A 115,343-nucleotide genomic window follows, 5' to 3' on the forward strand; every position below is an offset into this window, starting at 1 on the left:
CCACCGCCGTAAAGATATTCCAAAGGCAATGATCGTGGCGGGTTATGCGAGTGTGGCCAATACGGTTTTATACCAGATACAGGATCTTCTGTTCCTACCAAACAGTGCCCGGATGAACTTCCCATCTACGCTGGGAGGAAATTGGCGTTGGCGCTTGGTGGAAGGACAGCTGACCGACGAGCTTGCAGATTGGCTCTGCGGATTGGCGGAGATCTATGGAAGATAACCAGGAGGGGAAAGCAATGAACACCTTTAAAAACGATATATGCGAGGCGCTGGAATTGGACTATGGAAAGAACATCCAAGAGGCCAGTACCGTAGAACTGTATGATGCGGTTTCCAAAGCGGTTATGAAGGCGGTTGCCGCTGACTGGAGAAAGCCTTTGAAGGAGAAACGGGCGTGCTATTTTTCTGCCGAATTTTTGGTGGGCCGCTTGATCTACAACAATTTGTTGAACCTAGGATTGCTCGATCAGCTCGCAGAGCTATTCAATGAGAACGGAATCGAGCTTTCGATCTTTGAAGATATTGAGGACGCGGCGTTGGGAAACGGCGGCTTGGGCCGTTTGGCCGCGTGTTTTTTGGATTCAGCCGCAACGCAGAATCTCCCATTGGATGGGTATGGAATCCGCTACAGATACGGCCTGTTTAAGCAGTATTTTGAAAATGGATTCCAGAGGGAAACAGCGGATGACTGGCAGCGGTTTGGCGATCCTTGGTCCATCCGGAAAGAAAGCGAGAAGGTCCGGATCGACTTTAAAAATCAGCGGGTATATGCGGTTCCGTACGATACGCCTATTATTGGATACGGTGGAAAACGAATCAATACACTTCGCCTTTGGCAGTCTGAACCCATCCATGGCTTTGATTTTCAGCTGTTCAATGAACAGAAATATGACCGTGCCGTGCTTGAGCGAGATGAGGCTGAGGCGATCTCGAGCGTTTTGTATCCAAACGATGATACAGACAAGGGGAAGCGTCTGCGCTTAAAACAGCAGTACTTTTTCTCCAGTGCATCCCTTCAAGATCTTCTGCGAAAATACCAGGCAAAGCATGGCGAGGATTTCTCTGCGTTTCCGGAGGAATACGCCATTCAGCTGAATGATACCCATCCGGTGATCTCCATTGCAGAATTGGTACGTCTATTATCAGAGAGAGGGGTCCCCTTTGCACGCGCTCTAAAGATTGTACGGCAGACTTTTGCCTACACCAACCACACCATTATGGCGGAAGCGTTGGAAAAGTGGGATGTACGTCTGTTTAAGTCGGTGATTCCTCAGGTGTATCGTTATGTGGTGCTGATTGACAAGGCTCTACAGAAGGAGCTCGATCATCGAGGAATCCGTGGAGAGGATCAAAAGCCTTATCGCATTTTGGACGGTGGCATGATTCATATGGCCCGGATGGCGATTTTTGCCACGCACTCCACCAATGGCGTGGCGAAAATTCACACGGAAATTCTCAAAAATACTGCTCTTAATGAGTGGTATCGTCTATATCCGGAACGCTTTAACAACAAGACCAATGGAATTACCCAGCGCCGCTGGTTGGCCCTGTGTAACCAGGAACTTTCCGGTTTTATCACGGATAAAATCGGAGGCAGTTGGGTGACAGATCTTTCAAAGTTGAAGGGGTTGGAAGCGTTTTGGGATAATCCGGAGACCTTACAGCAGTTTGCTGAAATTAAGCAGCTGAAAAAGCAGCAGTTGGCTGATTATATAGAAAAACATGAGGGGGTTCGCCTGGACCCGCGTTTTCTCTTTGATATTCAGGCGAAACGTCTTCATGAGTATAAGCGGCAGCTGTTGAATGCATTTTCCATTCTCGACATCTATTTTGGCCTTAAGGATGGAAGAATTTCGAATTTTTATCCAACGGTTTTTCTGTTCGGGGCAAAGGCTGCTCCGGGATATTACCGTGCAAAAGGGGTAATTAAATATATCCATGAGATTGCGAAACTGGTCAACCACGATGAAGAGACAAAGGATCGGCTCCAAGTCTTGTTTGTGGCCAATTACAATGTCTCCTATGCAGAAAAATTAGTTCCAGCTGCGGATGTTTCGGAACAGATTTCAACGGCTGGGACCGAGGCCTCCGGTACTGGGAATATGAAGTTTATGCTCAATGGCGCGGTCACACTTGGCACCTATGATGGAGCAAATGTTGAAATCGTAGAGCAGGCAGGCAAGGAAAATAACTACATCTTCGGCGCGCGAGTAGAAGAGCTTCAGCAGGTCGAAACAGTTTATGATCCCAGAATGGTTTACGAGACTTATCCGCGCATACGTAAAGTGGTGGACACCTTAATCGATGGGACGTTCAGTGACGGCGGCACAGGGATGTTCCAAGAGCTGTATGATTCTCTGCTCAAGGGGGCGAGCTGGCATAAGCCGGATCATTATTATCTGCTGCTTGATTTCTTGCCGTACTGTGATGCAAAGTTACAGGTTAACGCGGACTATCGAGACAATCGCATGCAGTTTATCCGCAAATGCTTTGTGAACACTGCCAATGCAGGGAAGTTTTCCAGCGACCGGACCATTGTGGAATATGCCAAGGAGATCTGGCAGATCGGTGAGGCCTCTCATACGACTTAAAATGCTTTTATTCAGCAAATTCGGACTGAATAAAAACCAGGAATTGTAAAAATCACTGGAATATGGTACAATTATAAAATCAATTCGTATGGCCTGCGCAGATGGATTTGTGCGGGCCATACCAGACAGGCAGGGTACCGCACATGCTTTTGGTTGGGATCGATCTGGTTGAGGTCAAGCGAATCAAAAAATCCATACAGAATCCGCGTTTTTGTGAAAGGGTATTTGGACCCGCTGAACGGGCCTTTTTGCAGGAGCGCGGATTTTCCGCGCAGAGTGCGGCAGCTTCTTTCTGTGCAAAAGAGGCCTTTGCCAAAGCGTTGGGAACAGGTGTGCGCGGTTTTTCTCTCAGGGAAGTAGAGTTGTTGCGCGGGAGTTTGGGGGAACCCAGCCTGCATTTGAGCGGGCAAGCGCAACGCATTGTTTGCGAGCGTGGTTTGGTGTTTTCTGTAAGTGTCACCCACACAAAAGAGTATGCATCTGCTGTGGTCATTGGGCAAGCGTCTGTGGATTCCTGATATTTGAATTGGGAAAAATATAATGGTTTTATTGCACCCAAAGCAGTCCGGATAAAAAGGAGAGGTACATACATGAAGGTATTGAATGCGGAACAGACCCGCAATCTGGAAAAGAGCGCCGTCCGATCGGGAGTTAGTTATTTGCAGCTGATGGAAAATGCAGGCGCGGCAGCGGCCCGGTTTATTAAAAAGCGTTTTCCAGTCGATCAGAAGCGCGTAGTGGTGCTTTGTGGAAAAGGAAATAACGGCGGCGATGGCTTTGTGGTAGCACGCCACCTTGCAGAATTGGGAGCTAAGGTGATCGTGGTTCTAACCGAAGGACAGCCCGGCACAGAGATTGCACGGGAGATGTTTGAAAAACTCTCCGGAACAACGGTCAAGACAGTCGATTATCTGGAAACCCCTGAAATCATTGCACCCATGCTTTCTTCAGCGGATTTCATTGTGGATGCAATCTATGGAATTGGGTTTCATGGTTCGGTTCCAGAATATTTACATCCGTTGTTTATTGTAGTGAAGAGCTGTACAGCAACGGTGATTTCTTTGGATATTCCCAGCGGTGTGATCTGTGATACCGGTGGGATTGAGGGGAAATGTATCCGAGCGAATTATACGGTTTCGTTTACTACGTTGAAAAATGCTCATCTATTGCAGCCTGGCAAGACGTATTGTGGACAGGTGGCCGTCGTACCAGTTGGGATAACAGCCGCTTTGGTGAACCGTCAGCCGACGACTTTGGAGGTAACGGAGCAAAATGTAGCGCGCACCATGGTAAAGCCGCGTAAACCAGAGAGCAATAAGGGGAGCTATGGCCGTTTATTGTGTGTATGTGGCAGCGCAGGGATGGCTGGTGCGGCTGTATTGAGTGCAAAGGCGGCGATCCGCTGCGGGGCAGGATTGGTAAATGTTGCACTTCCTTCGACTATTTATCCCATTGTAGCTTCTCAGGTGGTGGAGCCGGTTTACACGTTATTGAATCATCTGCCCAACGGGGCGCTTTCCGGGGAAAGTGAGCGCAATCTGTTGGCTTTCCTTTCACGGTCAACCGCGTGCCTCATCGGCTGTGGTCTTGGAAAATCTGCCGCGTCAGTAGCTTTGGTTACAAAACTACTGGCGACAGCAAAATGCCCGCTGGTAATCGACGCAGATGGAATAAATATCCTTGCGGAGCATATAGATATTTTGAAAACAGCAAAGGGACCGGTTGTTATGACGCCGCATCCCGGCGAGATGGCTCGCTTGTTAAAAACAAATGTGGCGGATGTTCAGGCACACCGTTTGGAATATGCCCGCAGCTTTGCCGCGGAACATCATGTGACTTTGGTGCTCAAAGGGGCTGGCACGATTGCAGTTTCTCCGGAGGGAAAGGCGTTTCTCAATATTACGGGGAATCCCGGTATGGCAAAGGCGGGAAGCGGCGATGTTCTAGCAGGAATGATTGCTTCCTTCGTTGCGCAGGGAGTACAGCCATTGACAGCTGCAGCGGGCTGCGTATATCTGCATGGTATGGCTGGTGATCGCTGTGCACAGCGCTTGTCCAAATGTGCGATGTTGCCTTCGGACATGATTGAAAAGCTTCCGGAGCTGTTTTTAGAAATTGAACGATAGACCGGGGGGTTGTCCATGCGCAGGACTGCGCTGTTCCTATTTCCATTTCTTGCTTTCCTATTGTCCGCATGTACCGTACCCACGCAGCCCTTGGAACCCGCAGACTTAGTGTTCAATATCTCTTGTAGAGCGGCGATCACATCGGGGGAAACACAGGTTACCTGTGAAGTCAATCGCACTGGCCCTGGAATCCTGCGTGTCTCGATTTTACAGCCGGAAGATCTGGCTGGGATGGACTACTATTGGAGCGGCGAGGGGTTCAGCGTCGCCTATGCAGGGTTGGAAGCGCAAAGCGAGGTCTGCACACTGCCACAGACCAATTTTGCGTTGGTCTTGCAACAGGTATTGGATTATGCCTGCCGTCCAGATGTATTGACAGTCGAAGAAGATCATACCTATCATGGGTCCTTTGACGGATGTGATTTCTCTCTTACAGCCGATCCAGAGACGGGGCAGATTTTGTCCCTCGCGATTCCTCAAAAGGATTTTATGGCACAGTTCCTCTATGATCCGCCGGCAGAGCGGACGCTGGTGGTCAAATAAAAATAGAACGCTGTTCATCGACGGATGAGCAGCGTTTTTTCTTTTAAGCCTCAAAAAATGAGCTGGAATCGATCCAAAATTTGTTTTTGTGTCCACTACCTCACTCTTCTAATATTATGATAACGAGCACGACAAGTTTTTTGACAGAGAATTTTTCAAAGCGAATAATCTCGGAAACCCCTGTCAAAAATACAGATAAGCTCATGAGCGGAATATATCCTTGTATTCGGAGAGTGAAAAGTGTGAACATTAGAAGAGGCGATATTTACTATGCCGATTTAAGCCCTGTCGTCGGTTCTGAACAGGGTGGAGTACGCCCGGTGCTAATTGTTCAAAACGATGTTGGAAACCGGTTTAGCCCGACCGTCATCGCAGCAGCCATCACCAGCCAACGGGCCAAAGCAAACCTTCCGACGCATATTATGCTGCATTCGGAGGACACCGGGCTGGCAAAGGACTCGGTAGTCCTATTGGAACAAGTGCGTACCATCGATAAGCATCGTTTAAAGGAACGCATGGGGCGCATCGACCGCCGTTCGATGGAACAGGTGGACCAGGCACTCAGCATCAGTTTTGGGCTGGGCGGCACCGAAACCGTTCGACGGGCTACATAGATATTGCCGTATGACGGCGCTAGGTAGCCCGATTTGAAAATTTTGATTCGTCTGTACAAGAGTATAATCTCGGTGTACAGATCGAAAAATAAAGGACACGCTACCGTTCTTTGCGGGGAGGCGTTAGGAAAGCAAATGCGGAAAATCCGCATAGGAAGCGCCGCTGATAGCTTAGCGGTATCAAAAAGAAGGGATGTGTTTCAAAATGGCGTTGACGGAAAAGGAACTTTCTGCCATTGAAGATCAGCTTAGCAGCGAAAAATTGCTCATTGCCAAGTGCAAAGAGTATGCGCAACAGTGTACAGACCCGGAACTTAAACAGAAGTGCAATGCAATCGCGGGAAAACATCAAACCCACTATGAAAAGCTCTTGAGCTTTTTAAACTAGGGAGGGATTGACTATGGCTATGCAGGAAAAAGAAGTATTTGACGATGTCTTAGCTTCGCAAAAATTTATTACTGAGATGTACAATACCTTCGCCAATGAATGCGCTACACCGAATATCCGCGATGAATTTATGAATATCCTCAATGAGGAACATCAGATTCAGGCAGATGTATTCGATGAGATGAAAAAACGCGGCTGGTATCCAACACCGCAGGCGCAGCAGCAAAAAATTCAACAGGCAAAACAAAAATTCCAGAACGCAAATCCTCAATCATAAAAGAAATCCTTTCTATAGACAGGGCCAACCCAAAAGAAATTACTTTGGGTTGGCCCTGTTACGTTACTGCCAAATTAGACAGAATGGTTCCCTCTGTTTTTGACAGAAATAGCAAAAACAAACCGCTATAATAAAAGAGCCGCTTGAAAAAGAACGGCTTGGAAAAAAGGGGGGATGGGACACACGCAGACCGTATACATAGACGTATTGATCGGAGTAAACTTGTTCATCAACTATTTTCTGTTGCTTGCAGTCGCACGCTTCCTACACCTTCCAGTACGGCGCGGACGGATGATTGCTGGAGCTGCATTGGGCGCATTTTATGCTCTGAGCATCTTTCTACCCGAACTTCCTTCGATCTTGGCTCTGCTTATCAAGTTATTGATGTCTGCTACCATCATCTGGGCTGCATTCCCTCTACAGGGCTGGAAACTCTTTTTGCGGTCCCTAGCCGGCTTTTATTTGACGAGCTTTGCCTTTGCGGGGTTTATGCTTTGCCTCTGGTATTTTATAGCCCCGCAGGGATTGCTGATTAAAAATTCTGTGGTTTATTTTGACGTCTCGCCGTTATTTTTGCTGGTAACAACGGTGATTTGCTATTTTGCAATTCGCTTTATTCAAAGAATAACTGGTAGACAACAATCGAAAACACTTCTTTGCCCCATCGCCGTGTTTTGTGAAGGAAAGGAAATACACTGTACGGCAAAGGTGGACACAGGAAATACTTTAACAGAGCCGTTTTCAGGGTTTCCAGTGGTTGTGGTACAGGAATCGGTTCTTCCTGCGGAGATACTCCAGCAGAGGGAACAGACAAATTTTCGCCTAGTACCCTATGGGGCTGTAGGCGGTGAAGGGATTCTTTCTGCATTTCGCCCAGAAAAGTTGACGATCTCTATGGGAAAACGCAATATCGAAACAAAGGATGTCTATATTGCTGTATGTCCGGAATCCCTTTCCAATGGGGAATTCGATGCGTTGCTTCATCCGGACCTGTTGGCTTAGATTCGGGATCATTCCATCGGTTCAAATTTGGCCGTGGACAGATGGAACAAGCAGTACATATGCCGAAGCGGCAGCGGCAAAGAGGGGAGTACGTGTTTCAAATAAAAGTAAACAACCTATTTCATTGGTTGAAAGAGAAATGGTCGTTTTTGTTGTTCCGATTTCGGATACGGGGAGAAATTCATTACATCAATGGACCAGAGACCCTGCCTCCTCCCCTTACAGCGGAACAGGAAGCAACGGTGATGGAAAACATCATGGAGGGAAAACAAAACGCACGTGAGCCGTTGATTACTCATAATCTGCGTCTGGTTGTATACATAGCAAAGAAATTTGAGTCTAGTACAGCAAACGTGGAGGACTTAATCTCAATTGGAACCATTGGTTTAATCAAAGCGGTCAATACTTTTTGTCCGGAACGGAAAATTAAGCTGGCGACCTATGCATCCCGCTGCATCGAAAATGAAATTCTAATGTACCTGCGAAAAAGCTCTCAACAGAAAAATGAAATATCCATTGATGATCCGCTAAATGTGGACTGGGATGGAAATGAACTATTGCTTTCAGATATTTTGGGGAGTGAACAGGATACAGTAAACCACGGACTAGAGCAAGAGGTGGAGCGTGATCTATTGCTCAATGCGGTGGAACATTTGGCGCCACGCGAAAAGAAGATCATGCAACTTCGCTTTGGGCTAAATCATACCAAGGAGCATACGCAAAAGGAGGTGGCCGATAGCCTGGGAATCTCACAATCTTACATATCGCGTCTGGAAAAGCGTATTATTGAACGGTTGCGCAAAGATTTGGAGCGTGTAAGTTAAGGGGCCATTCTGAAAAACCACCCACACAGGATCATTTGATCCCGTGTGGGTGGTTTTATTTGCGTAAAAGTCCTCTTAAAAGAGATCGGTTTTAAACTATATTGTATGAAAAGGCTATTCTACATAACGGTTTAACAGAATCGTTCAATCAGATTGCAATCGGAATTGTGAAGTGTATCATTTTTTGACTCAATCAATCGATCTCCCAGTACGCGGCACTGTAGGGTGGGAGCTTGCTTCCCCCGCCAAAATCGTGCATTTCTCCGGTCAACAAGTCGCGTGCCCGGCCAGCATTGGCGTTAAAATGGGCATCGTATGCCTCGCTATCCGCGTTGACTGCAACTAAAATGCGCTTTCCCTCATAAGAACGCTCAAAAATAAACTGTTTATTGGTCAACAGGACAGATTGAAAATTGCCGTAACAAAGTACTTGGCTTTCTTTGTGCGCCTTTGCACATCTTGCAATCCATTCTGTCAGTGCATTACTTTGCGGTTCTTCAAAACAAGGGCGCAAAGAATCGTCACTGCCATGTTCCTTTTTCCCAAGAGCTCCCCATTCACTGCCATAATAAACGCAGGGGATACCTGGCATACCGAACAGCAACGCATAAATAATGGGAAGATGTTTTTCATTTGTCAAATTGCTCGCAATTCGGACAACATCGTGATTGTCCACAAAGTTAAGAAGATGTTTTCCCTTGTAGAGCGTCCAATTTTCCGGCCCAAATTGGCGCAAAAGGGAATGGCCGATTTCGAACAGGTTCATGGAGTTCAAACTGGAGAACAACCCCTTATAACATTCGTAATTGGTGGCGCTGTGAAGCATCTGATCGTTCATAATCTGGTTGTAATCCCCGCCAAGAATCTCTCCCACCAAGAAGAAGTCCGGCTTCAATGTATCACAAAAACTGCGTAGACGGCGAAGAAAATCTCGATCTACACAGTAGGCGACATCCAAGCGTAAACCATCGATATCAAATTCCTCTACCCAACTGCGAATACAAGAAAAGAGGTGGTCGATGACAGCTTCATTGCGCAAATTTAGCTTTACCAGTTCATAGTGGCCTTCCCAACCTTCGTACCACAAGCCATCGTTATAGCCATCATTGCCGCCAAAATTGATATGAAACCAATCTTTGTAAGGTGAATTTTCGCGATGCTTCAAAACATCCTGAAAGGCCCAAAAGCCACGCCCCACATGATTGAAAACACCGTCAAGGACGACCTTTATTCCGTTTTGGTGTAATTCTCTACACACGGCTGCAAAGTCCTCATTGGTACCAAGGCGGCAATCCAACTTACGATAATCACGTGTATCGTACCCATGCGCGTCCGATTCGAATAGGGGAGAGAAGTAGATTGCATTGGCTCCACAGTCTAAAATATGTGGAATCCAGCTGGTCACTTTCTGGATGCGCGGTGTGAGGATACCATCGTTTTGTTTGGGAGCCCCACAGAAGCCGAGGGGATAAATCTGATAAAAAACACTCTCATAAGCCCACATCAGAAAAAACTCCAATCTCCGCTGACGAAAAAATTTTTATAGGAAGGGGTAAGAAGAGCTTGTTTCCAGCGGCAAACAAGCTCAGATCGCACAATTATAGAGAATATATTTTTATATGAACTGTTACTATTATACAATAAAAAATAGAAAATGTCACGAAAAACATAAGTATAATGAACCAGAAGCTACAAATGAGAACTGTGACAAACGGAACATCTCACGCCAGGTTTTCCCTGTAATATTCAAGAGACTATCTGGATACCAACCACAGCGCCCTGTTATGGCCTTTTATTTTGGAGCAATAGAGATCATGCGGAGGAAGGGCGATTGACGGGGATATTTTATCGACTATAGCCTTCTTTACCCTCCTGCATGATTCCATTAAATGGAGATTAGCAACAAATATGTCTTTTCTTTAATCAATTCAGGTGTTTGCAACGATGTTTCCCTATTGGGCGGATAACCTTGATCGAAAGATTTAATGAAAGGAAACTAGAAAAGGATGTCCGAATGGTCATGAAATGATGGAAGAATCTCTTCGTTTTTTAGAAACGCAGATATTTTTCCAAACAAAAAAGAGGATGCCCCTTTTCCATGAATCGAAAGATTCGTAGTTTTGGGACACCCTCTTCTATCAAAAGTGGTGTTAAGGAAAACATAAGTCCGGTAAAATAGCGTAGGCCTCAACGAGTCGTGTGTAGGGGTAATGACGGCAATTGGCCGGACTCGTGGAGGGCAGTGCAAGGGCTGGCCGTCCGGTGGAGGGCAAACATAAGCGTTTGTAAAGAGCGGCTGCTTTTGTGCCTGTTGTACAAATGGTATGGATAGGAACACTTTGTAACAAGGGAGATAGGTCATTTGCAACCGGTTCTCGGATACTTCCATCGTCAGCGCCTTCAATCGAGCAACTTTTTAGAACATCCCAAAGCGCAATATGATTGTATAGGCAGAAAGCAGCCTTTTCATCATTTGTAATCGGCAAAGCCTGCTGGAATACATCCGACAGAACACGCCAAAAGCGATTTTGTGGGTGAGAGTAATAAAAACCAAAAGCCCGGCTTTTGGGAGAAGGCATTGTGCCAAGTATTAAGACTTTGGAATTTTTATCAAAGAGGGGTGCCAATGTATGCTGTACATATTCTGGCAAGCCTATTCCTCCTTTGGCTGGGAAGGCATCGAATAGAGTTGTTTCGCTACGGCAAGAAGGTCTTCATACTGGTTGGCACATCGGTTCTCCAATACGGCATCCAGAAGTTCCTGTAAGATCCGGCCCACTTCTGGCCCCTCTGGGATGCCGATCTGTAAAAGATCTTGTCCTTTTATAGCGAGGTCTTTGCGTTGAAAGCAAGCCTGTTCAGCGAGAATTCTATTGAGAGCTACGGCTTCCCGTTCAATCATTTCCATGCGCAGAGCAGCGGCGGGGGAGTGAGCAGCCGTATCTGCCTGGTTAACAGCCAGCAACATACGGAAAACAGGTTCTCCCAGTCGATTTAACCAACGTTTGATACGAACGTCTTCATCGGTGATAGACACATCGTGATATTTGACCAAAGTATAGACGGTTCGGACGATCTCATTGCTAAAACGGAGGCGAGTGAGTATGGTTTTGGCGATGTCTGCACCCAGATTTTGATGCCCATAAAAGTGTCCGACTCCTTTAGCATCCATAGAGAAACATTGTGGCTTACCAATATCATGCAATAAAACGGCAAGCCGCAGTTCTAGTTTCGGTTCTATCGCAGAAATCGCATGAAGCGTATGCTCCCATACGTCGTAGATGTGGTAGGGACTGTGTTGCTCTAATCCGACCATGGGGGTAATTTCGGGAAGAAAAACGGAAATGACCCGTTGATATTTCCGTAAGATTCGCTCCGCATCCCGGCCGCACAAAAGCTTGGAAAATTCCACTTGAATGCGCTCCTCAGCAATCCGGTTGAGCAGATCCCTTTGCTGAAAGATTGCATAAGCAGTCTTTTTTTCAATGGTGAATCCTAAAGTAGAGGCAAAGCGAAGCCCACGAAGAATTCGAAGTGCGTCTTCCTGAAAACGCTGTTCTGGCATACCTACACAGCGCAATGTACGGCTGTGTAGATCGTGCAAACCGTTGTATGGATCGACCAACCCCCGATTGGGATGGTAGGCAATGGCATTGACTGTGAAATCTCGACGGGCCAAATCGTCCAGAAGATTCCTAGAAAAAGATACAGAATCCGGATGCCGTCCGTCTGAGTAGGCACCATCCACCCGATAGGTTGTAATTTCTACGGATAGACCGTCGATGAACACCGTCACAGTACCGTGTTGCAGACCGGTGGGAAGGACCGGATAATCGGACAAGGCTTGGGCTACCTCTTCTGGATGCGCTGAACAAGTGAGATCCCAATCGTTTGGAGAAAGCCCTAGTAAACTGTCGCGGATACATCCGCCCACCGCATAGGCCTCAAAGCCATGTTTTTGCAGCCGGTCGATCAGGCGCAGCACCTGTTTCGGTGGATGAATGGGAAGAATCGAATTTCTTTTTCGGGATGCGCGGCGCCTGGATGATGGCATAATATCACCTCTTTCCATATGCTTATTATAACGAATTTTTCTTAAAAGAGATAGCTTTAACCGGAATAAGAGAAGAAACTTTCCGATTGGTAGGGGTGCCCATTGATTAAATAATAAAAGAGTTCCTTTTTATTGAAATAAAAAACAGCGCGGAAAATCTCCGCGCTGTCTCTATTGCAATCACGAAAAATTATTTAATCATGTTGGCAACTTCATCTGCAAAGTTGTCCTCGCGCTTCTCAAGGCCTTCGCCTTTCTCAAAGCGTACAAATGCAACAATCTTGATGTCGCCGCCGAGTTCTTTAGCTGTATTCTCCGTATACTGCTTAACAGACAGGTCGCCGTCCTTTACATAAGCCTGCTCCACAAGGCATACTTCCTTATAGAACTTGCCAAGTCTACCCACGACGATCTTCTCAGCAATGTTGGCCGGCTTACCGGACTCAATCACCTGCTCTGTGAGAATCTTCTTCTCATGCTCAACAACGTCGGCCGGAACAGAAGCCTCGTCCAGATAGGACGGGTTGATCGCAGCAACCTGCATAGCAATGTTCTTTGCGTACTCCTGGAAACCTTCCTTTGCAGCAACTTCCGGAGAAGTCTCGAACTTCACCAGGACGCCAATTCTGCCACCGCCATGGATATAGGAGACCACTGTGCCCTCAAAACGCTGGAAACGACGAATCTTAATATTCTCGCCGATGGTGAGGATTTTCTCCTTGAGGAGCTCATCGACCGTCAGCTCGGAATCTGCTGCCTTGCAGGTCAACAGAGCATCAACATCCGCCGGATTCTGTGCCATAACCGTATCGGCACAGGTCTTTACAAAGTTCTGGAAATCTGCGTTCTTTGCAACAAAGTCAGTCTCTGCATTGACTTCGATTGCAACGCCAACATTGCCAGCTTCATTGGTGCAGGCATAGGCAACGCCTTCTGCTGCAATACGGCCAGCCTTCTTGGTGGCAGCAGCCAGGCCCTTTTCTCTCAGGAAGTCGATCGCGGCATCCATATCGCCGTTTGCTTCGGTCAATGCCTTTTTGCAGTCCATCATTCCGCAGCCTGTCTTCTCACGAAGCGCTGCAACGTCTTTTGCTGTAAAAGCAGCCATTGATTATCCCTCCGTTTTTTAAACGCACCGGGAGAATATCCTCCCGGCGCTTTTTGATCGATTGTTTTACTGATTTGATGGGGGAATCCTACTTGGATTAGCCCGCGACCTCCTCGGCCTCATTTTCTTTTTCCTGTGCCTCAGCAGAGCCCATCTGGCCCTCTCTGCCTTCGATGATCGCATTTGCCATCGTAGCAGAAATCAGCTTGACAGCGCGGATTGCGTCGTCATTGCCCGGAATGACATAGTCGATTTCATCCGGATCGCAGTTGGTGTCAACGATTGCAACGATCGGAATACCGAGCTTCTTTGCCTCAGCAACAGCAATTCTCTCCTTGCGCGGGTCAACAATGAACAGAGCGCCTGGGAGCTGCTTCATATCCTTAATGCCGCCCATGAATTTTTCCAGCTTTTCGATTTCGAGTTGGAGCTTCGTAACTTCCTTCTTCGGAAGAAGATCGAACGTGCCGTCGGCTTCCATTGCCTTGAGTTGGTTCAAACGGTCAATTCTGCGGCGAATGGTGCGGAAGTTGGTGAGCATGCCGCCCAACCATCTTGCGTTTACAAAATAAGCGCCTGCACGCTCTGCCTCGTCGCGAACGGATTCCTGGGCCTGCTTCTTTGTTCCGACAAACAAAACAGATTTGCCTTCCATCGAAAGCTCGCGGATGAAATTATATGCTTCCTCAAGCTTCTTAACGGTCTTCTGCAGGTCAATGATATAAATACCATTGCGTTCGGTGAAGATATAGGGAGCCATTTTCGGGTTCCATCTTCTGGTCTGGTGGCCGAAATGGACGCCGGCCTCCAAAAGCTGTTTCATAGATACAACTGCCATGATAAATCCTCCTTGGTTTTTCCTCCGCCGCGTTTTATTTTAGACGCAGAACCTCAGAGAAAGCTCTCTAAAGCACCGGTTCGTCCAACGCTGGCGTGTGTTTTGCGCGCATTATTATACCACAATCAGACAGAGATTGCAAGATTTTTTCAGAATGTTGCCGGATAACGGTCAACTTCCAAACATGCGCGGTTTCTTTTTCACTCGATAAAAGTCATTATAACACACCAGAATGGTTTCGTCACCAATGACTTCAATATCTTGCCACTTAATGATGATGTCATCCTCACGGCCGAGCAGACCAAAGAAACGCAGCCGGCCATAAATGACAAGGGAAAGAACCCGTGCGGTGACGGTATCGATCTCCACATCGCACACATAACCAATACGTGTGCCATCCTTTGTATTGATAACCTCCTTATGCCGCATGTCCGCGATTCTGCAATTCATGGAACATTCCTCCTGCACTACTGATCGTTTCATATGTATGCACAAACATTTTTTCAAATGCAGAAAACAGATATAACCCATTAGGAAATCTGTTTTTAATGAATTTGTATAAGGTTTCCGGGAAATTTCTTGATTCTTTTTATGCGAAATGATACAATATAAAAGAAATATAGCCGGGATTTGTACCGGCGAACTGAAGGAGGAATCGGAATGAATATCTGGCATGATATCTCCCCAAAACGCATAAAAACAGACGATTTCTGTGCAGTTATCGAGATTACAAAGGGAAGTAAGGCCAAATATGAGCTGGATAAAGAGACGGGATTGCTCTTTTTGGACCGTATCCTGTACACGTCCACTCATTATCCGGCAAATTATGGATTTATTCCGCGTACCTATGCAGAGGACCACGATCCACTCGATGTTTTGGTGCTTTGTTCGGAAAATATCCATCCTTTGTCCTTGGTACGTTGCTATCCGATTGGTGTAATCAGTATGGAAGACAATGGGCATAAGGATGAAAAGATTATCGCGATTCCATTTAATGACCCGACCTACAACGGCTATAAGGATATCAGCGAGTTACCGGCCCATATTTTTGATGAGATGTCCCATTTCTTTTCCGTGTATAAGGCACTTGAGGGGAAAACGACGGCGATCGACAACGTTTGCAGCGTTGATCGTGCAAAAGAAATCATTCAAGAGAGCATCGAAAGCTATCTGGAAAACTATTGTCGTTGATGTTGTTTCATTGGACAAGTACGCTTCTATAAAAATTTTTTAAATGGGTTTGAAACCGGGGAAAAACCACAGCACATGTGGTTTTTCCCCGGTTTGCAATGTCAAAAACAAGCCACTCCACTTGCTTTTTCCTTCCTATCCAGTGCATGTTCCCACCCGATCATGGCAATAATGATTGCGAAAGCCGGATGGGAGGAATGTGCTGTGTACAACAAAGTGGACATCTGTGGAGTAAATACTGCAAAGCTCAAAGTCTTGACGGAAAAGGAAAAAACAGAACTGCTGCGCCGTGTCAAGGAAGGGGATAAGCAGGCAAGGGAAGAATTGATTAATGGAAACCTGCGGTTGGTCCTCAGTGTTATCCAGCGATTTACAAATCGCGGGGAAAATTTAGACGATCTTTTTCAAGTGGGGTGTATTGGACTTATCAAAGCAATCGACCACTTTGATATGAATCAGGGCGTACGGTTCTCTACCTATGGCGTGCCGATGATTATTGGAGAGATCCGCAGATATTTGCGCGACAACAACAGCATTCGTGTCAGCCGATCCCTGCGAGATACAGCGTACAAGGCGATGCAGGTGAAAGAAAAGATGACCGCGCAGAACAATCGGGAACCCACGATTGAAGAAATCGCAAAGGCGCTGGATCTTCCACGGGAAGATGTGGTGTTGGCGTTGGAATCCATTGTGGAGCCGGTATCCCTATATGAACCGGTTTTTTCGGATGGGGGAGATACCATTTATGTGATGGATCAGGTGGGCGACAACAACGACGACAACAATTGGTTGGATGAAATTGCTCTAAAAGAAGCGATTAGCGATCTAAGTGATCGGGAAAAACGTATTTTAACCATGCGTTTTTTCCAGGGGAAAACCCAGATGGAAGTTGCCTCGGAAATTGGTATCAGCCAGGCGCAGGTCTCTCGCTTGGAAAAAGGGGCGTTGGGAAAAATAAAAAGGGATATTTAAAGAAAAGGGGTTCCGCAGTCCGATTTTCAAAAATCGGACCGTGGAACCCTTTTTGATGTAACATATAGGGATGCCTTAACCAATTTGGTTTTCAATTGATTCCAATGTTTGCTCGAAATCAGCCGCTGTTACAAGCATGGAAATCTCTACATCGGAGGTGCTGATGAGGCGGATGTCCGTATTGACATCGGCCGCAGCCTTCAAAATTTTGGCCGCGATTCCGGGCGTATTTTTCATATGTTCATCATACACCGCAATCTTGTAGTTCCCACTGCTGACGATGGTTTTAATATCGTGATTGTCGTATAGGGCAGAGGTGAATTTTAAAATTTTACCAAGATCTTCGTCATCAATGGTAAACGAGATGGTGGTATATGCTCCGTGCGTAGGCGCCAGGGAAATCATATCCACATTCACGCCCAAATCCGAGATTTTTTGAAAGATCTTTGCAATGGAGGTGAGCGCCACTGGACAATTCTGTAAATTGACCAGAGTGATGTCGCTGAGGGTTGTGATAACCGATTGTTCCATAATCGTATCCCCTTTACTTTAATAAGTCAGACATATTATAGAGTCCGGCGGGCTGTTTTGCCAGGTATACGGCAGCATTGATGGAGCCATTGGCAAAAATCTCCTTTGATTGTGCGGAATGAGAAAGGGTGATGACCTCATGCGGTCCAGCAAAAATCACTTCGTGCTCTCCAACGATTGTTCCGCCGCGCACTGAATGCATTCCAATCTCATTCTTATCGCGCTTTTTGCGTTGGGAATGGCGATCGTACATATAAGTCATACGGTGATCCTCGACGGAAGAAATGCCGTCCGCAATCATGAGTGCCGTACCGCTGGGGGCGTCGATTTTTTGATTGTGGTGTTTCTCAATGATTTCAATATCAAAATCTTCGCCCAAAATTTGCGCCGCTTTTTTAGAGAGTTCAATCAAAAGATTGATCCCCAAGCTCATGTTTCCAGAATAAAAGACAGGGATTTTGTGAGATGCCTGCTTCAATTCATTCACTTGTTCATGGTTATAACCAGTTGTGCAGAGCACTAAAGGGAGCTTACGCTCCAAGCCAAACTGTAACAGGGGGGTGAGCAAGGCCGGATGGGAGAAATCGATCACAACGTCTGCTTCTTCCCGCACATCGGCAGGAGCAGCATAGACAGGAAAATCCCCAAAGGGATCTGTGTGAAGGTCAATACCGGCTACAATTTTACAATCTTCCCGTTCTTTGACACATGCGGCGATCACACGGCCCATTTTACCGTTGCATCCGCAGAGAAGAATCCTGGTCATTTTTTATCCTCCCAAAGGTGATCTTCGTTTAGATCAGCTGATATTTTTTTAGAATGGTCCGGAGCTGATTCAGCGCCGGTTCGCTCATTGTTGTCAGAGGCATCCGGCAGTCGCCTACGTCAAAGCCCATTTCATTCATCGCAGCTTTAACGGGTATGGGATTGACATCCATAAAGAAAGCGTTCATCAATTCCACATATTTCAGTGTAAGCTCACGGCTCTTAGCCGCATCCCCGGACAGGAACGAAGCGCATAGATCGTGCATCTCCTGCGGCAAGACATTGGCAAACACCGAGATAACGCCCTTACCGCCCAAAGCGAGCATCGGAAGGGTCTGATCGTCATTTCCGGAATAAACGTAAAGATCATCCCCACACAGGGCAATCGTCTTAGCTACCGAAGAAATGTCCCCGTTGGCCTCTTTAACTGCATTGATGTTTGGGTGTTTGGAGAGTTCCAAATAGGTCTCCGGTTTAATGTTGCAGCCTGTACGCGAAGGGACATTGTAGAGGATCATCGGCAGATGAACGCGATCTGCAATGTATGTATAATGCCGCACCAAACCTGTTTGGGATGTTTTATTGTAATAGGGTGTCACAGAGAGAAGCGCATCTGCACCCATACGCTCTGCTTCCTGAGAAAGTTGTACTGCATAGGTCGTATCGTTACTGCCTGTACTGGCGATAACGGGAACACGCTTGTTTACCTTTTGAATGACATATTCCAACGCCTTACAGTGCTCTTCGTGGTTCAAGACAGGGGATTCACCTGTTGTCGCACAGGCGATAATCGCGTCCGTGCCGTGGCTGATCTGAAATTCGATCAACTCCCCGTACTTTTCGTAATTGATGGAGCCATCCTTATGCATGGGAGTGACCAGCGCAACGCCAGAACCGGTGTAGATGAGTTTCTTCATAGTCGGACCTCCAATTCATTAGTTAACTGAGAATATGCATGTATATTCGTTCCCTTTGGAAATCAGTCCAAGTATCCCTTTGCACAGAGCAGCTCTGCCATCAGAACAGCGCCGCCAGCGGCGCCGCGCAGCGTATTATGAGAGAGACAGACAAACTTGATGTCGTACTGGGTATCCGGGCGCAGGCGGCCGATCGAAACGGCCATACCGTTCTCCAAATTGCGATCCAAGCGGGATTGCGGACGGTCATCCTCGCGGAAATAATGCAAGAACTGCTTCGGCGCACTCGGCAACTCGAGCTCCTGCGGGATACCTTTATAACTCTCCCAACGGTGGATAATCTCCTCCAGCTCGATTTTCTTTTCGTAAGAGACAAATACGGCTGCGGTATGCCCATCGGAGACCGGCACACGCAGGCACTGGGAGGTGATGCAGGGAGAGGTAGCGTTTACAATTTTTCCGTCCTCCACATGTCCCCAAATTTTCAGAGGCTCGTTTTCAGATTTTCCTTCTTCTCCACCAATAAAAGGAATCACGTTGTCAAGGCTTTCCGGCCAAGTTTTAAAGGTTTTTCCAGCGCCGGAAATGGCCTGATACGTGCAAGCCAACACCTTAGTGACATTCAAATCCATCAGTGGGTGAATGGCTGGGACATAGCTTTGCAAGGAACAATTGGATTTTACAGAAATAAATCCGCGCTTCGTACCAAGACGTTTGCGCTGTGCTTCGATTACAGCAGCGTGATCTGCATTGATCTCCGGAATAATCATCGGCACATCCGGGGTACCGCGATTTGCACTGTTGTTTGACATAACGGGGCATTCTGCCTTTGCGTAGGCCTCCTCCAATGCCTTGATCTCGTCCTTGTTCATATTGACGGCACAGAAGACAAAATCTACCAGCGAAGCAACTTTTTCTACATCCGCTGCAGCATCAAAAATGATCATTTCTTTCATGGATTCTGGCATGGGGGTACTCATAGCCCAACGTTCGCCCACTGCTTCTTCATAGGTCTTGCCGGCTGAACGGCCGCTTGCGGCGAGCGCCTTTACTTCAAACCACGGATGGTTTTCCAGAAGCGTTGCAAAACGTTGTCCAACCATACCTGTAGCTCCAATAATTCCAACTTGATATTTTTTCATTGTACCATTTCCTCCTATATGATGATATGGGAATAGCTGAAAAGAAAGAACCTGACAGAGCGAAAAGATACCCCTCCTGAAACAGTCCTTAGAAATGTATCCAGAGCAATTCTTGAAAGATTGAAATGGCCAGATTGTTTCTTTTCGGTTTGACCGGAACGGCAGCGTCCAGGCGGGCCGCGCGTGTTCCCCTACTGTGTTATGGTGGGACAAATCTCCCACGTACATAGCGCAATAAAAAAACCGGTTGAAAACCGGTCATCAAATCAATATAATAGAACTTGCTCGGTATTCCTTACGGACTTTACTGCCGATAGCGCTCCATCATAAATCTATGATGACAGTTGCAGCGTTCTTCACTCTGCCCCCAGAAGAACGCCGGCCAAACGCCGCTCTCCTTCGGCGGTTTTCCCTTTCACAGGCGTTCCCGGGCTTTGGCACCCTCCCGCGTGATACTCTTTAAAACCGCACCTCTATCCATCTATTCAAATTATCATCATCATACCATGGGTTTTTAGGGTTGTCAATTTATTCTTTGTTAAAGTTTTTCCTCGTTCTTTGTATGGCGGAAAAGAATGAGAATTTATCAATTTTAGGAGAACATAAAATGGAAGAAATGAAACGGAATTGGAGCACACATGACTTTTATTACGATCTTCCAAAGGAACAGATCGCTCAGACGCCGCTGGAGCCGAGAGATTCTTCGCGGCTGCTTGTTTTACATAAGGACACAGGTGAAATGGAGCACCGGCATTTTTTTGATATAATCGATTACTTAAACCCAGGGGATTGCTTGGTTTTAAATGATTCCCGTGTGCTTCCAGCGAGGCTTTACGGAATCAAGGATGGTACGGGCGCCAAAGTGGAGTTTCTTCTGCTGACGCACCGCGAGGGGGACATTTGGGAAGTGCTGGCAGGACCGGGTAAGCGTGCAAAACCTGGAACGCATTTTACATTTGGCGACGGCCTGTTGCGTGCAGATGTGCTGGAAGTTGTAGAGGGCGGCAATCGGATTGTTGAATTTCATTACGAAGGAAACTTTTACGCGATTTTAGATCAAATCGGACAAATGCCGTTGCCCCATTATATTACGGAAGACCTGAAGGACAAGGAACGCTATCAAAACGTTTATTCCAAAGAGATCGGTTCGGCTGCAGCGCCAACGGCGGGGCTTCATTTTACGCCAGAACTCTTAGAGCGCATCCGAGAAAAAGGAATCAAGACGGCTTTTGTGACGCTGCATGTAGGCTTGGGGACATTCCGCCCGGTGACGGTCGAGAATGTTTCAGAGCACAGGATGCATTCGGAACATTATGCGATAAGTAAAGAGGCAGCCGAACGCATCAATGAGACCAAACGCCATGGTGGCCGCGTGATCGCTGTTGGAACCACAAGCTGCCGTACTTTGGAATCCGTCGCATTAAAGGAAGGTTGTATTCGAGAGAGCGCCGGATGGACGGATATTTTTATCTATCCTGGCTTTCAATTTCAAGTGCTTGACGGCTTGATTACCAATTTTCACCTGCCAGAAAGCACTCTGATCATGTTGGTCTCAGCCCTGGCAGGCTATGACCTTACGATGCAGGCCTATCATACGGCAGTAAAGGAAAAGTACCGCTTTTTCAGCTTTGGTGATGCGATGTTTATAACAGGCAGGATGCCAGAGCGTAAGGAAGGGGACAAAAAAGCCCAGTTCTAAAAGTACTTTTTGGGGGATACGTCCAAATAGAAATAAAAGAGCCTGTGGATTCCATTTGACAATGAAATCCACGGGCTTTTTGTCTTTCTCCGCGAAACACAGGGATTATATCCATTAAGCTGTGCCATTACGGTTCCAACCGCGGCTGTTTTCTCGGACGGTGACGAAATCTTTGTAGATACCACCCGCCTGTATGAGCTCTTCATGGGTCCCGGACTGGGCGATTTTACCGTTGGCTATGACAAGAATTTGATCGGCCCCCCGGATCGTGTTCAGACGGTGGGCGATAACCAAGAGCGTCTTGCCCCGACAGAGTTCATTGATAGCCTCCTGGATGTAACTCTCATTGTCGGCGTCCACACTGGCAGTTGCTTCATCCAGAATTACAATAGGGGCATCCTTTAAAATGCAGCGCGCAATCGAGATCCGCTGTTTCTCTCCTCCGGAAAGGGTCTCGCCGCCCTCACCGACCATCGTTTCAAATCCATCGGGTAAGGCCATAATGAAATCGTAACAGCGCGCTTTTTTGGCTGCTTCCATGACTTCTTCGCGTGTAGCATCCGGACGGCCCATACTAATGTTGTTATAAATGGTATCTTGAAATAGATATACCCGCTGAAACACCATACTGATATGATTCATCAGATCGTTCAACTTGACATTTCGGACGTCCTTACCGCGAATCATTACTTGACCGGATTGAACATCCCAAAAACGGGTTAAAAGGTTGGCAATCGTCGATTTTCCTCCACCCGAAGGACCTACCAAGGCGATCATTTGGTTCCGCTTTAGATCGAAGGAAATATTGTGCAGTACCTCTTTGTCCCCATATGCGAAGCGGACATCTTTGAACTGAACCTCCGGCGTTTTACTTTTCTCGGGAATCCGATCCGCGCCGTCATCAGGGAGTTCTTTTTCGTGGAATACCTCTTCAATACGATCCATGCAACTGTTCATTACCGTCAAGCGTGTGGCTTGCCCATATAATGCTTTCAAAGGACCGAAAAGGTCGAAAACAAAAAGCATGATGCCAACCAGGAACGTCACATCCAATAGAGCTTGGCTGTTGAGAAACATAGCAACAGCGATAATCGTTGCTGCTCCAAGCCCATAGACCATATTTAACCAGCGTTGCCAGGGTGCATGATTTTCCTCAAAACGGAGATTGGTTTCACAGCTTTGCCGGAAATTCTCGGAGAGTTCCTTGGATTTTTCTCCCAATAGATTATAGGTCTTGATGATGCTGATGCCTTCGGTGAAATCGAGAACTGCTTCGGTTAGATTCTCGCTTTGTTCTTGGCGGGTGTAGGAATCTATAACAGCCTCCTTTTTCATGCCCTTGGCGACCAGCAGAATGACCAATAAAATAGCAAGGCCAGCAAGGCCAATCCAAATGTTGAAAAAGAACAAAAAGACCAACATAATTGCTTCTGCAAAGATATAGCTCATCATGTCGGCAAGGACGGTCATACAGTTTTCTTCGATAAATACCATATCGGTGGACAGAACAGAGCTGATTTTTCCAATGTTTCCTTCGGTGAAATACCCCATGGGCATCCGCCGCAGATGGGCGCCAAGCTCCATACGCATATCCGAAAAGACCATAAATCCAGCTGCGGATTGTAACCGATCTGCAATGTGATGGAAGACAACCTGCAACAGGACACAGGCGACCATTGCGATTCCATACCATAGGCACAGTTCCTCTGTAATAGTATTTTCATAAAAGGCAGCAAGCGCCAGGAAAGCCAACATGATGGGAGCCTTGGCAAGGAGGGACTTTAAAAAGGAAAAAATAAACGCAATCTTGATTCGATTTTTATAAGGGCCAGAAACCGCAAGAATTCGTTTCATCAGAGTAATCATTTGTTCTCCACTCCTTTCGCGGTGCTGACTTTCCACTGCGCACTGCCTTCTGCCGCTTTCCAAAGTTTCTGATATTCTGGACAACTTTCCAGGAGTTTCTGATGCGTACCTACTGCCGAAAGTTTGCCGTTTTCCAACACACAGATTTGGTCGGCTCCAACAATGGAATAGAGACGGTGCGCAATGACGATGACGGTTTTTCCCTTGATAACCTCCGCAATTGCTTCGTTCATTTTCTCTTCATTTTCCGGGTCCATAAAGGCAGTCGCTTCATCCAGAACAACAATGGGGGCGTTCTTTAAGATTGCACGGGCCAGCGAAATACGTTGCCGTTCACCGCCGGAGAGCTGTTTGCCGCCGTCGCCAGCCATGGTGTGGATGCCATTCTCCAATCTGGAAAGGAATTCTCCGCACTGGGCCTTTTCAGCCGCAGCCATGACTTCTTCATCGGTGGCGTCCAACTTTCCCAATCGAATATTCTCCATCAGGCTCATATTGAATAGAAACTGCTCCTGAGCTACATAAGAAATCTGGTTATTCAGTGCCTCGATACTCATTTCTCGAATATCTTGCCCTCCAATCCGGATGGAGCCACCGGTGACATCGTAATAATGGACCAACAGTTTCGCCAACGTTGATTTTCCGCTTCCAGATTCACCGACAAAAGCAGTGAGACTCCCTTCTGGAACGTTGAGTGTTATTCCGTGTAGAACTTCGTCCTTCTTGTATGCGAAATGGACATTCTCAAAGGAGATGTTATGGTTTTTCCCTCGGAAAGAATTGTTTGTCTGCTGAAGAGCGGGAGCACTCATCATTTGCTCCAAAGTCGTTATTTTGAAATTGATCTGAGGAAGAGTGGACATAAAACCCAATGCCCGCAACAACGGTGCACCAACGCCAAAGGACATACACAGGACCAGAGCGAGATCCGGCAAAGTAGAGTTCCCTTGTAGTACCAGATAGGCGCCGATTGGGAGGGTAAACAGTGCAACGCAGGGGAGAATGCTATTATACAGGGCCATCCATGGCCAACATACTTTATACCAGGCCAGGGTAAAGTCCCGATACCCGCGGACATCCTTCTCAAAACGGTGGTAGGATTCTCCATCCCGGTTAAAGACTTTCACAACCTCCATTCCATTTATGTATTCAACGATAGTGTTATTCATCTTTTGAGCAGCCGCATAATACTGTCCCATTTTGCTAGTACCTGCGCGGTACATGGCCATCATTGCCGCCAATCCCAGTGGCAGAGAACACAGGGAGAGGAGGGCAAGTTTCCAATCAACAAAAAACATGGCAATAAAAACAAGGGCAGGAACAGCCAGATTCGCAATCCCTTCCGGCAATGCATGGGCTAAAAGAAGCTCGATGGACTCGATGTCATCTATGAACATCTTTTTGATCGAACCGACGCCTTTTTCTTGGATGACACCGAGTGGTTGCTTCTCCAGTTTCCCCTGTAGAGAGATGCGCAAATTCTTCAGGGTATGATAAGCGGACCGGTGGGAGAGGGAGAGCCCCCTTACGTAAAATACCGCATATAAAATACCGCAGACGGCAATCGCAAGGATGCGCCAGATCACATATCCAGCGTCGACTGACTCCCGCATGAGCAGGGGGCGTATAAGCTGGTAGATGAACAGAAAAGGAATGACGTTCATCACCATGCCAATCAGCATCGCAACCATGGCAGAATAGGTGGTTTTTCGGTATTCGCCGGCATATTCCAATACTTTTTTAAACAACGTTCCTTCCTCCTTTGCTAATTAGCCTTAGCTAACTTTGCGACAAAAAAGAACCTCTCTTAGGAGAGGTTATGAGCCGGGCTCACAGAAAGCAAATGCTTTTTGCCAGTTAAAGAGATTACACACAATCCGGCAATGGGCTTCAATTTGTTCCCAGGAAAAGTCGTGGATGAAAGGCTCATAAATCGTGGCCCAAAATGCCGAGAGAAGGATATGAAGTTCCTGTTGTGAGATATCTGAACGGCAGAGATTTCGTTTTTGGGCTTCCTTCAAAAAAACGCTGGTTGCCTCGGTTAACATCTCGACCCAATCATGCTGAAAATTGGCATAGGCAGTCCCTTCAGCACATTTGAGCAAAAGGGTAAAACCATCATGCCGTTCATATAAAAATCGGAACCACCACATCATATCTTCTTCGTCCATGTACCATTCTCGGATTAATTCATCATCGGATAAAGCGCTTGCATCTCTGCCACCTCTTTGTTTGGCGACAGCATTTAAATCAGCGACCGTATTGGCAACCACAGCACAAAATAGGTCCTCTTTTCCCTTGTATCGCTTATAAAGGGCGCCTGTGGTAATTCCTGCACCATCGCAGATTGCTTTGAGCGAAGTGCGTTCAAAACCATTTGCCAAAAATTCTTTTTTGGCACTTTCTAAGATCCGCGGATCGATGGAATGATCTGGAGTTGCCAGAGAAACCACTCCTTTCCTATGTTGATAATTTACTTATCGATAATCTAATTATCAATATATCATGCAATCGTTGTTCTGTCAAATTTCTTTACAAGGGGTAACTTTAAAAGCTTTTTTTGAATATGTTTTTCATTTAAAGGATAACAAAAATATCCAAAGATTTGTTGGGAAGACCATTGACAAGGAAACGGGGTATACTATAATTGATATATCAACTGTTGATATATCAATTAGTGGATTGCCAAGAGGTGAAAACAATGGAAAACACATTTTATATGCGGTTATACCGTACATTTCATGCCCAGAGGGGATACCTTCGCTCGCATTTGGGCCTGTCCGGATTGGGAAATGGACAACCGAAGCTGTTGGTCTATTTAGCGGGGCAAGGACCTTGCAGCCAGAGACAGTTGGCAGAATATTTCGAAATTGATCCGGCTGCCGTGTCCCGCATGCTGTGTACGATGGAAAAAAGCGGATTTATAACAAGAGGAATCAATCAGGAGAGCCGGCGAAGCGATCGAATTGAACTTACAGATCAAGGGCGCCGTTATGCAAAAATATGGAGAAAAAACTATCAGGATATGGAGGAGCGGATGCTTAAGGGATTTAGCGATCAGGAGCGGGAGCAATTTGCCGAATATCTGTTGCGTTCCTATCAAAACTTTCAAAACCAAAAGGAGGAACAGGCATGCGAGACATCAAACGACTGTTAAAATACATGGGCCCCTATCGGAAGGATATGGTGATTGGAGCCCTATTGGTTTTGGTGGAGACTGGTTTTGAGCTCGTTATCCCCGTATTGATTGCCGACCTAATTGATGTTGGTGTGGTGAATCGCGATGTCGATTACATTATTTCTAAGGGACTCCAGATGGGGATTTGTGCCATATTAGCGCTGATTACCGGTCTATTATATGCGCACTTTGCTGCACGAACGGCTTATGGCTGGGGTGCCCAAATCCGAGAGGCGCAATATGAGAGGGTTCAAAATTATTCTTTTTCCAATTTGGATCACTTTGATACCTCCTCTTTGATTACGCGCATGACGACGGATGTAACGGTGCTTCAGAATGCAATTAACGGCGGCTTCCGGCCATTGGTTCGCGGCCCGGTGATGCTGATTATGGGCGTGGCGTTGTCCTTTTGGATGAACCCGCAGCTGGCCTTTGTCTTTGTAATCTGTGCTCCTTTGTTGGGGATCGTCCTGTTCTTTATTCTCCGCAAGGTAGGACCGATGTACAGCCATTTGCAAAAGGTGGTAGACCGGTTAAACAACGTCGTTCAGGAGGGGTTAACTGCGATTCGTGCAGTCAAAGCCTTTGTGAGAGGAGAGTATGAAGAAGAGAAATTTCAAAGTGTCAATACAGATTTGATGGAATCCAGCCGGACAACGTTTCATTATGCGGTTTTGAACCTTCCTGCTTTTCAATTTGTTATGTATACCGCGATTGTACTCATCATGTGGTTTGGCGGAAATATGATTTTGGCTTCTACGTTGCAGGTGGGAGATCTTACCGGTTTTTTGAGCTATGTCATGCAAGTGATGAACTCTTTAATGATGATTGCAAATGTGTTTCTACTGCTTACGCGTTCATTGGCTAGCGCGCGCCGTATCAGCGAGGTTTTGGACGAGCAGATTGTGTTGTCCACCCCCAAAAATGCCATGACAGAGGTCCATGACGGGAGTGTTGATTTTGAAAATGTCTCCTTTAAATATCGCGAAGATGCGCAGGAATATGCACTCTCTGGGGTAACTTTGCACTTTAAGCCTGGGCAAACGATTGGAATTTTAGGCGGAACCGGTTCCTCCAAAACGACGCTGGTACAGCTGATTCCACGGTTGTATGATGCTACAGAAGGCGTTGTAAAGGTGGGCGGACGCGACGTACGGGAATATGATCTTCAGGTATTGCGCGATTCGGTTGGAATGATTTTACAAAAAAATGTACTTTTTTCCGGTACTGTGCGAGAAAATTTGCAATGGGGAAATCCGGAGGCCGATGACGACACCCTATGGGCGGCTTGCCGGGCAGCTTGCGCGGATGAATTTTTACAGCGGATACCCAAAGGGCTGGATGCAGATCTGGGCCAGGGAGCCAATAATATCTCCGGTGGACAGAAACAGCGGCTATGTATTGCCCGTACATTGTTGAAACATCCGAAGGTGCTGATTTTTGACGACTCCACCAGTGCGGTGGATACAGCGACGGAGGGAAAGATTCGTACAGCCTTGTCTGCTCTTACCAATGTGACGAAGATCATCATTGCGCAGAGGATTACCTCCGTAATGCATACGGATCAGATTGTCATTTTAGAGGACGGCAAAGTGCACGCTATTGGAACCCACCAGGAGCTATTGGAAACCGATCCAATCTATCAGGAAATTTATCGATCTCAAATGAAAGGGGGAGAGGAATATGGCGGCGCAACAGCTCAGTGCCAAAAAGCCTAAAAATCTCCGCTATACGATCCGCATGTTGTTGTCCTATATGGGGCGGCACAAATTGATTCTCCTGGTGGTGGCGGTTCTGGTAACCATCAGCGCCTTGGCGAATTTGTTGGGAACGTATATGATACGCCCGGTGGTCAATAACCTTGTATCTGGAGAAGTGGATACATTGCTCAGTGGGGTGATATTGACAGCGGCGATTTATGGAATAGGGGCACTCTCCGCCTATGGTTATACACAAGCGATGGTCAAGGCGGCACAGCAGGTATTGTTTGATATTCGCCGGGATCTGTTTGCGCATCTACAAACATTGCCTCTCAAATTCTTTGATACGCAGAGGCACGGCGATATTATGAGCTATTTCACCAACGATGTGGATACGATATCCGACGCGTTAAACAACAGCTTTGCAATGGTTATTCAGAGCTTTATCCAGATGGTGGGGACGCTGGTTATCCTGTTTATCTTGAATTGGCGCCTATCGCTGATCGTTGTGGTATGTTACGCAGCGATGTTCCTTTATATCCGTTTCAGCGGGAAACGCAGTAAAAAATACTATACCCGTCAGCAGGCCAGTCTTGGCGATTTGGATGGCTACATTGAAGAGATGGTCAATGGGCAAAAAGTCGTGAAGGTATTTAATCATGAAGCAGCGAATCTAAAAGAGTTTCAAAAGAAAAACGAGGCCTTGCGTAAAGCGGGTACAGGAGCCCAAAGTTATGCAGCTACAATGATTCCCGCGGTGGTCAGCATTTCCTATATCAACTATGCCATTGTCGCTGTATTGGGGGGAATCATGGCACTACAAGGGACAACGGATGTCGGAAGTTTAGCAAGTTACTTGGTTTTTGTCCGGCAGGCTGCCTTGCCAATCAATCAGTTTACTCAGCAGAGCAATTTCCTTCTGGCAGCTTTGGCAGGCGCGGAACGCGTCTTTAATGTGATGCAACTCAAGCCAGAGATTGACGAAGGGAAGGTGGACTTGGTCAATGTGGAAGAGAAAGCAGGGCAATTCGTTCCCTGCGAAAAAAAGACGGGTCGTTGGGCATGGCGCAAAATGGATGGGACATTGGTTCCTTTGTGTGGCGATGTTCGATTTCAAAATGTCGAATTTGGCTATGAATCCAATCACCCGGTCCTGAAAAACATCACCCTCTATGCAAAACCAGGACAGAAAATTGCCTTTGTAGGCTCTACAGGGGCGGGAAAGACCACCATTACGAATCTGATTAATCGGTTTTATGACGTACAGGGCGGCTGTGTCACATACGATGGGATCGATGTCAAGGACATCAAAAAAGAGGCACTTCGGCATTCCTTGGGGATTGTCTTACAGGATACCCACCTCTTTACCGGGAGCATTGCAGATAATATTCGCTTTGGAAAGTTGGATGCGACCGATGAGGAGATCAGGCGGGCAGCTCGCATTGCCAATGCGGATTCTTTTATTCGACGGTTGCCACAGGGATATGATACCATGGTGACCGCTGACGGTGCCAATCTTTCACAGGGACAGCGGCAACTTTTGGCCATTGCCAGGGCAGCTGTGGCAGACCCACCGGTACTGATTCTGGATGAAGCAACCTCCTCCATCGATACCCGTACGGAATCTCTGATTGAAAAAGGAATGGATCAGCTGATGGAAGGGCGTACAGTATTTGTGATCGCCCATCGTTTGAGTACGGTGCGCAATGCTGACGCGATCATGGTACTGGAACATGGACAAATTGTGGAGCGCGGGGACCACGAAGATCTGCTTTTGCAGAAGGGGCGATATTATCAGCTTTATCATGGCATGTTTGAACTGAGTTGACAAGATGCGGCCGCTGAGACCATTTCTACGTAAAAAAGCAAACAATTGCATTGTAGAAAATCCTGTGGTTGAATTCATAACAAGGAAGCCATTTTTTTTAGAAAAATGTGAACATGAAACAATGTTTGCTGCAATGATACCGACTCCGCAATCAAGAAAAAGAGCGCCCCGAAGCTGACCAATGGCCTGATTCGGGGCGCTTCTTTTATCGAATCCATTTAAGATTTGTTTGAATAGCGGTTTACCTATTTTTGCGCTTTTTTTCGAAATTCTCCAGGCAATAATCCTGTACTCTTTCGAAATAGTTTTGCAAAACGGCTGGCACTGGTATATCCCACTGTTTTTGCTATCTGACCGATGTTCAAATCTGTGTCAGAGAGAAGGTGTCCTGCTTGACTTATGCGGGATTGCTGGAGATACTCTGTGAGGGTACAGCAATTGTATTGCTTAAAATTTGTTTGCAACTTAGTTTTTCCCATGCATGCGATTTTTTCCAATTGCTCTAATGTGACATCTTGGACATAGTGGTCGTTGAGAAAACAGGCAATAGTTTCCAGCAGCTCTATATCCTGCGGTGAAAAATGCTATTTGTTCGCCTGCCTTTCTTTAGACTTTTTACTCCGCTCAACAATCAGGGTGACTTTTCCCACATAGAAGAGTTTGGTGGCCGTTCCTCTTTAGAAAAAGTCCAAATGGTACAAAGTTGTCTATTCGGAGTAGAATTTGTGGAAGGTTTCCTGTATGGTTGATAAGGATGGACCAATGTTGATTGTATTGATATGAGTTTTGACGAATAACCAAGAAAGGAAACCCTGCTATAGATGAACTCTTGAAAAGGAATCATCCCACAACGATTGGAATCGATTCAATGACGGATTGGTAATCCATTGGAGATTCGATGAACCGACCAGCGAATTGAACGGTCACGGATGAAGTAGTAGCCAGAGAGATTCACTGATTGACAAATCTATTTATATAGGGATAGGGTAGGGAAATTTTACAATATGCTTTTGAGCGCTTGCTGAAAATGGAATAATAAAAAACAAAGGGGTGTGAGAGGTTGACAGAGACTATCCTGTGGAACAGCTCGTTGATACCAGTGGCACAGAGTGACCGCTGTGCTGTTTTCCAGATGAAAAACGATACAGGTGAAGGCACTATGACCATGTATGACGTATTTCCCGGCGTCATGTTGGCTTACAACGACTATCATATGGAACATTGCGAATCTGTATTTCAGACGCCGCAGGAATTATTTTGTATAGACCATTGCCGGGAAGGACGCTTGGAATATGCAGCCAATGAAAGCGCTTACTCATATGTAGAAGCTGGAGATCTGAAGATGGATTGCCGGTTGGAACATACGGGCCATTTCACTTTTCCACTGTCTCACTATCATGGAATTACGGTAAGTTTTACACTTCCGGAAGCAGCGCGCCGCCTAAAAGAACAGATACAAGATTTTCCGGTAGACCTCTATGCTCTGCGGGAAAAATTTTGCAACGGTGGGCATCCAATGGTCATTCATGGAGCCCCATCCATTGAACATGTTTTTGGCGAGCTGTATGCTGTCCCGGAAAAGATCAAATTGCAGTACTTTAAAATCAAGGTTTTAGAATTACTTCTTTATCTGGAGGCAATTGAATTGCCTCAGCAGAGGGAGGAACGCCCCTATTTTTACAAGTCACAGGTAGAAAAGATTAAAGCGATTCAAAGGCAAATGACAGAACATTTGGAGCACCATTATACCTTGGAGGAACTTTCAGAACAGTTTGATATTCCGCTGACGCCGATGAAAAGCTGTTTCAAAAATGTTTATGGAAGTCCAGTCAATACGTATATGCGTGCTTATCGAATGAATCGAGCTGCAAGTCTGCTTCGAAGGGAACGGGAACGCAGTGTTGCAGAAATCGCCGGTTTGGTAGGGTATGACAGTCCTAGCAAGTTTGCAGCCGCCTTCAAGGCTGTCATCGGACAAGCCCCCCTGGAATACCGGAAAAATGGATAGTTTTATGTAATAAAAAGATGGATAAAAGGCCCCTCTTCATGACAGAAATCGCATGAAGGGGGCCTTGTTTTGTATGCAGACCACTCACAGAAGGTTTTCATTCCCGACGAAATGGAGCAGAGTAGTCCAACAGGAGCGGAAAAGACGATTGTAATCTTCTATGATAAAAATAATCCGCAAAAGTGGATGAATATGTTGTATGAAGGGAGTCTTTGACATGAAACAAGAAAGCTGGTTAAAAACCTTGCTTTCATTTGCATCCCCTTGTAAGGGAAAGATGGTTTTATCCGTTCTATGTGCAGTCATCAGCGTAATAGGCGGGTTTGTACCCTATTTAGGCATTTATGAGGTTTTGCGCATGTTTATCGATGAAACTGCGGGTTGGTACAGCCTCCTGTTTTGGTGCGGGATTAGTCTGGGCGGTTACCTTGTAAAGATTGCTTTTTATGGGATTTCAACGGTTCTGTCCCACGTTTCCGCCTATACAATTTTGGAGGGATTGCGCTTAAAAGTTGCGGATCGTTTAATGCGCGCTCCTTTGGGAGAGGTACTGAACAAGTCGATTGGTAGTGTCAAAAGTACAATTGTTGATCGTGTGGAGGACGTGGAGCCGCCTTTGGCCCACATGATTCCAGAGTTAAGTTCCAATCTATTGCTACCATTGGGGGTGGTCGTTGCTTTATTTGTAATGGACTGGAGAATGGGCTTGGCCTCTCTGGTAACAATTCCAGCGGCGCTTATTCCTATGATCTCCGGTTTAAAAACGTATAATTCACAATATGCCGCTTATATGAAGGCAAACAACCGGGTGAACAGCGTTATCGTAGAATATGTTGAAGGAATTGAGGTCGTCAAGGCATTCAATCAGGCTTCCAGCTCCTATGAAAAGTTTACAGGGGCCGTTCGTTCCTTTAAGGAGTTTACGATGGCTTGGTTTGAGAGTACTTGGAAATCCATGAATTTGTGCTTTGCCATTCTGCCAACCACATTGCTGGGTACACTTCCTGTCGGGGTTGCCCTATATCTGGACGGAAGTATGGGACCAGCAGAACTGGCATTGTGTTTTATGTTAGCTTTAGGAATTGTTACACCGCTTCTTAAAGCGACACAGTTTTTAAATGAAGCCAAAAGCATGGAATATGCAGTGAGGGATGCCAACCATATTTTACAATTGCCGGAACTCAAAGAGGCACCGAAGCCAGCTCAATTAGAGAACAATGATATTGTCCTTCAAGACGTATCCTTTTCTTACACAGGTAATTCTGAAGATGAAGTTCTACACCATATCCATTTGGCAATGCCTGAAGGAAGCTTTACCGCTTTGGTGGGGCCATCAGGAGGTGGAAAATCGACGGTTGCAAGGTTAATTGCACGTTTCTGGGATGTGACGAATGGAAGTATCAAAATCGGTGGCGTAGACCTTCGGGACATTCCTCTGAAACAGCTGGCGGATACAGTCAGTTTTGTCACACAGGATAACTTTCTTTTCGATTGCTCTCTCAAGGAGAATATCCGATTGGGAAATCCACACGCAACGGAAGAGCAAGTCTTCGCAGCCGCGCGGGCTGCACAATGCGAAGATTTTATTTGCCGTTTGGAAAAAGGATGGGATACGCCAGCAGGAGAGGCTGGAAAGCAGCTTTCTGGCGGAGAACGTCAGAGAATAGCTATTGCACGCGCCATTCTAAAAGATGCTCCCATTGTCATTCTTGACGAAGCGACTGCATTTACGGATCCAGAAAATGAGGACAAGATACAACGATCTATTATGGAACTTTCCCGGGGGAAGACTCTGCTGGTAATTGCTCATAGGCTCTCTACCATTCAGAATGCAGACCAAATTGTCGTTCTGAAAAAGGGAACGATTGTTGACATTGGAAAACAGGACGAATTATTGCAGCGATGCCCACTATATCAGCAGCTGTGGCAATCCCATGTGGGGGCAAAGCATTGGTCGGTTACTGAGGCAAAGGGAGGTTATGCACATGTTTAAGACCATTAGGCGTATTATGCGATGGGCAAAAGAATACCGGGGACGGCTCTACTTGGGATTTGTATGTTCCTTTTTTTCAACATGGTGCGCGGCTGGCCCTGTGATTGTTGCAGCTTGGGCATTGGGAAAAATGATAGAGGATAGCCGTGGTGGAACGCCGGTAACCTTCCGGATGATTTGGATTTGCCTGGCTGCGGTAACGATTTTCATTCTTTTGCGCTTTTTCTTTTCATTTTGGAAAAACAAACTTCAAGAAAGTATTGGCTATGAGGTTGCTGTGGAACAACGCGTACAAATCGGGGATATTCTGAAACGCGTATCCTTGGGGTATTTTGCGAAAAATAATATTGGTGACATATTAGCGGCTATTACGACGGAACTGTCAACCCTAGAACTTCAAGGGATGAAAATGATCGATGCAGTTGTGAACGGATACATACAGGTGACGGCGATTATTTGTTGCGTTGCATGTTTTTGTCCAGTTGCTGCAGTGGTTTCCATTATTGGGGTGTTGCTCTCCGCTGTGGCTTTACATGGAATCAACCGTCAAAGCGCCCGAACCGCACCGGTGGGGCATAAAACCCAGGAAGAACTTTCGGGGGCGTCCATTGAGTATGTACGCGGCTTATCAGTCGTTAAATCCTTTGGGCAGGAAGGAGCCTCTGTAGGCCGTTTCCGTCAGGCTGCCAAAAAGAACAAGGACATTCGTATAAAAAATGAGTTTGGATTTGTCCCTTGGAATTGCCTACATCTTCTGTTTTTAAAGGGAACCTCGGTAGCCTTGGTATTAGTTGCGGCATGGCAAACGCTACAGGGTGGAATGGAACTCCCCCTGCTGTTGATGATAGCCATGTTTTCCTTTACGGTCTATGGGGGAGTAGAATCCATCAACGATGCTGCCCATGTCCTGTCTGTGATCGATTCGGCGATGGATCGTTTAGAAGATATTGAACATGCGGAGTTTATTGATGAGAAGGGAAACGATCTCTCCATAAATCGTTATGATATAACCTTTCATCATGTATCCTTTGGCTATAATGACCGAGAGGTGCTGCACGATGTCTCGTTTACCATACCAGAAAAAACGACGACTGCCATCGTGGGACCATCCGGAAGTGGAAAGACCACGATTTGTAGCTTGATTGCCAGGTTTTATGACGTTCATGCAGGAGCCATATTGATAGGTGGGCACGACGTACGGGAGTTTACCTGCGATAGCCTTTTACGAAACATTTCTATGGTTTTTCAAAACGTATATTTGTTTCACGATACGATTCGAAATAATATTCGGTTCGGAAATCCCTATGCAACAGACACAGAAATCGTTGCAGTTGCCAAGGCAGCCCACTGTCATGATTTCATTATGGCACTTCCCGACGGATATGATACCGTGGTAGGGGAAGGGGGCGGAACGCTTTCTGGAGGGGAGAAACAGCGGATTTCGATTGCCCGGGCAATGTTAAAGGACGCGCCGATCATCATTTTGGATGAGGCGACCGCGAGCGTGGACCCGGAAAATGAACACGAAATTCAGCAGGCAATTTCGGCTTTAGTCCATGGGAAAACGATTATCATCATTGCTCATCGTCTAGCGACCATTGAAAATGCTGACCAGATTCTGGTGGTAGACAATGGACGAATTGTACAGAAGGGGACCCACTTGGAATTGCTGGAGCAAGAGGGTGTTTATCGCCGGTTTGTGAAAGTGCGTGAACAGGCGGAAGGCTGGCGAATGGGAAAACCCAAAGGTCAATAGTTCTGGTTGTATTACGAGATAAATGGAAATCGATATAAAACGATTGGGCATCCCGCATTCGGTTGAAAAAGCCGAATGGTAGGATGCCCTTTATGCGGCGGATGATGTAAGGGCCCAATACGTTTCTAAACAGAAACAGTGGAAGTTTTCCCGTTCTATATGGAATAGCCTTTATTCGGCACTTTCGAATTTGGTGCTGGTTTGTCCAACTGCATTGGTCAAGGGTTCGCCATTCGCTGTGACGGAGATCTCACAGCTTTTGATCGTGCAGCCCTCTGCACGGCCGGCAATTGCCCCCGGCGTGACCGTACCTGTGATGGTTGCTGTCACAGAGCAATCTTGAATTTAAAAGACACTTTCCATGTCCGGAGTGTTCATATAAAGCCCAGTGCCAATGAGACCACCCACGTGTGTAGCCCCCTCGCTGCACTCGATCTGTGCATTTACCGTGCATCCTGACACCAGAGCAGGGGCGGAAAGATCGAAATTCCCAGAAAAACCGCAAAGTCCACCTATCCCATGCGCATTTTTTCCGGCACGTATGGTTACATCCGCTGAACAGCCAGTAATGCTCTTCATACTTTCTAAGCACCCGGCAACACCGCCCCCCATTGCATCATGGCCTTCCGAAATAACAGTGCCCGTACCGGAACAATTTGCAATCATACCCCCAAAAGATCCTCCAATTACCAAACCGCCGCATTCGTTGGAATCCTCTAGGATATACCGGCCATCTGTATAGTTATTTTCACCGAGAACGGTTACAGTAGAATCTTCTGTAGAGCATCCGGATGCCGTTCCTCCCATGTTGCCACCAATGATACCGCCCACACATTATAAGCAGTGGAAGTGACTTTTCCGCTTGCCTGTAGGTGTTCTGCTGTTCCACAATTATAACCAATTACAGCGGTCACAGCCATCATACCAGAACAGTCTGCTTGGCTGATCGTAAGATTTTTCACAACTTTTAACGAATAGTGCGGTTGGCCAAATTGTATAGAAAAACAAAACAGCCGTTTCATGCTCACTTTGTATTTTCTATTAAAACGAACTCTTTTTCTTACAAGGTATCTATGCTATAATTACTTGGCGTTGAGGGCAGAATCGCTGGTACAGAGGTTTTGCTTTTGAAATTTTTGCTATTAAAGACGTGGTTCAGGGGATGCCTTTTGGTTGTTCCGGACACAATTTTGAGCTGCTTTCGTTGCAAAGAATTTTTATTTATCCTAGGAATACCCAAATGAAAGGAACAGAAATCTATGTATCGACTTATCAAACAAGAAGGAAAGGCCCGGCGTGGTGAATTTTTGACTCCACACGGAATGATCCAGATGCCAGCCTTTATGAATGTTGCAACAGCGGGTGCCATTAAGGGGGCAGTTTCTGCGCTTGATTTAAAAGAGCTGAAATGCCAGGTACAGCTTTGCAATACATATCACCTCCATTTACGTCCAGGGGACGAAACGGTTCGAAAGCTAGGAGGATTACACACCTTTACACGGTGGAACGGTCCCATCCTGACGGACAGCGGTGGGTTCCAGGTGTTCTCTTTGGCAAAGCTGCGTAATATCAAGGAAGAAGGTGTGACGTTCGCTTCTCATATCGACGGACATCGTATTTTTATGGGGCCGGAGGAAAGCATGCGGATTCAATCCCACCTGGGCTCCACTATTGCGATGGCCTTTGATGAATGTATGGAGAATCCTGCCGAATATGATTACGCCCGAGCTTCCTGCCAAAGAACGGTACGGTGGCTATACCGTTGTAAGGAGGAGCACGATCGGCTGAATGCTTTGCCAGATACAATCAATCCAAAACAGATGCTTTGGGGGATCAACCAAGGAAGTACCTATGAAGATCTTCGTGTCGGGCATATGCGTGAGATTCGGAAATTGAATTTGGATGGATATGCGATCGGAGGGTTGGCGGTAGGAGAACCAGCGGAAGAGATGTACCGCATAATTGAAGCGGTCGAGCCGGAGATGCCTGTGGACAAACCGCGTTATTTGATGGGGGTGGGAACACCAGTCAATATACTGGAAGCGGTTAGACGCGGCGTAGATATTTTTGACTGTGTGATGCCGAGCCGTAATGCACGCCATGGCCATGCTTTCACTTGGGAGGGCTGCCGTAATCTGATGAACGCCAAGTATGAGTTGGATACGCTTCCCCTTGACCCAACCTGTGATTGCCCGGTGTGCCGCAACTTTACTCGTGCATACATCCGCCACCTTTTTAAGAGCGGAGAAATGCTGGCCATGCGATTATGCGTCATGCACAATATTTATTTTTACAACACCCTTTTGGAGCGAATCCGCATGGCTCTCGATAGCGGGCAATTTGAAAAGTTTTATCAAGAAAACGTTGAGAGGCTTGGAAAGAGAATTTAAAACGGAAATTCCTTTGGGAAAGCGATGAAAATGCTTGCATGCCTTCCCATTTATTGCTATAATGGGCAGTACTGGTGCCTACCCAAAACCGATCGAATACACGATGGTTGTAAATGGTTGGGCTTATCATTATGGAGGTGCAGTATCGTATAATGGAAAACTTTATGGTTCTAGCAAACAGCACAGACGCAAATGCTGGCGGCAGCATGTGGACAATCCTGATTTTCTATGCAGTCATCATTGTGGGCTTTTATCTGTTGCTGATTCGTCCTTCCTCTAAGAAAAAGAAGAAGGAAGAAGCGATGCGTAAAAACGCGCAGATCGGCGATGAGATTACGACCATCGGTGGAATCGTGGGCCGTATCATCAGCGTAAAGGAAGAGACGGACACGGTTGTAATTGAAACGGGTACGGATCGCGCGAAACTGCGTGTAAAACGTTGGGCGATCGGCAGCGTGGATACAGAGCGCGAGGAGCCCGCTGAAAAGAAGGAAAAAGCGGACAAGTCCAAAAAATAAGTACGGTGAAAGAATACCAGGCACGTCCTTTGCATATCTATCAAGCAGATAGTGGAGGAGGGCGTGTGATGAAAATGACCAGATCCAATAAGAATCGTACGGTTTTAGGAGCGGTACGCGCGGTTGTGATAGGGGCTGTATGTGGTGCAGTCTTGTGCGCGGGGCTTTTGGCTGTGTTTGCCTTTAGCTTTGTAAAGGTTGGTTATATCCCACAGTTCGCTATCAATCCAATTATAATTGCGGTTTCCGCGTTCAGTGCATTTGTGTCCGGCTTTTTCGCGGCGAAGGTATCCAAAAAGAACGGCCTTTTGTTCGGTGCAATTTCCGGACTTCTATTGTTCGTATTGTTTTTGCTTGCAGGTGTGATTGCCTTTCAAGGGCCTCCTGTGTTGACAACGCTTACACGGTTTGCTGTGATGGTTTTGGCAGGGGCAATCGGAGGGTTGCTTTCTGTGAGCAAGAAGAGCAAAATAAAATAGTCCTTTTCTTATCGGATGGATTGTGTTATAATAAGCGAAGGAAATTCAAGATTTAGAAATGGGGGTTTTATCATGGAGCAGATCAAAACGTTGAATAAGGCCAATCTGAAGGAGAGCGCTGTAAAAGGCGGTTGCGGTGAGTGCCAGGCGTCCTGCCAGTCCGCATGCAAGACTTCCTGCACGGTTGCCAATCAGAAGTGCGAAAACGTCAATCGCTAAAGGTTTTAAATTGCGAGAAGGAGGCCCTGTGTGGCCAGCCGAATCGCGTATAAACCAAGAAACCAAAGGGACAGGGAAATCTGTCCCTTAAATTTTGTGCAAATGGGGAAAAGTACATGATACATAAATATCGTTTGAATGGCTATCGCATCGTAATGGATACGAATAGTGGAGCAGTACATCTCTTTGAGGAAGCACCGTATTTGATGTTGGATTATCTGGAAAAAGAAGATTGTGTTCCGGAAACACCACCTCAGGATATGTTGGAGGCGCTTCGTGGCCAGTTTGATGAAAAGACCCTCACCCAGGCTTATGCAGAATTGCGCGAGCTATATACGTCTGGACAGTTGTTCTCTGCTGATGAATACGAAAAGTTTGCCTCAATGATGACAAATGCGCCTGTGAAATCCATGTGTCTCAATATTGCGCATGACTGCAATTTGCGTTGCGAATACTGTTTTGCAGCAAAGGGGGACTTTGGACGCGGCAGAATGCTGATGCCATTGGAGGTCGCTAAAAAAGCCATCGACTTTCTGGTGGAAAAGTCAGGAACACGGCATAATCTGGAAGTGGATTTTTTTGGTGGAGAGCCATTGATGAATTTCGAAGTGGTCAAAGAGACTGTCGCTTACGCGCGGAGCCTCGAAAAGCCCCATAATAAGAATTTCCGGTTCACCATCACAACCAATGGCCTTCTGTTGAGCGATGATAAGATCGATTTTATCAATCGCGAAATGTCCAATGTGGTGCTTTCGATTGACGGGCGCAGAGAGGTCAACGACCGCCTTCGTATCCGTACAAATGGAGGCGGCAGTTATGATACGATCGTGCCGCGTTTTCAGAAACTGGTTGCCACCCGCGGAAAGGACAAGGACTACTATGCTCGTGGTACATTTACCAAGTATAACTTGGACTTTACGGAAGATGTTCTTCACTTGGTAGACCTTGGTTTTGATCAGGTCTCTGTAGAACCCGTAGTGTCCGATCCCAAGCTTAGCTATTCCATTCAGGAGGAGGATCTCCCAAGAGTGTTCGAGGAATATGAACGTTTGGCGAACACGATTATCGCCCGTAAAAAGGCGGGAGAGGGATTCAATTTCTTCCATTTTATGATCGATTTGAATCAAGGTCCTTGTGCGATCAAACGCCTACGCGGCTGTAGCTGTGGCAATGAATATGTAGCGGTCACACCAGAGGGAGACATTTTCCCTTGCCATCAGTTCGTTGGAGAGGACGATTGGAAGATGGGGAATGTACTGGATGGCAGTTACGATTTGGAACGGAAAAATGAATTTGCACTGGCAAATGTTTACAGCAAAGAGCGTTGCAAGAATTGTTGGGCAAAATTCTATTGTAGTGGCGGCTGTAATGCTAATAACTGGCAATATGAAGGGGACATTCATAAGCCGCATGAAATTGCCTGTGCGTTGGAGCAGAAGCGCTTGGAATGTGCAGTGATGATTCAGGCTGCTTTGGCCGAATAAACGGCGTTAAATACACGCGGATGCGGAATATACACCCGCGTGTATTTTTATGCAAATTGATTTTACATAATCTAGTTTACATAAAAATATTAAGTTTACATAATTTGAAATGTATCCAAAAGATATACATGTATGAAAATGCAAGAAATATGTCTTGGGATATTGCACTACATTTTGAAATGTATTATAGTATATACTAGATAATTTGATAAGAGCGGGAGGCTTTTTCAAAGGAAGGAACAGAAAATCATATTTGTCCCGAGCCGCGCATACCTTTAAAGTGAGCAACCTTTGGGGAGGCGGTTTCATGAAAATAAAAGGGACAAACGTTTTTCAGCTTGATAAGTGGAAGGGGCGTCTAGTTGACAAAGCCAGTTTGATCCAGGCGGTTCGTGCCAATACAGCAGCTATTTTTTTAGCGTTGTGCTTCCTGGTAGGAATGATCGCAGGTGCGATTGTCACTCGAAGTGTAGCGCCTTCCATTCTGGACAAGATGGATTTTCTGTTTTATAGCAACTTCCAGGAAAGGGCGACACAGCCGGCTTTTTCTGTTTTTTCTGCATCTTTTGCGTCCTCTTTTTTGTTTGTGCTGGTGTGTTTCCTTTGTGGCCTTTCATTATGGGGAGTCTTTGCAGTTCCAGCAGTTTTGTTTTTTCGTGGTTTAGGATTGGGCTTGACTTCCGGTTATTTATATGCCGCTCACGGTTTTCATGGAGTGATTTTTCACTTCTTGGTCATCCTTCCCGGTGCGTTTGTATGTTGTTTGGCTTTATTATTGGCAGGAAGGGAGAGTATGCGGTTCTCCCGTCGGATCACAGGGACTGCCGGTTCAGGGATGAAACTTTACTGCCTTCGCTACGGCGCTGTTTTAGCGATGTGTTTTTTGGCAGCGCTTCTTGACCTGTTGACAACGGTTTGCTTTGCGGGGCTTTTTTCGTTTTAAGGGGTAGAAGAAACATGAAAGACTTTTGTTTGGATTTCAGCGACTACTTGGTGAATCAAAAAAATGTCTCAGACAATACGCTGGACTCCTATCTTCGGGATGTGGAGCATTTTCTTGCGTATCTATCGCAGCAAGGAATGGATGACCCTGCCTTGGTTGATGAAGCCCAAATGGAACGATACGTCGATCGTTTGTTGGAGTTAAAAAAGTCCAGTGCGACAATTACAAGAAATGTGGCATCGATCCGTTGCTTCTATTATTTTTTGATGCAGAATAACTTGGCAACTGCTAATCCAGCTCGAAACATAAAGCTGGAAAAGACGCCGAAAAAGCTGCCACAGATTCTAAGCGGGGAGGAAATTGACTTACTCCTTAGCCAGCCCGATCCAACGGAACCGAAGGGCTGCCGCGATAAGGCTATGTTGGAGTTACTCTATGCGACAGGAATTCGTTCGTCGGAATTGGTGGCTCTCGATGTCAATGACATCAACCTACGGGCTGGAATGTTGTGTTGTAGAAACGGCAAATCAGAGCGTATGATCCCGGTGTATGCGACAGCAGTTGCAGCTATATCGGACTATATTCTTCGTGTACGCAGTCTTATCCTTTCTCCGGATGGCGGACAAGCTTTGTTTACCAATCTGAATGGAAAGCGTTTGACCCGACAGGGATTCTGGAAGATCGTAAAAGGATATGCAGAACAGGCAGGTATCATAAAGGAGATTACTCCGCATACTTTACGCCACTCCTTCGCTCTGCATCTATTGGAAAATGGAGCAGATCTCAAGGACATTCAAGCGATGTTGGGGCATGCAGATATATCCTCCACACAGGTGTATGTACATCTACTGAACGATCATTTTAAAGAGGTATATAATCAGTGTCATCCGCGGGCAAAGTTAGGGTAAAGATAAAAAGTTAAGAAAGTTAAGATAAAAGAATCATTGGGACAAGCATTTTACTTTTCTGTAACATGGTTATATGAGGTCTTTCAGTAAGAAAGCCGGGCGGATTTATTATCCGTCCGGCTGTTGTGTTATATTCCGTTGCTTATTTACTGTCTATCAGACTGTCAGATATGGATTCATTGATAGTCTTATGCGAATAGTCAATAAAAATCAACGCTTTCTATTGACTATTCATTTTCTTTATTTGATCGATAGCATCCAAATAAAAACCCATATTTTGCGGTAGGACATGTTGTAAGTTATATTGTTGAACGTGCTGTAAGGCATTGGCTCGGTAATATTCAAATTGGCTCCGCGATTGATAGGCTTTTTCCAGCTGCTGTGCACAGGCGTCTTGATCCCCGCTGGAGAACAGAAAACCAGTCTGCCCGGGAATAACCAGTTCTTGGTGCCCTTTGATGTTGCTGGCTACTACAGGAAGGCCGCATGCCATGGACTCCATTACATTAAAAGGCAATCCTTCAATTCGACTACAAGTGACAGATACATCACAGAGGGGATAGAGATTTTCCATCTGTTTCACATAACCTAAAAAGGAGACTTGTCTTTCGATGCCTAAGGTTTTTACAAGTTCTTTACATGCTTTCTCAAGAGCGCCGTTACCCGCTAATAAAAGTCTTCCTTCAGGATGGTTTTGAACAAAGGACGCAAATGCGTGAATCAAAAGAGCTTGATTTTTTCGATCTGAAAATTCTGCAGCATAGACAAAAAGAAACTCCTGTTCGGTGTATCCCGCTTCCTTGCGTTTATGTTTACGTTCTTCTTTCGAGTACGGACGATATTGATGAAGATCTAGCCCCATTCCATTTGTAAAACACAGTTGTCCTTTATAGAGATGATGCTTTTGGGCAATACCAAGATCCTCGCGGTTCATCACGAATGTAACATCCGTAATGTTTGCACAGAGCTTTTCTGGCAAAAGATAACACCATTTTTTTAGACCGTCTTTTTCAGAAAACAGATAACCATGCGAAGTACAAAAAATGAGAGGTCGCTTTTTGGCAGGAACCGTTAAAAGAGCCGCTCGAATTACTGCACTTGCCAATGTAGTATGTGTGCTAACAATCGCAAAGTCTTGCTCGGAAAACAACTTTCGAGCTGCGCAGATTGCGTGGATATTTTGGGTGCTCAATAGACTTTTTTCAAAGGGCAAAGAAATGACCCGATCTGCAAAAGGAATTTCTACATAGCGATTTACTGCAACCCACACTTCGTATCCCAGAGAACGAAATGCCCGAAGATAGGGGAGATGAAAGTGTAAAATATGACCCGGGGTTGATGCGCAGTATAGTATTCTTTTATTCGATGTCATGTGGTAACCCTCTTGTTGAAGAATCTTCTTCTTTTTCTTTTGCCTTTTCGGGGGATGTAATGGCTGTAGTGTTTTTTATACGCGGCTTTACATGTGCTAAAGGATTGGCATTGGCAGCTTGTTCCATCTGCTGATCGGATAAATGGGTATAGATCTCTGTGGTACCAAGGTTCTCATGTCCTAAGATATCTTTTAAGACTCGAATATCCACATGGCCATGTTGGTACATCAATGTAGCCGCAGTATGGCGCAGTTTATGCACAGAATACCCAGGACCACTTAAGTCAATCTGAGCAAGATACTTTTTGACCAGATACTGGACGGTTTTGGGGCTGATCCGTTTGTGTTGTCCACTGATGAACAGAGCCTTTCGATCGATCAATCCATCGTGCGGGCGTACAGCTAGATAACGTTTAATGGCATCTTGACAGGCGTCGTTTAAATAGACAATCCGTTCTTTATTTCCTTTTCCAAGAACTCGTATGGTGTGGGAACTCTGACGGACATCGCTGATATTTAATCCAACCAATTCGGATAGACGTAAGCCACAATTGAGAAATAAAACTAGAATACAATAATCCCGTTCTTTATTTTTTCCCTCAACTCTTGTCAAAAGATCGATACTTTGTTCGAATGTTAAGTATTTTGGCAGAGCTGAACGTAGCTTAGGAGTTTCTAACTCTAAAACTGGATTAACTTCCAGTTGATTGGTTTTATTGGTCAAGTATTTAAAAAAAGTACGGAGGCTCGAAACCTTACGTGAACGTGTTGCAGGTTTATTGTTCCGAACGTTTGTTAGATAATTCATATATTCAAATACTTGGGTTAAAGTTATGGTTCGTATCAAATCGATATTGATATCTGCAATTGAAATTTCTTCAAACGGTGTACCATTTGGAACCAAGTTTCTTGATAATTTAATATATCGAAAAAACGTGCGTAGGTCTAAATAGTATTCTTCAACTGTTTTTTCTGATTTTCCTTTTATGGTTCCTAAATATCCCAGGAACTCTCGGATAATTTGTGGCGCCTCGGAAAGTAATTCTGGTTTCATTATGTATCATCAACTTCTTAAATATAGATTTTCGAAAGATTCGATAAAATGAAAGTTAATTGAAGTCATTCACCGAATCGTTACAAACGATTATACCATGAGAAATTTGGTTTTACAAAACGGTATTATGTAATTCTACTCCTACCTAAATTATACAAAATATTTATTTTGTCTAATTGCATTAGGCCCACAAGAAGGAGCCCCCTCACGGGCTCCTTTTTTCTTTCTCAGTTCGATTTCCATTAGAAATCCTAATAGACCATGCAATTTACGCTGCGCAGACAAAATAAAGGGTTTTGCCCAATCGGCGTTGGCCATCCTCCTTTCCGTAGGAATCGCAGCGCCTGATTTAAGGGTAGCAGTAAATACAGTGTAGCACAAGAGAATGCTACCAAACAGTGGCTTATTTTTTCCTGCGGCGCAGTTCAAGTTGATCTGCCATTGCGTACAAGATTGTCACCGCCTCATCCTCGTGATTCAGCAGTTCCTTCACCCGCTCAATGCTTCCGGTCCTGCGGTACTCACTCACCGCGTAGAGCTTGCGGGCCGAGTGCGGCGAAATGTGAATATCTTTGACCCGAAAGAGCTTTGCCGCACGGCGGAGGTCTTTGTAGACGCCCTATCCGATTATTGATTCGAAGCGCTTAGACTTTGGAATAACGGTAAATGTGCAAACAAAATACTACCAAATGAATGATGGTATGGTGGAGTCTTTCAAGAGAGCTATCGTCAAGTAGTTTCACTAAGGTAAGTTATATCCATAGAATGGAGTATAAGAGTTATTAGACCCTATGACGGCATTCTATGGATCACTTTCCCCTATTATCTATTCCATCCTTAAAGCATCTACTGGGCGAAGCTTGGACGCTTTGTAGGCTGGATAGACTCCGAAAATTGTACCTGTACATAAAGAAAATAGGATTGCTAGAAGGAGAACATCCCATCGTACCCCAAGGGACATTCCAACAAGAGAGGCTCCGGCAAAAGAAACAAGGTATCCAACCATGATTCCAATGGCACAGCCAATCGCTGAAATTAAAATAGCCTCCAATAGGAATTCCATCATAATATTGACTTGTCTAGCGCCAATGGCTTTTTTTATGCCGATCTCTCGTGTTCGTTCGCTAACCGATACTAACATAACAGTCATAATGCTTAGACTTGCCACCAAAAGAGAAATTGCCCCTACGGCAGATAAAACGAGCGTGACAATGTCCAAGATTGAGGTCAGTCCATCTTTTTGTTTGGCAAGATTATTAGAGACAAATGCATCTGCTGTACCATTATTTTGATTTAAAATTGCTGTGATGGATTTCCCTGCGCTTTCTACGCTGCTATCAGAATCAATTTTCACAGCTATTTGGTCGAAATTACTGCGGCCCAGGGCGGTCTGTACAGTTGTATAGGGAACATAGACGAAGGTGGGAATGTAATTGCCCAACATATTTTGGAGCAGACCGCTACCTGTCTTAATGACGCCTACGACTTCAAAGTCTTCCAAAGAACCACCACATTGAATCGAGATATGTTTTCCAATGATATTACTCCGGTGATATGCCTTCTGGGAGAACGCTTCATCTACCAAACAGACATTGGCTGCAGTACTCACTTCTTTATTGCTGAACATTCTACCATATAGGATTTGGATGGATACAATTTGATTTGCAGAAGTATCGATTCCCCAGAGTAAAGCGCTGGTATCTTCGTTCCTCACAGAGACAGAAGTGCTTTGCATCAATATGGGGGTGGCTTGCTCCACTTGGTTACACTCTTTCACTAAATGTAGCTCTTCTTCATCTAGGGTTACATTTGCTTCTGAATTACAAGAAATGGTCAATCCTCCCAGCCCCAAGCTCTCCAGTTCATTCGTGAGCGCGTTTGTCCCACATTGACTGATATTCCCGATCAAGATAACAGAAGCGACCCCGATGGCAATGCCTAAAATTGTTAGTGCGGTACGGCCGCGCTTTCTACCCAAACTTCGGTACGCAGAATGGATCAGATCAAGCATCGGAATCACCCGTTACCCTTTCCTCTTGTGTTGCAATGACGTGTTCTCCATCCGAGATTGTGTCAGGATTAATAATAATTTGATCGCCCTCTTCAATTCCGGAAGTTACACCGAATCCACCTTCAAATTCTCCTTCTGTTTGGACAGGCGTTTTTACTGCACGTTGCCCTTTCAGTTTTAAGACGTATTCCGTGCCATCTTCTTCGGCACGAACTGCCTCATATGGCGCGATTAAAACATTATCATTTTGAGCGGTAATAATTTTTGCCTTGGCTGTATAGCCGGGCTTTATATCGTTTCCTGGGTTGTCAACACTTACAATTACCTCTACAACGGTTTCCTGCCCGGTCGTAGAAACGACCTGTTTGGCTTCAGAGGATATATTTTTTACAGTCCCTGTATAACACGTATGGAATCCAACGCCGGTGATTTCTGCTTTTTGCCCAACCTGGATATCTGAAATCTGTGACTCATTGACGGAAAGACGAACTTGCAGTCCCTCATCGCTGGCGATAGTAACTGCTGGCTTTCCAAACTCTAACGTCCCCTGATTGGTTATAGATACAGCAGTGACTTGACCGCTGATCGGAGCGGATAAACGCTGTTCATCCTCCTCTTGCTCTGTGGAAGAGAAATCTGCTAAAGGTAAATCAGCCTGTGTATATTCACTCAACAGGGCAGCATATGTTTCCTGTAATACTTCCTTTTCTGATGCAGAAGCCGTCACAAGAATGTCCATTAAAGTCTCCCCTTCTTCTACATGATCTCCTACCTCCACGTAGACATTCTTGACGGAGGCTGGAGCAGGAGGGTAAACGCTTCGTACGGACACACGTTCGACCTTCCCGCTGCAAGTAACAGAACTTTCTGCTGTCAAGCTTTCTACCTTTACTATGGTTGCTTGCGCTGTAGTGCCTTTTATAACATTTCCTGCTATAAAAATAGCGGCAATTGCTACACATGTAAAGGAAAATAACTGTACATATTTTTTCATTGCCATCCCCCCGTTTTTTCTATTGTGTGAGTGTGGGGAAGAAATATACTCCTCTCTCCTATAGGTTTTCGATCAAAAAAACACGCTTTGACCGATCTATATAGTCGGTCAAAGCGTGTTTTAGAACCCGTGCATATTCTTCACGAAAAAGGATCAAAATATCCATGCCACTTTATAATTTTCAGATGAAAAGAGGTGAATGGGAATGAGTATCATTCAATGTGATGAGGATTGTATTTATCAACGGGACGGCTATTGTAGCTTGGAGATGCCGTCTGCCATCACAAACTATACAGGAGATGGTTGCGTTCATTGCATCAAAGTAACCCCACGGGTGCGGCCGGAAGTACAGACAAGCGAAATTCCACCGCATGTTTGAAAACGATCCTATCATGAAGTTAATGCGTCAAATGCTTCCCGAACATCTTTAACGCCGATCAGTTCCATACCGGCATGTTGTGTATGAATCTGCTTTAAGTTAGAATAGGGCAACACACAGCGATGAAAGCCAAGCCGTTGTGCTTCACCCATTCGGGCATCCATTCGGGAGACAGAGCGCAATTCACCGGCCAACCCAACTTCTCCGATAACCATGGCGTCATCACGGATGGGGACATCTTTCAGGCTGGACACCAGCGCCATGGCAACCGCAAGATCAGCGGCAGGTTCATCTAAGCGAAGCCCTCCAACCACATTGATGTAAGCATCCAAATTGGAGAAGTAGTATCCAGCTCGTTTTTCCAGGACGGCTAATAAGAGAGACATGCGATTATAATCAAAACCAGTTGACATTCTACGAGGGTTTCCGAAGTTTGAAGTGGAAGCTAAGCCTTGAATTTCTGCTAAAATGGGACGAGAACCCTCCATCACACAGGTGACACAAGTCCCAGAGACATGAATAGGCCGGCCGGCCAACATAGCCAATGAGGGGTTGTCCACTTGGTGAAGCCCGTTGTCCCCCATATCAAACACACCGATCTCATTTGTAGAGCCATAACGGTTTTTTACAGCCCGCAAGATACGGTAGGTCATCTGTCGGTCTCCTTCAAAATAGAGAACGGCATCTACAATATGCTCTAAGACTTTTGGACCGGCGATAGCGCCATCCTTATTGACATGTCCCACTAGGAGAATCGGAATTTCCAGCGCTTTGGCTGCGCGCATCAATGTATTCGTACATTCGCGCACTTGTGTGACGCTTCCAGGCGAGGAATTTAAATCTGTAAAATTCATGGTTTGAATAGAATCAACCATGACTAAATCGGGTTGATCGCTGCGAATTTGCTCCACGACATTTTGAACGTCCGTTTCGGTCAAAATATAAAGGTTTTCGCTATGAACACCAAGACGTGCAGCGCGGAGTTTGATCTGCCGACCGGATTCCTCGCCGGATACATAGAGAATACGCAATGATTTCCCCAAAAACTCACAGATTTGCAGCAGTATAGTGGATTTGCCAATACCGGGTTCCCCACTTATGAGGATAAGAGATCCCTTCACGATACCCCCACCAAGTACACGATCGAGCTCTGTTAGGCCGGTATGATAGCGAGCTTCTTCTTCGGCGCTGATTTCATCGATCCGCATAGGGCGATGAAGCGTAGGTCTTGCCGATATAAGACTGCTTTTAGCAGAGATGGATTCTTTTATCTCCTCATTCATGGTATTCCATTGTCCACATCCCGGACATTTCCCATACCATTTGGCAGATTCAAATCCACATTCCGAGCACACATAGATGCTCTTTACTTTTGGCGCCATTTTATCGCTATCCCCCATCGTTTCCAAAAACTTATTCATTATTATACTGAAACGCGGGAAGAAAAACAAGTGAAAGTAGAACCCTTATAATATAATGATATGGAAACGAGTGTTTAACGGGTAGCTTGGTAGTAATCTAAAAAGCCGCTGTAGATGGCAAAGGCCATTTGTTCCTGATATTGTGGATCGTTGAGTTTTTGTGCCTCACTTTCATTGGAGAGGAAACCGCATTCCACCAATACAGCGGGCACCTGTGCGTTCCACAACAGATAGATTGAACTGGTTGCCGGTTTACAAGCACGGGTGTTCTCCGGTTGTAGAAGTGCAATGACCCGCTCTCGGATTGCCTCCGCTAAATCTTGACTAGAAAGATCATTTGTGGAATAAAATACCTGTGTACCATAATACCGACTGCTGGTAAAATGGTTTTGATGAATGCTCAAAAAAATACAGTCTTCCTGTTTTTCGATCAAATTTAAACGGTTGTGGAGATCAGAGACTTTCCGCTCTTTTACAGTATCTAAGGTAGCGTCTCCAATGGAAATGTCCTCTTCACGGGTCATAACCACACGAAACCCGGAAAGCGTCAACATTTTTTCTAGTTTTTGCGCAATAGCAAGGTTGATGTCCTTTTCTAATACGTTCGCGGAACTTTGCGCCCCACCATCTTCTCCCCCATGTCCAGGGTCAATTACTACGATGGGCTGTTCCCGCGCTGCAAGATTGGAGGCCATCTCTCCAACTTTTTGGTAAGATAGATAGGATAATAGTAAGAAAATCAGACAGCATACCACTAAAACAGCTACTGGTACAAAATACCCACCTTTGCGTACCTCATCCAAGCCGATTCCCCCTTTTTCAGATATATATGAAATAGGAAGAACCGCTATGCAGCTTTGGAATAGGGGAAAAATGTGAAAAACCTAGAAGCGTTTTACGGAGAGGGCTTCCCAAAACAGAATTTTTCCGATATAATGATAAGGTATGTTTCAAAGTACAGCTGTTCCTTTATTTAGGAAGATAGTAAAGCAGCGAAAAAATTTAAAAAATTTTTTAATGGCTGCAATAAAAACGATGACTCGTTCATTATGTTGATAGAGGGATGAAAATGTTGGTTCCAGGAAACCGTGACAACGGGAAAAAGGAACGATTGTCAGATTCTCTGATGCAAAAGGTTGCGGACGGTGACAGGGCCGCTTTCGAACAACTGTATTGTATCACGCAGAATTCTGTATATTGTTTTCTTTTGTCCATTGTCAAAAGCCACTCGACGGCGGAGGATCTGATGCAGGATACCTATCTTTCCGTCCGCAAGTCGATACAACATTATATTCCTCAGGGAAAGCCCCTGGCTTGGATTTTTACAATTGCTAGAAATCTGGCCTATATGGAGCTTCGCCGGGCCCAAAGGCAGGAGTCTTCTGACTTCGCAGAAGAAGAGAACCACGTCGGAGTAGATGTGATCTCCAATACCATTGATAATTTGGTGTTGCAGAAGGCGCTAGAGATCCTGAACGAACAGGAGCGGAATATTGTTCTCTTACATGTAACCCAGGGGTTCAAGTTTCGAGAAATTTCCTCCCTGCTCGATATTCCAATTGGCACGGTTCTTTCCTGTTACAACAGGGCGATCAAAAAACTTTACAAAGCTGTAAATGAAGATCGTTTTGGTTGATTTTTGGGTTCTGGTCTGAGCACTTTCTACAAGGAATAGGTGCGATATGAGACTATGACAAAGAAAGAAATGAAGCAATCCTTAAGGAATGCCGTTCTGACAGCGACTCCGGATGTACTGGGCGAGATCCTGGCAGTACAGAATGATTCGTCTGTTGTGGAGTTTAAAAAGGAGAGCAACCCAAAATCGCATATCATCTCCTTTAGAATGGCAAGTTGTGCGATTGCTGCGGCGTTGATGTTGTTTGTTGGAATTTTCTTTATGGTTCAACCAACAGTGGATTCCATTGTCAGCATTGACGTGAACCCGAGTATTGAGCTATCTGTGGATCCGCAGGATACGGTAGTGAAATATCGGGCATTGAACGAGGACGCCGTAAACGTTTTGGACGGTATGGACCTGAATCGGATGGATTTGGGGACAGCAACAAACCTCATCATTGAAGCGATGCTTCATGACGGGTATCTGTCCGCGGATAGTCCAGAAAACACAATCTTGATCTCTGTAGCCAATGATGACACGGAAAAGGTGCAGCACTTACAAAGTAAAGTGACCAACAGCGTGGATACCACGTTAAAGCAAAATCATACGAAAGCGACGATTTTGCAGCAAGGGGACCCCGTTACAGATGATGTGAAATCCTTTGCAAAGGAAAACAACATCTCGGTTGGAAAAGCGGACTTTGTTAAAAAGATTGCGGAGACAGATCAAAATCTGAATTCGAGTGATCTTGCTGCGATGTCGATTAAGGAGCTTACCTCTTTGGTTGATATCCATCAGATTGATCTCAGCGGAATTGTTACAACGGAAATCGAACCAGAAGTTCCAGAGGAGCCTGATTTTGTTGATTCGGATGGCGACGACAACATAGTCAAGAACCCCGGAGTAGATAGTTCGAAGCCGGAAAACAACCCGAGCAGTGTGCCGGAACAGGAACCGGTGCAACCGCCGGCGAGTAGTGGCAGTGACGCGGTCAAGGACAGCGGTATCCCTCCTCAGACTTCTCCAGAAAGCAGCGAACCTGCCGAGGAAAAGCCATCGGAGAACAGCAGTTCGGCAGTAACCAGTGATCCAGCAGGTACGACCCCCATTGATGATCCGGATCAAAAGGTACTTATTGAGGAAGGCGATTCTAGCCCCTACTGTGAGTACTGTGGGAGCTTGCTTTCCGTCTGTGAAAGTAAATGTGACCAGTCCGAAGGAAAACAGTATTGTAAATATTGTGGTCAATTGCTTTCCGTGTGTAACGGAACTTGCCCTGGGGCGCAACCGCCCGAGCAAAGTGATCCCCCCGCGGAAATGAAGTTGGACGAAAATCCTGGCAACATTGATGGTATTGTCACGCAAGACACTGTGATACAAAAAGGGTAATAAATACCTCCAATAAAGAAGAAGCCGTGGTAAGTTTCCACGGCTTCTTCTTTTTGTATTCCTCTTCCCTATTTCTTTTCTATGAGGATTGTCCCGAAGAAAGTTTCATATTGCGCTTGGAAAGTCTACCCATTCGGTTTGAAATGTGATTTCTTAGAGAGGGGCAGATATAAAAAGGCCTTGTACAGAGTTTTTCCGTACAAGGCCTTTTTTATTGAAACAGCTGCGGGAAAAATTTGGAGAGGTATCCTTGGACAAAAATGACCAATATAATTACAGGTAGAATGAACGTCACATAAAAACGAATCCATTTAGGAAACTTGACACCTTTTCCTGTGTTGGCTTCTTGAAGGAAGTTTTTCCATCCCCACCCACACTTTGAAACACAGAATAGCAGATAGACCAGAGACCCTAATGGCAACAGGTTGTTGCTCACAATGAAATCCTCCAAGTCCATAATATTGCTTCCTGGTCCAAGAGGCTGAAAACCACTGAGCAAATTAAAACCCAGCACACAGGGCAGTGAAAATACAATGACTACTGCGATGTTTACAAAAGCCGCTTTTTTACGGCTCCAATTCCATAGATCGATCGCATACGAGATAATACTTTCAAATACGGCAATGATCGTAGACAAGGCGGCAAAGGACATGAAGAGGAAGAAAAATGCGCCCCAGATACGGCCGCCACTCATCGAATTGAACACATTGGGCAACGTCACAAAAATCAGGCTGGGGCCACTGTCCGGATTGACGCCAAAAGCAAAGCATGCGGGGAAAATAATCAAGCCAGCGACCAGGGCGACCCCCGTGTCTAAAAGGGTTACATTGATGGCTTCCCCCATCAATGCGCGTTCCTTACCAATATAGCTGCCAAAAATGGAGATAGAGCCGATCCCTAAGCTGAGCGTAAAGAAGGCCTGTCCCATTGCAGCGAAAATGGTATTGGAAAGCCCATTATCCATTACTTTCTTAAAATCCGGGTACAGGTAAAATTTTAATCCTGCGTTGGAGCCTGAAAGTGTAATGGAACGAATGGCCAACAAGATCATGATGATAAATAGGCTTACCATCATCACCTTTGTTACTTTCTCGACACCCTTTTGAAGGCCAAAAGAACAAATTCCAAAACACAGCAGTACGACAAAAATCATAGCCACTGTCATGAGTCCGGGATTCCAAGTCATTTGAACGAAATTCTCGTTCACCTGTTGTGGGTTCAGTCCTTCGAATTCACCGGAAAGCATTTTCACAAAATAAATGAGCATCCAACCACCGATGGTTGTGTAAAAGAACATCAACAGGTAATTGCCGAACATGGCAAAATATTTGTGAATGTGCCATTTGGTTCCCTTTGGCTCCAACACATCAAACGACCGTGCTGCGCTCTTCTGACTACCTCTTCCTACGGCAAATTCCATCACCATGATAGGAAGACCAAGAATAACGAGAAAGAACAGATAAATTAGTACAAAGGCTGCGCCCCCATACATTCCCGTTATATAGGGAAAACGCCAAACATTGCCGAGGCCGATGGCGCACCCCGCGGAGATCAAAAGAAATCCGAGCCGCGAGGAGAATTTTTCACGCTGCATGACAAGACCCCTTCCCTGCCCCCCCAAAAAATTTTCTCAATAGTGGGGCATCCATATGAATATTTTGTGAACTCTATTATATTAAATTTTTTTGCTATTATTTTACGAAAGAAGCATATATTCCCTACTTCTGCTAAAATCTTTTCCGTATAGGTCTTTAAAACGATTTTAAAGAGCAGAATTATGGAGTATTTGGAACGAAAGACAAATGGGATCTTTCGGATTGGGCGATATGTATGGAGTTGCAATGAAATAGGAAAATTAGGATGGCCTTTTCATGAGGTGCCTGATGTTTCTTGTATTGATATTTTGTGCAAAGCTAAGGAAGGATGTTCTGAATGAAAATATCAACGAAAGGTCGCTACGCCTTACGACTGATGCTGGATCTGGCGCTGCAGCCCCAGGGAGAATACATTTCCTTGAAGGATATTTCGGTTCGGCAGGATATATCCGGCAAGTACATGGAGCAGATTATCAGCCAGTTATCGAAAGCGGGATATGTGCGTAGTGCTCGCGGCGCAAATGGAGGCTATATGTTGTCTTACCCGGCAAAAGACTACACGGTGGGCATGATTTTACGTATGGTAGAAGGGAGTCTTTCCCCCGTAGCCTGCCTGGATGCTGCGGTAAATCCCTGTTCTCGCGCGGAACACTGTGTGACATTAGAGGTATGGGAACAATTAAAAAAAGCTGTAGATGATGTGGTCGATCATATTACGCTACAGGACTTGGTTAACCGGCAACTTGAAATGGATGAGAAGAAAAAGAGAGCGGATTGACCAAATCCCCTTTCGGCGTATGGGATATTCTACAATTTTCTATTAAATGATAGGGACATAGGAAGATTGTCATGGAATAATTCTAGGGGCCGAATGCATCGACGGCTTGCTCTGTGATTTAGGGCAGGCATTCGTACAACAAATAACCGGTAAGAACAAGATGAAATGAAATCCGAAGGAAAACCATGGATTTTATTTCATCTTTTCTACATGATATGGTATAATAGATCGAATAACCTAATGGAATGGAAACGGGGCGTGTGTTCGCTCGATCGGAAAGGATGAATGAGATTGAAGATAAAAGACCTCTTACAGAGCGGGAAGGTTACCTTCTCCTGCGAGATTTTCCCGCCCAAAGCAGGTGCAGATATGAGCAAAATGGATGGAATCATCCAGCAGATTGCTGCCCTGCACCCCGATTTTATTAGTGTTACCTATGGCGCAGGAGGCAGCACCTCAAAGCGTACGATTGAGATTGCCTCGAAAATTCAAGATACATATGGAATCCCCGCTTTGGCCCATTTGACCTGTGTCTCGTCCAGCAAGGAAGATGTCGCAACCATGTTGGAACGTATGAAGGAAAACCATATTGAGAATATTCTGGCGTTGCGAGGGGATATTCCCCAGGATGCAGAGTTCCCTTCTCCCCGGCATTACCGCTATGCCAGTGAGTTGATCCGCGACATTCGTAGCCAGCAGGGTAATCTTTTTTGTATTGGCGGCGCATGCTATCCAGAAGGTCATGTAGAGTGTGCACACAAAGAGGATGACATTGATTTTTTAAAACAAAAGGTAGAAAGTGGCTGTGACTTCCTTACAACACAGATGTTTTTTGATAACAACGTGCTTTACAATTTTCTATATCGAATTATGGCAAAAGATATTCGCGTACCTGTGGTCGCGGGTGTTATGCCGGTGATTAACAGCCGTCAGATCAAGCGTTCCTGCGAGCTTTCTGGGACAGCCCTACCGCCTCGTTTCAAGGCCATTGCGGATAAATTTTCGGACAAGCCGCTGGCAATGAAGCAAGCTGGAATCGCATATGCGACGGAACAAATTATCGATCTGCTTTCCAATGGGGTCCGGCATATCCATTTGTATACAATGAACAACCCCGAGATCGCAGCCAAAATTATGGGGAATCTCTCCGACATTCTCCGGGATGAAGAAGTATGAACATCGATCAGGAAGAAGTCCTACGTTATTTGGGATACCGGTATGCAAAGCCGGACACAGAAATTTTGCGTACCATTACGGATTGTGCGCGGGAATTGGAAGAGGCTGCAACGCCACACCATATTTTACAGACAGTCGAGCTTTCCCGCCCTGCAAGGGATACGCTGTCCTTTGCGGGGATAGTCGTGCACAGCAAAGATCTGTTTCAGCATCTTTCCGGCTGTGAGCAGGTGGTTTTGTTTGCAGCCACCCTGGGTGCACCGGTTGATTTACGTTTGGAGCGCTGCACAAAGCTATCGATGAGCCGTGCTGTGGTGATGCAGGCGTGTGCAGCCTCCTTGATCGAATCTTATTGCGATGCGTGCCAAGAGCCAATCGCCCGCGAGGCTGCTGCGCGTGGGCTTTACCTGCGCCCGCGTTACAGCCCAGGATATGGAGACTTTTCCATCGCCCACCAACGCGATTTTTTAAATGTTTTGGATTGTCCCAAACGAATCGGTCTGACCATGACGGACAGCTTTATGTTGGCTCCATCCAAATCTGTAACCGCAGTGATTGGTTTGACAGAGGAGGAACAGAGCTGCCATATTGCAAAATGTATGACATGTAAGGCGAAATCTTGTCCATTTAGAAAGGGTTGAAACTATGGGGGTCTTAGAGCTTCTGGGAAAACGGATTGTCTTTTTTGACGGTGCAATGGGAACGATCTTGCAGCAGAATGGTCTGGGAGCTGGTGAACTACCGGAACTTTGGAATCTACAGCGGCCGGAATTGATCGAGCAGATTCATCGCGACTATCTAGCGGCCGGAGCAGATATTACCAAGGCCAATACATTCGGCGCAAATGCGGTCAAGCTGCGTGGTTGCGGCCACTCGGTTCAGGAGATTGTCGAGGCGGGTATTTCTCACGCGCGGAGAGCTGTGCGGGATTGTGGACGGGAAGCCTTTGTGGCACTAGATGTCGGCCCCACCGGAAAATTGCTTCGTCCACTGGGAGATCTGTCGTTTGAAGAAGCTTATGATGCATTTAAAGAAGCTGTACAATGCGGTGAAAAAGCAGGGGCAGATCTCATCCTCATTGAAACCATGAGCGATACCTATGAAGCCAAGGCTGCTTTGTTGGCGGCAAAAGAGAATACCTCCCTGCCAGTGTTTGTCACTATGATTTTTGATGAAAAGGGGAAGCTTCTCACTGGAGGCGACATCGCAGCCGCTGTCGCTATGCTGGAGGGCCTGGGAGCCGATGCAATCGGATTTAATTGCGGCTTGGGTCCAGAGCAGATGCATTCCCTTTTCCCGCAATTGCTGGACTGCTGTTCCATCCCGATGATTGTCAATCCCAACGCCGGACTTCCGCGCAGTGTGGATGGGCGTACAGTTTTCGACGTAGGCCCGGAGGATTTTGCTGAGGTAATGGAAAAACTGGTTCGTGAAGGAGCTTGGCTGGCAGGCGGTTGTTGTGGGACCACGCCAGCCCATATTGCAGCAGTGGTGGAGCATTGCAAGGACCTCTCCCCTGTTCCATTACAAATGAAAGAGAGAACGGTAATTTCTTCTTATTCTAAAGCGGTCTGTTTTGGAAAACGGCCGCTATTGATTGGAGAACGCATTAACCCAACTGGAAAATCCCGTTTTAAGCAGGCTTTGCGGGAAAACGATTTGGACTATATTCTCCGTGAAGGGATTGCCCAACAACAGGCAGGGGCACATATTTTAGACGTAAATGTCGGCCTCCCAGAAATCGATGAAACTGCAATGATGTGCCGGGCAGTTACGGAGATTCAAAGCGTTATCGATCTTCCGCTCCAAATTGATACCTCTAATGCGGATACAATGGAGCAGGCGATGCGCCTTTATAATGGAAAACCATTGATCAATTCCGTCAATGGAAAGCAGGAGAGTATGCACAGCATCTTCCCTTTGGTCAAAAAGTACGGCGGTGTGGTAATCGCACTGACGCTGGATGAGGCGGGAATCCCGGAAACACCGGAAGGACGGCTGGCCGTGGCAAAAAAGATTGTTGAGACAGCGGCACAATACGGGATTTCGAAAAAGGACCTTGTGGTGGACGCACTTGTTATGACGATTAGCGCGGGTCAGGAAGCGGCAGATGTCACACTGCGGTCGTTGCAGTTGATTCAAGAGCAATTGGGCGTGCACACTTCCCTGGGCGTCTCGAATATTTCCTTCGGGCTACCACAGAGAGAGACTATCAATGCTGCATTTTTTACGATGGCGTTGCAGTGTGGATTAAGCGCCGCAATCGTTAACCCGAACTCGGATGCCATGCGCAGGGCTTATGACGCATACTGTGCTTTGAGCGGTATTGACCAGCAGTGTATGGACTATATTGCCCGGTATTCGCAACAAGCGTCCGATGCGGCGCCAAAGACTGCTGGGATGGAAATGACCTTAGCGCAAGCAATTATCAGCGGTCTAAAGGAGAGCGCACATTCAGCTGCCGAACGAGAATTGCAGACAAAAGAGCCGCTTGCCATCGTCAATGAATCCCTGATACCTGCATTGGACCGAGTGGGAAAGGATTTTGAAACCGGGAAGCTATTCCTTCCACAGCTGTTGATGAGCGCAGATGCGGCAAAAGCCGCTTTTGAAGTAGTCCGCGCCCAGCTGAATCGTTCAGATACGTCACAAGAAGTGAAGAAGGATAAGATTGTCTTGGCCACGGTTAAGGGGGATATACACGACATCGGAAAGAACATCGTCAAAGTTCTTTTGGAAAATTACAGTTATGATGTCATCGACCTCGGAAAGGATGTTCCTCCGGAAAAAGTGGTTGAGGCCGCCGTACAAAATCACGTCAAACTGGTGGGATTGAGTGCCCTAATGACCACCACAGTGGTCAATATGGAAGAAACCATCCATGCATTGCATAAAGGCGCTCCCGGTTGCAAAATTATGGTTGGCGGAGCCGTTTTGACACAGGAATATGCCGATATGATTCATGCAGACCATTATGCCAAAGACGCGATGGATTCGGTTCGATATGCCCATGCGATTTTTGGCAGATAAATCGGCGAGAGGCAACATGGCTTCCAGCGAATCCTATTTGCAGTTTATTTTGGGGCAGCTTGGTGGCCTAGAAGGGATCACCAGCCGAAAAATGATGGGAGAGTACCTTCTATATTTCCGTGGAAAAGGGTTTGGCGGTATCTATGACGACCGCTTACTGGTGAAGAGAACTCCTTTTAGCGCACATCTGTCCTCAGATGGCCGCGAGCCCCTTCCCTATCCCGGGGCCAAACCGATGTTTTTTGTCAAAGAGGTGGACGACTGCGCATTTTTAAAGCGCCTTGTCGCCGGTATGTATGAAGAGTTGCCAGAGCCGAAAAAGCGATGAGAAGAAAGCATTGTCCAGTAGAACCGACACCGTACTGCTGGACAATGCTTTTTACGAGAAGCAGATTTTTTTCTGCTGATCGGACCGTTCCAAAACTGGGAAACCGTACATTCTGGTTTGCTTTTCCATGCTACTTATGATAAAATGCAAACGATATTTCTCTGTTGGATCTCAAAAGGAGGGTTATCTATGGCGCCTGTGAAGCATTATAATACCCGAAATATGGAGTTACACGAAAACCAAGGAGTGTCTTATTTGACGTTTCCCTCTCTCTCTGCTTTTCCATTTGTCCAGCATGCGTTTTCTACCCGTTTGGGCGGAGTCAGCCGGGGAGAGTTTGCTTCGATGAATCTGAGCTTCCATCGGGGAGATCCGGACGAGACCGTTTTGGAAAATTATCATCGGTTTTGTGATGCTGCGGGCTTTGCATTCGATTCCCTTGTCGCTTCCGCTCAGGATCATCACACAGAAATCCGCAGGGTTACAAAGGCGGATTGCGGAATCGGTATCTGGCGTCCTCGTGACCGAGAGAGTGTGGATGGATTGCTTACCGATCAACCTGGCGTTACATTGGTGACCTATTATGCGGACTGCGTCCCGCTGTATTTTTTGGACCCTGTACATCGGGCGATCGGTTTGGCACATGCAGGATGGCGCGGGACGGTTGCCGGAATGGGAATGAAAATGGCCGAGGCGATGGAGCGGGCATTCGGCAGCAAGCCGGAGGAGTTGCTCGCGGCCATAGGGCCTTCTATTGGTCCTTGCTGCTATGAAGTGGACCAACCAGTCGCAGAGGCGTTTGCCGCCAAAATGGATTGGCGGCCGGAGAATTTTTTAAAAAATGGCGGCAATGGAAAATATATGCTCAATTTATGGGAGGCCAACCGGAGAGCTTTGTTGTGCGCAGGACTTCTACCGGAACGAATTTCTATTGCAGAGCTTTGCACGCAATGTCATGCTGACCTGCTCTATTCTCACCGCGCGAGCGGTGGAAAACGCGGTGGTTTGGCGGCATTTTTTGCATTAAAGGAGGCATCTGCATGCCAGAACTGATCGAATCGTGCAACCTGTGTCCCCGAATGTGCGGTGCACGGCGCGATGCAAAAAGAGGCAATGGGTACTGCCGAATGGGCGCGATGCCAGTTGTGGCGCGGGCAGCACTTCATTTTTGGGAGGAACCGTGCATCAGCGGTACAAAGGGCTCGGGCACGGTTTTTTTTACCGGTTGTTCCCTGCAATGTGTTTTTTGCCAGAATGAGCAGATCAGTGTACGCCGGGAAGTGGGCCGTGCTTTGACAGCTCGAGAGCTTTCCGATGTGTTTTTTCGTCTGGTAGAGCAGGGAGCGCATAATATCAACTTGGTAAATCCCACACATTTTGCATCCGGTATTGCAGAGGCGTTGCGATTTCGTCCACTCCCGGTGCCTGTCGTATATAACTCAGGTGGCTATGAGCGGGTAGAAACCTTGCGGATGCTGGAAGGATTGATTTCTATTTATCTGCCCGACTACAAGTATCGGGATTCTGCGCTTTCTCAGCGCCTTTCCGGAGCGGCGGATTACCCGGAACATGCAGCGGAAGCCATCTTGGAGATGGTTCGCCAGACCGGACCTGCGTCTTTTGATGGAGACGGCATGTTGCAACGCGGGACCATTGTGCGGCATTTGATTCTTCCCGGCCATACACGCAATTCCATTGAAGTCCTCGATTGGCTCAAAGAAAATTTGCCAGAAGGAACCCTGGTGAGCTTGATGGCCCAATATGTTCCCTGCGGTAGGGCAGCGGACTATCCAGAGGTTGACCGCCGGATTACCAAGCGGGAATATGAGAAGGTGCAGCAGCATTTATTTGCATTAGGATTGGATGGCTATGTACAGGAGCGGAAGTCCGCCAAGAAGGACTTTATCCCTCCCTTTGATTTGGAGGGGCTTCCATCCTGATATAAGAACACCGCAGAGCAGAAGGTTTTGAAATTGCCACATGAAGGGATGGATGGTATGGGAAAGTCAACCTTCCGGACGCCGCGCCGGAGTGAACGGCGGGCCTGGAGAAGAAAACGGCTGGGCCTGCCCAGCTATACAACCGCAGAGGAAATCTGGAATGCCATATCCCACGGCTTAGGTGCTGCCTTCGCTATTGTGGCGCTGGTTCTTCTGCTGGTCAATGGACAACACAATGCACTCACCATGGTGAGTGTTTCCATTTATGGAAGCACTATGTTTTTGCTCTATACCGTATCTACATTGTATCATGCGTTGGGTGTGGGGCGCGCTAAAAAGGTTTTTCAGGTGCTCGATCACTGTACGATCTATCTATTGATAGCCGGAACCTATACCCCGGTCTCCTTGCTCAGTATCGGCGGGGCTTCGGGATGGTTTTTATTTGGCTTTGTTTGGGCGGTATCCATATTGGGGATTGTCCTCAATGCGGTCAATATGAAACGGTTCCGTGTCGTTTCGATGATTTGCTATCTAGGGCTCGGTTGGTGTGTGCTCTTTTTCCTGCGCCCACTGGTTGAAAGTATCGATACGACTTCCCTCCTCTTTTTGGTCATCGGCGGGGTTTTGTACACCATTGGGGCGATTTTGTACGGTGTAGGCCGAAAGATCAAATATATGCATTCTGTTTGGCACTTTTTTTGTGTAGCGGGGAGTTTTTTCCACTTTTTGGTGGTTTATAACATTGCTGTTCAATAGTTCTTATTTTTGTTCGTCGAAAATTTACAATTCCTTTACGAAGCTTCGGTAGGGCTGCGGTATAATAAACCCAAAGCTCAACCGGAGCTTTTTGTTCAATGGCATTGGAAGGAGGTTCCTAGAATGGAACTTTTGCAGAGAGAGATGTCCTTCGAATCTCATGCGGATGGGGAACGTATTTTTGTTCGGATTGTGGAGCCCGCTGACCGGACCGCCGCCAAAGGCGTTTTACAGATCGCGCATGGAATGGCGGAACACAGCCTCCTGTATTTGGACTTTGCCACGTTTATGGCTTCCAATGGCTTTGTGGTTGCAATCAATGACCACCTGGGTCATGGAAAAAGCGTTTCTACAGGCGGTTCTTACGGATATTTTTGCGAGAATGGNGGACTGCGTCCCGCTGTATTTTTTGGACCCTGTACATCGGGCGATCGGTTTGGCACATGCAGGATGGCGCGGGACGGTTGCCGGAATGGGAATGAAAATGGCCGAGGCGATGGAGCGGGCATTCGGCAGCAAGCCGGAGGAGTTGCTCGCGGCCATAGGGCCTTCTATTGGTCCTTGCTGCTATGAAGTGGACCAACCAGTCGCAGAGGCGTTTGCCGCCAAAATGGATTGGCGGCCGGAGAATTTTTTAAAAAATGGCGGCAATGGAAAATATATGCTCAATTTATGGGAGGCCAACCGGAGAGCTTTGTTGTGCGCAGGACTTCTACCGGAACGAATTTCTATTGCAGAGCTTTGCACGCAATGTCATGCTGACCTGCTCTATTCTCACCGCGCGAGCGGTGGAAAACGCGGTGGTTTGGCGGCATTTTTTGCATTAAAGGAGGCATCTGCATGCCAGAACTGATCGAATCGTGCAACCTGTGTCCCCGAATGTGCGGTGCACGGCGCGATGCAAAAAGAGGCAATGGGTACTGCCGAATGGGCGCGATGCCAGTTGTGGCGCGGGCAGCACTTCATTTTTGGGAGGAACCGTGCATCAGCGGTACAAAGGGCTCGGGCACGGTTTTTTTTACCGGTTGTTCCCTGCAATGTGTTTTTTGCCAGAATGAGCAGATCAGTGTACGCCGGGAAGTGGGCCGTGCTTTGACAGCTCGAGAGCTTTCCGATGTGTTTTTTCGTCTGGTAGAGCAGGGAGCGCATAATATCAACTTGGTAAATCCCACACATTTTGCATCCGGTATTGCAGAGGCGTTGCGATTTCGTCCACTCCCGGTGCCTGTCGTATATAACTCAGGTGGCTATGAGCGGGTAGAAACCTTGCGGATGCTGGAAGGATTGATTTCTATTTATCTGCCCGACTACAAGTATCGGGATTCTGCGCTTTCTCAGCGCCTTTCCGGAGCGGCGGATTACCCGGAACATGCAGCGGAAGCCATCTTGGAGATGGTTCGCCAGACCGGACCTGCGTCTTTTGATGGAGACGGCATGTTGCAACGCGGGACCATTGTGCGGCATTTGATTCTTCCCGGCCATACACGCAATTCCATTGAAGTCCTCGATTGGCTCAAAGAAAATTTGCCAGAAGGAACCCTGGTGAGCTTGATGGCCCAATATGTTCCCTGCGGTAGGGCAGCGGACTATCCAGAGGTTGACCGCCGGATTACCAAGCGGGAATATGAGAAGGTGCAGCAGCATTTATTTGCATTAGGATTGGATGGCTATGTACAGGAGCGGAAGTCCGCCAAGAAGGACTTTATCCCTCCCTTTGATTTGGAGGGGCTTCCATCCTGATATAAGAACACCGCAGAGCAGAAGGTTTTGAAATTGCCACATGAAGGGATGGATGGTATGGGAAAGTCAACCTTCCGGACGCCGCGCCGGAGTGAACGGCGGGCCTGGAGAAGAAAACGGCTGGGCCTGCCCAGCTATACAACCGCAGAGGAAATCTGGAATGCCATATCCCACGGCTTAGGTGCTGCCTTCGCTATTGTGGCGCTGGTTCTTCTGCTGGTCAATGGACAACACAATGCACTCACCATGGTGAGTGTTTCCATTTATGGAAGCACTATGTTTTTGCTCTATACCGTATCTACATTGTATCATGCGTTGGGTGTGGGGCGCGCTAAAAAGGTTTTTCAGGTGCTCGATCACTGTACGATCTATCTATTGATAGCCGGAACCTATACCCCGGTCTCCTTGCTCAGTATCGGCGGGGCTTCGGGATGGTTTTTATTTGGCTTTGTTTGGGCGGTATCCATATTGGGGATTGTCCTCAATGCGGTCAATATGAAACGGTTCCGTGTCGTTTCGATGATTTGCTATCTAGGGCTCGGTTGGTGTGTGCTCTTTTTCCTGCGCCCACTGGTTGAAAGTATCGATACGACTTCCCTCCTCTTTTTGGTCATCGGCGGGGTTTTGTACACCATTGGGGCGATTTTGTACGGTGTAGGCCGAAAGATCAAATATATGCATTCTGTTTGGCACTTTTTTTGTGTAGCGGGGAGTTTTTTCCACTTTTTGGTGGTTTATAACATTGCTGTTCAATAGTTCTTATTTTTGTTCGTCGAAAATTTACAATTCCTTTACGAAGCTTCGGTAGGGCTGCGGTATAATAAACCCAAAGCTCAACCGGAGCTTTTTGTTCAATGGCATTGGAAGGAGGTTCCTAGAATGGAACTTTTGCAGAGAGAGATGTCCTTCGAATCTCATGCGGATGGGGAACGTATTTTTGTTCGGATTGTGGAGCCCGCTGACCGGACCGCCGCCAAAGGCGTTTTACAGATCGCGCATGGAATGGCGGAACACAGCCTCCTGTATTTGGACTTTGCCACGTTTATGGCTTCCAATGGCTTTGTGGTTGCAATCAATGACCACCTGGGTCATGGAAAAAGCGTTTCTACAGGCGGTTCTTACGGATATTTTGGCGAGAATGGTTGTGAAAACCTCTTGCAGGATATGCACAAGCTGTATACAACCATGCGGCGCGACTATCCGGCGATTCCGTACCTGTTGCTCGGGCACAGCATGGGGTCTTTTCTGACAAGGGCCTATAGCGCTCGCTACGGCAATGAATTATCCGCTGTTGCTTACCTTGATACCTGCGGGCCAATTCAAAGAAGTCTCCTGACGGGACGCCGGACTTTTGCAGAGGCAAAATTACGAAAATTTGGCCCCAAGGCGCATGACGCGGCCTTTGCGCGCCACTCTACCGACCGGTTTAATCGGGCTTTTGCGCCGAATCGTACCAAGTACGATTGGCTCAGCCGCGATAATCAGTTTATAGACCAATATCAAAACGATCCGCTTTGTGGCTTTGACCTGACGGTCTCTGGTTATTGTGTCATTCTTCAACTACAGGAGCAGATCAGCTCTCCACAATGGTATCGCAGTGTCCCCCGCAATATTCCAATTTTGTTGATGAGTGGAGAGCGTGACCCGCTGGGCAATTTCGGAAAAGGCATTCGCCAACTGGCGCAAAGACTTGTGCGCACGGGACACGATGTTCAATTGATCTTATACCCTGAAGCGCGCCATGCGCTGTTGGGAGAGACCAACCGTCAGGAAGTTTATCAGGATCTATTGCAGTTTTGCCAATCCGTCGTGTCTGCCTCAGAAGGTCTGCCACAGGCAGTATCCGAATAAGAGAAATGAACAAAATGACATGAAAAAAGCCTGTTCCTTCCCCTGTGGAATGGAACAGGCTTTTTACTTCTTTTGATCTATTTTAGGTTCCAATTCATACGCCGCAGACCATCAAAGGTAAGAGTCACCTTACCGGTAGTCTCCTGTACCGGAATTGTATAAGTGAAAAGAGTTCCGATGTCGTTTGTCTCTCCGGGGGTTCCTGTAAAGGTCTCGTCGCCATAGGTCCCCTTCAGTTCCGCCTTCAATATGGCTAAGTGGGCAGTGCCATCCGATACGATTTGATATTCCTCTTGGGTTGCAGAGACGAGAATGGCATAATTCTGGAAAAAGTCATATTTGGGTGTCGCCATGAAAGTAAGCAGATATCCATCGTCCGTCTTTTCGACGGAGGATACTTCTATGGAACATTCGCCATCGCTATAGACGTTATTGCCGCTGTTGCTTTCCAGGTTGTCTAAATTGATGGTAAAAAGCACTGGCGTTTCCAACGTTTCGACATCATATGTATAGGAGTTTACAGTCTGCACGATCATACCAAAGCCATTTACATGGGTACGATAGATCGCAATGACAAAGAACACAATGAGCAGAGTAATGCCGCAGATATAAGCCTTTTTATTGAGTTTTCTACGGGGCTTTCCATTGGAGTCCAACTCCGGCTCAACCGACGGTTCTACAGGCTGTTCGGGAGAAGGATTTTGCTCTTCTACTATCTCTTCTTTGGGTTCCTGTGATACTTGGTCCTGTTTTTTGTTCTCATCCAAATTGTTCACCAACTTATTTTGAAATTCCGCTTTCCACTCAAATCGTTTAAAAGCGTCTTGCAAAACATTATATCATAAATGCACGGCATTCTCTATATATTTTTTATAAATGTTCTGTTGCTTGAATGGAATTCCTCCTTTCAGGCACCAATCCAGATCGTGTAAGGAGCGTACAGAGAATGTACATAACCATTTCAATCAAGCGGATATTGGCGTTATTTTTGTTCCTGGTGGGAGCAGCTGCGGGAATCCTGACCTGTGTACAGATCGGTCACGCGGAAGCGACCAGCGCCAAGGTGCAGACAGAAGAGATCGAGTTACCGATCATCATGTACCACAGCATGCTGAAAGATGGAAGTGGGAAATACATCATCTCTCCGGACACCTTTGAAGAAGATCTCCAGTACCTAAAAGATAATGGATACACGACCATTCATATGCAGGACCTTTTAAATTACGTCAATAAAGGGACGGCTCTGCCGGAGAAACCGATTATGTTGACCTTTGACGACGGATATTATAACAATTATCTGTATGCTTTCCCACTGGCAAAAAAATACGAAAGCAAAATTGTTATTTCGCCCATCGGCTATTTTACCGATCAATTCAGCAAAGCAGACGCGAATCACGCGACTTATTCTCATATGACATGGGATCAGATCAAGGAGATGATGGACTCCGGCTATGTAGAATTTCAGAATCATACCTATAATTTACATGCGAGCGATGGAAAGCGGTTGGGAACCAAAAAACTGCGCGGAGAGAGCTTGGCGGAATACACGGCCTTATTGACAGAGGATGTCACAAAAATGCAACAGGAGATGCAGGAACACACCGGTTATACCCCCACCACCTTTGTCTATCCTTTTGGGGTGATTAGTGACGCTGCTGTGCCTATCATACGAAGCCTGGGATTTTCTGCAACGCTTGGGTGCGCCAATCAGAAGAATACCATCACTCGAGACCCAGAATGCCTGTATGGTCTGGGGCGATTTTTGCGTCCACCAGGGCAAAGCAGCGCATCGTTCTTCAAAAAAATTGCTCCACCCAAAGCAAGCACGTCCTGACCTGCATATTGTAAAGTATACACTGAAAACCATTGATGGGAGGAACCAACACCATGCCGATTATTTATCTTAGTCCATCCCTGCAACCTTTTAATAAATACACGGGTGGCGGCGATGAACAATACTACATGAACCTGGTGGCAGACGCCATGGAGCCGTATCTGCGTGCCAACGGAATCCAATATGTGCGCAGCAGTAAAGACATGACCCTAGGGCAGGCTATCCGGCAGTCCAACGAAGGATACTACGACCTGCATCTTGCCCTACACTCTAACGCCGCGCCTCCCAGCCTGTCCGGGCAGCTTCAGGGAACGGATGTCTATTACTATCCGGCCAGCGTGCGCGGGAAACAGGCTGCGACGATCATTGCAGACAATTTTAAGAACATTTATCCCCAGCCAAATCTGGTAAAGACGGTTTCGACCACACGGCTGGCTGAGATCACGAAGACGAATGCGCCGTCGGTCCTGATTGAAATTGCCTATCACGATAACCCGGAGGATGCCGAATGGATTCGCAATAACATCGATCGAATTGCCGCGAACATTGTTCAGAGCCTGACGCAGTATTTTGGGCTGCCCTTTATCGACAATCCACAGCCGCCGCGCCAGGGAACTGTACGCACACAGGGGGGAAATTTGAACATTCGTGCAAGGCCCAGCCGCGACGCGCAGGTGGTTGGCCAGGCGCCCAACGGTGCTACACTGACGGTCAATGGCGAATGGCAGGGTTGGTACGTGGTCGCCTACAATGGAATTGTCGGTTATGTGGATAGCTCCTATATTACAGTCAGTTAAGTGGTCCGTAGGCTCTTACGAATCATACTATAGAAATAAGGAGGCCGCTTTCTGGGGAAATCCCAGGAAGCGGCCTCCCTATTTACGCCTCTGCAATCATTTGCAAGATTTTCTGTTTCGGACGAACTCCCACAGAAGATGCTACCGGCTTGCCGTCCTGCATCACAACCAAAGTGGGGATACTCATCACCTGGAACTGCTGCGCCAGTTCCGGACAATCGTCGATATTCACCTTGCAAACTTTCAGCCCATTCGGGGCTTCCTCTGCAATTTCGTCGACAATAGGAGAGAGCATCTTGCACGGTCCGCACCAGCTCGCCCAGAAGTCGATCAACACTTTGCCATGTGCGGTTTCTGCGTTAAAATTGTCTTTTGTCAATTCAATTACTGCCATTTTTATACCTCCTATTTCCTTATCGTTTCTCCGTTTATTGCGATCATACCACAAGATTTACCTTTTATGCGATTCTTTACGATGAGCGTCTGCCATCCAACGTTTGCTGCACAATGTCGTGCATCAGGCTGTCTGTGAGAGTACCTGTGATATAACCAAAAACATTTCCCTCTTTGTCGATCATAAATGTAGTTGGAAAAGCCGTTACACCATAAGAAGCGAAGATTTCTCCGGTTGTATCCATGACAACGGGGTACGTATAGCCATTGTCTGAAAGGAACTGTGTGACTTCCTCAATGGTCCCATCCTGGTTGTATGGAACTTCGTCGGTTTTGGGGTTTGCTACCCCAAGAATCACAACGTCATCGTTATTTTGGTTGAACTCCTCGTACATTGCCTGAATGTCGGGCATCTCCTGCTTACAGGGACCACACCAAGTGGCCCAAAAGTTGAGAAATACCACCTGTCCTTTGTAGTCCGAAAGGGTGTGCGTATTACCATTCTGATCTGTTAGGGTAAAGTCGGGCGCTGGAATCTCAGGGATTTCTTCTTCTGGCTCGGAGCTTTCTGCTTCTGAAGAGGCCGGCGCACTGCTTTTGGGTTCTGAATGGTTGTCCTCTTCCCCACTGGAAACTGGAGGCGCCACAGAGGCGCTTTCTGAAGTGGTATTCCCCGAAGAACCACCAAAGCTAGATAGATAACCGGTCACACCGTTCATCCAACCCGTAATCATCATTACGCCCATCAGGATCATCAAAATGCCACCGATTTTTACCGTATATTTGACGACGCGCTGGTGCTTTTTAAAGAAATCAAGAAGTGTACTGGTAAATAAGCCAACGGCTAAGAAAGGAATCACAAAGCCCAATGTATAAACACCGATCAGTGCGAAACCAGTTGCCGCAGAATTGGCGGAGGAAGCCATCAACAAAACACTTGCCAGAGCGGGACCCACACAGGGCGTCCATGCAAAACTGAAAGTGAATCCCAACACCAGGGCAACCAGTGGATTCATCGCCAGCCGGTCAAGCCGGAATGGGAGACGATGTTCATTGCTGAGGAGACGGGAGCCGAAGATGCCGAGCTGATATAAGCCAAAAAGAATGACGATAACGCCACCGATACGCGCCAACAACAGCCGGTTCCCACTAAAAAAGCGTCCTGCCGCTGTGAAGCCAAAACCCAGCAGGAAAAATGCAAAGCTAATGCCGATCACAAAGAACAGCGTGTTCAACATGACTTTTTTTCGCTGATAGTGGATGATACCATCCGAACCGACCGTTTTGGTGCCGCCCGCCAGATAACCAATATAGAGCGGAACCAACGGGAGCACACATGGAGAAAAGAAACTCAAAATGCCCTGCAAAAAGACGGTGATGGCAGATACGCCGGTTTCAACTGAAAAGCCCATATAGGACCTCCTTTAAGTGAATTTGAGACCCACCGCAGCACCGCTTTTATAGCAGTTCCTGTGTCTCATAGTGAAAAATGCGATTTTCAATCATCTGAATGGTGATACCGTCCAGATGTACCTGACAAAGCTGGTCAAGCTGCCCGTAGATGTCGTCCATAATGGCGGCCATTCCGGATGCAATCAAGCATTTCATATCCGTGTCTCCGCTCTGCCAGGTGGCAGAGACGAACCGCATCTCGAGTGCTTCGCTGACTTCACGAAGGGTCACTGTAGAAGGGTCTCGAATAAAATGATACCCACCGTCAATGCCCTCTTTGGTGGCGACCAGCTCAGCTTTTTTCAGCTTTGCCATGATCTTGCGGATTCGCGCCGGATTGGTGCACACATTTTTTGCCAGCTCTTCGCTGGAAAGTGTGGTTCCCCTGTGATTTAAAAAGACAAGTGAGTGAACGGCTACGCTAAATTCGCTGTTCAAAAAGAATCCCGCCTCCGTTTGGAATCCAGATTTCCCCTTGCACGTCAGAGGTAAGCGGCAAAGCGCTTGGCCTTATAAAGCCTACTTTGCGATAGACTTTTGCAGATAGGGGCAACAAACTGTTCTTTTTTTAATTTCAGTTTCTAACGGTTAGTATAGAGAGAACGATTGGCTTTGTCAACCCTATTCTACAAAAAATGGGATTTTTTCTTATTTTTGAGCAGATGAATATTTATAAGAACCTCTTCTGCAAAATATAAAAAACGCCTGAAATCAAGACGGATTCGGCCAGATTTCAGACGCTTCAAAAAATCTATTATTTAATAGTACATGTTTGTTTAACTTCGATGTAAGGTCTACTTTTGTTGATACTCGCTCATATTTATATACTCTCCACTAGAAAAGCAAACCATAGATAGCGTTGGCTACTGTGATCGAAACAAACTCGGCCTGTGGATATACCAAAAAGGAAAAATCATGTTTTATATTGACCTTCTCTTCCTATAGCGATTCCTACTTCCCTATACGCTCAAAATGTACACAAAAAATGCAAATGGCCCGTTACATAGAAGTTGTTTGTTTAAGAATCCGTTTTGCAAATTCCTTTGCGGCCTGTAAATCGCTTTCGTCAGGGTGAGTGCGGGCATGGTCAAAATTTTCCAGAAGGCCTTGCAGATGTGCGTCGCCTGGAGTTTCTGCCAACTGTGCTGCATAACGGTCCCGCACGGTGGTTGGCATCTTTCCTTGGCAGAGGTAGCTCCCAAGCAATCGATTGTCCTCTGGAAGAAATGCTTGGACTCGTGCGGCGATGGCCGCAAAATAGGTGGAAGAGGCCCCGAAGCCGGCAGTCCCAAACAGGGCAACCTGTTTGCCGTGGAGCGTTTGCAGAAGGGCTTGTATCTCTGAAGGACAGGTGCCTTTGTCAACCCAAAAACCAACGAGGATCACAGGCTCAGAAACAGATATTTGTTTTTCAGAGACCGCTTCGATGCGGGTTTCCTTCTCAGGAAATGCTTCATAAATGGCCTCTGCAAGCTGGCGGGTATTCCCGGTCTTTGAACAATACATAATGGCATATTTCATGACACGTTCCTCCTTTATGATCGGGCGGCAGGTAGATTCCACGGCCGGTGTAAGTACATTCTGCAAGAACTCTCTTTTAAAAGTATACCATTTTTACTGTAAAAAAGACAGCTTCTTTCTTTATTTCAAGGGGGTTTTTGCCACAAAGGAGGACAAAAGCCGGTTGCCGGACGGGTTCGGACAGACGTACAAAAAGGACGCTCTGAATCACGTCCTCTTTAACCAGATTCAGAGCGTCACATGCGAAGAGGTATCCTTTTGTTGCAAAGAGTAGTTACCCTCGCGTTTTTGGGTTATCTTACCTCGGATGCCTTGCGGACAGGAATCCAAACCTCAAAGGTTGCATTTTTCGGATCAGGGGTGAGATAAACCTCCATATCCGGGCCATCCGCAAATTCATAGCCGGATGTCGGGAGCCATTCGGTGGCAACACGTTTTTCCAGTTCTTGAATGGCTCCGGGCATGGGACCGGTTCCGGGGAAAATCGCCCAAGTAAAGGCAGGGACGGTGTAAGAGGCAAAATCACCGGAGGGCAAATCGCTCGCCACAGCAATCCAATAGCGCCAGTCCTCTTTTTCCCCACAGGCACAGATGCCGAGTACCCCCGAAGGCTGACCGTTCATCAGCGGAATAAGTTTCTGAAGCATCCCTTTTGAGGCTGCCTTGTTCCAAAGTTCCGGAACTGTTTGAAAGTTTTTCTCAATTTCCTTTTCCAGGGGTGCGCTCATGCCGACAATGCGAAATGCATCCTTTTGTTCCATACGATAATTCAATTCGACCTCTCCTTTGATAGTAATGACGAAGCTGATCGGCGGAAAGGAACGAAGCGGAACTCCTGGCTCCTTAGCGTTTGAGGGGGAAACCCCATGAATCCCCCGGAATGCGCGGTTGAAGGCTGTCGGGGATTCATAGCCATACTTTAGAGCAACGTCGAGAACTTTGGCTCCGTTTTGTAAGTCCAGCGCTGCCCGGGTCATTCGACGCCGCCGGATGTACTCGGAAAGCGGAATTCCCGCCAGATAAGTGAACATTCTTTGAAAGTGGTAGGTGGAACAGTAGGCAAGTTTTGCCGCTTGTTCCAACTCGATTTTGCCATCCAGATGTTCCTCAATGTACGCCAATGCCTGATTTAACCGTGTGATCCAGTCCATGCAGATCAACTCCTTATCTTTAGGATAGAGGATTTTTAGAGATTCTTCCTCGCAATCGATGCACGAAAATGCGAGCTACCTGTAAAGGGGCTTTTCTGTATCATACCATAAGCCCACTGGAATGTATCATTGATTCGGCAAGAATTTACGCTGGAAGCACAAAATAGAATCTTTGGTAATTTGTAGCTTTTTCCTAAAAACAGTCTGTGCGCATTCTACAAAAAATATGTTATATTTTCGTACGAAAGTAAATTGATATTCGCACGGAAAAGAGATATAATGAAGCCGTTGAAAGAATCCACATACAATTGGTAAAGGAGTAATCACATGGTTATCGATGTATATGCCTTCCCCGGCTTTATCAAAGAAATCTGTCAAGACCCAGAGCGCGTGGAATTCCGCCGCCAGCAATATTTTCTCTACAAACAGCATGTTTGGCCGATGGAGTTGTTTATCAAACAACTCAATGCTGCGGGCATTGACAAGTGTATCATCAGTGCAGAGGATGTGACAACCCGTGCGGGGGACACCATTGTTTCCAACGAAGAAGTGCGGACTCTGGTGGATTTACAGCCGGAACGCTTGATTGGATTCGCCAGCGTAGACCCACAGCGGCCGGATGCGGTGGAGGTTTTGGAAAAAGCCTTCAAGGATCTGCACCTTGCAGGACTTAAGCTAAGTCCTGCGATGCAACACTTTTCGCCCAATGATTTTTCTCTGATGGACTCAATCTATCAGATCTGTTTGAAGTACAACAAACCCATTCTGTTCCAGTCCGGGATGACCTGGGTGAAGGACAGCCCCTCCACCTATTCCCGCCCCGTTCTGTTTGAGGATGTAGCGATGCGTTATCCGGATCTGCGGGTTTGCCTGGGCCATTTCGGCTGGCCTTACATTATGGAGACCGCCATGCTACTGCTCAAATATCCGAATGTTTATGCGGATACGGCGCTGCTCTATTTTGATTCACCCAAGCAGTTCTTCCACACCACTTTCAATGTCCAGATGGGTGAATATTGGATTGATCGCATGCTGGCGGATAAAGTTATGTTCGGCAGTACCTATCCCCGTATCGAGCAAAAGCGCATGATGGGTGCAGTGGATGTTTTGAATCTGCGTCCAAAACAGAAGGCGATGGTATTGGGCGGCAATGCCCTGCGTTTCTTAGGATTGGAGGAAAAAGAAAATGGTTAAGCATTATCAGTTCAGTGTCCTGACCGACGACGAGTATTCCTACCATTACATTGGGGATCGGGTCAAGGAGTATGTCAAGGAATCCGGGGTTACGAGTGGGATTGTCACAACGGTGGTCGCACATACCAACTGTGGCATTGTGGTCACAGAGCCGTTGGAATGTATTATGGATGACTTCAAGGTCTTGTTACATAAATTGGTGGACAACGACGCCGAATATTCCCATGCGCATTTTCTGCCCACCTATGGGCGCACCAGCGCAAATGCCTATGGCCATCTGAGAAGCTTCTTGACAGGGAACAGTTGTATCTTCCCCATCCAGAATGGCAACATGGTGATGGGCGCCGCGCAGGAGATCACCTTGATGGAATTTGATGGCCCCCAAGAGAGAACGGTCTTTGTCGATGTGATTGGCGAATAAGGAGGGGGATATATGGCGCGGGATGTCTTTGCTTATATTGGAGAGCCGGATCAATTGATGAGTGTACGGGAGGCACGGTTATTGGGCGGGCGGCAGGACGGCGTCCGTATGATTCAGCTGGATAACGGCGGCGCATTGGAATGCACCATACTTCCTGGACGCGCGATGGACCTCTATCAGGTGCGTTATAAAGGGGCCAACCTGAATTACATTGCACCGTGTGGCATTGTAGCGCCGGCTTACTACGACGCCCGTGGAACGGAATGGTTGCGTAGTTTTTATGTGGGATTTCTGACCACGTGCGGTTTACAACATATTGGTTCACCGGCGGAGATCGCTGGCGAGGTTCGTGGGCTGCACGGCCGGGAGGCCAATTGTCCTGCAGAGGATGTGCGCGTTACGCGCGACCGCGCAGGGGATTCCATGGAACTGACCGTGGAGGGTACGATGCGAGAGGCGCGCATCTTTGGGGAAAACCTGCGCCTGCACCGCACGTACACGTTCTCCTACGGAGAGGATGCCTTCACGCTTACGGATACGGTGACAAACCATGGGTTTGGGGCGCGGCCCTTTCTGCTCTCCTATCATATTAATTTTGGCTATCCGTTGCTTTGTGAGGATACAGAGATTCTTTTGGACAGCTTGGGCGTGGAACCGCGTGATGCACATGCCGCGCAGGAAATCAGCCGCTGGAGGGAGATCGAACCGCCGACATACCCCTATCAAGAATGCTGCTATTTCCATGAGCTGGCGGAGGATGCGCAGGGCCGAAGCGGTTATACCATCTATAATCCGCACAGGCACATCGGCGTCCGGGTTTCCTGGAAGCATGCCGATCTCCCCTGCTTCTGTCAGTGGAAAATGCTGGGAAAGGGTGAATATGTCCTGGGAATGGAACCCCTGAACGCACCTCTGGATGGCAAGAAAATCGGCGAAGAGGGCTGTACAGCGCCTGTTCTTCAGCCGGGAGAAAGCAAAACCTACACTCTGTACTTTACATTTATAGAGGAGTTGTAATAAAGACACATTTGGTGTAATATTTTATGGAGAAAGGGCGAACAACATGGCATACGATCTTGTGACAGTCAGTGCAATCCTGTGTGAAATCATGCGTAAGGAATTGGATAAACCTTTGGATAAACCGGCGGACTTTACCGGGCCATATGCGAGCGGCGATACACCCATCACGGTCAATGTGGCTGCAAAGTTGGGCGCAAAGACTGCCGTTATCGGCAGTGTGGGCCCCGACCCATTTGGAAAGTGCTTTAAAGAGCAGATGGTTTCCAGTGGCGTTGACGTGAGCATGGTTAAGGAGATCCCCGGTGCCTCCACCGGATGTGCATTTGTCTGCTATTATACGGGAGGAAGCCGTGATTTTCTGTATCACAGCCGCCATGCTGCGGCCGGTATGACCCGCGCAGAGGATCTCGACATGGAGAAACTCCAGGGAACCAAGTGGTTCCATCTCACTGGCTACAATATGAGTGTGAGCAAAAGTTTGCAGGAGACTTGTTACCGCATTGTCAAAGAACTGCCTGAAGGCAGCCGCATCAGTTTTGATCCCAACATCCGTCCCGAATCCCTCAGTGTGGAGGAGGTGCGGGAACTCTGCCGTCCAGTGATCGAAAAGGCGAGCATTCTTTTCCCGAGTAAAACAGAGGCCGCAATGTTTACCGGCCGTGCGACCGATGAGGAAGGATGCCGTCTATGGGCCAATCAAGGCAAGCTGGTGGTCTTAAAGAACGGCAGCGATGGTTGCATCCTATACCAAGGGAGTGAAAAGATCGCCGTCCCCAGCTTTTCTGTGGAAGAAGTCGATCCTACCGGTGCCGGGGATACCTTCTGTGGGGCATTTTTAACCGCTCTGATCGAAGGGAAGTCTCTCGAAGAGTGTGGCCGGTTTGCTTGTGCAGCCGGCGCAATGAGTGTACGCAAACAGGGGCCGATGGAGGGCGCCCCCAATCGCGAAGAGCTGGAAGCATTTTTGAAGGCGAACGTATAAGAAATCTATTTAAGAACGATAGAACAAAGGATCAAGAACGACGGAACGAAAGGAAGGAATCCATATGACGAGGACACAGCGAATCAAAGAATATATTCGCTCCTACCCCCCGGAAATCTGCATGGAGCGTGGACGTATTTATACAGAAGAATTCTTTTCCCACCCAGAGCGCCCTCTGGTGATCCGGCGTGCAGAGGCTTTTGCGCGGTATTTGCGGGAGATGACCATCTATATCGGCGACGATGATCTGCTGGTGGGCAATACGGCCAGCAAGCCGCTGGCGGCCGCCCTGTTCCCGGAATTTGCGGTGGACTGGATCGAAGAAGAGCTCGACACCTTTGAAGAGCGCGAGCGTCAACGCTTTATAGTGCCAGCGGAGCTGCATGACGAAATTTTGGCCATGTGCGAAAAATGGAAAGGATATACCCACTATGACCGGGTGGGGTACAACCTGAAAAGTACAATCGGGGAATATCTGCTGGGTGAACAGCACCCCAGCGTCAACGAAACGATGATTATTGAGCACAACCAGAACGGCGATGGGCATATCATCCCGGATTATGTGAAACTGCTCGACATCGGCTTGGAAGGTGTGATCGACGAAGCAGAGCGCAACCTTGCCCTCCTGCGCGAAGACGACCCGGAATATTTGGAAAAGAAGGCCTTTTTGGAGAGTGTCATCATCTGTATGCAGGGGGTACTGGATTATGCAGACCGGCTGGCAAAGCTGGCTTTTGAAAAGGCCAAGACAGCGCCGACCGCGGAACGCCGGGCAGAGCTGACCGAAATCGCCCGCATCTGTGCAAAGGTTCCCCGCAAGGCGCCGGACAGCTTCTACGAGGCATTGCAGTTTGTTTTGTTTATCCATCTCATGATTCAGATCGAGTCGAACGGCCACAGCATTTCTATGGGCCGGATGGACAGCTATTTAAAGAAATACTACGACCGCGATCTTGCGGAAAAGCGGATCGATGCGGACTTTACCCAGCAGCTCTGTGAATGTTTCCTGCTGAAATGCTTTGAGGCAAATAAACTGCGCGACTGGGGCACTACCGAAAACTTGGGCGGCAATCAGCTCTTCCAGACCATCACATTGGGAGGACAGACCCAGGACGGTAAGACGGCGGTGAACGATCTATCATACCTTTTCTTGGAGGCACTCGGCAATACCAATATGAATATCCCCACTGTGATTGTCAGTATGGGCAGCACAACGCCGCTTGCGTTCTACGAGGCCGCTCTCCGGGCGCTGGTGCGCCATGGCGGTGGTATGCCCGCTTTCTTCAACGACGATGTGGCGGTTGATATGATGGTCCGCGCAGGAATCCCGTTGAGTGATGCCCGCAATTGGGCTGGTATGGGTTGCAGCGAGGTGCGGATTCCGGGCAAACATGGTACCGGCGTTACGCCCGTCTATGTCAATGTGATGAAGCTGTTGGAGTTGGCACTTCACGATGGCTATAATCCCAATACAGGCAAGTGCCTGTGCCCGTCCAGCCGGCCTTTTTCCGAGTGCCGCAATCTCAAGGAGGTCATCGCCCTTTGGGAAGAACAGCTTGACTACTATCTCCCCTTTATCCCGCGGATTGAGCGGGCAATTGCGGAGAGTTATTATACGCTCACCCCAACCCCCTTCCTCTCCGGCGTGGTCGATTACCGCATCGAGATGGGAAAAGACATCTCCTGGGGGCGTGGCCCGAACTACAACGATACCATTGTACACGCGCACGGCTATCCGAATGCCGCAAACGCTTTGGAGGCACTGGACCGCGTATGTTTCAAAGATCAGAAGTACACGTTAAAAGAGGTCATCGAGGCCATGGATGAGAATTTTGCCAGCGATAAAGGTATGGCAATTCGCAAGGCTCTACTCAATGCGCCGAAGTTTGGAAACGACGACGACGAGGTGGATGATCTCTGCCGCGACCTGTTTACCATCCTGCCGGCCAAGATGCGCAAGTTCACCCCATTGCGCGGAGGTCAATTCGGTTGTACGGCGCAGACCGTTGTCATGAACGTGACCGATGGAGCCGTGGTTGGTGCAACCCCGGATGGACGGCGCGCAGGGGAAAGTTTGGCAGATAACATGTCCCCCACCCCCGGTACGGATCTACAGGGGATTACCGGTGTGTTCAATAGCTTATCAAAGATTGACCACGCCTTGATGGACAATGGCTCCATTCTCAACATCCGTTTCCATCCCTCTGCTCTGAACAGTCCGGAGAAAATCGAAAAGATTGCGCAGGCCATAGCGGTCTACTTTGAAAAGGGCGGTTTCCAGGTACAGTTTAATGTAGTCGGCCGCGAAATCCTGATCGACGCGCAGCAGCATCCGGAAAATTACCGTTCTCTGGTGGTCAAAGTTGCTGGATTCAGCTGCTTCTACTGCGAACTGGAAAAGAAGTGGCAGGATCACTTGATTGCCCGTACAGAATACGATGCATTTGCTTAATCGGAGGTCCCTATGACAGGTCATTTGTTCAATATCCAGCGGTTTAGTCTGGACGACGGTCCCGGTATCCGCACAGTTGTTTTTCTCAAGGGCTGCAACCAGGTTTGCCTCTGGTGTCACAATCCGGAATCGCTCCTTCCAAAGCCGCAGGTTTTGCGCAAAGATAGCCTGTGTACAAGGTGTGGCCGATGTGAAGAGGTTTGCCCTGAGGGGGCTATTTCCCACGATGCGGATGGATACCGTACCGATCACAAAAAATGTGTGCGCTGTGGCCATTGTATTGACCTGTGCCCAAATGATGCTCTGATGCTGGTGGGATATGACCGGTCGGTGGAAGAGGTGGTCAAGCTGGTCTGTAAGGACCGGGATTTTTATCAACGCAGCGGTGGTGGGGTCACGTTTTCCGGCGGGGAACCCGCTATGCAAGGAGAATTCCTTTTGCAGTGTTTGGAGGCTTGCCGTGAGAATGGAATCCAGACTGCCATTGAGACGAACGGAAATTATCCGTTGAAGCTGACGGCACGCCTCTCTCCCCTTCTCGACTATGTGATGGTGGACTTAAAACATACGGATGATGAAAAGCACCGCCGGTTTACAGGTGTGACCAACCAACAGACGTTGGCGTCCATCCAGTATTATTTGACGCACAATGTAACCGATCTGCGGGTCCCCGTGATTCCGACGTTTAACGATACTGCGTCAGAATTGCAAGATATTCTCAATTTTGCCTGGGAGAATGGCGCCCAAAAGGTCACTTTACTCCCCTATCACACCTTTGGAATCAGTAAATATACCAATCTCAGTATGCCCTATCAACTGGGCAACGAACCGTTGTCCGTTGCCTCGGTACAAAAAATTGTGGACCAGTTGGACAAAAAGGGGCTTATTGTGGAAGTAAATGAACGTTAATCCGGATGGGAGAATGGACATGATCGAACGCCATGTAAAGATGATTGAGCTGGTAGCAGACCGTGGAGAAATTGAGACGGGTGAGCTTGCCCGCCTGCTAAATACCAGTGAAGTGACTGTACGAAATGATTTAAATACGCTTTCGAAAAAGGGGATTCTAGCCCGGCGGCGCGGTTATGCCACCCTCCCAAACCCGGATGACACCAATTATCACATGGCGTTGCACTATGAGGCCAAGCTGAAGATTGCCGCTGCCGCAGCCCAAAGGGTNAGTGATGCCCGCAATTGGGCTGGTATGGGTTGCAGCGAGGTGCGGATTCCGGGCAAACATGGTACCGGCGTTACGCCCGTCTATGTCAATGTGATGAAGCTGTTGGAGTTGGCACTTCACGATGGCTATAATCCCAATACAGGCAAGTGCCTGTGCCCGTCCAGCCGGCCTTTTTCCGAGTGCCGCAATCTCAAGGAGGTCATCGCCCTTTGGGAAGAACAGCTTGACTACTATCTCCCCTTTATCCCGCGGATTGAGCGGGCAATTGCGGAGAGTTATTATACGCTCACCCCAACCCCCTTCCTCTCCGGCGTGGTCGATTACCGCATCGAGATGGGAAAAGACATCTCCTGGGGGCGTGGCCCGAACTACAACGATACCATTGTACACGCGCACGGCTATCCGAATGCCGCAAACGCTTTGGAGGCACTGGACCGCGTATGTTTCAAAGATCAGAAGTACACGTTAAAAGAGGTCATCGAGGCCATGGATGAGAATTTTGCCAGCGATAAAGGTATGGCAATTCGCAAGGCTCTACTCAATGCGCCGAAGTTTGGAAACGACGACGACGAGGTGGATGATCTCTGCCGCGACCTGTTTACCATCCTGCCGGCCAAGATGCGCAAGTTCACCCCATTGCGCGGAGGTCAATTCGGTTGTACGGCGCAGACCGTTGTCATGAACGTGACCGATGGAGCCGTGGTTGGTGCAACCCCGGATGGACGGCGCGCAGGGGAAAGTTTGGCAGATAACATGTCCCCCACCCCCGGTACGGATCTACAGGGGATTACCGGTGTGTTCAATAGCTTATCAAAGATTGACCACGCCTTGATGGACAATGGCTCCATTCTCAACATCCGTTTCCATCCCTCTGCTCTGAACAGTCCGGAGAAAATCGAAAAGATTGCGCAGGCCATAGCGGTCTACTTTGAAAAGGGCGGTTTCCAGGTACAGTTTAATGTAGTCGGCCGCGAAATCCTGATCGACGCGCAGCAGCATCCGGAAAATTACCGTTCTCTGGTGGTCAAAGTTGCTGGATTCAGCTGCTTCTACTGCGAACTGGAAAAGAAGTGGCAGGATCACTTGATTGCCCGTACAGAATACGATGCATTTGCTTAATCGGAGGTCCCTATGACAGGTCATTTGTTCAATATCCAGCGGTTTAGTCTGGACGACGGTCCCGGTATCCGCACAGTTGTTTTTCTCAAGGGCTGCAACCAGGTTTGCCTCTGGTGTCACAATCCGGAATCGCTCCTTCCAAAGCCGCAGGTTTTGCGCAAAGATAGCCTGTGTACAAGGTGTGGCCGATGTGAAGAGGTTTGCCCTGAGGGGGCTATTTCCCACGATGCGGATGGATACCGTACCGATCACAAAAAATGTGTGCGCTGTGGCCATTGTATTGACCTGTGCCCAAATGATGCTCTGATGCTGGTGGGATATGACCGGTCGGTGGAAGAGGTGGTCAAGCTGGTCTGTAAGGACCGGGATTTTTATCAACGCAGCGGTGGTGGGGTCACGTTTTCCGGCGGGGAACCCGCTATGCAAGGAGAATTCCTTTTGCAGTGTTTGGAGGCTTGCCGTGAGAATGGAATCCAGACTGCCATTGAGACGAACGGAAATTATCCGTTGAAGCTGACGGCACGCCTCTCTCCCCTTCTCGACTATGTGATGGTGGACTTAAAACATACGGATGATGAAAAGCACCGCCGGTTTACAGGTGTGACCAACCAACAGACGTTGGCGTCCATCCAGTATTATTTGACGCACAATGTAACCGATCTGCGGGTCCCCGTGATTCCGACGTTTAACGATACTGCGTCAGAATTGCAAGATATTCTCAATTTTGCCTGGGAGAATGGCGCCCAAAAGGTCACTTTACTCCCCTATCACACCTTTGGAATCAGTAAATATACCAATCTCAGTATGCCCTATCAACTGGGCAACGAACCGTTGTCCGTTGCCTCGGTACAAAAAATTGTGGACCAGTTGGACAAAAAGGGGCTTATTGTGGAAGTAAATGAACGTTAATCCGGATGGGAGAATGGACATGATCGAACGCCATGTAAAGATGATTGAGCTGGTAGCAGACCGTGGAGAAATTGAGACGGGTGAGCTTGCCCGCCTGCTAAATACCAGTGAAGTGACTGTACGAAATGATTTAAATACGCTTTCGAAAAAGGGGATTCTAGCCCGGCGGCGCGGTTATGCCACCCTCCCAAACCCGGATGACACCAATTATCACATGGCGTTGCACTATGAGGCCAAGCTGAAGATTGCCGCTGCCGCAGCCCAAAGGGTACGGGATGGCGAAACAATCATTGTTGGAACCGGTAGTACGTGTGCGATGTTTGCCGCTCAGGTGGTGGAAACCCGGCGCAATGTGACAATCCTGACAAACTCTGCTTATGTAGCGGCGAATCTCTGTAAGGAGCCGGATGGTCGGATTATTCTGCTGGGAGGTAGCTACCAGAAGCATTCCCAGTGTATGGTAGGGCCCTTAATCAAACGTTGCTTAGAGGATTTTCATGTGGGTACTGCCTTCGTAGGAGCAGACGGTTTTACCGATTCCGGCGGCTTTTTTGGTGTGGATATGGAACGCGCGGAAGCTCTCCGGGAGATGGTGCGAAGTGCAGAGCGCGTCTGCATGCTCTTGGATGGCTCAAAGCTTGGAAAAAGTGGAACGGTTTCTTTCTTGAATGCGGCTTGTGTGGCAGAATTGTTCACAGACAGCAGTGCAGACTCTGTACTTTGTGAAAATCTGCGGATACGAGGGATGCATGTCAACATAGTCTAACAGAAAAGGAAAAGAGGGTGTCCCAAAAGTCATGAAATGACGGAAGGATACCCTCTTTTTTAGAAACGCAGATATTTTTTCAGCCAGAAAGAGGACGCCCTTCCCTATGAATCGAAAGATTCGTAGTTTTGGGATACCCCCTTTGCCGTATTTTATATGGTGATAGGAGCGCTTTTGTCAGAGACGCTTTTGAGCGATAATAAACCCAAAAATAGTACCACAAGTGCCACCCACCAGATGCATAAAATGAGCTACGTGATCTTGTACAAAAAGAGCCGAATAGACTTCTTGACCAAGATATAGAACCGCAACTAGAATGAGGGTTAGAGGAATTCGCCCTTCCTTCATGCCAGCCAATGAAGAGAGCATAATGAGCATGAACACAATGCCGCTTGCCCCCAACAGTGCTGTAGAAGGGAAAAAGACACATTGCAACAATCCAGAAATCCCCGCGGTCAGCAGAATCCCTAACAAAAGAACTTTACTGCCATATTTCTCTTCCATCGGAGGCCCTACAACTAAAAACAAAAGCATATTTCCAGCAAAATGCTCATAATTGGCATGGCCAAAGACGTGGCCAATTAGGCGTACATAACTAAGAGGGTCTGTCAAGGGGGCGCGATAGACGGAAAAGAGCCTTTGCGTTGTCCAGCCATTGCTCATCGCGCCGAGAAGCAGTGCAGCCAGAGAGAACAAAAAGAAAGTTAAAATCACAGGTGCGTTGTAATGGATTCGTTTTAGCAGTGGCATATCGTCCCTCCGTTCAATAGAAGCCAGCGCGTACCGATCAGGGATCAAAATTCCTTTGATCGGTACTTGTGGGAGTCATTGTAAACTTTTGGCACCTTTCCATATTATTTATTGTACCATAATCCTTCCAGATTTGGGATTACCTTTTTACCTATCCCCTGTTGGAGGCTGAAAGATCAAAGCCTGGACGGGCACAGACACTTACCTGTATTGGGATTATAACCATCGTGAAATGCCAACTCCAACAGCTTCATCACATTGACATAGACGGGCGTAACGCCGGTACCATGTTTGCCGGAATCCGTACCTCGCTGCAACCCATACCAGCCCAATTGCGAGCATCACTCAATCGTCGCAACCAATCGTATGAAAACGCCGACTTGAGAAAATGCGGCAACATTTTGTCAAAAATTTTGCCTGAGGGCTTGCATTATACAGCAGAACATGCTATAATAAATCTCGCCGTTAAAAAGAAATCGTTTAGCGGAAAAATGGGCCTGTAGCTCAGCTGGGAGAGCGTTCGGTTCGCATCCGAGAGGTCGTGGGTTCGAATCCCTTCAGGTCCACCATTCAATTGAGTCTGAATGCATAAATGCGTTCAGACTTTTTTTATTGTTGGTTGTCATTGAAAACCTATTTTTCAGATTCGAGAGCTTTATTGGGAGGGAACTATGGCTTTTATACGAATTCCTTACGATCAATGGGAGAGAAAGGAATATTTGGAGTTCTTTCAGAATTCCTCTATTTATATAACCGAACAGCTTGATATGACAAAGTTGTATTGTCACATCAAACAGAAGGGTTTACGCCTGTACCCTTCCCTAGTTTATTGTGCTGCTAAGGTCGTCAATCAATATCCTGAATTTCGATATGCTTATGATGAGCAACACTGTGTTGGAATCTGGGAGGAACTCCATCCGTATTACACAGTGCCTAGGGTAGACAATCCAACACTTTTTTCCATGAAATATTCTGCGTATTCCCCAGACTTTCTGACATTTTACCATACGTTTGAACAGGACTACAAGGTTGCTGAACATTGTGGACGTCTACTTTGCGATGAAACTATGCCCAAAAATATCTTTGGCGTCTCAATTGCTCCAGGTGTACCATTTACCGGTTTTTGCTTTGGAGGAGAACCCAAAGAAGATTTTGTTCCTTTTGTTCTTTTCGGAAAGCTTACTCACCAAGGAGACCGTTTCCTTCTGCCGGTTGGCGCAGAATTTTCACATGCAGTAAACGATGGCCAGCATATCAGCCGTTTTTTTGAGCAGTTAAAAGAGACGGCAGACAACCTCCTATAAGTGGGATTATATTCTTGAAAACATCGAAGTACAAACTCAGAGTCAATTTTATAATGGCCTTTTTTGTCTACTTCGTTTTAACATGCATATAAGGGTATTATTGGTAAATGATCGTGAAGTTAGCTTATAGGAAACAAATAGCAATAAAAAGCTTCCTAGGGACCTTTCGTTCCCCAGGAAGCTCTTTTTTGTAATCCGGTATTCAATACACAGAATGTGTATGTGTTTTCGCTGGATAGCTTGGGATGTGAAGCAACTTTGGCAAACGGAGTTTACTCTCAACATAGTCTGCACAGATTCCTGTGCTAGAAAATAGAATCAAGAACAACATTCCAGTTTGAATCCAATATACCGTCACATCGGTAACACCGTGAGCAATCACGGCAGCAAAGGCGGCCGTCAAGAGAATGTTCATCTCGTTGCAGATATGGTTTCGGAACCGAAGCCATAGGATTTTACACTGAACAAAGATATAGAGTCCCATTGCCCCTGTCCCGATGATTCCATAATTCAAGAGGGTATCCAGCAACAAGTTATGGCAATGATACGTCTGATACCCATCAAACACACGATAGATCATCTGATATGACGTAGGCCCCATCCCGAAGATAGGATGGGACTGAATCCCCTGAATGGCTGCCGCCCAAATAGAGAGGCGTTGTCCAAATGTGGTATCAATCGCTTCGACGCGTGGGAAAAGAATTGGAAATAACAGGCTACTAGCTGCCGCAAAGACCGCCAGTGCTAAGAATAGTCCCATCCATTTATAATACTTCTTGAGATAAAACATCACCAATACGGCACAGAGCAATCCCATACAAGAAGACATACTTGCGCAGAAATAAAGTCCCAGCAAATTGACAGCAATCACAACACTGTAAAAAACACGTTCTTTTGAATTGGTAAACAGGCGGTACAATGCGATCAGAACTAAAAATTCGATCATCATACCATAGTAATTGGCATTGGAAAATACCGACGTCGGCCGGTAATCCGGTGCTGTAGAAAACAATGCGGCTTTTTGCAAAAACGCAAGTCCTGCGCAGAATATACTTGCCACACAGGCTGCATCCATCATGCGGTTGAATAGAGAACCGGTCATCACGCTGCGCAGGTAAAATGCACAAATTACAGCTGCCAAAACCAGCATACTGTAAAGCATGCCCATATAATTGTTATACACGGCTGAAACGAAGAAAGGTACGATCAGTGCCCCAAGCAGTGCCTTGCAATAAGGAGATTCTAATGCTTTTGACCGCATTCGATAGTTGACCATTGTCATCACTGCAATGGCGCTTACCGTGACAACAGAAAGATAAAAGGGAAAAAACAAAGAGATCACCAGCGCCATTGGCGCGGCGGTATCTATATCCAATTGCTTGACCCACGCTTGCAAACGAATCGAAACAGATTCCATTGTCTGAGTGATAGACCATTCCTCCTTTCTAAAAAAATCGTTCTTTTCCCACAGGATGTCCCACCCCTAGCTGGACGCAAAAATAAGAGTTTCTGTCCAATTGGCGGAACAATAGAACGCGGATATGCCCATTCATACGGTACTTTATTATATACAGCTTTTCTATTTTGAGCAAGAGGAATATTCTATTGAATCAAATCACAGTTTCCGGCGTTTTTTAGCTATTGCGCTGAATTTATGAACGCTTTTTTAACGTTTCTTACAATTCCGTCAGAAACTAGCAATTTCTTACGTTCAATAGTATAATAAATAGGGATTTTGTCCTCTTTTTTCCGTTTGATGATGATTGCGTGCATTTGAATGCCGTATAAGAGGGGATGAGTCTGCCAAAATTTTTAACAGATCGAATGGAAGAGCCATGCCAATTGGTTCCAAAGGAGTTTTTATGAAAAGACACAGAGAGCTGCCGGTGGACACTGCTGAGCGATCGGATCAGAAATATTGTGAGCGGTTTGAACCTGACTATACACGGGGACTCAACCCCCAGCAGGTCCAGATGCGCCAACAGCAGGGACTGACAAACGGAGAGGGCGAAATCAAGACTAAAACAGTTGGACAGATTATCCGCGGGAATCTGATTACGCCTTTTAACATTTTAAATATCATTTTGGCAAGTATGGTTTTTGTGGTGGGGTCCTATAAAAATCTGCTGTTTATGGGTGTGGTCATTTGTAATACGCTGATCGGCACTTTTCAGGAAATTCGAGCCAAAAAGACCATTGATAAGTTGTCCTTAATTGCAGCCCCTAAAGCGCGGGTGGTGCGCAGCGGAGAGGAACAAGGCCTCCCGGTGGAAGAGCTGGTTTTGGACGACATCCTGCACCTCTCTGCAGGGAATCAGGTCTGCGCCGACTGCATTGTACAATTTGGCGAGTGCGAGGTGAATGAATCTCTGCTGACTGGCGAAAGTGACCCTGTGGTGAAAAAACCGGGCGATCTTCTTTTTTCAGGAAGTTTTATCGTCAGCGGAGACTGCCATGCTCGTGTGGAACATGTTGGGGTGGAGAACTATGCTTCCCAAATTACAAATCATGCCAAATATTTAAAAAAGCCCAATTCCGAGATCATGACGAGCATCAACAAAATTATCAAATTGCTCGGTTTTGCCATCATTCCGGTGGGAGCGGCGCTGTTTTACAAACAGTATGTTCTTTCCGCACAGCCATTTTCCCAGGCTGTGGTCAGTACGGTTGCCGCGCTGATCGGGATGATTCCAGAGGGATTGGTATTGCTCACCAGCGTCGTATTAGCAGTCAGTGTGATTCGGCTTTCTCGTTATAACGCCTTGGTCCAGGATCTCTATTCCATCGAGACCTTGGCTCGCGTGGATACTCTGTGTCTGGACAAGACCGGCACGATCACCGAGGGAACGATGCAGGTGGATGGAATCGAGCCGCTTTGCCCGATCCCACAGCCTCAGGTGGAGGATGCCATTGCAGCGGTCACCCATGCTTTAAATGACGAAAATCCCACCTCTATGGCTATGAAGCAACTGGGCCTGGTTGTTCCAGATTGGATATGCATCGATTCAGTGCCCTTCTCGTCTGCGCGCAAATGGAGTGGCGCCAGCTTTGCAAACATTGGAACCTTTGTCATCGGCGCAGCAGAGTTTGTGATGCGGGACCGCTTTGAACCCCTGCGTGAGAAGGTGGAACAGTACTCTTCGCAAGGGCAGCGCGTATTGTTATTGGCCTATTCCCAAAACCCTTTTCAGGATAAGGGGCTCCCTAAGGAGCTCTCCCCTTTGGCTTTGCTCCTGTTGAGCGATAAAATCCGCGATAACGCGCGAGAAACGCTGGAATACTTTGCCGACCAAGGGGTAGAAATCAAGGTGATTTCCGGTGACAATGCAGTGACGGTGGCCAACATCGCCAAACGTGCAGGTTTGCAAAACGCAGATCGGTTTGTCGATGCGACCAACTTGAAAACCTATGAAGATATTCAGAAAGCCGTGGAGGAATACACCGTATTTGGGCGTGTGACGCCCCAACAAAAACTCGATCTGGTCAAGGCGCTTAAGGAACAAAAGCATACAGTTGCCATGACAGGCGATGGAGTAAACGACGTATTAGCCCTTAAGGAGAGCGATTGCAGCATTGCGATGGCTTCTGGCAGCGACGCTGCTCGTGCAGTTTCGCAGTTGGTGCTATTGGACTCCAATTTTGCCAGCATGCCGCGCATTGTTCAGGAAGGGCGGCGTTCCATCAATAATTTGCAGCGTTCCTCCTCCCTATTCCTGGTGAAATCCATCTTTTCCACCATTATCGCGGTTTGCTTTATCTTCCTGCAATGTGACTACCCGTTCCAACCTATTCAATTTACGCTTATCAATACCTTTACGATTGGGATTCCTTCCTTTATCCTGGCCTTGGAACCAAACAAAGACCGTATCCGCGGGAAATTCTTGGTCAATATCATACGGAAATCCTTGCCGGGTGCTTTGACGATGATTACCAACATTCTATTGTTGGTGGCAGTTTCGCTGTTCCTCCACCTGCCCAACGAACAAATTTCCACCTTGGCGGTCATTTTAACTGGATTTACAGGACTTCTCACTCTATTAAAGGTTTGTGTTCCATTTAATCTGTTGCGGTCTGCGCTGTATACCCTGATGGTGGTTGGTTTTATTATGGCAATGCTATTTTTCCAGCCGCTGTTCTCCCTGGTCGATCTTACGGTCCCCATGGTCGTGGTTTTGGTGCCATTGTTGCTCTTTGCCATCTGCATGATGAGTGTAGTGTTACATGTTATTGAACGCATCATTATGCGCAATGCGGAGGATTGAGTGGCATTTAAGGGTGACAATCTTTAAAAAGAAAAACGGTTGTGTGCGGTCCATAGAAAGCACACAACCGTTTTTAACTTTATAATAGAATAGACAGTATGCTGCATTTCCCTATTCGGAAATGCAGGCGCGTATAGCAGGTTATCAAGGATGTTTCAAATGCATTTCCTATTGGCTACTCCCGACTTTATCGAGTTACAGGTCGTCTGCATCCTGGACGGGATAAAGATCGTCCGTCGGCGTGCCGGTATAGCTGCCGCTGACGTCCGATGGGATGCTTCCTTTGTTCATGTTCGGAAGCGCGCACGCAGCCTGTTCGGCTCGTATCTCGGCTTGGGACTGTCCGCTGGTAGGTTGGGGCTTGGCTGCTTGTTTTTTTCGATCTTTCATCGTCAATCACCTCGCGGATAGGTTTCCCAATCCCGAGCAATTTATGAATGAGACGCCCATTCGGGGCTCGGGCGAAGTCCATCGGTCAAATCTTTAATGACCTCCCCAGCGAGAATAAACCCGGCGACCGGTGGGACGAACGCCACGCTTCCTGGTGTTTGCCGGCGCGGAAATGCATCTTGGAGTTCTGGATTCTCTTCACGCGGTACAGGCTCTTCTTTGGAATACACAACTTTCAAAGATGAAATTCCGCGTTTTTTCAGTTCACGGCGCATGACCCGGCATAGGGGACATACCGAGGTCTGATAGATGTCTGCCACTTCAAAGCGGGTGGGATCGAGTTTGTTCCCCGTCCCCATACTGCTGATGATGGGGATCCCCTTCTCTTGCGCTACCTGCACCAGCGCCAATTTTGCAGATACCGTGTCGATAGCGTCGATAATATAGTCACAATCGTTTAAAAAGTCACTGGGCGTGTCGGGAAGATAAAACAACGGAAAGGTTTGAACATCCACTGCCGGATGGATGCGTTGGGCGCGTTCCCTCATCACGTCAACTTTCTGTTTTCCAATGGTGGAATGGTCAGCGAGAATCTGCCGGTTAAGATTGGTTAAACTCACGGTGTCATTGTCGATCAACAGCAGGTGGCCGACGCCGGTTCGAACGAGTGCTTCCGCAGCAAAACTGCCTACACCGCCGAGGCCAAAAACGGCTACCCGGCTGTTCCGCAGTCGCTCCATGCTGCGTGTACCCAATAAAATCTGGGAACGAGAAAACTCATTGCGCATTCTCTTTTCCTCCTGACAAAAATACCGCGGCCGCTGTCTGGAAGATTACAGACAAATCATAGAGAGGAGAGATATGCTCCAAATATTCCAGGTTTAGCTCCATTTTTGGCGGTAAAATCTGTTCTACATAGACCCGTTCCGGATCGTCAGCCGCGTCAAGGAGCTTGTCCTCATCCTTAAACGCGATACTCGAAGGCGCAGTAATCCCCGGGCGGACCAATAAGGTAGCCATCTGCTCCGGTGTATAGAGATCGACGTATTTGCGCACCTCTGGCCGCGGTCCTACCAGACTCATCGTACCGTTGAGAACATTCAACAGTTGGGAAAACTCGTCCAACCGGAGCCGACGAATAAATCTTCCAACACGCGTGATACGCGGGTCTTCTCCCGTTGTGACAGCAGGACCGATCTGATCCGCATTTTGAACCATTGTACGAAATTTAAAAATTTTGAAATCCTGATTGTAGCGTCCCACACGGACTTGCCGGTAAAAAACAGGCCCCTTGGAATCGAATTTAACAGCAAGCGCCAAAAGCAACAGAAAAGGAGAAAGGATAACCAACATCACAAAAGAGGCGATCATGTCCAAAAGGCGCTTGAAAAACAGGGAGACACGCTTTTTTTGGAGGAGTTCCCAATAAGGCCTAATGGCATCCTCCTGCATACTTTTTGGCAGCTCTTCATAGTTCATAACAAATGCTCCAACTTTCCTTTTTGTTCTCTTTACAGAATTGTATTTCTATTATATCATATAGAAAAGAGGATAATGGATTCTTTGGCTCAAACTCAAAACGGATGTGTTGATTTTCAAAAGAATGATGTACTTCATTCGCATTTTGCGACATCGGTCTCCGTTTCGGCGTGAGGTCATCTGAAACATCCAGTTTGAAGAATGAACAGAATATTCGTTGAGAAGACGAAAACATCACTTGGATAGGGGATTCAATGCTCTTTCAGCCGTCGGAGGGCTTTAAATACTTGTAGCGGTGGCCTCCGACTGCGGCGTGAGATTATTATACCATAAATCTCCAAATAGGACAAATCCAGTGATTTGTTTCTCCACTTCATTATTTGCAGAAACCATAGAAAAAAAGCAGGATGCTGCTTTACAATTTATCCAAAAAAATGTTATAATAGATTAAGATATAATTTAACATGACTTGCATGGGAATGAGACCGTCCATGGGGCTGTATCTCCAAAGGTTTGGAAGTAGTCATAATGGCGTGAAGAAGAAATTGGTCCGATCGGAGTGAGGACAGCAGCTTGTTGTAGTTCCAGAGGTGCGCGTGTGGTGGCGAACGTTCTGGCTTTTGGAGAACCGGTACAGAGGAAAAAAGTAAATCCAGATATTTTTACGTGTGCGGGCACAAAGAGGTTCGGATGAAGAGGGAGTTCTGCCAGTATCTGCACACGGCGAGAGAGACATCGGAAATTTGGGCAATTGCCTATTGAGGAAGAACTTGAACATTGTGTGCCGTTCCTCCTTTTCCACTGTACCAAAGCAGCTGTGGAGCCGGGCCCTCATCCAGTATAAAAACACAAGGAGGACATGAAAATGGCATACTATCTTGGCATTGACCTCGGCGGAACGAATATCGCTGTGGGAGTAGTGGATGAACATTATCAGATTATTGGACGGGGGAAGAATAAAACACGCGTTCCCTGTTCTTCAGAAGAGATGTGCGAACAGCTTGCGGTAACAGCCTTCGCTGCATTGGAGGACGCTGGCGTCACGATCGATGACATCCCGTGGGTAGGGATTGGCACACCCGGTACGGTCAACCGCGATCTGGGTGTGGTGGAATTTTCCAATAACCTGTACTTTAATAACTTTGAGTTGCGCCGGATGTTGCAGGAGCGCATGAAAAAAGAGGTTATCGTTGAAAACGATGCGAATGCGGCTGCATATGGTGAATACCAGGCTGGTGCTTTAAAGGGTGCGCGCAATGCTCTTGCGATTACTCTTGGAACAGGCGTGGGCAGCGGCATTATTGTTGATGGAAAAATCTATTCCGGTTCCAATTATTGTGCCGGCGAGATGGGACATACGGTTATTGTGTTTAACGGACGTCACTGCTCCTGCGGGCGTGACGGATGTTGGGAATGTTATTCCTCCGCTACGGGTCTGATTCTCAGCACGAAGGAGGCTATGTTGGCACATCCGGATAAGGAAAGCCCCATATGGAAGCTTGTTGATGGCAATCTCGATCATGTGAGTGGCCGTACGGCGTTTGACGCAATGCGGGCTGGTGATCCGGTTGGAAAGAAGATTGTTGACGAATACATCGCGTATCTCGGCTGCGGATTGGCTAACTGTGTGAATACCCTACAGCCCGATATTCTGTGTGTCGGCGGCGGCATTTGTAATGAGGGTGAAACTCTGTTGGCACCGGTGCGGGAATATGTGGATCGCGAGCAGTACGGCGGCGTAAAAGTACGTACCAAAATCTGCAAGGCACAGCTGGGGAACGATGCAGGAATCATCGGTGCAGCACTGTTGGGGAAATAATTTTCTTTATTTGGCAGATTGATATTTTATTGAGAGGAATCGGCTATGAGCATAGAACAAAAAACATTTGGTACAATGCCGGATGGGACGAAGATCCACTTATATACCCTAAAGAATACCAATGGTGCCTGTATCCAAGCGATGGAATACGGTGCGCGCGTGGTCAGCATTCAAGTGCCGGACCGCAAAGGAACGTTTGGAAATGTTGTGTTGGGCCATGACACTTTGGAGGAATATCTGGCGGATGGGGATTTTCTCGGCGCAGCTGTCGGGCGCTACGCCAATCGAATAGGCGGTGGAACAGCCGAAATCGACGGTACCCCCTACTCCTTCAGTCAAAATGAGAATGGGAATACACTGCACGGCGGCTTTCAAGGATTCCATCAAAAGGTATGGCGTTTAAAATGTAGCAACAACGATGATGAGGCCCCTTCCATCACTTTTGCATATCGCAGTATCGATGGCGAAGAGGGATTCCCTGGAAACCTGGATGTGTCAATCTGTTATACATTAACAACGGATAATGCGTTGGTAATCGATTACAAGGCGAAAACCGATGCTTCTACGTTGGTAAATCTGACAAACCACAGCTTTTTTAATTTGACAGGGGACCCGGCACGCGATATTCTTTCGCACGAATTGCAGATCTATGCGGACCACTTTACAGCGGCAGGGCAAGACCTAGTTCCCACAGGAGAGTTTGCCCCGGTCGCAGGAACACCGGCGGACTTCCGAACGGCCAAGACCATTGGGCAGGATATTCGTGCTGCTGACCCTTTCCTGCGCAAATGCAACGGTTATGACCACAACTTTGTTTTGGCAGGCGAGCCTGGGAGGAAGAAAGCCGCGGAAGTATACGACCAATCCACCGGACGTGTGATGTTGGTGTTTACCGATATGCCGGGAATGCAGCTCTATACGGCGAATGGTTTCTCCGAAGGTGTCGTTGCCAACGGTGGGATTCCCCTGCAAGCCCATCATGCGCTTTGCCTGGAGACACAGTTTTTCCCGGATGCCCCCCATCATGAAAACTTCCCCAGCGCAGTTCTCCGTCCTGGAGAAGTATATCAGCACACCACTACATACAAATTTGAAGTGCGCAAATAAATGGTTGTGTAGGTTTACGGATCTTCCTTTTGACAAGGATGGTGCGGAGAGAGTTCAATTTTTCATGGAATTCTTGGCCTGCATACAGTATCTAAAGGCCGAATACAAAATATCGGATAGAACAAAAATTAAGCGTGCAGAAAGCGGATTCTACCGCTTTCTGCACGCTTTTTATATGGATATTGTTTTGTGACGCTTGCAATTTTTGCGCAAAAGAAAGGAATCCTTTGGTGGGCAGATGAAAGGGCGTTCGATATTCCCAACATTCGTTGACATATTTTTACGATTTCCTTTTCCTTTCTTTAAGGAAGCGAATGTTTAATAGGAAAGCATGTTCTGTCAAAGAGGCCCTTTTTCTCCATTTCAATACTACAATGGCGCATATATAGAGCAGAACCGACAAATGATTGGCAGGATAGAAGAAACATTAAAAAAGTTCCCATCCAAAGAAGCGCCTTTTCTTCTCTGCCAATAATTCAAAAATCCCCGATACCGGCGAAGAAACGCCGTATCGGGGAAATAACATCGAAGAGAAGGCTGTAAAATGATAAAGACACTTCCCTCTCCTTTGTAACGCCATTGTAAGAGATTTCTTACAATTATTTTTTCAGAACTTCTTTGACAACCTCTACCACGTGATCGGCACACAGACCAAAATCTTTGAGCAGATCAACCGCCGGACCAGAGTAACCAAAGCAATCGTTCACGCCAATTTTGGTTACGGGAACCGGATTCTCTCGGATTGCCTCGCATACGGCATCACCAAGACCGCCGATAATGCTGTGCTCCTCGGCCGTTACAATACGGCCGGTTTCCTTGGCCGCCTTTTGCAAAAGTTCCGCATCGATCGGCTTGATCGTATGGATATTGATGACACGTGCATCAATCCCTGCTTCTGCAAGCTGTTCAGCCGCCTTGAGGGACTCCCCTACCATAAGGCCTGTCGCAACAATGGTGATGTCTTTGCCGTCGCGCATGGTTATACCCTTGCCAAGTTCAAATTGATAACGCTCATCGTTGATTGTTTCAATCGCCAAACGGCCCAAACGGACATAAACCGGGCCGTTGTAAGCGGCAATCGCTTTGACCGCGGCTTTCATCTCGTAATAGTCGGCCGGATTGACAACCGTCATTCCTGGAATCGTGCGCATCAGTGCAATGTCCTCACAGCACTGATGGGTTGCACCGTCCTCGCCGACAGAGATTCCCGCATGAGAACCGCCAATTTTGACGTTCAGATGCGGATAGCCAATTGAATTGCGCACCTGCTCATAGGCACGTCCGGTGGCGAACATGGCAAACGAACTTGCAAATGGAAGCATGCCAGCAGCTGCCAATCCAGCTGCAACACCCATCATATTCCCTTCTGCGATACCGCAGTCGAAAAAGCGCTCTGGATGCGCCTTTTTAAACATACCGGATTTTGTAGCTGCGGCCAAGTCCGCATCGAGAACCACCAGGTTCGGATATTCATCCATCAGCTCGACCAAGGCTTCGCCATAGCCATCTCTTGTCGCTTTTTTGATTACCTCTGCCATTTATTCCACCTCCAATGCCGCAAGCGCCTGTTTCAAGTCCTGCATAGCAACTTCATACTGCTCTTTATTGGGGGCGGTACCGTGCCAGCCCACCTGGTTTTCCATGAAGGAGACACCCTTCCCCTTCACAGTTTTGGCGATGATGACACAGGGCTTCCCCTTCACCTCTTTGACGTGCGCAAATGCCGCTTCCATCGCATCAAAGTCGTGGCCGTCGATCACCACAGTGTCAAAGCCAAAGGCACGGAATTTCTCGTCGATCGGATACGGGCTGCAAACTTCGTCCAGGGTTCCGTCGATCTGCAAGTCATTGTTGTCCACGATCAGACAGAGGTTGTCCAGCTTTTTGTGAGAAGCAAACATCGCTGCTTCCCAAACCTGACCCTCTTCAATCTCACCGTCGCCCAGCATGGAATAGACACGATAGTCTTTACCACTGAGCTTGGCTGCCAACGCCATACCGCAGGCTGCGGAAACGCCCTGTCCTAAAGAGCCCGTGCTCATATCAATGCCGGGAGTGTCCAACATGTTGGGATGCCCCTGTAACATCGCGCCAATATGGCGCAGTTTTTGCAGCTCTTCCATGGGGAAATACCCTTTGAGTGCCAATGTCGCGTACAGAGCCGGACAGCAATGCCCCTTAGAGAGCACAAAACGGTCCCGGTTTTCGTCTGCCGGATGGGCGGGATCTACGTGCATCTCCTTAAAATAGAGATAGGTCAGCACGTCTGCCGCGGAGAGAGAGCCGCCGGGATGTCCGGATTTTGCATGGTATACTCCCTCAATCGCGCCCATACGGATTTTACAGGCAGCAATTTGCAGGTCTTTCTTTTCTGCTGTATTCATAATGTCCTCCCTTGAAATGATATGAGAAACAACCGCAATTATTATAGCGCATCAACGCGAAAAATGCAATTTTCGTTGGGCATTTTTTGCCTATTTGCGCCATGCGACGACTGTGTTCGCGTTAGAACACAAAATTTTGTTGGAAACAACCGGAAAAAATACTTTTTTGAACGGGCTCTTTACGCTTTGTCGCTCTTTTCTGCTCTTCGCCTGTTTAGCTGACTGCAAACTGGCTATTGTAAAGGTTGGCGTAGAATCCGCCTTTGGCCAGAAGTGTTTCATGGGTTCCCTGCTCTACAATATGTCCCTGATTCATCACGAGAATCAGGTCTGCCCCCTTGATGGTGGACAGGCGATGCGCCACGATGAAGCTGGTCCGTCCGCGCATCATGTCCTCAAATGCCGTCTGAATTTTCCATTCAGTACGGGTATCGATGCTGCTGGTTGCCTCGTCGAGAATCAGCATGGGCGGGTCGACCAACATCACGCGCGCAATGCAGAGCAACTGCCGCTGTCCCTGTGAAAGATTTCCGCCGTCCTCAGAGATCACGGTGTCGTAGCCCTGCGGTAGACGCATGATGAAGGAGTGCGCGTGCGCTTTTTTAGCGGCCGCGATTACCTCTTCCATGCTGGCATCCTCCCGTCCATAGGAGATGTTTTCCCGAACGGTCCCAGAAAACAGCCAGCTTTCTTGAAGCACCATTCCATATTGCCGGCGCAGGCTGCTGCGCGTGACCGATTGGATGTTGTGACCATCCACTGTGATCGATCCGCGATCCGCATCGTAAAACCGCATCAAGAGGTTGATGATCGTCGTTTTTCCGCAACCGGTTGGACCGACAATTGCAATCCGGCTGCCCTTATGCGCAGCGATATTCATGTCCTCGATCAGTTTCCGCGCGGGATCGTAGGAGAAAAAGAGATGTTCCACCGCTACATCGCCCTCACAGTGCTCCAATACAGCCGCATCCCGGCTGTCTGGCCGTTCAGAAGCCTCGTCCAGTACGGCAAATAGGCGCTCGGCGGAGGCAAAGGCGGTCTGTATCTGGGTGAGTACGCCGGTCACTTCATTAAAGGGTTTTGTGTACTGGTTGGCATAGGAAAGGAAACTGGTGATCTGACCGATAGTCAGTGGCGCCGGCCATCCTGTGATGGCACAGACCGCGCCGAAGGCCGCTACGGCTGTATACACCATATTGTTGACAAAGCGCGTGCTGGGGTTGCTTAGAGAGGAATAAAACTGCGCTTTGACCCCACAGTTGTAAAGGCGTCCATTGATCTCTTCAAACTGTTGCTCCGCCCGATTCTCATAATGGAAGGTCTTTACAGTCTTTTGGCCACCGATCATCTCCTCGACAAAACCGGACAGCTCCCCCTGTGTCGCCTGCTGTTCGACGAACTGCCGATGGGTCAACCGCGCAATAAACGCGGCGACAAACAGCGAGAGCGGGGTCACCAATACCACCACAACAGTAATGACAGGGCTAATGGTCAGCATAAACAGCAAGGTACCGACGATTGTCACAATCCCTGTAAAAAGCTGCGTGATGCCTTGCAGCAACCCATCGGATACCTGATCCACATCGTTGACAATGCGGCTGATGAGGTCGCCGTGTGCATGGCCATCGATGTATTTTAACGGCAGGGTGTTGATTTTCTCGTAGGTCTGAATGCGCAGATCGCGGACCGTCTTGTAACTGACGCGGTTGGTACAATAGGTCATCAGCCATTGGAAAGCTGCACTCACCACGATAGTGACTGCTAAGGTAAAGAGAATTGGCAGCATGGCGGCAAAATCCACCTGATCCGGACCGATTACGAAATCGACTGCACGCCCAACCAGGATGGGACCGTAAAGCGTCAGGGATACGCTGATGATGGCGCTTACCAACGCCAGAAGGAGAAACGCCGCATGTGGCTTGGCATAACGCAGAAGGCGTTTCAGGACCGAACGATTCATACCCGATTTCTTCTTCATTTGCGTTCCGCCTCCTCTTTGCTCAGCTGGGACAGACAGATCTCTCGGTAGACTTCACAGCTTTCCATAAGTTGGTCATGGGTACCCAGGCCCGCCATGGCTCCGTCGTCCAGGACCAGGATGCGGTCTGCCGCCTTCACGGTGCTCACACGCTGTGAGACCATCAGGACGGTCATCCCCCGTGTTTCATCTTTGAGTGCTCGGCGCAAAGCGGCGTCTGTTGCAAAATCCAATGCACTGGCGCTGTCATCCAAAATGAGAATCTCAGGCCTTCCAGCAAGGGCGCGGGCGATGGTGAGGCGTTGCTTCTGCCCGCCGGAGAAGTTTTTACCTCCTTGGCTGACAGGGCTGTCTAGGCCCTGCGGAAGGCGGTCCACAAATTCCTTTGCCTGGGCAATACGCAGGGCATCTTCTAGATCCTGCTCGGTGGCCTGTGCGTTACCCCAGCGCAAATTGCTGGCGATGGTACCGGAAAAGAGCTCTGCCAACTGTGGAACCATTCCGATCTTACTTCGCAGTTGTGAAAAGGGATATTCCTTTACATCGATCCCCTCTATACAGACGGAACCCTCTGTAACATCGTAAAAACGGGGAATTAAGCTGACCAGTGTCGATTTGCCAGAACCAGTACCACCGATAATTCCCAGGGTTTCTCCGGCCTTAACCGTAAAGTTCAAATCCTTTACGGCGAATTTTTCGCCATCTGTTCCGCCATCGCCGCTGTAGGAGAAGCTTGCGTGAGAAAATGTAATCTTTGGGGCGCCCTCCTTGGTTAGAACAGCTGATTTGGCTGTTTCGGGAACGGAGGTTTCTGTCTCTAACACCTCATTGACACGCCCCGCAGAAGCAGCTGCTTTGGTAAAAGTCACCACCAGGTTGGCCACCACGATCAAGGCGAGCAGGGTTTGCGACATGTAATTGACAAAGGCGATTACTTCTCCTTGGGTCATCCCTCCGGAGGTCACGCGCATGCCCCCAAACCAGACAATGGCAATCACAGCAAAGTTCATAATCAGATATGTGAGTGGATTGAGCAATGCAGAGAGCTTTCCTACCCGGATGGCGGTATCTGTCTGATCGTTTGCAGCCGCGCGGAATCGAGATTCTTCGTGCTCCTGTTTGGAAAAAGCGCGGATTACGCGCGCCCCGCTCAGCCCCTCACGGGAGATCAGTGAGATACGGTCGAGTTTTTTCTGCATGACCCGGAAATATGGGACCGAACGGCTCATCACCAGATAGAGCACCAACCCGATCAGCGGGGTCGCCACTAAAAAGATAATAGCGAGTGGAAAATCCAACAACATGGCCATTACAATGGCGCCAATGGCCAGAAATGGCGCACGAATCACCAGGCGGATGAGCATGGCGACTGCGTATTGCAGCTGGTTGACATCGTTGGTGATGCGTGTAATCAACGAAGGGGTGCCGAAGCGATCGATCTCTTTGTGGGAGAATGTATTGATGTGGCGGTACATTTCATTGCGCAGGACCGTGCCGAAACCCTGGGAGGCGATGGAGGCCATTTTTTGGCAGACCAGCGCGCAACACAGACCGACAACCCCTAACAGCAGCATGACGCCTCCCATGCGCCAAACGTAGTTCACGTCCCCTGTACGGACGCCGTTGTCGATAATCTGCGCAGTGACGATCGGTACGATCAATTCAAAGATGGCTTCCGTCAATTTGAAGACCGGCCCTAAAATTACTTGAAGCCGGTATTTCTTCAGGAAGCGTGCGAGTTTTCGCATAAGACCAAATCCTTTTCTATAACATACCTTTTATTTTACCTCTCCTGGACAGAAATAGCAATTTTTTTTACCGGTGATCCCCAAGACGTGGAAGTCGTTCCAATACGGTTGCGGAACTTTTTAGACAGAAACATGTAATAGGAACACAGAAATCACTTTGACAATTTCTCAAACAGAGCTTTTCGAAAAAGGCGTTCTTTGCAGAGAAAATAAAGGAAGTTTTCTAAGACAAAAAGGATGTATTTTCTTTGTATGATTTGTCGATTGTATTCTTCTGAAAATATGATAAAATTTAAAATAAGAAAAATGTCAAATATATTCTCATGAATTTTATTGGAAAGAGGTCATTTAAAAGAGAATATCGGCATTTTTGAAAAAATGCGGGTGTATTTTATCGGCATATTGCTTTAATAAAATGAACGCGAAAATACACCAGTATATGGGAGGGAATTCCTGTGAGAAAGAAATGTACGCCGTGGATTGCGCTTTTGCTGTCCTTCGCCCTGCTCTTTTCGTCATTTCCTATGGCCTTTGCTGCGGCAGAGCCCTATGTGGAAAGCGATACCACGGTCAATTTTACAAAAGCGCAGGGGGACTACTACTGGTTTAAGTTTACGGTACATGGTTCGCATGAGGACCCACAGATTGCGGCCGGAAATGGCAGCGTTCTGAAGACCGGCAACTGTAAAAAGCTAAAAAATGCCAACGGCGAAGACGAGTATCGGTTCCAGGTGTGGGCGGTCGGAAAGCCCGGTGAGGCTTCTGCCATCTATACGACCTTACCTGGTCAAGAGCCTGTCAAACACTGTGTTATTACCGTAGGGGAACCGCTTCCTGCCGCAGCTGTCGCTCCGGAGCCGCAGACAAGCACGGAGACGTCCGCGTCCAAGCAGGGACATACGATTTACGTCACCAGAACCGGCAAAAAATACCACTACAATAACCACTGTAATGGAGGTACTTATTACGAATCCACCCTAGAGCAGGCTTTAGCCCGTGGGTTGGAACCCTGTAAAAAATGTGTTGGATGACCTCCTCTTTTTTGATACGTAAAACGCCCTCCGGCTTTTTAGCCAGAGGGCGTTTTACGTATCAAAAGGTTACAAAAAAGCAATAACATGTACCTGGGAATTAAAAAATGACGTTGGCAGGATGTGCCCCTTTGGAGAACCGTAAATCGGCCATTGGGAACGGAGGAATGCTCCTGTCTGCATCCTCGGCTCTTTATGACGATTTGGTTTCCAGACGGATGGTAAGAGCGATCAATCCCATTCCTACAAGCAGAAAGATGGTCTTTATGCCCCAAACAGAGGCGGGCAGAGCAAATGCAGGGTCCAACGTTTCAAGGGTCAGTGGATATTCGGAAAACCATGTAGCCCCAAACAACCCCCACTCTGCGGGAAGCGGCAACAGATTGATAGACAACATCACGGGCATCAATACCAGAATCAGGGCCGGGTGGATATGGCCGGCTGCCATGCCCAGCCCCAGGACAAAGACAAATGCCGGAAGCAGAGAAACCAGAACGGGGATGAGCAGTTCTCCAATGGAGACAACCGCCCCGAACAGTGTGGACAAAAAGCCCATCCCCAGTGCACAGACACACACGGCCAACAACAGCCAGGCCGACCCTACAGCAGCACATTTCCCCATGAGATAATTTCCAGCATTCACGGGGGTTGCGTCGGTCAGGGGTTTGACCCGGCGGGCCTCCTTTGAAAAAATCCCCCAGAGAAAAAAGAGCAGTGCCACGGACAACAGGGGCAAAACCTGTGCCGAATAATAGCCAAAACTCCACGGAGAAAACGGCGCGGTGTGAGCAATGCCTTTGATGACTTCACTGTTTAGTGTCTGCCATCCGAAATAGAGGCTCACCACCAGAAGGCCCAGGAAAAATTTATTGCATACGGCTCGCCGCAGCTCATATCGAAAGATCTTACGCAAGGTTCAAATCCTCCTCTGTCAGAGCGCAGGCGCTCAGAAAGTCTTGATAGGTAAGGTAGGGATAGGTGGGATCAAGTTGCCGGGTAAAGAGCTTGGCGAGAATGGCATCCATCGCCTCTTCCCCGCCGACCAGCTGCTCTGCTTTCAGGATTTTCAGAGGCATTTCACAGTACTGCCGCACCTGAGAGAGGCTGTTGGCAATGTCTGCGCGGTACTGCTCCGGCAGCTGTTCCAGATATTCAGGGTGGCGGACATAAAAGTTTTGATAGTAGTCGTCCACCTGCTCTTGCCAGACGTCCACATAGTTCTTTTTCGCATAGGCGTCTCCATACTGTTCCTTCATCATCCGATAGGTGGTGTAGACGGTCAGTCCTTCTGCAGACCAGGGATCAGAGGCGTCCTGTGAATCGAACATATTTCCAAGCCCCCACCACTGATGGACGATCTCATGGGCGAGAACCTCACTGCCCCCGGCACCCTTAAGCGGGTCTTTCAGGCCTTGTTCGTTAAAGCTGTCCTCCCCCATCGCGCTGGCGCCATTTGCGGCGTAACCGCCGCCGACCATGCCGATCTCGATCAACTTCATAGAGGAATCCCCGTAGAAGGAGAGCGGGCCATAGTGCTCGGTGCAATAGTCAAACACCTGCTTTACAACGCTGTCCACATTACATTCCTCCATCACTTGTTTGTGTTTTGCGCTGTAAAAGAATTCTACATCAATCCCTGCAGCATCAATGTGATGCGAGATATAGTCTCCGGCGTAAAGGATGATATTCTGACCGCGGTCGATCAATTTCCAATGATAGCTGCCGTCTGGATTTTTTCCCATCTGTTCGACCGTTCCCTCTGCAAACAACACCGGCGTCATACCGGCCGGTAGGTCGATCTCCGCTGTAAAGGGCGGTTGTTCCTCCGTCTCCCAGACAAAGTCCTTTGGCATGGGGGAAAAATCCTGATTGGCCAGATAGATATAATCGCGGCTGATCTCGAGGGCCCCTTGGGATAATTCCAGCAGGTTCCACTCCTGTGGAAAGCCGCCGTACTCGATGACCAGCTCCATTGTCTCCACTGCGGGAAGATCGACCTCAATCGTTTTGGTATTCTGGTCGTCGTCCTCAAGATCCCGGAAGGTTACCGGCACTTCGTTTACAGTTGCCGATTGAACCTGATACCCCGGATTTGTTTGGAAGGAGATGGTCTGCGGTTCCCCGCTGATGTTATGCAGGGAATATACCGCTGTACCGTAAAAACATCCGGTGGAGAGGTTGGGCCGGGCATCAACGTGAATGGCGTTGGAAAATACCGACTCGTTGTATGTGATATTGTAGTAGGAATCCATGTCTATTTCCGCTTTGCTGTGGTCCAAAAACGGCTGATATGTATAGACGGCATAGCCGGAGAGCAGGGACGTAACCACCAGCAGCGGCAGGTATACCTTGCGGAGGTTCCGAGCGGCAGAGCCGAAGATTCCTTTCCCGTAGCGCCGGACACAGAGAAAGGACAGCGCGCAGAGCCCACACAGCAGAAGGAGCCAGAAAAGCCGGTTGTACAGAACGGACCGCAAAAGCCGGACGTTGCCAAAGTCGTCCGACATCGAATTGACCGCAGGGTTCAGCCAGCGCAACAGCCAGTTTTCCTTCCAGGCGGTCAAACTCAAGAGGGCGAATGCAGCAAACAGAACCAGGGTAAGGTCAAGCCGCCGCGTGATTTGATAGGCTGAAGCGGTAAAGAGAACTGCGCACAGAGCAGCCGGCAACATAAAGGTCAGGTAACCCGCCACGTACAACCACCCGTGGAACACCGAACCGATTTGAGCGGCGGTGAATGGCAACCAGACGGTCAGTGTGAGCGCCTGTGCAGCTACTGCTGCGAGGAGCAATGCGCCGATGCGGCAAAAGCCCGCCTGTAGAGGGGAAATCATGGCGTCTGTAAGGATGTCCACGTGGGAGCGGTGTCCGCGGCTGCNTGCCCCAAACAGAGGCGGGCAGAGCAAATGCAGGGTCCAACGTTTCAAGGGTCAGTGGATATTCGGAAAACCATGTAGCCCCAAACAACCCCCACTCTGCGGGAAGCGGCAACAGATTGATAGACAACATCACGGGCATCAATACCAGAATCAGGGCCGGGTGGATATGGCCGGCTGCCATGCCCAGCCCCAGGACAAAGACAAATGCCGGAAGCAGAGAAACCAGAACGGGGATGAGCAGTTCTCCAATGGAGACAACCGCCCCGAACAGTGTGGACAAAAAGCCCATCCCCAGTGCACAGACACACACGGCCAACAACAGCCAGGCCGACCCTACAGCAGCACATTTCCCCATGAGATAATTTCCAGCATTCACGGGGGTTGCGTCGGTCAGGGGTTTGACCCGGCGGGCCTCCTTTGAAAAAATCCCCCAGAGAAAAAAGAGCAGTGCCACGGACAACAGGGGCAAAACCTGTGCCGAATAATAGCCAAAACTCCACGGAGAAAACGGCGCGGTGTGAGCAATGCCTTTGATGACTTCACTGTTTAGTGTCTGCCATCCGAAATAGAGGCTCACCACCAGAAGGCCCAGGAAAAATTTATTGCATACGGCTCGCCGCAGCTCATATCGAAAGATCTTACGCAAGGTTCAAATCCTCCTCTGTCAGAGCGCAGGCGCTCAGAAAGTCTTGATAGGTAAGGTAGGGATAGGTGGGATCAAGTTGCCGGGTAAAGAGCTTGGCGAGAATGGCATCCATCGCCTCTTCCCCGCCGACCAGCTGCTCTGCTTTCAGGATTTTCAGAGGCATTTCACAGTACTGCCGCACCTGAGAGAGGCTGTTGGCAATGTCTGCGCGGTACTGCTCCGGCAGCTGTTCCAGATATTCAGGGTGGCGGACATAAAAGTTTTGATAGTAGTCGTCCACCTGCTCTTGCCAGACGTCCACATAGTTCTTTTTCGCATAGGCGTCTCCATACTGTTCCTTCATCATCCGATAGGTGGTGTAGACGGTCAGTCCTTCTGCAGACCAGGGATCAGAGGCGTCCTGTGAATCGAACATATTTCCAAGCCCCCACCACTGATGGACGATCTCATGGGCGAGAACCTCACTGCCCCCGGCACCCTTAAGCGGGTCTTTCAGGCCTTGTTCGTTAAAGCTGTCCTCCCCCATCGCGCTGGCGCCATTTGCGGCGTAACCGCCGCCGACCATGCCGATCTCGATCAACTTCATAGAGGAATCCCCGTAGAAGGAGAGCGGGCCATAGTGCTCGGTGCAATAGTCAAACACCTGCTTTACAACGCTGTCCACATTACATTCCTCCATCACTTGTTTGTGTTTTGCGCTGTAAAAGAATTCTACATCAATCCCTGCAGCATCAATGTGATGCGAGATATAGTCTCCGGCGTAAAGGATGATATTCTGACCGCGGTCGATCAATTTCCAATGATAGCTGCCGTCTGGATTTTTTCCCATCTGTTCGACCGTTCCCTCTGCAAACAACACCGGCGTCATACCGGCCGGTAGGTCGATCTCCGCTGTAAAGGGCGGTTGTTCCTCCGTCTCCCAGACAAAGTCCTTTGGCATGGGGGAAAAATCCTGATTGGCCAGATAGATATAATCGCGGCTGATCTCGAGGGCCCCTTGGGATAATTCCAGCAGGTTCCACTCCTGTGGAAAGCCGCCGTACTCGATGACCAGCTCCATTGTCTCCACTGCGGGAAGATCGACCTCAATCGTTTTGGTATTCTGGTCGTCGTCCTCAAGATCCCGGAAGGTTACCGGCACTTCGTTTACAGTTGCCGATTGAACCTGATACCCCGGATTTGTTTGGAAGGAGATGGTCTGCGGTTCCCCGCTGATGTTATGCAGGGAATATACCGCTGTACCGTAAAAACATCCGGTGGAGAGGTTGGGCCGGGCATCAACGTGAATGGCGTTGGAAAATACCGACTCGTTGTATGTGATATTGTAGTAGGAATCCATGTCTATTTCCGCTTTGCTGTGGTCCAAAAACGGCTGATATGTATAGACGGCATAGCCGGAGAGCAGGGACGTAACCACCAGCAGCGGCAGGTATACCTTGCGGAGGTTCCGAGCGGCAGAGCCGAAGATTCCTTTCCCGTAGCGCCGGACACAGAGAAAGGACAGCGCGCAGAGCCCACACAGCAGAAGGAGCCAGAAAAGCCGGTTGTACAGAACGGACCGCAAAAGCCGGACGTTGCCAAAGTCGTCCGACATCGAATTGACCGCAGGGTTCAGCCAGCGCAACAGCCAGTTTTCCTTCCAGGCGGTCAAACTCAAGAGGGCGAATGCAGCAAACAGAACCAGGGTAAGGTCAAGCCGCCGCGTGATTTGATAGGCTGAAGCGGTAAAGAGAACTGCGCACAGAGCAGCCGGCAACATAAAGGTCAGGTAACCCGCCACGTACAACCACCCGTGGAACACCGAACCGATTTGAGCGGCGGTGAATGGCAACCAGACGGTCAGTGTGAGCGCCTGTGCAGCTACTGCTGCGAGGAGCAATGCGCCGATGCGGCAAAAGCCCGCCTGTAGAGGGGAAATCATGGCGTCTGTAAGGATGTCCACGTGGGAGCGGTGTCCGCGGCTGCATTCCCAGGCGGTGAGCAGAGCAAAGGCGACAGCGCTTCCGATTGCGCCAGCCAGGGCGGGGTTCCCCAGGTAAGCTCCTGTCAAAGAGGTGGCATAGGAAGTTGCGGCGGAAGAGGAAAACAAAGGCCGGTAGAGCCACAGCCCGGCGGCTGGGGATAACACGGAGACAGCGAGCGCCAACCAAGTCAGTCGATCCCGGAACAGCCGTGCTACCTCTACGCGGAAGAGAGACCATCCCTTCATTGTGCAGCCCCCTCCCCTGCAATCCAGTATAGATAGGCATCCTCCAGGCTGGGTTCGACCGGCTCAGCAAACGGCGGCAGCTTTTCCGCTACACCCCGGCATGCAACCCCCTTGGCGGTGTTGACGCGGGAGGTAATCTGCAAATCGTGGTTTGCCAAGCTCTCTTCACTTTCCAGAAATACACCCACGTGTCCTTGTGCAGAGGCAATAAGCGCTTCCGGCGTCCCTGTGAAGAGAATGGTTCCGTGGTGAATGACAATCAACTGGTTGCATACCGACTGGACATCCTCAATGATATGTGTGGATAAAAGTACGATCTTATCTTGCGCGGCCTGGGAGAAAAAGTTGCGGAAATGGATGCGTTCTTCCGGGTCCAGGCCGACGGTGGGTTCATCGAGAATCAAAAATTCGGGCTCTCCCAGAAGCGCCTGCGCGATGCCAACCCGTTGGCGTTGCCCTCCGGAGAGCGTTCGAATGCGGGCCTTGCGCTTTTCCGTCAGGTTGGCTGCTTCCATTGCCCGGTCAATGGCTGCCCGGCTGTTTCGGAGCCCTTTTAATGCCGCCATATAGTCGAGAAATTGCCAAACGGTTAGCTCGTCATACAGGCCGAAGGACTGCGGGAGATAGCCAAGTTTGGCTTTTAATGCTTTTTCACACCGGTGAAGAGGCGTCCCATCCACTGAAATATTCCCGCTGGTGGGCAGCAAGCCCGCCACCAAGAGTTTCATTAGGGTGGATTTTCCCGCGCCGTTCGGTCCTAACAGACCGATCAAATTGGGGCTTTCCAGTGTGAGGTTTACATCCCGCAGGGCCTGCTTCCCTGTATGGTAGGTCATGTTCAGTTGTTCAATGGAAATCCGCATGAAGGGTACCATCCTTTCCAAATTTGGGATACCTATATCATATAAAATCCATTTGGAGCCGCTGTGCAGATTTTTTGTAGATTTTGTGGAGAATTTGCCCATGCGCGAGCCAGTATCGCGGAAAATACTGTGGGAATGGAACCCAAGAGAAAAGAGGGTATACCAAAAGCCATGAAAGGACGGAAGGGTCCCCTCGTTTTTGAAATAAAGGCTCTGAAAATAAGAATATTGCAGAGATTATCATTGCAAAACAGAGAAACGGACCTATTGGCACGGTAAACCTGGTATGGATGCCAAATTATACAAAGTTTGTGAATATGAAAACTATATAAAAGCAATGACTTTTTCTCAAAAATCATTGTGCGGCAAGGCTGTCACCCGGATGAAACCTTTTCCCTCCTCTTCCTTGCATATTCCAGAAGATCTCTTGCGTTGCTGGTAGGGCGCCACGCATAGGCAATGAGAAAATCGGTATGATCGACCATATACCGATTTGCCCGGACAATAGCAACCTTGCGGGTACCTTTCCATGCCCGGAGGATATAGGTACTGTCAAACCCATCCGGTACAGGAATAGGACGTTCTGCCGGATGGTAGGGCAACAATAAGGTAAGTTCAACTTCTGGATGGCTTTGTTTTGCGATTTTCACAGCTTTTACCACAAGCCGGTCAAAACCGCCGTAACGACCAACCATAAATTCGGAGACACCGTAGCGGGCTATATGCTCCTCGATGGCGGTATACAGTGCTGGATAGATTTTTTCGGATGCTTCTCTATGGCCTATCAAGAAACAGCTTTTCCTACTCATCGTAAGTATCCTCTCTGTGATTGTATATATCGTTAAAATTATACGATTAAAATGATTAAAAAGCAACGACAAACAAAAGTATAATTTACGACGAACACAAGCAAAGGGGTGATGCAGGTGAAAGATATTCTCTCTGCCATAACTGCATATCGAGAGGATCGGGGTTGGACGGAGTATCAGCTTGCAGAACGCTCTGGCTTGCCGCAGTCTACAATCTCCTCGTGGTATCGCAAGAATATGGTTCCTACGATTCCGTCCTTGGAAAAAATCTGTACGGCTTTTGGTATCACACTTTCTCAGCTGTTTGCAGAAGAAGATACTCCCGTTTCTTTGACGGTTTCACAAAGAAAGCTTCTGGAGCGATGGTCGAGATTGAGTGAGGAACAGCAAGCCGTAGTATTTGCTTTGATTGATAAAATGTAAAAAAGCCGCCAGAAGCAGTATCACTTGGATGCGCCTCTGGCGGTTTTGCGTATCAATCAAAATCGAACGGCAGAGGTTCTGTTACGGTTTGCAAATATTCCTTCGGGTCTCCGTTCAGAATCAATTCCACATAGGACAGCGGATCGTTGTAGATGAGCCAGTCCCGTTCAGGCCGCTGGAAGCGGCTGTTCGCAAGCTCGTCCTCTACAGAGGTACAGTGAATGGAAATCATGCTGCCGTCGGAGTACCGCAGTTCAACACGACCGGTACCCATGTTAAATGCACAGGAAAGTAATTTTTCCATCATGATATTCTCCAAAATAGTTTGCTGTATTTGCCTATATCCGCATATAGGCAAGCAAAGCAGATTATCAATATAGTCTCTGTTAACAAGAAAAACTCCCGCCTAATTCCTGTTAGGAATCAGACGGGAGTTTCGTATGCACCCGAAAACCGCCAGCTAACCGTTGATAAGTCATTTATTTCCTTATCACTGTTAAGCCAACATTTTGGGGGCTTTCCGCTCATTTTTGTTAGGGTGTATCCCCTCCAAGTTAATCGGGACAGTATAACGGCCCGATTCAACGCTCGATCGAAAGAGTGGATAGGGACACACGGGCGGAGAGGTTTGCACAGGCCTTGCGGGGGCCGCAAAAGGACCTTCCAAAAGTCCTTGGAGACCGTGCGGTCAGGGGGCGGGGAAAACGACCGTGGCCTGTACTCCCTGCGGGGTATTTTCCATCCGGTAATCCGCCCCATGCCGGTCCAATACCATTTTGACGATATACAGCCCCAGACCACTACCGCCGGTCCCCCGATTTCGAGAGGCATCCACCCGGTAAAATGCTTCAAAAAGGTGTGGAAGGGCCTCTTCCGGAATATGAATGCCGCCGTTTGTGATGGTCAGTTCCGGCTGTCTGTCTCCGGTGAGCCGGACATGTACGGTTTCCCCTTCTGGCGAATAGAGAAGCGCGTTGGACAGCAAATTGCCAATGGCGCGCTGCAACAGGACGGGGTCACCTTTTATCAGTACCCCTGGCGCCGTCGCAATGTGCAACGCCTGTTCACGCATCTGTGCCAACTCCCCGGCCTGCTGCACCTGCTGTTCCACCAGTTGCGTCAAATCCACTTCCTCCTGTTTTAACGGCACGTGCACATTCTCCATACGGGAGATTGTGAGAATTTCCTGAACCAGTCCCTCCATCCGATTGGTGACAGCCAACGACCGTGCTAGATACTTATCCCGGTCTTTGTAGATGTCCACACCAGCCAACATGCCGGAAAGCTGTCCTTTCAGCACCGTGATCGGCGTTTTTAACTCGTGGGAGGCGGCGGAGAAGAAAGTGATCCGCTGCTGTTCCAACGCCCGCTCACGGTCGATGTCCTGGCGCAGGGCTGCATTGGCTGTGCGCAGTTCATTTAAAGCGGTGGAAAGGCGCTCGGAAAGTTCGTTCAGGTTCCGTCCCAATACGCCGATCTCATCACCGCGTTTTTCCGGACACTTCCAGTCGAAGTCCAGGTCTGCCATCTTCTGGGAAATACCGCTGAGTCGTACGATGGGGCGCGTGATATAACGGGAATAGATGACCGCCCCCAGCAGGGAGATTGCCAGAACCACCACAAGCAGAAAAGGAAGTACCCGCCCCAGTGCCTCGACCGTCTGGTTGGCTGCGGTGACGCTGTTTAGGATGGTCATCGTATAGGGCATGCTGCTCCCCTTGAAGGAGAAGGTGTACTGGGGAAGATCGCGGGTGACGGTGACCAAATCGCCGGAGGCCTGGATTTTCCCACTTGCGGTATCCCAGACCGTCAAGGTACCGGCCGAAGTGGTAGAAAAAGCATCCTCCGAGGAAACCGGGTCGGACTGCGTAACGACAAAGCGGTCCTCCTCGGTTGGAGTATCCGGAATGAGCGTAAGGCTTTCGCCCTCCTCCTCGCTGTAGTAACTGCCGGCAACCGAGTTTTCAGCAGAATCGCTGGCCATGGAGATCGCAATCGAGTTGGGGAGTTCCACCGGATTTCCGTCCGCATCGCTCATCAACACGGTCACGCCGGTATCGATGATAAAACGGTCCACCAGAGGGCCACATTCCGCCAACGTCGTTTTTTCCAATTCCCGGGTAAGCGTGGTCGCCTTTTCCGCGAGATCGCTGTTGACAATCGTCGTGTAGGAGATCGGCGTGGCCCAGGCGATAAAAGCATAGGTCAATGCGCAGGCCGCTGCCAAAATGGCGGCAGTAATCAGAAAAATGCGCAAAGTTAAACTCCCGCCAATCCGTCTAATGCACTTTTTCAACACGGTACCCCACCCCTCGCACAGTCTCGATATAATCCCCGCGCAGCTTTTTGCGCAGGTTTTTGATGTGGCTATCCACAATGCGTTCGTCCCCTAGGAAATCGTAATTCCAGAGTTTTCCCAGCAGGACGGAGCGCGTCAATACGCGCCCTTGATTTTGCAACAGTTCCCGCAAAAGTTCAAATTCGCGGCTGGTCAGATCGATGGGACGCCCGCCCTCTGTGACCTGGTAAGCATCGAGGTCGAGGGTCAGTTCCCGGTAGACCAGTAGGCTGGTCTCCTCCTCCCCGCTGCCGGCACGGCGGAGCACTGCGGCAATTTTTCGCAGGAGGATTGGCATGGAGAACGGCTTTGTCACATAGTCGTCGATGTTCAGATCAAAGCCTTTGAGCTGGTTTTCCTCCGCATCCAAGGCGGTAAGCATGATGATTGGGATGCTGGACTCGCGGCGGATAAGCTCGCAGACGCCGTATCCGTCCACCTTTGGAAGCAGGACGTCCAACAGGACCAAATTCCAAGTCCCCCCGTGGAACAAATCCAGAGCAGCGATCCCATCCCCAGCCGCGCCGGTCTCATAACCTGCATCGTGCAGATAAGCGCAGAGCATCTCCTGAATATCCGGATCGTCCTCTACGACTAAGATTCGTTTCATTTTCATCAACTCCTGTCGGACAGTATACCATGGGAATTTGAAATTTGTATGGATTTTTTTCAGATTCCAGGTTTTCCCGTTGGAAACCGGAATAGCCAGGAACTTTGATAACCGGCACGCCGGGCAAGCGGCCTTCCCGCCGCGATTATGCCCCCAACAAAGCCGGGATGCTTGAAAAGTTCCATAAAGGCTCTACGCTGGCAAGCCTTGCTCAATTGAAGCTTTTTCCACGAAACCACAGCAGCCCATAAATGGGCAGTTCATGCGGCAAAGAAGCCTTCTATGGCGGGAACCTTGCCGGGCGCTCTCTGCTGTTGTCCCCGTGTGGACGGTATGCGCGGCGCCTTGGTGATAAAATCGCTGTTCATTTCCCGCTTTACCCACAAGCAAAGCGCGCCTACTCCCTCCAGCAGGACCGCAGGAGTCCCTTTTGAGAAAGCATATCAGTCGCCCCCTCCGGCTGAGCCGGGGACATAAGGAGGCCCCATAAGGCCCATTGCCGGAAAGCGTCTCCAAACGTGCGGAACTTGCTTTCGCTTGCGTCACTCACCCCACAGCGCACAGCCCGTACATGGGCAATTACCGTTCTAACAGCAACCTTCTGCCATCGAAAGATTGTTGTGAACAACTCGCTTCGCTCGATACTGAAAGCGAAAGCTTTTTTATGGGGCTCCTCCACCAACACAGCCGGTGATTTCCCTAACCAAACAGAATGCGCTCAAAGGCAGTTGGCCTTTGAGCGCATGAAATGAGTCTGGTATTATTCGTACCGCAGAGCATCGATGGGGTCGAGCTTTGCGGCCTTGTTGGCCGGATAGTAGCCGAAAAACACGCCAATCAGCATGGAGAAGCCGACCGCGATGACGATGGCTCCTATGGATGGGACTGTGGGCATCCCCAACAGGCTTCCGCCCGCATAACCGAGCAGGGCGCCCAGCAGGATTCCCAATGCGCCGCCGATGACGCAGATAATCATGGATTCCACAATAAACTGCATACGGATGGCGCCATCCGGTGCACCGAGCGCTTTGCGGATGCCGATCTCGCGGGTGCGCTCTGTCACGGAAACCAGCATGATGTTCATCACGCCGATGCCGCCGACCAGCAGCGAAATTCCAGCAATCACCGCGATGGCCGTGGACATTGTGCCCATCATGTCATTGACTTCTTTGACCATGGATTCCAAGCTCTGCGCTTCGCAGTGCATGCTCTCGTTCTTCGCATAGAAGCGGTCGTTAAAAAACTCCGCAGACTCCTCGGCGAACGACTGGTAATCCAAACCCGGCTGAACCGCGATATAGAAATAGAAATACCCGTCCGGCGAGTAATCCAACACGCGGTAAGCGGTCGAAATCGGGATGTAAATGGTGGTGCTCATGCCGGCCGAACCCATCAGGAAGCTGTTTGCCTGATCCTCATAGACGCCCACGATGGTGAAGGTCTGGCGTCCACCGCCATCCATCTCGATCTTGATCTCCTGTCCTACAGCGTTCTGATTGCCGGGAAAAAGCGTCTCTGCCAGGGACTGCGCGATGACCGCCACATATTTGGCGCGCTCTGTGTCCGAGTCGTTGATAAAGCGTCCCCGCACCATGTTCACCTGAGTGCCTGTCGCGCCCGTGGCATAGCCCTCGTTGACGCCTTGCAGACTGACCTTGTTGTCCTCATGAAACTTGGTGACGATGCCGCTTCCTGCGCTCTCCATCAGGCCGATACCGACGATCTTGTCACCGTATTTGTTTTGATACTGTTCGATCATTTCGTCGGTGATGAGGTCGTCCTCGGTATAGGTATAAGAACTGGTGTAATCGCGGGGCGTGACTTGGATTGCAACGTTGTTTACGCCCATGCTCTCCATAGAAGAACTGACCATTCCGGTCATTGCCTCGCCCACCGACGTGATGGCAATCACCGAACCGATGCCGATGATGATTCCCAGCATGGTGAGTAATGCGCGCATTTTGTTGGAAACCAGGCCGGCAATCGCCAGAGAGATGTTCTCAAACAGATTCATGCACCCACCCCCTGCCGCTCCAGGCGCTTGTCGCGTTCCCGGACGATGCTGCCGTCGTGGATGGTGATGATGCGTTCCGTCTCTTCGGCCAACTCGTTGTTGTGCGTAATCAGGACAATGGTCTTTCCCTGTTTTTCGTGCAGCTCATGGAAGATGTCCATCACCAGACGTCCGGTATTGCTGTCCAGAGCGCCGGTTGGTTCGTCGGCCAGGATGATCGCCGGGTCGTTTGCCATGGCGCGGGCGATGGCCACGCGCTGCTTCTGGCCGCCGGAGAGCTCGTTCGGCATATGCCTGGAACGTTCCGACATCTCCACCATCTCTAAAAGTTCCTTGGCGCGCTTACTGCGCTCCCGCTTTGAAATGCCCGCATACAGCATGGGAAGTTCCACATTGGCCTGTGCGGTGCAGCGCGGGATGAGATTGAAGGTCTGGAATACAAATCCAATCTTGCGGTTCCGGATCTGCGAGAGCTTGCGGCTGCTCATTTCAGCCATGGGAACGCCGTCCAGGGTGTATTCCCCCGAGGTCTGGTGATCCAACGCGCCGATGATATTCATCAGCGTGGATTTACCAGAGCCGGACGCGCCGACAATGGAGACAAATTCCCCTTCCCGGATGTCCAAGCTGATCCCATGGAGGACTTCCAATTCGTTGGGAGTACCGATGTAATAGGTTTTTACGATGTCGCGCATCTCAATGACTGTCTTACCCATTGGCTACAACACCCACTCCCATCGAGCCGGCGGTATCCTGCGGCAGGACGCCGGCAGCCGGCATAGCAGAAACCGGCATGCCGGGCTGAATCTGTTTGCTGTC

Annotated in this window: 112 protein-coding genes, 1 tRNA gene, 2 pseudogenes and 1 riboswitch (1 of these 116 running past the window's edge); of the genes and pseudogenes, 63 read left to right on the forward strand and 52 right to left on the reverse strand. The window is 48.0% G+C overall.

All coding sequences use genetic code 11. The features are described 5' to 3' along the window. From B9Y59_RS06365 to sigE, 10 genes are all read left to right on the forward strand, one after another. The coding region (locus B9Y59_RS06365; protein ID WP_198945597.1) for a 4-alpha-glucanotransferase at nt 1–226 on the forward strand (226 nt) is incomplete at its 5' end. Between the two features lie 16 nt (nt 227–242). After that, nucleotides 243–2,597, forward strand: a complete 2,355-nt coding sequence (locus B9Y59_RS06370) for a glycogen/starch/alpha-glucan phosphorylase (protein WP_085532442.1) — start codon at nt 243–245, stop codon at nt 2,595–2,597. 143 nt (nt 2,598–2,740) lie between these two features. Continuing rightward, a complete protein-coding gene (gene acpS / locus B9Y59_RS06375; protein ID WP_054322988.1) occupies nt 2,741–3,115 on the forward strand; it encodes a holo-ACP synthase in 375 nt (124 codons plus the stop codon). 72 nt (nt 3,116–3,187) lie between these two features. Beyond that, complete coding sequence (locus B9Y59_RS06380) at nt 3,188–4,723, forward strand: NAD(P)H-hydrate dehydratase (RefSeq protein ID WP_085532444.1); 1,536 nt, start codon at nt 3,188–3,190, stop codon at nt 4,721–4,723. 15 nt (nt 4,724–4,738) lie between these two features. Then, entirely contained in the window at nt 4,739–5,266 is a 528-nt protein-coding gene (locus B9Y59_RS06385) for a hypothetical protein (RefSeq protein ID WP_085532446.1), read from the forward strand. Nucleotides 5,267–5,469: 203 nt separating this feature from the next. Next, nucleotides 5,470–5,880, forward strand: coding sequence for a type II toxin-antitoxin system PemK/MazF family toxin (locus B9Y59_RS06390; RefSeq protein ID WP_411655760.1), 411 nt, complete (start codon nt 5,470–5,472; stop codon nt 5,878–5,880). Between the two features lie 205 nt (nt 5,881–6,085). Then, nucleotides 6,086–6,268 (forward strand): spore coat protein, encoded by a 183-nt coding sequence (locus B9Y59_RS06395; protein ID WP_054322985.1) that lies wholly within the window; start codon nt 6,086–6,088, stop codon nt 6,266–6,268. A gap of 13 nt (nt 6,269–6,281) precedes the next feature. Further along, the gene (locus B9Y59_RS06400; RefSeq protein WP_054322984.1) at nt 6,282–6,545 is read left to right on the forward strand and encodes a spore coat protein; all 264 of its coding nucleotides are present in this window, start codon (nt 6,282–6,284) and stop codon (nt 6,543–6,545) included. 174 nt (nt 6,546–6,719) lie between these two features. Further along, nucleotides 6,720–7,547, forward strand: coding sequence for a sigma-E processing peptidase SpoIIGA (locus B9Y59_RS06405; RefSeq protein WP_085532449.1), 828 nt, complete (start codon nt 6,720–6,722; stop codon nt 7,545–7,547). A 59-nt stretch (nt 7,548–7,606) separates the two neighbouring features. Continuing rightward, nucleotides 7,607–8,371 (forward strand): RNA polymerase sporulation sigma factor SigE, encoded by a 765-nt coding sequence (gene sigE / locus B9Y59_RS06410; RefSeq protein ID WP_085532451.1) that lies wholly within the window; start codon nt 7,607–7,609, stop codon nt 8,369–8,371. Nucleotides 8,372–8,564: 193 nt separating this feature from the next. Here sigE and B9Y59_RS06415 read toward each other — a convergent pair whose 3' ends face one another. From B9Y59_RS06415 to B9Y59_RS06440, 6 genes are all read right to left on the reverse strand, one after another. Then, nucleotides 8,565–9,875 (reverse strand): alpha-amylase family glycosyl hydrolase, encoded by a 1,311-nt coding sequence (locus B9Y59_RS06415; RefSeq protein WP_085532453.1) that lies wholly within the window; start codon nt 9,873–9,875, stop codon nt 8,565–8,567. A gap of 646 nt (nt 9,876–10,521) precedes the next feature. Further along, nucleotides 10,522–11,022, reverse strand: coding sequence for a DNA-deoxyinosine glycosylase (locus tag B9Y59_RS06420; protein WP_085532455.1), 501 nt, complete (start codon nt 11,020–11,022; stop codon nt 10,522–10,524). A gap of 2 nt (nt 11,023–11,024) precedes the next feature. Further along, a complete protein-coding gene (locus tag B9Y59_RS06425) occupies nt 11,025–12,425 on the reverse strand; it encodes a CCA tRNA nucleotidyltransferase (RefSeq protein ID WP_085532457.1) in 1,401 nt (466 codons plus the stop codon). A gap of 190 nt (nt 12,426–12,615) precedes the next feature. Further along, a complete protein-coding gene (gene tsf / locus B9Y59_RS06430) occupies nt 12,616–13,533 on the reverse strand; it encodes a translation elongation factor Ts (protein ID WP_054322980.1) in 918 nt (305 codons plus the stop codon). A 97-nt stretch (nt 13,534–13,630) separates the two neighbouring features. After that, nucleotides 13,631–14,371 carry a 30S ribosomal protein S2 gene (rpsB, locus tag B9Y59_RS06435; RefSeq protein WP_054322979.1) on the reverse strand — a complete coding sequence of 247 codons (741 nt, stop codon included), beginning with the start codon at nt 14,369–14,371 and terminating at the stop codon, nt 13,631–13,633. A gap of 171 nt (nt 14,372–14,542) precedes the next feature. After that, nucleotides 14,543–14,821 (reverse strand): YlmC/YmxH family sporulation protein, encoded by a 279-nt coding sequence (locus tag B9Y59_RS06440; protein ID WP_054322978.1) that lies wholly within the window; start codon nt 14,819–14,821, stop codon nt 14,543–14,545. Nucleotides 14,822–15,031: 210 nt separating this feature from the next. Between B9Y59_RS06440 and B9Y59_RS06445 the strand changes: the two genes are divergently transcribed. After that, nucleotides 15,032–15,562: an inorganic diphosphatase gene (locus B9Y59_RS06445; RefSeq protein WP_054322977.1), complete on the forward strand. Its 531-nt coding sequence runs from the start codon at nt 15,032–15,034 to the stop codon at nt 15,560–15,562. Nucleotides 15,563–15,733: 171 nt separating this feature from the next. Continuing rightward, nucleotides 15,734–16,534 carry an RNA polymerase sporulation sigma factor SigG gene (gene sigG, locus B9Y59_RS06450; protein WP_085534543.1) on the forward strand — a complete coding sequence of 267 codons (801 nt, stop codon included), beginning with the start codon at nt 15,734–15,736 and terminating at the stop codon, nt 16,532–16,534. 75 nt (nt 16,535–16,609) lie between these two features. Here the strand turns inward: sigG and B9Y59_RS06455 are convergent, their stop codons facing one another. The 4 genes from B9Y59_RS06455 to asd form a co-directional block, all read right to left on the reverse strand. Continuing rightward, the gene (locus tag B9Y59_RS06455) at nt 16,610–17,065 is read right to left on the reverse strand and encodes an ACT domain-containing protein (protein ID WP_054322976.1); all 456 of its coding nucleotides are present in this window, start codon (nt 17,063–17,065) and stop codon (nt 16,610–16,612) included. 13 nt (nt 17,066–17,078) lie between these two features. Next, nucleotides 17,079–17,831, reverse strand: coding sequence for a 4-hydroxy-tetrahydrodipicolinate reductase (gene dapB / locus B9Y59_RS06460; protein WP_082402036.1), 753 nt, complete (start codon nt 17,829–17,831; stop codon nt 17,079–17,081). Nucleotides 17,832–17,859: 28 nt separating this feature from the next. After that, nucleotides 17,860–18,747: a 4-hydroxy-tetrahydrodipicolinate synthase gene (gene dapA / locus B9Y59_RS06465; protein ID WP_085532459.1), complete on the reverse strand. Its 888-nt coding sequence runs from the start codon at nt 18,745–18,747 to the stop codon at nt 17,860–17,862. A gap of 62 nt (nt 18,748–18,809) precedes the next feature. Beyond that, nucleotides 18,810–19,889 carry an aspartate-semialdehyde dehydrogenase gene (asd, locus tag B9Y59_RS06470; protein WP_054322974.1) on the reverse strand — a complete coding sequence of 360 codons (1,080 nt, stop codon included), beginning with the start codon at nt 19,887–19,889 and terminating at the stop codon, nt 18,810–18,812. 306 nt (nt 19,890–20,195) lie between these two features. After that, nucleotides 20,196–20,373, reverse strand: a riboswitch (Lysine riboswitch). Nucleotides 20,374–20,496: 123 nt separating this feature from the next. Between asd and queA the strand changes: the two genes are divergently transcribed. Beyond that, the gene (gene queA, locus B9Y59_RS06475; protein WP_411655763.1) at nt 20,497–21,588 is read left to right on the forward strand and encodes a tRNA preQ1(34) S-adenosylmethionine ribosyltransferase-isomerase QueA; all 1,092 of its coding nucleotides are present in this window, start codon (nt 20,497–20,499) and stop codon (nt 21,586–21,588) included. A gap of 114 nt (nt 21,589–21,702) precedes the next feature. Here queA and B9Y59_RS06480 read toward each other — a convergent pair whose 3' ends face one another. From B9Y59_RS06480 to B9Y59_RS06490, 3 genes are all read right to left on the reverse strand, one after another. Then, complete coding sequence (locus B9Y59_RS06480) at nt 21,703–23,454, reverse strand: ABC transporter ATP-binding protein (RefSeq protein WP_085532461.1); 1,752 nt, start codon at nt 23,452–23,454, stop codon at nt 21,703–21,705. Further along, nucleotides 23,451–25,202 carry an ABC transporter ATP-binding protein gene (locus B9Y59_RS06485; RefSeq protein WP_085532463.1) on the reverse strand — a complete coding sequence of 584 codons (1,752 nt, stop codon included), beginning with the start codon at nt 25,200–25,202 and terminating at the stop codon, nt 23,451–23,453. The genes B9Y59_RS06480 and B9Y59_RS06485 overlap by 4 nt, the downstream gene beginning before the upstream one ends. A 69-nt stretch (nt 25,203–25,271) precedes the next feature. Beyond that, on the reverse strand, nt 25,272–25,907 hold the full coding sequence (locus tag B9Y59_RS06490) for a TetR/AcrR family transcriptional regulator (RefSeq protein ID WP_330395894.1): 636 nt from the start codon (nt 25,905–25,907) through the stop codon (nt 25,272–25,274). A gap of 248 nt (nt 25,908–26,155) precedes the next feature. Between B9Y59_RS06490 and B9Y59_RS06495 the strand changes: the two genes are divergently transcribed. From B9Y59_RS06495 to B9Y59_RS06505, 3 genes are read left to right on the forward strand one after another with little or no spacing between them, the layout of a single operon-like run. Beyond that, entirely contained in the window at nt 26,156–26,611 is a 456-nt protein-coding gene (locus B9Y59_RS06495) for a MarR family winged helix-turn-helix transcriptional regulator (RefSeq protein WP_085532465.1), read from the forward strand. Continuing rightward, the gene (locus tag B9Y59_RS06500) at nt 26,587–28,350 is read left to right on the forward strand and encodes an ABC transporter ATP-binding protein (protein ID WP_085532467.1); all 1,764 of its coding nucleotides are present in this window, start codon (nt 26,587–26,589) and stop codon (nt 28,348–28,350) included. Before B9Y59_RS06495 ends, B9Y59_RS06500 begins: the two co-directional genes overlap by 25 nt. Then, nucleotides 28,316–30,160, forward strand: a complete 1,845-nt coding sequence (locus B9Y59_RS06505; RefSeq protein WP_054322970.1) for an ABC transporter ATP-binding protein — start codon at nt 28,316–28,318, stop codon at nt 30,158–30,160. The genes B9Y59_RS06500 and B9Y59_RS06505 overlap by 35 nt, the downstream gene beginning before the upstream one ends. A 245-nt stretch (nt 30,161–30,405) precedes the next feature. Here B9Y59_RS06505 and B9Y59_RS16760 read toward each other — a convergent pair whose 3' ends face one another. Next, a complete protein-coding gene (locus B9Y59_RS16760) occupies nt 30,406–30,639 on the reverse strand; it encodes a helix-turn-helix domain-containing protein (protein ID WP_085532469.1) in 234 nt (77 codons plus the stop codon). A gap of 581 nt (nt 30,640–31,220) precedes the next feature. On the opposite strand from B9Y59_RS16760, the gene B9Y59_RS06515 reads away from it, so the two are divergent. The 4 genes from B9Y59_RS06515 to B9Y59_RS06525 all read left to right on the forward strand — a co-directional run bounded on the left by B9Y59_RS06515 (nt 31,221) and on the right by B9Y59_RS06525 (nt 35,917). After that, on the forward strand, nt 31,221–32,168 hold the full coding sequence (locus B9Y59_RS06515) for a helix-turn-helix domain-containing protein (RefSeq protein WP_442856150.1): 948 nt from the start codon (nt 31,221–31,223) through the stop codon (nt 32,166–32,168). Between the two features lie 69 nt (nt 32,169–32,237). Further along, complete coding sequence (locus tag B9Y59_RS15680) at nt 32,238–32,384, forward strand: hypothetical protein (protein ID WP_158088963.1); 147 nt, start codon at nt 32,238–32,240, stop codon at nt 32,382–32,384. 1 nt (nt 32,385) lies between these two features. After that, complete coding sequence (locus tag B9Y59_RS06520; RefSeq protein WP_085532471.1) at nt 32,386–34,161, forward strand: ABC transporter ATP-binding protein; 1,776 nt, start codon at nt 32,386–32,388, stop codon at nt 34,159–34,161. Beyond that, nucleotides 34,154–35,917: an ABC transporter ATP-binding protein gene (locus tag B9Y59_RS06525; RefSeq protein ID WP_085532473.1), complete on the forward strand. Its 1,764-nt coding sequence runs from the start codon at nt 34,154–34,156 to the stop codon at nt 35,915–35,917. The genes B9Y59_RS06520 and B9Y59_RS06525 overlap by 8 nt, the downstream gene beginning before the upstream one ends. A gap of 171 nt (nt 35,918–36,088) precedes the next feature. On the opposite strand, the gene B9Y59_RS15685 is transcribed toward B9Y59_RS06525, so the two are convergent. From B9Y59_RS15685 to B9Y59_RS15690, 3 genes are all read right to left on the reverse strand, one after another. After that, nucleotides 36,089–36,247, reverse strand: a complete 159-nt coding sequence (locus B9Y59_RS15685) for a hypothetical protein (protein ID WP_158088964.1) — start codon at nt 36,245–36,247, stop codon at nt 36,089–36,091. A gap of 15 nt (nt 36,248–36,262) precedes the next feature. Next, on the reverse strand, nt 36,263–36,583 hold the full coding sequence (locus B9Y59_RS06530) for a GLUG motif-containing protein (protein WP_085532475.1): 321 nt from the start codon (nt 36,581–36,583) through the stop codon (nt 36,263–36,265). A gap of 95 nt (nt 36,584–36,678) precedes the next feature. Beyond that, nucleotides 36,679–36,945 carry a hypothetical protein gene (locus B9Y59_RS15690; RefSeq protein ID WP_158088965.1) on the reverse strand — a complete coding sequence of 89 codons (267 nt, stop codon included), beginning with the start codon at nt 36,943–36,945 and terminating at the stop codon, nt 36,679–36,681. 231 nt (nt 36,946–37,176) lie between these two features. On the opposite strand from B9Y59_RS15690, the gene tgt reads away from it, so the two are divergent. From tgt to xerD, 7 genes are all read left to right on the forward strand, one after another. Continuing rightward, nucleotides 37,177–38,307: a tRNA guanosine(34) transglycosylase Tgt gene (gene tgt / locus B9Y59_RS06540; RefSeq protein WP_085532479.1), complete on the forward strand. Its 1,131-nt coding sequence runs from the start codon at nt 37,177–37,179 to the stop codon at nt 38,305–38,307. A 152-nt stretch (nt 38,308–38,459) separates the two neighbouring features. After that, complete coding sequence (gene yajC / locus B9Y59_RS06545) at nt 38,460–38,825, forward strand: preprotein translocase subunit YajC (RefSeq protein ID WP_085532481.1); 366 nt, start codon at nt 38,460–38,462, stop codon at nt 38,823–38,825. A 68-nt stretch (nt 38,826–38,893) separates the two neighbouring features. Beyond that, on the forward strand, nt 38,894–39,304 hold the full coding sequence (locus B9Y59_RS06550) for a TIGR04086 family membrane protein (protein ID WP_054322963.1): 411 nt from the start codon (nt 38,894–38,896) through the stop codon (nt 39,302–39,304). A gap of 72 nt (nt 39,305–39,376) precedes the next feature. Beyond that, nucleotides 39,377–39,523, forward strand: coding sequence for a six-cysteine ranthipeptide SCIFF (gene scfA, locus B9Y59_RS06555; protein ID WP_082402034.1), 147 nt, complete (start codon nt 39,377–39,379; stop codon nt 39,521–39,523). 116 nt (nt 39,524–39,639) lie between these two features. Then, complete coding sequence (scfB, locus tag B9Y59_RS06560) at nt 39,640–41,007, forward strand: thioether cross-link-forming SCIFF peptide maturase (RefSeq protein WP_085532483.1); 1,368 nt, start codon at nt 39,640–39,642, stop codon at nt 41,005–41,007. 307 nt (nt 41,008–41,314) lie between these two features. Continuing rightward, nucleotides 41,315–41,950 carry a stage II sporulation protein M gene (locus B9Y59_RS06565; protein ID WP_085532486.1) on the forward strand — a complete coding sequence of 212 codons (636 nt, stop codon included), beginning with the start codon at nt 41,315–41,317 and terminating at the stop codon, nt 41,948–41,950. Between the two features lie 14 nt (nt 41,951–41,964). After that, nucleotides 41,965–42,858 (forward strand): site-specific tyrosine recombinase XerD, encoded by an 894-nt coding sequence (gene xerD / locus B9Y59_RS06570; protein WP_054322961.1) that lies wholly within the window; start codon nt 41,965–41,967, stop codon nt 42,856–42,858. Between the two features lie 220 nt (nt 42,859–43,078). Here xerD and B9Y59_RS06575 read toward each other — a convergent pair whose 3' ends face one another. From B9Y59_RS06575 to B9Y59_RS16055, 3 genes are all read right to left on the reverse strand, one after another. Then, nucleotides 43,079–44,230, reverse strand: a complete 1,152-nt coding sequence (locus B9Y59_RS06575; protein ID WP_085532488.1) for a glycosyltransferase — start codon at nt 44,228–44,230, stop codon at nt 43,079–43,081. After that, nucleotides 44,217–45,284, reverse strand: a complete 1,068-nt coding sequence (locus B9Y59_RS06580) for a tyrosine recombinase XerC (protein ID WP_085532490.1) — start codon at nt 45,282–45,284, stop codon at nt 44,217–44,219. Before B9Y59_RS06580 ends, B9Y59_RS06575 begins: the two co-directional genes overlap by 14 nt. Before the next feature lie 150 nt (nt 45,285–45,434). Continuing rightward, nucleotides 45,435–45,602: a hypothetical protein gene (locus B9Y59_RS16055; protein WP_207651496.1), complete on the reverse strand. Its 168-nt coding sequence runs from the start codon at nt 45,600–45,602 to the stop codon at nt 45,435–45,437. Between the two features lie 67 nt (nt 45,603–45,669). On the opposite strand from B9Y59_RS16055, the gene B9Y59_RS15695 reads away from it, so the two are divergent. After that, on the forward strand, nt 45,670–45,918 hold the full coding sequence (locus tag B9Y59_RS15695; RefSeq protein WP_085532492.1) for a hypothetical protein: 249 nt from the start codon (nt 45,670–45,672) through the stop codon (nt 45,916–45,918). Between the two features lie 192 nt (nt 45,919–46,110). Here the strand turns inward: B9Y59_RS15695 and B9Y59_RS06590 are convergent, their stop codons facing one another. Both B9Y59_RS06590 and B9Y59_RS06595 read right to left on the reverse strand, forming a co-directional pair. Further along, nucleotides 46,111–47,295, reverse strand: coding sequence for an ABC transporter permease (locus B9Y59_RS06590; protein ID WP_054323160.1), 1,185 nt, complete (start codon nt 47,293–47,295; stop codon nt 46,111–46,113). Then, nucleotides 47,288–48,289 carry an efflux RND transporter periplasmic adaptor subunit gene (locus tag B9Y59_RS06595; RefSeq protein WP_085532494.1) on the reverse strand — a complete coding sequence of 334 codons (1,002 nt, stop codon included), beginning with the start codon at nt 48,287–48,289 and terminating at the stop codon, nt 47,288–47,290. The genes B9Y59_RS06590 and B9Y59_RS06595 overlap by 8 nt, the downstream gene beginning before the upstream one ends. A 205-nt stretch (nt 48,290–48,494) precedes the next feature. Here B9Y59_RS06595 and B9Y59_RS15700 point away from each other — a divergent pair, with 205 nt between their 5' ends. Next, entirely contained in the window at nt 48,495–48,668 is a 174-nt protein-coding gene (locus B9Y59_RS15700) for a hypothetical protein (RefSeq protein WP_153802335.1), read from the forward strand. Nucleotides 48,669–48,679: 11 nt separating this feature from the next. On the opposite strand, the gene radA is transcribed toward B9Y59_RS15700, so the two are convergent. Both radA and B9Y59_RS06605 read right to left on the reverse strand, forming a co-directional pair. Beyond that, nucleotides 48,680–50,050: a DNA repair protein RadA gene (gene radA, locus B9Y59_RS06600; RefSeq protein WP_085532496.1), complete on the reverse strand. Its 1,371-nt coding sequence runs from the start codon at nt 50,048–50,050 to the stop codon at nt 48,680–48,682. A gap of 113 nt (nt 50,051–50,163) precedes the next feature. Next, a complete protein-coding gene (locus B9Y59_RS06605; protein WP_085532498.1) occupies nt 50,164–50,892 on the reverse strand; it encodes an N-acetylmuramoyl-L-alanine amidase in 729 nt (242 codons plus the stop codon). Nucleotides 50,893–51,158: 266 nt separating this feature from the next. Here B9Y59_RS06605 and B9Y59_RS06610 point away from each other — a divergent pair, with 266 nt between their 5' ends. Both B9Y59_RS06610 and B9Y59_RS06615 read left to right on the forward strand, forming a co-directional pair. Continuing rightward, complete coding sequence (locus B9Y59_RS06610; RefSeq protein ID WP_143255248.1) at nt 51,159–51,725, forward strand: RNA polymerase sigma factor; 567 nt, start codon at nt 51,159–51,161, stop codon at nt 51,723–51,725. Nucleotides 51,726–51,779: 54 nt separating this feature from the next. Then, the gene (locus B9Y59_RS06615; protein ID WP_085532500.1) at nt 51,780–53,096 is read left to right on the forward strand and encodes an anti-sigma-I factor RsgI family protein; all 1,317 of its coding nucleotides are present in this window, start codon (nt 51,780–51,782) and stop codon (nt 53,094–53,096) included. 211 nt (nt 53,097–53,307) lie between these two features. On the opposite strand, the gene B9Y59_RS06620 is transcribed toward B9Y59_RS06615, so the two are convergent. Next, a complete protein-coding gene (locus B9Y59_RS06620) occupies nt 53,308–54,690 on the reverse strand; it encodes a sodium-dependent transporter (RefSeq protein WP_085532502.1) in 1,383 nt (460 codons plus the stop codon). A 338-nt stretch (nt 54,691–55,028) separates the two neighbouring features. Here B9Y59_RS06620 and B9Y59_RS06625 point away from each other — a divergent pair, with 338 nt between their 5' ends. The 13 genes and pseudogenes from B9Y59_RS06625 to B9Y59_RS06680 all read left to right on the forward strand — a co-directional run bounded on the left by B9Y59_RS06625 (nt 55,029) and on the right by B9Y59_RS06680 (nt 66,290). Further along, entirely contained in the window at nt 55,029–55,469 is a 441-nt protein-coding gene (locus B9Y59_RS06625) for an RrF2 family transcriptional regulator (RefSeq protein WP_054322956.1), read from the forward strand. A 291-nt stretch (nt 55,470–55,760) separates the two neighbouring features. Then, nucleotides 55,761–56,645: a methylenetetrahydrofolate reductase [NAD(P)H] gene (gene metF / locus B9Y59_RS06630; protein ID WP_085532504.1), complete on the forward strand. Its 885-nt coding sequence runs from the start codon at nt 55,761–55,763 to the stop codon at nt 56,643–56,645. Continuing rightward, nucleotides 56,642–57,286: a vitamin B12 dependent-methionine synthase activation domain-containing protein gene (locus tag B9Y59_RS06635; RefSeq protein WP_085532506.1), complete on the forward strand. Its 645-nt coding sequence runs from the start codon at nt 56,642–56,644 to the stop codon at nt 57,284–57,286. Before metF ends, B9Y59_RS06635 begins: the two co-directional genes overlap by 4 nt. A 4-nt stretch (nt 57,287–57,290) precedes the next feature. Further along, on the forward strand, nt 57,291–59,675 hold the full coding sequence (locus B9Y59_RS06640) for a homocysteine S-methyltransferase family protein (protein WP_085532508.1): 2,385 nt from the start codon (nt 57,291–57,293) through the stop codon (nt 59,673–59,675). Nucleotides 59,676–59,691: 16 nt separating this feature from the next. Then, nucleotides 59,692–60,003 carry a TfoX/Sxy family protein gene (locus tag B9Y59_RS06645; protein ID WP_085532510.1) on the forward strand — a complete coding sequence of 104 codons (312 nt, stop codon included), beginning with the start codon at nt 59,692–59,694 and terminating at the stop codon, nt 60,001–60,003. 189 nt (nt 60,004–60,192) lie between these two features. Next, nucleotides 60,193–61,056 (forward strand): peptidoglycan editing factor PgeF, encoded by an 864-nt coding sequence (pgeF, locus tag B9Y59_RS06650; protein WP_085532512.1) that lies wholly within the window; start codon nt 60,193–60,195, stop codon nt 61,054–61,056. Next, the gene (locus tag B9Y59_RS06655; RefSeq protein ID WP_085532514.1) at nt 61,044–61,943 is read left to right on the forward strand and encodes a radical SAM protein; all 900 of its coding nucleotides are present in this window, start codon (nt 61,044–61,046) and stop codon (nt 61,941–61,943) included. The genes pgeF and B9Y59_RS06655 overlap by 13 nt, the downstream gene beginning before the upstream one ends. Nucleotides 61,944–62,000: 57 nt before the next feature. Beyond that, a complete protein-coding gene (gene trhA / locus B9Y59_RS06660; protein WP_242967268.1) occupies nt 62,001–62,699 on the forward strand; it encodes a PAQR family membrane homeostasis protein TrhA in 699 nt (232 codons plus the stop codon). A gap of 246 nt (nt 62,700–62,945) precedes the next feature. Beyond that, nucleotides 62,946–62,990 (forward strand): annotated as a pseudogene (locus B9Y59_RS16160) (hypothetical protein); the annotation flags it as partial. A gap of 91 nt (nt 62,991–63,081) precedes the next feature. After that, entirely contained in the window at nt 63,082–63,552 is a 471-nt protein-coding gene (locus tag B9Y59_RS06665; RefSeq protein ID WP_158088966.1) for a purine nucleoside phosphorylase YfiH/LACC1 family protein, read from the forward strand. Next, nucleotides 63,540–64,439 carry a radical SAM protein gene (locus B9Y59_RS06670; RefSeq protein ID WP_085532514.1) on the forward strand — a complete coding sequence of 300 codons (900 nt, stop codon included), beginning with the start codon at nt 63,540–63,542 and terminating at the stop codon, nt 64,437–64,439. Before B9Y59_RS06665 ends, B9Y59_RS06670 begins: the two co-directional genes overlap by 13 nt. Before the next feature lie 57 nt (nt 64,440–64,496). Further along, entirely contained in the window at nt 64,497–65,195 is a 699-nt protein-coding gene (gene trhA / locus B9Y59_RS06675; protein ID WP_242967268.1) for a PAQR family membrane homeostasis protein TrhA, read from the forward strand. A gap of 123 nt (nt 65,196–65,318) precedes the next feature. Beyond that, nucleotides 65,319–66,290, forward strand: coding sequence for an alpha/beta fold hydrolase (locus B9Y59_RS06680; protein ID WP_054322951.1), 972 nt, complete (start codon nt 65,319–65,321; stop codon nt 66,288–66,290). Between the two features lie 77 nt (nt 66,291–66,367). Here the strand turns inward: B9Y59_RS06680 and B9Y59_RS06685 are convergent, their stop codons facing one another. Further along, nucleotides 66,368–67,120 carry a hypothetical protein gene (locus B9Y59_RS06685; protein ID WP_054322950.1) on the reverse strand — a complete coding sequence of 251 codons (753 nt, stop codon included), beginning with the start codon at nt 67,118–67,120 and terminating at the stop codon, nt 66,368–66,370. 116 nt (nt 67,121–67,236) lie between these two features. Between B9Y59_RS06685 and B9Y59_RS06690 the strand changes: the two genes are divergently transcribed. Both B9Y59_RS06690 and B9Y59_RS06695 read left to right on the forward strand, forming a co-directional pair. Continuing rightward, nucleotides 67,237–68,124: a polysaccharide deacetylase family protein gene (locus B9Y59_RS06690; protein WP_085532518.1), complete on the forward strand. Its 888-nt coding sequence runs from the start codon at nt 67,237–67,239 to the stop codon at nt 68,122–68,124. Nucleotides 68,125–68,177: 53 nt separating this feature from the next. After that, a complete protein-coding gene (locus B9Y59_RS06695) occupies nt 68,178–68,921 on the forward strand; it encodes an N-acetylmuramoyl-L-alanine amidase (RefSeq protein WP_085532520.1) in 744 nt (247 codons plus the stop codon). 82 nt (nt 68,922–69,003) lie between these two features. Here B9Y59_RS06695 and trxA read toward each other — a convergent pair whose 3' ends face one another. From trxA to B9Y59_RS06725, 5 genes are all read right to left on the reverse strand, one after another. Further along, a complete protein-coding gene (gene trxA / locus B9Y59_RS06700) occupies nt 69,004–69,315 on the reverse strand; it encodes a thioredoxin (protein ID WP_054322949.1) in 312 nt (103 codons plus the stop codon). A gap of 76 nt (nt 69,316–69,391) precedes the next feature. Next, the gene (locus tag B9Y59_RS06705) at nt 69,392–70,726 is read right to left on the reverse strand and encodes a cytochrome c biogenesis protein/redoxin (protein WP_085532522.1); all 1,335 of its coding nucleotides are present in this window, start codon (nt 70,724–70,726) and stop codon (nt 69,392–69,394) included. Between the two features lie 46 nt (nt 70,727–70,772). Next, nucleotides 70,773–71,204 carry an RrF2 family transcriptional regulator gene (locus B9Y59_RS06710; protein ID WP_085532524.1) on the reverse strand — a complete coding sequence of 144 codons (432 nt, stop codon included), beginning with the start codon at nt 71,202–71,204 and terminating at the stop codon, nt 70,773–70,775. A gap of 561 nt (nt 71,205–71,765) precedes the next feature. Further along, nucleotides 71,766–72,287: a flavodoxin family protein BilS gene (gene bilS / locus B9Y59_RS06715; RefSeq protein WP_085532526.1), complete on the reverse strand. Its 522-nt coding sequence runs from the start codon at nt 72,285–72,287 to the stop codon at nt 71,766–71,768. Nucleotides 72,288–72,580: 293 nt separating this feature from the next. Beyond that, the gene (locus tag B9Y59_RS06725; protein ID WP_085532530.1) at nt 72,581–73,438 is read right to left on the reverse strand and encodes an AraC family transcriptional regulator; all 858 of its coding nucleotides are present in this window, start codon (nt 73,436–73,438) and stop codon (nt 72,581–72,583) included. A gap of 327 nt (nt 73,439–73,765) precedes the next feature. Between B9Y59_RS06725 and B9Y59_RS06730 the strand changes: the two genes are divergently transcribed. The 9 genes from B9Y59_RS06730 (at nt 73,766) to B9Y59_RS06770 (ending at nt 83,481) form a co-directional block, all read left to right on the forward strand. Continuing rightward, nucleotides 73,766–74,632, forward strand: coding sequence for an amidohydrolase family protein (locus tag B9Y59_RS06730; RefSeq protein WP_085532532.1), 867 nt, complete (start codon nt 73,766–73,768; stop codon nt 74,630–74,632). Beyond that, on the forward strand, nt 74,625–75,053 hold the full coding sequence (locus B9Y59_RS06735) for a secondary thiamine-phosphate synthase enzyme YjbQ (RefSeq protein ID WP_054322944.1): 429 nt from the start codon (nt 74,625–74,627) through the stop codon (nt 75,051–75,053). The genes B9Y59_RS06730 and B9Y59_RS06735 overlap by 8 nt, the downstream gene beginning before the upstream one ends. A 12-nt stretch (nt 75,054–75,065) precedes the next feature. Further along, nucleotides 75,066–76,070: an aldose 1-epimerase family protein gene (locus tag B9Y59_RS06740; RefSeq protein ID WP_085532534.1), complete on the forward strand. Its 1,005-nt coding sequence runs from the start codon at nt 75,066–75,068 to the stop codon at nt 76,068–76,070. Between the two features lie 46 nt (nt 76,071–76,116). Continuing rightward, nucleotides 76,117–77,055, forward strand: a complete 939-nt coding sequence (locus B9Y59_RS06745) for a sugar kinase (RefSeq protein WP_054322942.1) — start codon at nt 76,117–76,119, stop codon at nt 77,053–77,055. Nucleotides 77,056–77,119: 64 nt separating this feature from the next. Next, nucleotides 77,120–79,507, forward strand: a complete 2,388-nt coding sequence (locus tag B9Y59_RS06750; RefSeq protein WP_085532536.1) for a glycyl radical protein — start codon at nt 77,120–77,122, stop codon at nt 79,505–79,507. Between the two features lie 12 nt (nt 79,508–79,519). Beyond that, complete coding sequence (locus tag B9Y59_RS06755; RefSeq protein WP_085532538.1) at nt 79,520–80,416, forward strand: glycyl-radical enzyme activating protein; 897 nt, start codon at nt 79,520–79,522, stop codon at nt 80,414–80,416. 40 nt (nt 80,417–80,456) lie between these two features. Next, nucleotides 80,457–81,806 (forward strand): pyruvate formate lyase family protein, encoded by a 1,350-nt coding sequence (locus B9Y59_RS06760; protein ID WP_442856178.1) that lies wholly within the window; start codon nt 80,457–80,459, stop codon nt 81,804–81,806. A gap of 12 nt (nt 81,807–81,818) precedes the next feature. After that, nucleotides 81,819–82,715: a glycyl-radical enzyme activating protein gene (locus B9Y59_RS06765; protein ID WP_085532538.1), complete on the forward strand. Its 897-nt coding sequence runs from the start codon at nt 81,819–81,821 to the stop codon at nt 82,713–82,715. A 13-nt stretch (nt 82,716–82,728) separates the two neighbouring features. Continuing rightward, complete coding sequence (locus B9Y59_RS06770) at nt 82,729–83,481, forward strand: DeoR/GlpR family DNA-binding transcription regulator (RefSeq protein ID WP_158088968.1); 753 nt, start codon at nt 82,729–82,731, stop codon at nt 83,479–83,481. A gap of 177 nt (nt 83,482–83,658) precedes the next feature. Here B9Y59_RS06770 and B9Y59_RS06775 read toward each other — a convergent pair whose 3' ends face one another. Continuing rightward, a complete protein-coding gene (locus B9Y59_RS06775; RefSeq protein ID WP_085532542.1) occupies nt 83,659–84,231 on the reverse strand; it encodes a rhomboid family intramembrane serine protease in 573 nt (190 codons plus the stop codon). 176 nt (nt 84,232–84,407) lie between these two features. Then, the gene (locus tag B9Y59_RS15705; RefSeq protein WP_158088969.1) at nt 84,408–84,563 is read right to left on the reverse strand and encodes a hypothetical protein; all 156 of its coding nucleotides are present in this window, start codon (nt 84,561–84,563) and stop codon (nt 84,408–84,410) included. Nucleotides 84,564–84,724: 161 nt separating this feature from the next. Between B9Y59_RS15705 and B9Y59_RS06780 the strand changes: the two genes are divergently transcribed. Further along, nucleotides 84,725–84,800: transfer RNA gene (locus B9Y59_RS06780), tRNA-Ala, on the forward strand. Between the two features lie 102 nt (nt 84,801–84,902). Next, on the forward strand, nt 84,903–85,535 hold the full coding sequence (locus B9Y59_RS06785) for a CatA-like O-acetyltransferase (protein WP_085532543.1): 633 nt from the start codon (nt 84,903–84,905) through the stop codon (nt 85,533–85,535). Between the two features lie 202 nt (nt 85,536–85,737). Here the strand turns inward: B9Y59_RS06785 and B9Y59_RS06790 are convergent, their stop codons facing one another. Then, a complete protein-coding gene (locus tag B9Y59_RS06790) occupies nt 85,738–86,910 on the reverse strand; it encodes an O-antigen ligase family protein (RefSeq protein WP_207651497.1) in 1,173 nt (390 codons plus the stop codon). Between the two features lie 487 nt (nt 86,911–87,397). Here B9Y59_RS06790 and B9Y59_RS06795 point away from each other — a divergent pair, with 487 nt between their 5' ends. Then, on the forward strand, nt 87,398–89,797 hold the full coding sequence (locus B9Y59_RS06795; protein ID WP_085534551.1) for a cation-translocating P-type ATPase: 2,400 nt from the start codon (nt 87,398–87,400) through the stop codon (nt 89,795–89,797). A gap of 195 nt (nt 89,798–89,992) precedes the next feature. Here the strand turns inward: B9Y59_RS06795 and B9Y59_RS06800 are convergent, their stop codons facing one another. From B9Y59_RS06800 to B9Y59_RS06810, 3 genes are read right to left on the reverse strand one after another with little or no spacing between them, the layout of a single operon-like run. Next, nucleotides 89,993–90,187, reverse strand: a complete 195-nt coding sequence (locus B9Y59_RS06800) for a hypothetical protein (protein ID WP_085532545.1) — start codon at nt 90,185–90,187, stop codon at nt 89,993–89,995. Nucleotides 90,188–90,228: 41 nt separating this feature from the next. After that, nucleotides 90,229–90,975: a tRNA threonylcarbamoyladenosine dehydratase gene (locus B9Y59_RS06805; RefSeq protein WP_085532546.1), complete on the reverse strand. Its 747-nt coding sequence runs from the start codon at nt 90,973–90,975 to the stop codon at nt 90,229–90,231. Beyond that, the gene (locus B9Y59_RS06810; RefSeq protein ID WP_198945598.1) at nt 90,965–91,666 is read right to left on the reverse strand and encodes a sugar transferase; all 702 of its coding nucleotides are present in this window, start codon (nt 91,664–91,666) and stop codon (nt 90,965–90,967) included. Before B9Y59_RS06810 ends, B9Y59_RS06805 begins: the two co-directional genes overlap by 11 nt. Nucleotides 91,667–92,531: 865 nt before the next feature. Here B9Y59_RS06810 and B9Y59_RS06815 point away from each other — a divergent pair. Together B9Y59_RS06815 and B9Y59_RS06820 are read left to right on the forward strand one after the other, a co-directional pair. Beyond that, nucleotides 92,532–93,485, forward strand: a complete 954-nt coding sequence (locus B9Y59_RS06815) for an ROK family protein (protein WP_085532547.1) — start codon at nt 92,532–92,534, stop codon at nt 93,483–93,485. Between the two features lie 45 nt (nt 93,486–93,530). Further along, nucleotides 93,531–94,592 carry an aldose epimerase family protein gene (locus B9Y59_RS06820; RefSeq protein ID WP_085532549.1) on the forward strand — a complete coding sequence of 354 codons (1,062 nt, stop codon included), beginning with the start codon at nt 93,531–93,533 and terminating at the stop codon, nt 94,590–94,592. Between the two features lie 599 nt (nt 94,593–95,191). Here the strand turns inward: B9Y59_RS06820 and B9Y59_RS06825 are convergent. From B9Y59_RS06825 to B9Y59_RS06840, 4 genes are all read right to left on the reverse strand, one after another. Further along, nucleotides 95,192–96,130 carry a transketolase family protein gene (locus tag B9Y59_RS06825; protein ID WP_085532551.1) on the reverse strand — a complete coding sequence of 313 codons (939 nt, stop codon included), beginning with the start codon at nt 96,128–96,130 and terminating at the stop codon, nt 95,192–95,194. Further along, entirely contained in the window at nt 96,131–96,994 is an 864-nt protein-coding gene (locus B9Y59_RS06830; RefSeq protein ID WP_256366524.1) for a transketolase, read from the reverse strand. 196 nt (nt 96,995–97,190) lie between these two features. After that, nucleotides 97,191–98,954 carry an ABC transporter ATP-binding protein gene (locus tag B9Y59_RS06835; RefSeq protein WP_442856151.1) on the reverse strand — a complete coding sequence of 588 codons (1,764 nt, stop codon included), beginning with the start codon at nt 98,952–98,954 and terminating at the stop codon, nt 97,191–97,193. After that, nucleotides 98,951–100,702, reverse strand: a complete 1,752-nt coding sequence (locus B9Y59_RS06840; protein ID WP_085532556.1) for an ABC transporter ATP-binding protein — start codon at nt 100,700–100,702, stop codon at nt 98,951–98,953. Before B9Y59_RS06840 ends, B9Y59_RS06835 begins: the two co-directional genes overlap by 4 nt. Before the next feature lie 455 nt (nt 100,703–101,157). Between B9Y59_RS06840 and B9Y59_RS06845 the strand changes: the two genes are divergently transcribed. Beyond that, complete coding sequence (locus tag B9Y59_RS06845) at nt 101,158–101,733, forward strand: hypothetical protein (RefSeq protein WP_085532558.1); 576 nt, start codon at nt 101,158–101,160, stop codon at nt 101,731–101,733. 193 nt (nt 101,734–101,926) lie between these two features. Here the strand turns inward: B9Y59_RS06845 and B9Y59_RS06850 are convergent, their stop codons facing one another. The 4 genes from B9Y59_RS06850 to B9Y59_RS06870 all read right to left on the reverse strand — a co-directional run bounded on the left by B9Y59_RS06850 (nt 101,927) and on the right by B9Y59_RS06870 (nt 108,330). Beyond that, entirely contained in the window at nt 101,927–102,646 is a 720-nt protein-coding gene (locus B9Y59_RS06850) for a hypothetical protein (protein ID WP_085532560.1), read from the reverse strand. Beyond that, a complete protein-coding gene (locus B9Y59_RS06855) occupies nt 102,639–104,426 on the reverse strand; it encodes a M1 aminopeptidase family protein (protein ID WP_143255252.1) in 1,788 nt (595 codons plus the stop codon). Before B9Y59_RS06855 ends, B9Y59_RS06850 begins: the two co-directional genes overlap by 8 nt. An 824-nt stretch (nt 104,427–105,250) precedes the next feature. After that, nucleotides 105,251–107,467 (reverse strand): M1 aminopeptidase family protein, encoded by a 2,217-nt coding sequence (locus B9Y59_RS06865; RefSeq protein ID WP_054322923.1) that lies wholly within the window; start codon nt 107,465–107,467, stop codon nt 105,251–105,253. Then, nucleotides 107,464–108,330, reverse strand: coding sequence for an ABC transporter ATP-binding protein (locus B9Y59_RS06870; RefSeq protein ID WP_085532566.1), 867 nt, complete (start codon nt 108,328–108,330; stop codon nt 107,464–107,466). The genes B9Y59_RS06865 and B9Y59_RS06870 overlap by 4 nt, the downstream gene beginning before the upstream one ends. A gap of 203 nt (nt 108,331–108,533) precedes the next feature. Here B9Y59_RS06870 and B9Y59_RS06875 point away from each other — a divergent pair. Further along, nucleotides 108,534–108,662, forward strand: a pseudogene (locus tag B9Y59_RS06875) (DnaB-like helicase C-terminal domain-containing protein); the annotation flags it as partial. Between the two features lie 42 nt (nt 108,663–108,704). Here B9Y59_RS06875 and B9Y59_RS06880 read toward each other — a convergent pair. Continuing rightward, complete coding sequence (locus tag B9Y59_RS06880; protein ID WP_085532568.1) at nt 108,705–109,139, reverse strand: hypothetical protein; 435 nt, start codon at nt 109,137–109,139, stop codon at nt 108,705–108,707. A 111-nt stretch (nt 109,140–109,250) separates the two neighbouring features. Here B9Y59_RS06880 and B9Y59_RS06885 point away from each other — a divergent pair, with 111 nt between their 5' ends. Beyond that, nucleotides 109,251–109,562, forward strand: coding sequence for a helix-turn-helix domain-containing protein (locus tag B9Y59_RS06885; protein ID WP_054322920.1), 312 nt, complete (start codon nt 109,251–109,253; stop codon nt 109,560–109,562). 52 nt (nt 109,563–109,614) lie between these two features. On the opposite strand, the gene B9Y59_RS06890 is transcribed toward B9Y59_RS06885, so the two are convergent. From B9Y59_RS06890 to B9Y59_RS06920, 6 genes are all read right to left on the reverse strand, one after another. Further along, nucleotides 109,615–109,869 carry a DUF6061 family protein gene (locus B9Y59_RS06890; protein ID WP_442856152.1) on the reverse strand — a complete coding sequence of 85 codons (255 nt, stop codon included), beginning with the start codon at nt 109,867–109,869 and terminating at the stop codon, nt 109,615–109,617. A 381-nt stretch (nt 109,870–110,250) separates the two neighbouring features. Next, nucleotides 110,251–111,858 (reverse strand): sensor histidine kinase, encoded by a 1,608-nt coding sequence (locus B9Y59_RS06895; protein WP_085534557.1) that lies wholly within the window; start codon nt 111,856–111,858, stop codon nt 110,251–110,253. Beyond that, nucleotides 111,842–112,510 carry a response regulator transcription factor gene (locus B9Y59_RS06900; protein ID WP_085532572.1) on the reverse strand — a complete coding sequence of 223 codons (669 nt, stop codon included), beginning with the start codon at nt 112,508–112,510 and terminating at the stop codon, nt 111,842–111,844. The genes B9Y59_RS06895 and B9Y59_RS06900 overlap by 17 nt, the downstream gene beginning before the upstream one ends. A 760-nt stretch (nt 112,511–113,270) precedes the next feature. Beyond that, the gene (locus B9Y59_RS06910; RefSeq protein ID WP_085532575.1) at nt 113,271–114,524 is read right to left on the reverse strand and encodes an ABC transporter permease; all 1,254 of its coding nucleotides are present in this window, start codon (nt 114,522–114,524) and stop codon (nt 113,271–113,273) included. Beyond that, the gene (locus B9Y59_RS06915) at nt 114,521–115,240 is read right to left on the reverse strand and encodes an ABC transporter ATP-binding protein (RefSeq protein ID WP_054322914.1); all 720 of its coding nucleotides are present in this window, start codon (nt 115,238–115,240) and stop codon (nt 114,521–114,523) included. The genes B9Y59_RS06910 and B9Y59_RS06915 overlap by 4 nt, the downstream gene beginning before the upstream one ends. Further along, nucleotides 115,233–115,343 carry the final stretch of an efflux RND transporter periplasmic adaptor subunit gene (locus B9Y59_RS06920; RefSeq protein WP_085532577.1) on the reverse strand. 1,662 nt of this gene lie beyond the right edge of the window, so only the last 111 of its 1,773 coding nucleotides appear in the window; its start codon lies beyond the right edge, outside the window; its stop codon occupies nt 115,233–115,235. The genes B9Y59_RS06915 and B9Y59_RS06920 overlap by 8 nt, the downstream gene beginning before the upstream one ends.

The sequence above is a fragment of the Anaeromassilibacillus sp. Marseille-P3371 genome, from assembly GCF_900169665.1.
Taxonomy (GTDB): Bacteria; Bacillota; Clostridia; order Oscillospirales; family Acutalibacteraceae; genus Anaeromassilibacillus.

Excerpts from the sequence above, each read along its gene's own strand:
- B9Y59_RS06520 (WP_085532471.1), top strand. The coding sequence starts at position 32,386 with ATGAAACAAGAAAGCTGGTTAAAAACCTTGCTTTCATTTGCATCCCCT.
- queA (WP_411655763.1), top strand. The coding sequence starts at position 20,497 with ATGGAAGAAATGAAACGGAATTGGAGCACACATGACTTTTATTACGAT.
- B9Y59_RS06445 (WP_054322977.1), top strand. The coding sequence starts at position 15,032 with ATGAATATCTGGCATGATATCTCCCCAAAACGCATAAAAACAGACGAT.
- B9Y59_RS06690 (WP_085532518.1), top strand. The coding sequence starts at position 67,237 with ATGTACATAACCATTTCAATCAAGCGGATATTGGCGTTATTTTTGTTC.
- B9Y59_RS06405 (WP_085532449.1), top strand. The coding sequence starts at position 6,720 with ATGGGACACACGCAGACCGTATACATAGACGTATTGATCGGAGTAAAC.
- B9Y59_RS06415 (WP_085532453.1), bottom strand. The coding sequence starts at position 9,875 with ATGTGGGCTTATGAGAGTGTTTTTTATCAGATTTATCCCCTCGGCTTC.
- B9Y59_RS06765 (WP_085532538.1), top strand. The coding sequence starts at position 81,819 with ATGACAGGTCATTTGTTCAATATCCAGCGGTTTAGTCTGGACGACGGT.
- B9Y59_RS06740 (WP_085532534.1), top strand. The coding sequence starts at position 75,066 with ATGGCGCGGGATGTCTTTGCTTATATTGGAGAGCCGGATCAATTGATG.
- B9Y59_RS06735 (WP_054322944.1), top strand. The coding sequence starts at position 74,625 with ATGGTTAAGCATTATCAGTTCAGTGTCCTGACCGACGACGAGTATTCC.
- B9Y59_RS06815 (WP_085532547.1), top strand. The coding sequence starts at position 92,532 with ATGGCATACTATCTTGGCATTGACCTCGGCGGAACGAATATCGCTGTG.
- B9Y59_RS06580 (WP_085532490.1), bottom strand. The coding sequence starts at position 45,284 with ATGAAACCAGAATTACTTTCCGAGGCGCCACAAATTATCCGAGAGTTC.
- B9Y59_RS06395 (WP_054322985.1), top strand. The coding sequence starts at position 6,086 with ATGGCGTTGACGGAAAAGGAACTTTCTGCCATTGAAGATCAGCTTAGC.
- B9Y59_RS06750 (WP_085532536.1), top strand. The coding sequence starts at position 77,120 with ATGACGAGGACACAGCGAATCAAAGAATATATTCGCTCCTACCCCCCG.
- B9Y59_RS06885 (WP_054322920.1), top strand. The coding sequence starts at position 109,251 with ATGCAGGTGAAAGATATTCTCTCTGCCATAACTGCATATCGAGAGGAT.
- tgt (WP_085532479.1), top strand. The coding sequence starts at position 37,177 with ATGTATCGACTTATCAAACAAGAAGGAAAGGCCCGGCGTGGTGAATTT.
- B9Y59_RS06645 (WP_085532510.1), top strand. The coding sequence starts at position 59,692 with ATGGCTTCCAGCGAATCCTATTTGCAGTTTATTTTGGGGCAGCTTGGT.
- scfA (WP_082402034.1), top strand. The coding sequence starts at position 39,377 with ATGGAGCAGATCAAAACGTTGAATAAGGCCAATCTGAAGGAGAGCGCT.
- B9Y59_RS06820 (WP_085532549.1), top strand. The coding sequence starts at position 93,531 with ATGAGCATAGAACAAAAAACATTTGGTACAATGCCGGATGGGACGAAG.
- B9Y59_RS06840 (WP_085532556.1), bottom strand. The coding sequence starts at position 100,702 with ATGCGAAAACTCGCACGCTTCCTGAAGAAATACCGGCTTCAAGTAATT.
- trxA (WP_054322949.1), bottom strand. The coding sequence starts at position 69,315 with ATGGCAGTAATTGAATTGACAAAAGACAATTTTAACGCAGAAACCGCA.
- B9Y59_RS06380 (WP_085532444.1), top strand. The coding sequence starts at position 3,188 with ATGAAGGTATTGAATGCGGAACAGACCCGCAATCTGGAAAAGAGCGCC.
- B9Y59_RS06770 (WP_158088968.1), top strand. The coding sequence starts at position 82,729 with ATGGACATGATCGAACGCCATGTAAAGATGATTGAGCTGGTAGCAGAC.
- B9Y59_RS06480 (WP_085532461.1), bottom strand. The coding sequence starts at position 23,454 with ATGATTACTCTGATGAAACGAATTCTTGCGGTTTCTGGCCCTTATAAA.
- B9Y59_RS06785 (WP_085532543.1), top strand. The coding sequence starts at position 84,903 with ATGGCTTTTATACGAATTCCTTACGATCAATGGGAGAGAAAGGAATAT.
- B9Y59_RS06400 (WP_054322984.1), top strand. The coding sequence starts at position 6,282 with ATGGCTATGCAGGAAAAAGAAGTATTTGACGATGTCTTAGCTTCGCAA.
- B9Y59_RS06810 (WP_198945598.1), bottom strand. The coding sequence starts at position 91,666 with ATGAACTATGAAGAGCTGCCAAAAAGTATGCAGGAGGATGCCATTAGG.
- B9Y59_RS06915 (WP_054322914.1), bottom strand. The coding sequence starts at position 115,240 with ATGGGTAAGACAGTCATTGAGATGCGCGACATCGTAAAAACCTATTAC.
- B9Y59_RS06725 (WP_085532530.1), bottom strand. The coding sequence starts at position 73,438 with ATGGACTGGATCACACGGTTAAATCAGGCATTGGCGTACATTGAGGAA.
- scfB (WP_085532483.1), top strand. The coding sequence starts at position 39,640 with ATGATACATAAATATCGTTTGAATGGCTATCGCATCGTAATGGATACG.
- B9Y59_RS06505 (WP_054322970.1), top strand. The coding sequence starts at position 28,316 with ATGGCGGCGCAACAGCTCAGTGCCAAAAAGCCTAAAAATCTCCGCTAT.
- B9Y59_RS15700 (WP_153802335.1), top strand. The coding sequence starts at position 48,495 with ATGAGTATCATTCAATGTGATGAGGATTGTATTTATCAACGGGACGGC.
- B9Y59_RS06370 (WP_085532442.1), top strand. The coding sequence starts at position 243 with ATGAACACCTTTAAAAACGATATATGCGAGGCGCTGGAATTGGACTAT.
- B9Y59_RS06610 (WP_143255248.1), top strand. The coding sequence starts at position 51,159 with ATGTTGGTTCCAGGAAACCGTGACAACGGGAAAAAGGAACGATTGTCA.
- B9Y59_RS06910 (WP_085532575.1), bottom strand. The coding sequence starts at position 114,524 with ATGAATCTGTTTGAGAACATCTCTCTGGCGATTGCCGGCCTGGTTTCC.
- B9Y59_RS06730 (WP_085532532.1), top strand. The coding sequence starts at position 73,766 with ATGGTTATCGATGTATATGCCTTCCCCGGCTTTATCAAAGAAATCTGT.
- B9Y59_RS06500 (WP_085532467.1), top strand. The coding sequence starts at position 26,587 with ATGCGAGACATCAAACGACTGTTAAAATACATGGGCCCCTATCGGAAG.
- B9Y59_RS06440 (WP_054322978.1), bottom strand. The coding sequence starts at position 14,821 with ATGAATTGCAGAATCGCGGACATGCGGCATAAGGAGGTTATCAATACA.
- B9Y59_RS06615 (WP_085532500.1), top strand. The coding sequence starts at position 51,780 with ATGACAAAGAAAGAAATGAAGCAATCCTTAAGGAATGCCGTTCTGACA.
- dapB (WP_082402036.1), bottom strand. The coding sequence starts at position 17,831 with ATGACCAGGATTCTTCTCTGCGGATGCAACGGTAAAATGGGCCGTGTG.
- B9Y59_RS06640 (WP_085532508.1), top strand. The coding sequence starts at position 57,291 with ATGGGGGTCTTAGAGCTTCTGGGAAAACGGATTGTCTTTTTTGACGGT.
- B9Y59_RS06590 (WP_054323160.1), bottom strand. The coding sequence starts at position 47,295 with ATGCTTGATCTGATCCATTCTGCGTACCGAAGTTTGGGTAGAAAGCGC.
- sigG (WP_085534543.1), top strand. The coding sequence starts at position 15,734 with ATGATTGCGAAAGCCGGATGGGAGGAATGTGCTGTGTACAACAAAGTG.
- B9Y59_RS16760 (WP_085532469.1), bottom strand. The coding sequence starts at position 30,639 with ATGGGAAAAACTAAGTTGCAAACAAATTTTAAGCAATACAATTGCTGT.
- B9Y59_RS06890 (WP_442856152.1), bottom strand. The coding sequence starts at position 109,869 with ATGATGGAAAAATTACTTTCCTGTGCATTTAACATGGGTACCGGTCGT.
- B9Y59_RS06425 (WP_085532457.1), bottom strand. The coding sequence starts at position 12,425 with ATGCCATCATCCAGGCGCCGCGCATCCCGAAAAAGAAATTCGATTCTT.
- B9Y59_RS06775 (WP_085532542.1), bottom strand. The coding sequence starts at position 84,231 with ATGCCACTGCTAAAACGAATCCATTACAACGCACCTGTGATTTTAACT.
- B9Y59_RS06870 (WP_085532566.1), bottom strand. The coding sequence starts at position 108,330 with ATGCGGATTTCCATTGAACAACTGAACATGACCTACCATACAGGGAAG.
- B9Y59_RS06825 (WP_085532551.1), bottom strand. The coding sequence starts at position 96,130 with ATGGCAGAGGTAATCAAAAAAGCGACAAGAGATGGCTATGGCGAAGCC.
- B9Y59_RS06655 (WP_085532514.1), top strand. The coding sequence starts at position 61,044 with ATGCCAGAACTGATCGAATCGTGCAACCTGTGTCCCCGAATGTGCGGT.
- B9Y59_RS06530 (WP_085532475.1), bottom strand. The coding sequence starts at position 36,583 with ATGATTGCAAATTGTTCCGGTACGGGCACTGTTATTTCGGAAGGCCAT.
- B9Y59_RS06835 (WP_442856151.1), bottom strand. The coding sequence starts at position 98,954 with ATGAAGAAGAAATCGGGTATGAATCGTTCGGTCCTGAAACGCCTTCTG.
- B9Y59_RS06635 (WP_085532506.1), top strand. The coding sequence starts at position 56,642 with ATGAACATCGATCAGGAAGAAGTCCTACGTTATTTGGGATACCGGTAT.
- trhA (WP_242967268.1), top strand. The coding sequence starts at position 62,001 with ATGGGAAAGTCAACCTTCCGGACGCCGCGCCGGAGTGAACGGCGGGCC.
- pgeF (WP_085532512.1), top strand. The coding sequence starts at position 60,193 with ATGGCGCCTGTGAAGCATTATAATACCCGAAATATGGAGTTACACGAA.
- B9Y59_RS06595 (WP_085532494.1), bottom strand. The coding sequence starts at position 48,289 with ATGAAAAAATATGTACAGTTATTTTCCTTTACATGTGTAGCAATTGCC.
- asd (WP_054322974.1), bottom strand. The coding sequence starts at position 19,889 with ATGAAAAAATATCAAGTTGGAATTATTGGAGCTACAGGTATGGTTGGA.
- B9Y59_RS06670 (WP_085532514.1), top strand. The coding sequence starts at position 63,540 with ATGCCAGAACTGATCGAATCGTGCAACCTGTGTCCCCGAATGTGCGGT.
- rpsB (WP_054322979.1), bottom strand. The coding sequence starts at position 14,371 with ATGGCAGTTGTATCTATGAAACAGCTTTTGGAGGCCGGCGTCCATTTC.
- tsf (WP_054322980.1), bottom strand. The coding sequence starts at position 13,533 with ATGGCTGCTTTTACAGCAAAAGACGTTGCAGCGCTTCGTGAGAAGACA.
- B9Y59_RS06525 (WP_085532473.1), top strand. The coding sequence starts at position 34,154 with ATGTTTAAGACCATTAGGCGTATTATGCGATGGGCAAAAGAATACCGG.
- xerD (WP_054322961.1), top strand. The coding sequence starts at position 41,965 with ATGAAAGACTTTTGTTTGGATTTCAGCGACTACTTGGTGAATCAAAAA.
- B9Y59_RS06755 (WP_085532538.1), top strand. The coding sequence starts at position 79,520 with ATGACAGGTCATTTGTTCAATATCCAGCGGTTTAGTCTGGACGACGGT.
- B9Y59_RS06745 (WP_054322942.1), top strand. The coding sequence starts at position 76,117 with ATGGCATACGATCTTGTGACAGTCAGTGCAATCCTGTGTGAAATCATG.
- B9Y59_RS06800 (WP_085532545.1), bottom strand. The coding sequence starts at position 90,187 with ATGAAAGATCGAAAAAAACAAGCAGCCAAGCCCCAACCTACCAGCGGA.
- B9Y59_RS06695 (WP_085532520.1), top strand. The coding sequence starts at position 68,178 with ATGCCGATTATTTATCTTAGTCCATCCCTGCAACCTTTTAATAAATAC.
- B9Y59_RS06880 (WP_085532568.1), bottom strand. The coding sequence starts at position 109,139 with ATGAGTAGGAAAAGCTGTTTCTTGATAGGCCATAGAGAAGCATCCGAA.
- radA (WP_085532496.1), bottom strand. The coding sequence starts at position 50,050 with ATGGCGCCAAAAGTAAAGAGCATCTATGTGTGCTCGGAATGTGGATTT.
- B9Y59_RS06620 (WP_085532502.1), bottom strand. The coding sequence starts at position 54,690 with ATGCAGCGTGAAAAATTCTCCTCGCGGCTCGGATTTCTTTTGATCTCC.
- B9Y59_RS06565 (WP_085532486.1), top strand. The coding sequence starts at position 41,315 with ATGAAAATAAAAGGGACAAACGTTTTTCAGCTTGATAAGTGGAAGGGG.
- B9Y59_RS06390 (WP_411655760.1), top strand. The coding sequence starts at position 5,470 with ATGAGCGGAATATATCCTTGTATTCGGAGAGTGAAAAGTGTGAACATT.
- trhA (WP_242967268.1), top strand. The coding sequence starts at position 64,497 with ATGGGAAAGTCAACCTTCCGGACGCCGCGCCGGAGTGAACGGCGGGCC.
- dapA (WP_085532459.1), bottom strand. The coding sequence starts at position 18,747 with ATGAAGAAACTCATCTACACCGGTTCTGGCGTTGCGCTGGTCACTCCC.
- B9Y59_RS06795 (WP_085534551.1), top strand. The coding sequence starts at position 87,398 with ATGAAAAGACACAGAGAGCTGCCGGTGGACACTGCTGAGCGATCGGAT.
- B9Y59_RS16055 (WP_207651496.1), bottom strand. The coding sequence starts at position 45,602 with ATGGCCAACGCCGATTGGGCAAAACCCTTTATTTTGTCTGCGCAGCGT.
- bilS (WP_085532526.1), bottom strand. The coding sequence starts at position 72,287 with ATGAAATATGCCATTATGTATTGTTCAAAGACCGGGAATACCCGCCAG.
- B9Y59_RS06865 (WP_054322923.1), bottom strand. The coding sequence starts at position 107,467 with ATGAAGGGATGGTCTCTCTTCCGCGTAGAGGTAGCACGGCTGTTCCGG.
- B9Y59_RS06495 (WP_085532465.1), top strand. The coding sequence starts at position 26,156 with ATGGAAAACACATTTTATATGCGGTTATACCGTACATTTCATGCCCAG.
- B9Y59_RS06680 (WP_054322951.1), top strand. The coding sequence starts at position 65,319 with ATGGAACTTTTGCAGAGAGAGATGTCCTTCGAATCTCATGCGGATGGG.
- yajC (WP_085532481.1), top strand. The coding sequence starts at position 38,460 with ATGGAAAACTTTATGGTTCTAGCAAACAGCACAGACGCAAATGCTGGC.
- B9Y59_RS06705 (WP_085532522.1), bottom strand. The coding sequence starts at position 70,726 with ATGGGCTTTTCAGTTGAAACCGGCGTATCTGCCATCACCGTCTTTTTG.
- B9Y59_RS06455 (WP_054322976.1), bottom strand. The coding sequence starts at position 17,065 with ATGGAACAATCGGTTATCACAACCCTCAGCGACATCACTCTGGTCAAT.
- B9Y59_RS06385 (WP_085532446.1), top strand. The coding sequence starts at position 4,739 with ATGCGCAGGACTGCGCTGTTCCTATTTCCATTTCTTGCTTTCCTATTG.
- acpS (WP_054322988.1), top strand. The coding sequence starts at position 2,741 with ATGCTTTTGGTTGGGATCGATCTGGTTGAGGTCAAGCGAATCAAAAAA.
- B9Y59_RS06625 (WP_054322956.1), top strand. The coding sequence starts at position 55,029 with ATGAAAATATCAACGAAAGGTCGCTACGCCTTACGACTGATGCTGGAT.
- B9Y59_RS15695 (WP_085532492.1), top strand. The coding sequence starts at position 45,670 with ATGCTACCAAACAGTGGCTTATTTTTTCCTGCGGCGCAGTTCAAGTTG.
- B9Y59_RS06900 (WP_085532572.1), bottom strand. The coding sequence starts at position 112,510 with ATGAAACGAATCTTAGTCGTAGAGGACGATCCGGATATTCAGGAGATG.
- B9Y59_RS06575 (WP_085532488.1), bottom strand. The coding sequence starts at position 44,230 with ATGACATCGAATAAAAGAATACTATACTGCGCATCAACCCCGGGTCAT.
- B9Y59_RS06550 (WP_054322963.1), top strand. The coding sequence starts at position 38,894 with ATGAAAATGACCAGATCCAATAAGAATCGTACGGTTTTAGGAGCGGTA.
- sigE (WP_085532451.1), top strand. The coding sequence starts at position 7,607 with ATGCCGAAGCGGCAGCGGCAAAGAGGGGAGTACGTGTTTCAAATAAAA.
- B9Y59_RS06805 (WP_085532546.1), bottom strand. The coding sequence starts at position 90,975 with ATGCGCAATGAGTTTTCTCGTTCCCAGATTTTATTGGGTACACGCAGC.